This is a genomic window from Microvirga sp. BSC39 (assembly GCF_000739015.1).
In the GTDB taxonomy this organism is placed as follows: domain Bacteria; phylum Pseudomonadota; class Alphaproteobacteria; order Rhizobiales; family Beijerinckiaceae; genus Microvirga.
In genome coordinates this window covers 172,633-276,895 of sequence record NZ_JPUG01000068.1, presented here as the reverse complement: position 1 = coordinate 276,895, position 104,263 = coordinate 172,633, and the positions used below count along the sequence as shown (strand labels likewise).

Here is a 104,263-nt window from a genome sequence, read left to right as displayed (position 1 = left end):
TGGGCCGCGCGGCTCGCGGGCCACCGAATCCGAGGATGCCCCGCCGCCGCGCCGTGGCGCGGCACAACCGGCCGAGCGGCCCACGCCGCCCTCCGGCACGACGCCTGCCACGCCAGCGCGTCCAGCCCAGGGAGAGCCTGCGGAACGCGCCCGTCCGTCCGCCGAGACGCCCGAGCGGCCGGCCCGCCCGGCTGCTCAGGAGCGCGAACGGAACCGTGATCGTCCCGCCGGCGAGCGCGAGCGTCCGCGCCAGCAATCGCCTGCGGCCGAAACGCCGCCCAGCACACCCGCTCCGGCGGCTCAGCCGGCAACACCTCCGGCTCCAGCGGCTCAGCCGGCGACACCTCCGGCTCCGGCCCAGCAGCGGCCTGCCGCAGGAACCCCTCGCCCAGCCGATGCAGAGCAGCCGGCCCGTGCCGGCGACAGCGAGCGGCCCGACCGCAATCGTCCGGACCGTGACCGACAGGATCGCCAGCGCGCCCGCGACCAGCGTCCCGGTCAGGATACGCCCACCACGACCACGGCTCCCACGCCTTCGGCCCCGGCGACAGCCCCGGCTGCTCCGACCACCACGGCACCTGCTACCCCGGCACCTGCTGCTCCAGCGACGGCGCCGACCGCTGCACCCACGGCTCCGGCAGCCCCGGCTCCCGCCGCTCCCGCGACGCGAGCCCAGCCTACGGCTCCCGCGCCGACGGCACCGGCCCAGACTGCGCCTCAGCAGGCAGCTCCTGCCACAGCCCAGCCGCTGGATGCGTCCCGCGTCCGCATCGAGGACCTGCGTCGCGAGCGCCGCGAGCGTCGTGAGGGCGGCCGTCTGATCATCGAAGAGCCCGGCAACCGCACGATCATTCGCCAAGGCGATGAAGTCATCATCCGCCACGACGAGACCGAGCGCTTCCGCCGGACCTATCGCGATGCCGACGTTCGCGTGGAGCGGCGCAGCGGCAACGAGGAGGTCACCATCGTGCGCCGCCCCGACGGTACGGAAATCGTCACGGTTCGGGACGAGTACGGCAACCTCATCCGCCGCGTGAGGCGTGAACCCGCAGGCGGCCGCGAGGTGGTGCTCATCGAGAACCGGCGCGGTGACCGCCGCGCGACGGGTTACGGCTATGTCGAGGAGGACGTCGTGCGCCTGCCGCCGCCCGTCGTCCGTATTCCCCGCGAGGAATACATCGTCGATGTGGAAAGTGCCTCGCAGGAGGATCTGGTCGAGGCCTTCACGGCTCCTCCGGTGGAACGGATCGAACGGTCGTATACCCTCGACGAGGTCCGTCGCAGCCAGCCGCTGCGCGAGCGCATGCGCCGGGTCGACGTCGACACGGTCACCTTCGAGTTCGGCTCCTGGGAGCTTGGCGGCGATCAGGCTGGCGCTCTGACGGGCATTGCCCAGGCGATCAAATCCGCCCTGGCCCGGAACCCGAATGAGATCTTCCTGATCGAAGGCCACACGGATGCGGTCGGCAGCGACGAGGACAACCTCACCCTCTCGGACCGCCGCGCCGAAACGGTGGCGACGATCCTGTCCGAGCGCTTCCAGATCCCGGCCGAGAACCTCACCACCCAAGGTTATGGTGAGCAGTACCTCAAGGTGAGGACGGAAGCCCCGGAGAGGGAGAACCGCCGGGTGGCCATGCGCCGGATCACCCCGCTGCTGCAGGGCCAGAACCAGCAGCAGTGACATCTAAGACCGGGAGGGTGCGCACCCTCCCGGTTTTTCGTTTGGGACAGTCTCACTCCGGCAGGCCCGCCTGTCGCAGCCCCTCCGCGAACCGGCTCATCGCTTCCTTGCTGAAGGCCATCGCCTGGAGAATGTCGGCGATCCGGATTCCGGGATAGCCCTTCACCAGTTCGCCGACGCTGTCCCGCGCCTTATCGAGTTCTCCCGCAAGCGCATAGGCAGGCGCGAGCGTGCGATGGATCCAAGGGGTTTTCGGCTTGCTCATAAGCGCCTTCTCCTGCCATTGCGCGGCAAGATCGTACCGTCTCGCGATGAAGTGGGCGCAGCCGATTCCCATCTCGCAATTGAATGCCATCGGATCGAAGGGGCTCAGGCGCAGGGATCGCTCGAAATGCTCGATCGCGACCTCCGGGTCGTCGTGGTAGTTGTGAAGCCATCCGCTGCGGTTCCAGGCCCAGGCCGAGTTCGGATCCAGCGACAGCGCCCGCTCCAGCATCGACGTGGCGCGCTGGAACTCCCGCGTGATCGTCAGGGCCGCACCGAGCACGGTGAGGATGAAGGGATCCTCGTGGGCCAGGGCCGCTGCCGCCTGGGCTTGTCGCAGGGTCTCGCGCTTGTCCTCTTGAAGGTTCTTCGACCAGTTGTAGACGATGCGCTGACCGCGGCACCAGGCGGCCATGGCCATGGCGAGGGGATAACCCGGATCGAGAAGAAGCGCCTTGTCCAGGAGCCGGGCCGCCTCCTTGTTGGCCTCGTATTCCAGAGCCCAGACATAAGGAAGCGCGCGCATCACGAGATCATAGGCGTCGAGGCTCTCAGGGCGCTTGCGCCTGGCACGCTCGATCTCGGCCGTCCTGATCGACGGCTGGATCGATCCCACGACACTGGCGGTGATCTGGTCCTGGAGATCGAACACGTCCTCGACGACGCCGTCGTAATGCTCGGCCCAGAGATGCATCCCGGTGCTCGCATCGACGAGCTGGGCCGTGATCCGAATTCTTGGACCGGAGCGCCTGACGCTGCCCTCCAGCACATAACGCACGCCCAGCTCCCGGCCGATCTGCTGGACGCTGACGACACGCCCTTTGTAGGCAAAGGTGGAGTTCCGGGCGATGACGAAGAACGACTTGAAGCGCGACAGGGCCGCGATGATGTCCTCGACGATACCGTCGGCGAAGTATTCCTGCTCGGGGTCCTTGCTGATGTTGACGAAGGGCAGGACCGCGATGGAGGGGCCTTCCGGATGAGAGCCGGCGGGCCGGCGCTCCCCCGTCCGCTGCGCCGTATCCATTCCTTCCAGGAGGCAGAAGACCCTGATCGGCCGCCCGATATTCTTGAAGTGGTGCTCGCCCCGATCCTCGAACGCGTAGGCAAGCTTGCCCCTGACCTCCTCGTAGACCTTGCCTGAGAGGCAGATGCCGCCGGGCAGCGCCATCTTCTGCAGCCTGGCAGCCACATTGACGCCGTCGCCGAAGATGTCGCCATCCTCCTCGACCATGATGTCACCGATATTGATGCCGATGCGGAGCTGAAGGGGCTTGGCATCCGCCTTGCCGGAGCTTCGGGCGACCGTCTCCTGAAGATCCATCGCGCACCGTACCGCATCCACGGGGCTTGGGAACTCGACCAGAAAACCGTCACCGATCGTTTTCACCAGCCGCCCGTGATGGGTGCGAATGCGGGGCTCGATGACCTGACGCCGGAGATCCCTGAGGCGGCTGAGCGTGCCTTCCTCGTCTTTGGACATAAGATCGGAATAGCCCACCACGTCAGCGGCAAGGACAGCTGCGAGACGCCTTTGCGCCGTCTGGTCAGAAGGGCTGCTCATGGCCTCTCCGGGACGTCGACGCTGAAACGGCTGGAACGCAACGTCAGGAAGGCTGTGTCCGGAGACAAACCGGCTTTCCATCAACTTTCATGTTAAAGCCCTGCGGTTCATCTGGTTGCGTGGCGGAAGCGCACAAAACGGCGCAAATCAAAGGATTCCGGGCCTTCAGCGATCAATTTTGGCCAAAACGATGCCCCGGCCTGAATGAACAGGTGCATGACCCGACAAATTGAGAGGAATCCTGGTCGGCATTGTCGCTTCGTTAAGGTTTCCAGATGACGCTGCGTTAAGCATGAAAAGAATGGAAGCCCGGCGATGTTTGGTATTCTGCGGCGCGCTCCACACGCGGATGCCCGGAGCGAAACGGTTCAGGTCGGATCGGAGGAAGAAGCGCCCCCGGTCACTCGCGAGAGCCGCCTCGACACCGAGGTGGTGGACTCGCTCGAGGCGGATGTTCTCAAAGCCATCGAGGGCGTCACGCGGGCGATCGCGGTCGCGGCCTCCGACGTGGCTGCGGTGGAGAAGGATCTGGCCGAGATCCGCAGCCATGCCGGCGAGCTTGCCTCCTCGGGCAGGACCGCATCGGCCGAGAGCCTTTCGCTCGCCTCATCGACGGAGGAGCTCGCCGTCACGTCGGCGGAGATCGGCCGCTCCATGGAGCATGCGAGCACGCGGATCGACAGCGCGATCGAAGCCGCCCGGAAGGCCAGCGACCTGATCTTGCAACTATCCACTGCTACGGCGGAAATCGTCGGCATCGTGGACACGATCTCGGCGGTGGCGCGCCAGACCAACCTTCTGGCGCTGAACGCCACCATCGAGGCGGCACGGGCCGGCGAGGCCGGCAAGGGCTTTGCCGTGGTGGCCAACGAGGTGAAGGCCTTGTCTACCCAGACCGGCAAGGCCGCCGACGACATCCGCCTGCGCATCGACCGCCTGCGCGAGACCGCCCAGGCCTCGACGGGCGCCGTGACGGAGGTTGTGGAGGCGGTGCAAGGCGTCCGCCCCGTCTTTGACACGGTGCGCGGCGCCGTCGGGGAGCAGAACGCCGCCATCAGTGAGGCCTCCCGCCTTGCCGGCGTGACATCCTCCAGCGTCGCCAGGGTGAGCGACCGTGCCGGTGACGTGGATTCCATCTCCCTCAACGCGAGCGGCCGCGCCCACGAGGCCGATCAGGCCACCCGGAAGGCGGACGGGTTGGCCAAGGCCCTCGGCCAGCGTTTCGTCACCGTCATCCGCCAGAGCGAGATCGGCGATAGGCGCCGGGCGGACCGGTTTCCCGTCGAACGCCCGGCGACGCTGTGGATCTCCCATCGGAGCGCTTCCTCGCGGCTGATCGACGTCAGCTCCGGCGGCCTGCTGATGGCTGCCATTCCGAACTTCGATGCAAGGCCCGGCCTGCCGGTGGAGATCGACATCCAGCACCTGGGTCGCGTCAGCGCCCGGGTCGTGGCTCTCAGCCCCATGGGCATCCATTGCTGCTTCGACAGGCTCAACGACGAGGCCCGCGCCCGCATCGACGAGTTCGTCGCGCAGGTGGAGACGAGCTACCGGCCGCGCATCCTGCTCGCGCAGGAGACCGCCCGTCAGGTGGAGAGGCTGATCGAGCAGTCCGTCGCGGACGGACAGGTCTCGCGGGATGCGGTCTTCGACACCGATTACCGGCTGATTCCGGGCACGGACCCGGTCCAGTACGGCACGGCCTATCTCCCGGTCTTCGAGAAGCTCCTGCCCTCGGTCCTCGAGAAGGTGCTGGGCACGGATTCAACGATGGCCTTCTGCCTCGCCATCGACCGCAACGGCTACATCCCGGTCCATAACAGGATCTATTCCCAGGCGCAGCGGGCGGGCGATCCCGTGTGGAACGCGGCGAACGCCCGCAACAAGCGGATCTTCGACGACCGCGCCGGCATCACGGCGGCACGCTCCACCCGACCCTTCATCGTGCAGGCCTATGCCCGCGACATGGGCGGCGGCAAGATCGTCATGATGCAGGAGGTGGACGCTCCCATCCGGGTTCTCGGCCGCCACTGGGGCGGCTTGCGAACGGCGTACCGGGCTTAAAGCATCGGACCCATAAGTGGATTTGCACTTTTAGGATCATCCGATGCTTACGCTTTATCCTGGCGCATCGTGTGGACCGGACCCAGGGTCCGCACGATGCGCTAGCCTCCTCGGGGGAACTCCAGGCCCATCTCGCGGTAGCGTTCGGGATCGTCGCTCCAGTTCTCGCGCACCTTCACGAAGATGAAGAGGTGAACGGGCGACTCGGCGATCTCGGCGATCTCCTTGCGGGCCGACTGGCCGATAGCCTTGATGGTCTGTCCACCCTTGCCGAGCACGATCTTGCGCTGGCTGTCGCGTTCCACGAACACGGTCTGCTCGATGCGCACCGAACCGTCGGGCCGCACCTGCCACTGATCCGTCTCAACGGTGGATTGATAGGGCAGTTCCTCGTGAAGACGCTCGTAGATCTTCTCGCGGGTGATCTCGGCCGCCAGCATGCGCAGGGGCGCGTCGGAAATCTGGTCTTCCGGATAGAGCCAGGGGCCCTCCGGCATCATCTGCGCAAGCTGGCGCTTCATGGTCTCGATGCCGTCCCCCTTGAGGGCCGAGATCATGAAGGTATGGGCGAACGGCACCTGCTCGTTGAGCTTGGAGGCCATCTCAAGGAGCCTGGAGCGCTCGATCAGGTCGATCTTGTTGAGGATCAGGACCTTCGGGCGCTTGAGTTCGGGCAGCTTGGCGAGGATCGCCTCGGCCTCCTCGTCGATGCCCTTGCGCACGTCGAGCAGGAGCGCGATCACGTCAGCATCCCCCGCCCCGCCCCAGGCCGAGGTGACCATGGCCCGGTCGAGGCGGCGCTTCGGCTTGAAGATGCCGGGCGTGTCCACGAAAATAAGCTGCGCCTCGCCCTCGATGGCGATGCCGCGCACTAGGGCACGGGTCGTCTGCACCTTGCGGGACACGATGGACACCTTGGAGCCGACGAGCGAGTTCAGCAGCGTCGACTTGCCGGCATTCGGGGCGCCGATGAGAGCGACGAAACCGGCCTTTGTCTGGGTCTGCTCAGGCTGTTCCATGCTCTTCCTCCGTCCAGACGCCCTCTCTCAAGAGAAGGCTTCGCGCCGCCGCCTGTTCCGCGATGCGCTTCGATGTTCCGAGGCCGAACTCGGTTTCCGCGCCCTTCACTTTCACCATCACCCGGAACTTCGGCGCGTGGTCCGGTCCGGTCTGCTCGACGATGGTGTAGGTGGGCGGCGGCAGGCCGCGTCCCTGAGCCCATTCCTGCAGGGCGCTCTTGGGGTCGCGCAACGGACGGCGGGGCGCTTCCAGCAGCGGCTGGAACGCGCGCTCGATCACGCCGCGGGCGGCCTCGTAGCCGCCATCCATGAAGACGGCGCCGATGATCGCCTCGCACACATCCGCCAGGATGGTCTGGTTGCGGCGCTCGCCCGCATGCGCCTCTCCGGCGCCGAGCTTGAGATAGGGCCCCACATCCCACGCGATGGCGATCTCGGCGCAGCTCTCGCGCCGCACCAGCTCCGCCAAACGCCGGGACAGCTCGCCTTCGGGGGCGCCCGGAAAGGTGCGGTAGAGCAGGTCGGCGATGGCGAGGCCGAGCACCCGGTCGCCCAGGAACTCCAGGCGCTGATAGCTTTGCCCGTCCGCCTTGGGAGCGCTGACATGGGTCAGTGCTTCGTCCAGGAGCGCAGGATTCTCAAAGCGGTAGCCGAGCTTGTTAAGAAGCTCGTCGAGGTTCGGCTTACGGCGTGCCACGGGTCAGCGGATCCCCTCGAAGAGGCGATTCCAGCGGATCTTCTGCGGCCATTCCCACGGACGCCAGAGGGACGCGGTCTCGTCGATCGAGAAGAAGATGATTTCGGCGCGGCCCACGAGATTCTCGAACGGCACCTGTCCGACGCTCGCGTCGTCGCGGGAATCGGTGGAGTTGTCGCGGTTGTCGCCCATCATGAAGAAATGGCCGGGCTGCACCGTGTACACATTCGTGTTGTCCCAGTAGCCGCGGTCGTTGTCACGCTCGATGACGTTGTAGGTCACGCCGCCGGGCAGGGTCTCGCGGAACTGGGGCACGCTGACGGTGCGGCCGTACAGGTCGGTGGTCTTGTAGTCCTCCACCCGCTCGCGCTGCACCGGCTGGCCGTTGATGTGCAGCACGCCGCTGATCACCTGGATCTTGTCGCCGGGAAGCCCGATCACGCGCTTGATGTAGTCCGTCGAGTTGTCCTTCGGCAGCTTGAACACCGCAATCTCGCCCCGCTTCGGCTCCGAGCCGAAGATGCGGCCGGAGAAGATCCCCGGGCTGAAGGGAATCGAGTGCTTGGAATAGCCGTAGGAATACTTCGAGACGAACAGGTAGTCGCCGATCAGCAGGGTCGGGATGAGAGAGCCCGACGGGATGTTGAAGGGCTGGAAGAGCACGGTGCGCACCACGACCGCGATTAGAAGGGCCTGGATGATGACCTTGATCGTTTCCCAGAGGCCGCCTTCTTCGTTCTTCACGGTGCTACCTACGTATTTGCCGGTTTTTTCGCTCACGTCACTCGACCTATGCTCATTGGGAGGGGCAGCGCCGGCTGCCTTCCTCTGCTGTGACAGTCGAGAGGGGTTTGCACTCAGCCCCGGGTGCAAGCCTCTCTCGATATCGTCGTTGCGGCACCTGAATGCGACCGGGAAGGCCGCTTTGCCGCGCCATGATCTAACCTAAGCCGCGCCCTGCCGCAACGCAGCCCCGTCTCACGCCGGCAACGCCTCGATGATGACGAAGGCCTGGGCCATGGGCGGGTCGTCCGTCAGGGACACGTGGACGACGGCCTTATGGCCTGCCGGCGTCATGGCCTGCAGGCGCTCCAGGGCCCCGCCCGTCAAGCGCATGGTCGGGCGGCCGCCGGGAAGATTGACGACCTCCATGTCGCGCCAGAAGACCCCATGGCTCAGGCCTGTTCCCAGGGCCTTGGCGCAGGCCTCCTTGGCGGCGAAGCGACGGGCATAAGAAGGAGCCCGGGCGGCGCGGCGGTCGCTCCTGGCCCGCTCGCCCTCCGTGTAGATGCGGTGGGTGAATCGGTCGCCGAAGCGCTCGATGGATTTCTCGATTCGCCGGATGTCGCAGAGGTCGGATCCGATGCCGAGGATCATGCGGGCACCTGTGCCCGGCCCTCGTCCATGGCGGCGCGCATGGTCCGCACGGCCTCGTCGAGCCCCATGAAGATCGCCTCGCCGATGAGGGAGTGGCCGATATTGAGCTCCACGATCTGCGGAATGGCCGCCACGGGCCGGACCGAGACGAGATCGAGCCCATGGCCGGCATGGATCTCGAGCCCGATCCTCGCCCCATGCTCGGCTGCCCGGCGCAGGCGCTCCAGCTCATGGGCGATTCTCGCCTCGTCGCCCTCGACCACGGCCTCGCAATAGGTGCCGGTATGAAGCTCGACCACGGGTGCCTGCAGATCGCAGGCGGCGTCCATGACGTCGGTTTCCGGCTCGACGAAGAGGGACACGCGGATGCCTTCGCTTTTCAGTTCCTGGATCACAGGACGCAGATGGGCATGGCCTCCGATGATGTCGAGCCCCCCTTCCGTGGTGCGCTCCTCACGCTTCTCCGGCACGAGGCAGGCCGCATGGGGGTGAAGCCGCGTGGCGAGGCCCACCATCTCGGAGGTCGCCGCCATCTCGAAGTTGAGCGGCACGAAGAGCTGGCGCTTGAGGCGCTCCATGTCCTGGTCGCGGATGTGCCGCCGGTCCTCGCGCAGATGGGCCGTGATCCCGTCGGCGCCGGCCAGAACCGCCAGATGGGCGGCCCGGATCGGATCGGGGTGGGTGCCGCCACGGGCGTTCCGGACGGTGGCAACGTGATCGATGTTGACGCCGAGGCGAAGAGGAGGAGCTTTCATGAGCCCGTTTGTAGCAGAGAGCGGCGTATTTCCTAGCGCTGGCGGACGCGCACCAGGCTCGTTCAGGCAAAAATTCGTTTGAGGGGGGCCGCCGAAGTCTATAGTAATTACATTACAGATAAATCCAGCGATCCGAGCCTATGCTACGCACTGTCATACTCCTTATTCTCGGCCTTGGGACGGCAGCCTGGCTCTGGCTCCTTGCTACCCTCGTTCTCGCCCCATCGGATTCAGTGGATGCAGGCTGGGCCTTTGCGGCTGCCGCCGTGCCCAGCGCGGCCTTTCTGGCCTTTGCGCTGCCTGCCCTCATCCTTGCTCTGAAAGGACGCCATCTGGGGGGCGCGCTGATCCTGGCGCTGCTATCCCTTATCTCCGGGGTCTTGGTCCTCTGAATCGCTTCCCTACGGTCGCTGGCAGTGGCCTCAATGACGCCTCTCATCCTATTGCCCGTCCTCATCGTCTTTGAGGCGCTTGTCTGTGCTTGGATTTTGGCAAGCGGCATCTCCGCCCAATGGGATGCGGATGGGATCAGCCAAGGCATTGGCGCGATCTACGCCATCGGGGCGGCCCTTGCCTTCCTCCTCTTCGTTCTGCCGGCCTTTATTCTCTGGCGGCGCGATAAACATCCTGCCTTGGCATTTATCCTTGTGCTGGTTCCACTGGTTCCCATGATCACAGTGATAGAACCAATGGTAACCGGCTCGCAATGGTACATATCGTGGTTCGTCTGGCGGCAGGCTCCCTGGCACCGATAGCGCCTTGCCTTTCCGGCGCAAATCGCCTATAGCCCCCGCTTCGCGTTCGCTCCGGCCGGGGGCTGAACGGACGGTATGGCTTGGCCATGCAGGGTTTTCACGAACCCGTCGTCCCGTGTCTCCGCCTTCGACAATCGCTCGGGCCTTGCAGGCTCGAAGGGCTTGGCGCCGATCGGATGCGCGAAACGGCCGAGACACTCCTCAAAACAGTGCAAGGCTTGTCCTCAAACCCTGAGAAAGGCCCATTATGCCTCTCTATGAGCATATCTTCATGGCTCGCCAGGATGTCACCCCGCAGCAGGTCGAGACCATGGTCGACCAGTACAAGGGCGTCATCGAGCAGAACGGCGGCACCGTCGACAAGACCGAGATGTGGGGCGTGAAGTCCCTCGCCTACCGCATCAAGAAGAACCGCAAGGCGCATTTCACGATGTTCAACCTCAACGCTCCGGCTCCGGCCGTGGCCGAGATGGAGCGTCAGATGCGCATCAACGAAGACATCCTTCGCTTCATGACCATCAAGGTCGAAGAGCTCGAGACCGAGCCGTCCGTGATGATGCAGAAGCGCGACCGCGACGAGCGCAAGGACCGCGAGCGCCGTGAGCGCGACGGCGGCGGCTTCGACGGCGCCGGCGAAGGCGAGGAGGCTTAATCATGGCATTTGGTGCAACCGGTGGCGCCGCTGGCGGCGGCCGTCGTCCCTTCTTCCGTCGTCGCAAGACCTGCCCGTTCTCGGGCCCGAACGCGCCGAAGATCGACTACAAGGACACGAAGCTCCTGTCCCGCTACATCTCCGAGCGCGGCAAGATCGTTCCGTCCCGCATCACGGCCGTGTCGGCCAAGAAGCAGCGTGAGCTCGCCCAGGCGATCAAGCGCGCCCGCTTCCTGGGCCTCCTGCCCTACGTGATCCGCTAAAACTCTTTGGCTGCCCGACCCATCGGGCAGCCATTCTCCTTCCAGATCGCCCAGCGGTGAGAATCCGCCGGGTCAGTTGAGGCGATGCCTCTAACCCTGCCTTGAGCAGCGGGACAGCGAGACGATGAATTTTGTAGCAACAGGCATAGGGGCAGGGCTCGTATCGGCCCTCCTGACCGCGGTGATCGTGAAGGCGACCCCGCTGGCGGCCATGCTGTATCTGCTCGCTCCCATTCCCGTTCTGATCGTGTCCCTCGGCTGGGACCACCGCTCCGGCCTCGTGGCTGCCCTCGTGGGCGGCCTCGCCATCGCGCTCATCCTGTCGCCGCTCAGCGGCATCGGCTTCGCGCTCATCACCGCCCTGCCCGCTTGGTGGCTGTCCTACCTCGCCCTGCTCGGACGCCCCGGACAGGACGGCACCATGGAATGGTACCCGGTCGGACGCCTGCTGGCCTGGGCCGCGGCGACCGCTGCCCTGACGATCATTGCCGCAGGCGTGATCTCGACGGGCGGCGACTACTCCGCCTTCGCTCAGAACACCCGCGAGGTGGCGGAGGCCTTCGTGAATGCCCAGTTCGCCGCCACGGGCGAAGGGGCTCTCGATGCCGAGACCCGCGAGCAGCTGATCGCGATCTTCTCGCGCCTGACCTCGTTCCTATCGGCCCAGGGTTTTGTGACCATTCTGGCGCTCTACCTGTGGGCCGCCGGCCGGATCGTCCTGGCGTCCAAGCGCCTGCCGCGCCCTTGGCCGCCGGTGCCGGAACTGGTGATGCCGCGCTCCGCCGCGCTGATCCTGATCGGGGCGCTGATCCTGGCGAACCTCGGCGGCTTCATGGGCGCGCTGGGCATGGCCCTATCGGGCGCCTTCCTGATGGCCTTTGCCCTGCAGGGGCTGGCCGCCGTCCATGACCGCACCCGGGGCAAATCGGGCCGCTCGTTCCTCCTGAGCGCCATGTACGTCCTGATCTTCGTTACTCAGGGCATCCTCATGGTTGCCCTGGCCCTCTTCGGCATCGCCGATTCCACCTTCGGCCTGCGCCGCCGCTTCGGCACGCGACCGAATCCGCCTCCAACCCTTTCCACCTGATCACGAACCTAAAGGAGACAACCATGGACGTTATTCTTCTCGAGCGCGTCGCAAAGCTCGGCCAGATGGGCGAGACCGTGAAGGTCCGTTCCGGCTATGCCCGCAACTTCCTCCTGCCGCGCGGCAAGGCCCTGCGCGCCACCGAGGCCAACAAGAAGCACTTCGACGCTCAGCGCGCCCAGCTTGAGGCCCGCAACCTCGAGCGCCGCAAGGAAGCCGAGACCGTCGGCGAGAAGCTGAACGGCCAGAGCTTCATCATCCTGCGCCAGTCCGGCGAGACCGGCGTGCTCTACGGTTCGGTCTCCACCCGCGACCTCGCCGAGATCATGACCCAGAACGGCTTCACGGTTGACCGCAATCAGATCGCCATCAACCAGCCGATCAAGACCATCGGCCTGCACGCCGTGCCGGTCGCCCTTCATCCGGAGGTCGAGGTCAAGGTGACGATCAACGTCGCCCGCAGCCCCGAGGAAGCCGAGCGTCAGGCACGCGGCGAGGCCGTCACGACCCGCGAGGAGACCAACCTCGACGACCTCGGCCTCGAGGTCGGCGCGGCCCTGGCCGAGGCTGGCGGCGACGACGACCTGTAAGCTGGAGCGGTTGCTCTAGTTCTTGTTTTGTTCTAAAATGACGCTCTCCGTCGATTCGACGGGGAGCGTTTTTTCTTTGGGTTTCAGGCTTGCGGGAGAGTCAAGCTGGGACGCCCGCGAAAAGATGGACGGTGTGAGAATCGAGGACAGCGAGGACAGTTCGGAGGCAAGTCCTCCTTCGTGTCCGCACGGCAACCTTTAGGACACCAATTGCGGTCTAAGAGACTCTAACCCTTCTCCTGTTTCCCGGAGCGCCGGATGGCCACCGCCAACGCCCTGATCGCCCGTCTCGAAGCCGCCGAACCGCAGTTTCGGACGCCCCCCAGCAACATCGAGGCCGAACAGGCCCTGCTGGGCGCGATCCTGGTCAACAACGACGCGTATTACCGTGTCTCCGACTTCCTCGAAGCAGGCCATTTCATCGAGGACCTGCACCGGCGCATCTATGAGGTCGCCACCAGCCTGATCAAGGCCGGCAAGGTCGCGACCCCGATCACCATGAAGACATTCCTGGGTGATCAGGATCTCGGCGGCATCACCGTGTCGCAATATCTCGCGCGTCTCGCCGCCGAGGCGACCACCGTCATCAACGCGGAGGATTACGGCCGCGCCATCTACGACCTCGCGATCCGCCGGAACCTGATCAATATCGGCGAGGACATGGTGAACGTCGCCTTCGACGCGCCCGTGGATTCCTCGCCCCGCGAACAGATCGAGGAGGCGGAGCGGCGCCTCTATGCGATTGCCGAAACCGGCCGCTACGACGGCGGCTTCCAGCGCTTCTCCGATGCGCTCACCGCCGCCATCGACATGGCGGCCGCCGCCTACAAGCGCGAGGGCGCCCTGTCGGGCATCTCCACGGGCCTGAAGGACCTTGACAAGGCGCTGGGCGGCCTGCAGCCCTCCGACCTCGTCATCCTGGCCGGACGCCCTGCGATGGGTAAGACCTCGCTGGTGACGAACATCGCGTTCAACATCGCCAAGGCCTACCGGGCCGAGAAGCAGCAGGACGGCAATCTGAAGACCGTCAACGGCGGCATCGTGGGCTTCTTCTCCCTCGAAATGTCGGCCGAGCAGCTCGCCACCCGTATCATCGCCGAGCAGTCGGGGGTGCCCTCCTACAAGATCCGCCGCGGCGACATGCGCGAGGACGATTTCTACAAGATCACCGAAGCCGCCCGCGAGATGCAGTCGATCCCCTTCTACATCGACCAGACCGGCGGCATCTCCATCGCCCAGCTCGCCGCCCGAGCCCGTCGCCTCAAGCGCCAGCGCGGCCTCGACATTCTCATCGTCGACTACCTGCAGCTCCTCTCCGGCTCGTCCAAGAAGGGCGAGAACCGCGTGCAGGAGCTCACCGAGATCACCACCGGTCTCAAGGCGCTCGCCAAGGAACTGTCCGTCCCCCTGGTCGCCCTGTCCCAGCTCTCCCGTCAGGTGGAATCCCGCGACGACAAGCGGCCGCAGCTCTCCGACCTCCGTGAATCGGGTTCTATCGAGCAGGATGCCGACGTGGTCATGTTCGTCTACCGTGACGAGTACTATCTGAAGAACAAGGAGCCGAAGCCCGGCACCGAGGAATACTTCAAGTGGCAGTCGGAAATGGATCAGGTTCACGGCAAGGCCGAGGTCATCATCGGCAAGCAGCGTCACGGACCGACCGGCACCGTGCAGCTGGCCTTCCAGGCCGACATCACCCGCTTCACCGACCTTGCGGATGAAGACAAACTACCCGAACGGATTGGCGATTGACCGAGCATACCTCTCAGACCGACAGCACCGGCGCCATCCCCGAACAGGCCGCCGGTGGCATCCTTCACATCGACCTCGACGCTCTCGCGGCAAACTGGCGTACCCTGCGCGACCATGCGGGCGGCGCGGAGACGGCGGCCGTGGTCAAGGCGGACGCCTATGGCCTCGGCATCGAGAAGGCTGTGCCGGCCCTCGCCCGCGTCGGCTGCCGCACCTTTTTCGTGGCTCACTTGAGCGAGGCGATCCGCGCCCGCGCGGTTGCCCCTGAAGCGACGATCTATGTGCTGAACGGGCTCTTCTCCGGCACCTGCACGACTTACGCCGAGCACGATCTGCGCCCCGTCCTCGGCTCCTTCGAGGAGATCGAGGAATGGGCCGGGTTCTGCCGGGTGCAATCGCAGAAGCTGAAGGCCGCGATCCATGTGGATACCGGCATGAACCGCCTCGGGCTCCCGGTGCCGCAGGGCCTGACGCTGAAGGATCGTGGCGAGCTTGAGGACTTCGAGATTGCCCTGCTCATGAGCCATTTCGTGAGCGCCGAGGAGAGCGACAACCCGCTCAACGCTCAGCAGATCGAAGCCTTCGAGGCCATCCGCTCCTCGCTGCCGCATATTCCGGCTTCGCTCCCCAATTCCTCGGGTATCTTCCTGCGCGACAAGCCCGGCTACGATCTCGTGCGTCCCGGCTATGCCCTCTACGGCGGCAACCCGACGCCGAGCCGCGACAACCCGATGCGCCCGGTCGTGGGACTCGAAGGCCGTATCGTGCAGCTGCGCTGGGTCGAGGCGGAGCACACGGTGGGCTATAACGGACGCTGGCTTGCGCTCGACAGGCGCCGCATCGCGACGATCTCGGTAGGCTATGCCGATGGCTTTCCGCGCTCGGCGAGCGCAAGAGGTAAAAGCGGCGAGGAATTCCTCGCCGGCACGGCCCTGGTCGCCGGACAAGCCTGCCCGTTCGCGGGCAACGTCTCCATGGACCTGATCACGGTCGACGTCACAGATGTGCCGGAAGCGCAGGTCCAACGCGGCGACACCGTCACGCTGATCGGCGGCGAACTGACCATCGACGAAGTGGGCCGCCGCGCCGGCACCATCGGGTACGAGATCCTCACCAATCTCGGTGCGCGCTACGCCCGTGCCTATCGCGGGGGAGAAGGCTGATGGCCAAGCAGCGTCACCCCGCCTTCACGTGCCAGGAATGCGGCGCGGTCTACAACCGCTGGAAGGGCAAGTGCGAGGCCTGCGGCGGCTGGAACACCATCGTGGAGGAAGCGGGCTCCGCGAGCCCCATGGCAGGCCCCGTGGCCACCCGCCCCTCCCGGGCCAAAGGCCGCATCTTCCCCCTCGAAGGCCTGCAAGGCGAGACCAAGGAAGCCCCGCGCACGCCCTCCGGCATCGCCGAGCTCGACCGGGTCACCGGCGGGGGCTTCGTGCATGGCTCGATCATCCTGCTCGGCGGCGATCCCGGCATCGGCAAGTCCACCATGCTGATGCAGGCCTCGGCGGCGCTTGCCATGCGCGGTGAGCGCGTCGCTTACATCTCGGGCGAGGAGGCAGTGGCCCAGGTGCGCCTGCGGGCCGAGCGTCTCGGCCTCGGCCAAGCCCCCGTCGAGCTCGCCTCCGAGACCAATGTCGAGGACATCATCGCGACCTTAAGCCAAGGCCGGCCGCCAGCGCTCGCCATCATCGACTCGATCCAGACCATGTGGACCGAGACGGTGGAATCCGCGCCCGGCACCGTCACCCAGGTGCGCGGCTCGGCTCAGGCGCTGATCCGCTTCGCCAAGACCACCGGCACGGCCGTCATTCTCGTCGGTCACGTCACCAAGGACGGCCAGATCGCCGGACCCCGCGTCGTCGAGCACATGGTCGATGCTGTTGTGTCCTTCGAGGGCGATACCGGGCACCATTTCCGCATCATGCGCGCCGTGAAGAACCGCTTCGGGCCGACCGACGAAATCGGCGTGTTCGAGATGTCCGATCAGGGCCTGCGCGAGGTGCCGAACCCCTCCGAACTGTTCCTCGCCGGCCGTGACATGGCGACCGCCGGAACGGCGGTGTTCGCCGGCATGGAAGGCACGCGCCCGCTGCTCGTCGAGATCCAGGCCCTCGTCGCGCCATCTTCTCTCGGAACACCCCGCCGCGCCGTAGTGGGTTGGGATCAGAGCCGCCTCTCCATGGTGCTGGCGGTGCTGGAGGCCCATGGCGGCCTGAAGCTCGGCATGCACGACGTCTATCTCAACGTGGCGGGCGGGCTGCGCATCACGGAGCCTGCGGCCGATCTTGCCGCTGCTGCCGCTTTGGTCTCCTCCCTTTCGGGAAATCCCCTGCCGCCGGATACGGTCTATTTCGGCGAGATGGGCCTGTCGGGCGCTATTCGGCCGGTCGCTCAGGAACAGGCGCGACTGAAAGAGGCGGCGAAGCTCGGCTTTTCAAGCGCTGTGTCTCCAGCAGCGCGCAACGACAAGGCTAAGAAGGAAAAACCTTCCCTTGCAACGGCATCAATTGGGCACATCACTGACCTAGTGGCTAACATCGCAGCGCGCCGCCGCAAAGCCTCCTAAGCCCGTTTGCCGAAATGCAAGCGATTAGGGCGCTTTCCAGAATTGACACATTAAAACGTTTCAGACAGAATCTTACCGAACAAACTATCATTGAGGTCTCAATGTTAGTTTACTTTAGATTGCACTCTTTTGAGGCCAACAAATGCCTGTATTACACATTTCAGATTTTGAAATCTACGAAAGTGCTCAGCCTGGATATACAGTGCAGAACCTTTATGTTCGCGACGAGAATGGGCAAGAAGCACTTCCGGGATACACCTTCAAGTTTAATGACGCCCGCTTTTCTTATGATTACCTCGACCACGATCTTATTCTAAACAGGCAAGTCAATTTCGAGGCACTAGGCTCTAAATCATTTACTCTGCAGATCACTGCCGAGAAGGATGGTGAAGCCCCAATCACAAGTGAAGTCACCATCACTGTGATCGACGTCGAGGAAGCTCCATCGAACCTGACGATGAGCGGGGGGACGGCCGCAGAGGATGCAGCGGCCGGAACTGTCGTTGCCACATTGCATGCGATCGATGAGGATGCAGGGGATCAGGAAAATCTCTCCTACGCCTTTGTAACGGACGCTGAAGGCCGAAAAGTCACAACAGACCCGCTTTTCGTGATCGAAGGCAATCAGATCAAGCTCAAGTCCCAGCCTGGGGATGCCAAGGCTGGCACCTATACCTTCTGGGTGAGGGCCTTTGACGATAACAGTGCCGGCACAGAACAGGACATGTGGACCGTTAAGCAGATCACGCTCACCATCACGGATGTCGTCAAAGATCCTGTCGAGCCTGTGAATGTTATCAATGGCGGATCGAAGAACGATAGCCTCACCGGCACGGCCGGGATCGACAGCATCAATGGTGGCGCCGGGAATGACAAACTTTACGGCTACGCCGGGAACGACACGCTGCTGGGTGGGGCGGGCAAGGACACCCTCTACGCCGGTGACGGCAACGACGTTCTCAACGGCGGAGCTGGCAAGGACAAGCTCTATGGCGGCCTGGGTCAGGACACCTTCGTGTTCGACACTGCCGTGAAGAAGGGCCAATTCGACCAGATCTACGACTTCAAGGCTTCTGATGATACGATTCAGATCAGCCTGGCGGCTTTGAAGGCCTTCAAGGTGAAAGGCCCGAAGACAAGCGATGTGCATTCGAAGAAGAGCTCGGATGACAAGGGCAAGCCTGACGACAAAGGCGGCAGCAAGAAGTCCGTCGGGTTCGACAAGCTCTTCGTGAAGGGGCAGAAGCTTCAGAAGAAGTTCTTCAACGTCGGCACCAAGCTGGACGACACGCCGGATGGGTCGAACGACTACATCTTCTACAACAAGAAGAACGGTTTCGTTTACCTAGACGTGGACGGCTCGGGCAAAGGCAAGGGCATCGAGATCCTCAAGGTCAAGCCCGGCACCACGCTCACCGCCGACGACTTCCTATTCATGTAAACTCCCTTAACTGCAAAACCCGAGAGGCTCCGGCGGCAACGCCGGGGCTCTTCTTTTTCTGTATGGCCTGTCTGGCTGAAGCCCTGAGACTTGACGGAGCAGGACGACGCATTGACCTAATGAGACGACACGAGCACGCCCAGGCAGAGTAGCGTGCGAGCCCACGTCAGGAGCCTTATCGGTGACAGAACAGAACCTCCAGATCCTCCTCGCCTCACGTCCCACCGGCCGCCCTTCCCACGACAATTTCAAGTTGGTTCGGACGCCCGTTCCTGTTCCTGGCGAGGGTCAGGTGCTGCTCAAAGTTCGTTACCTCTCCCTCGATCCTTACATGCGGGGGCGCATGAGCGCCGCGAAATCCTATGCGGCCGCGGTGGAAATCGGTGACGTGATGGAGGGCGGCACGGTTGGTGAGGTCCTGGAGAGCCGCCATCCCGACTACAAGCCCGGCGATCTTGTTCTCTCCCACTCCGGCTGGCAGTCCCATGCGGTTGCCGATGCCAAGGCGCTGCGCAAGCTCGACCCGAACCAGGCGCCCGTCACGACGGCGCTCGGCGTCCTCGGCATGCCGGGCTTCACGGCCTATGCGGGGCTTCTCACGCTCGGGCAGCCCAAGCCCGGCGAGACCGTGGTCGTGGCGGCAGCAAGCGGACCTGTCGGCTCGGCCGTCGGGCAGATCGCGAAGATCAAGGGCGCCCGTGCGATCGGGATTGCCGGCGGTTCGGACAAATGCGCGCTGGTGCGGGACGAGTTCGGTTTCGATGCCGCGCTGGACCACCGCTCGCCCACCTTTGCGGAGGACCTTCGGGCGGCCTGCCCCGATGGCATCGACATCTATTTCGAGAATGTGGGCGGCAAAGTCTGGGACGCGGTCTTTCCCCTGCTCAACACCTTCGCGCGCATCCCGGTCTGCGGCCTCGTCGCGCAGTACAACGCCACGGGCGCCTTCGAGGAGCCGGATCGCCTGCCTGTCCTCATGCGCGACGTGCTCACCAAGAGCCTGACCATCCGCGGCTTCATCCAGCGCGAGTTCAGCGACCAGCGCCCTGCCTTCTACCGGGACATGGCCGGCTGGATCGCCGAGGGCCGCGTCAGGTACAAGGAGGATATCGTCCAGGGGCTCGAGAGCGCGCCGGAAGCCTTCATCGGCCTCCTGGAGGGCCGGAACTTCGGCAAGCTGATCATCGACGTCGCCTGAGTTGCACATTGCGGAGGCGGCGCACCCGCCGCTTCCGATGCCGGCTCAACTTCGCCGGGGTGACGAAAGCCTTTCTTAACGCTATAGAGCCAGGCTTCGAACCCGCAAAGGCGGCTCCACCCCTGTTCACCTGCGTAGGCCCGGCCCATGCCCTTTTCCGTTCTGGACCTCGTCGTTATCGGTATCGTCCTGATCTCGGCTCTCCTTGCTGCCGTGCGTGGCTTCACACGCGAGGTGCTCGCCATTGTCGCGTGGGTCGTTGCGGCCGCGGCCGCCTGGTACCTGCACCCGACCGCCCTGCCGATCGCCCAGCAGTACATCAGCAGCAACACGGTGGCGCTCGTGGCATCCATCGGGGCAATCTTCGTCATCACCCTGATCATCGTGTCGATCATCACGGTGCAGATCTCCGACCTGATCCTCGATTCCCGGATCGGCGCCCTCGACCGGACCCTGGGCCTGTTCTTCGGGGCTGCGCGCGGCTTCCTGATCTGCGTGATCGGCTGGGCGTTCCTGGGCTGGCTGCTCCAGGGCAAGGAGCCCGAATGGGCGACGGCCTCCAAGACCCGCCCGGCCATGGAGAACACCCGCGACAACATCATCGCCATGCTGCCGGAAAACGCCGAGGCCCTGATCCAGCGCCTGCGCAACAAGGATGCCGCGCCGACAGACGCCGAGCCGGCCGAGCCCGATCCGCAGCGCCCGGCGGCCCCTGCCGCTCCCGCGGCACCGCAGCCGCCCCAGCGGCGCAGCTGAGCATCGGCCCCAAAAGTGGAATGCACTTTTGGGACCAAGCCGATGCGCCAAGCGTCTGCCAGCGCCCGAGAAACCGGCAGCGTCAGAATAGGCGTTGGCGTTTGGCCTGAGGATGACTACATAGGGGCGGCGCCGGTGCGGGCGCGAATCCCAAAGGTATGATCGATGTCTGCTTTGTCTGAGACGTGGCAGGTCACCGCGAAACAGGTGAACCTCGACCTCGACGGCGATACCCTGCGCGAAGAATGCGGCGTCTTCGGCATCTACGGACACCCGGACGCGGCAGCCATCACGGCCCTGGGCCTCCACGCCCTGCAGCACCGGGGCCAAGAGGCGGCCGGCATCGTCACCTTCAACGGGTCGGTCTTCAACTCCGAGCGCAGGCTCGGCCTCGTGGGCGACAACTTCTCCGACCGGGCGACCATCGAGCGCCTGGAGGGCATCTCGGCCATCGGCCACACCCGCTACTCGACCACCGGCGAGACGGTGCTGCGCAACGTGCAGCCGCTCTTTGCCGAGCTTGACGGCGGCGGCTTTGCGGTGGCCCACAACGGCAACCTGACCAACGGCCTGACCCTTCGCCGCAACCTGATCCGCGACGGCGCGATCTGCCAGTCCACCACCGACACGGAGGTGATCGTCCACCTGGTCGCCCGCAGCCGCAAGGACCGGGTCATCGACCGCTTCGTCGAGGCGATCCAGAAGATCGAGGGCGCCTTCGCCCTGGTGGCGCTCACCAACAAGAAGCTGATCGGCGCCCGCGACCCGCTGGGCATTCGCCCGCTGGTGCTGGGCGAGCTCGACGGCCGCTACATCCTCGCCTCCGAGACCTGCGCCCTCGACATCATCGGCGCCCGCTTCGTCCGCGACATCGACAACGGCGAATGCGTGGTGATCTCGGACGAGGGCATCGAGTCCTTCCGCTACGCGCCGGAGGTGGCGCCCCGCCCTGACATCTTCGAGTACATCTACTTCGCCCGGCCCGACTCCGTCGTGAACGGCCGCAGCGTGTATGAAATCCGCAAGGGCATGGGCCGCGAGCTCGCTCTCGAATCTCCCGCCAACGCGGACGTGGTGATCCCGGTGCCGGATTCCGGCGTGCCGGCCGCGCTCGGCTATGCCCAGACCTGCGGGCTTCCCTACGAGCTCGGCATCATCCGCAACCATTATGTCGGCCGCACCTTCATCCAACCGACCCAGTCGGTACGCGAGCTCGGCGTGCGCATGAAGCACTCGGCCAACCGCGCGGCCATCGCGGGCAAGCGCATCGTGCTCGTGGACGACAGCCTCGTGCGCGGCACCACCTCGGTGAAGATCGTCCGCATGATGCGCGAGGCCGGGGCCAAGGAGGTGCATTTCCGCATCTCCAGCCCGCCGATCACGCACCCGGACTTCTACGGCATCGATACGCCCGAGAAGGAAAAACTGCTCGCCGCCACGCACGACCTGGAGCAGATGCGCCAGTATATCGGGGCGGATTCGCTTGCCTTCCTGTCCATCGAGGGCGTGTATCGCGCCATGGGCGAGACGGGCCGCAACCCGGCGCAGCCGCAATTCACCGACCATTGCTTTACGGGCGACTACCCGACGCGGCTGACGGACCTCACCGTCGCCACCCCGCGCCGTCTCGCGGTTCTCGCCGAAGCCGACTGAGGAACCATGGACAAGCCCCTTCAGAACCGCGTCGCGGTCGTCACCGGCGCCTCGCGCGGCATCGGCCGCGCGGCGGCTCTTGCCCTGGCCGAGGCCGGCGCGCATGTGATTGCGCTGGCCCGCACGCAAGGAGCCCTCGAATCCCTCGACGACGAGATCCGCGCCAAGGGCGGCTCCGCCACCCTGGTGCCGGTGAACCTGAAGGACCTCGAGGCCCTCGACCGCCTGGGCGCCGCGATCTACGAGCGCTGGGGCAAGCTCGACATCCTCCTCGGCAATGCCGGCCAGCTCGGAGAGCTTGCGCCGCTCGCCCATATCGACCAGCCGGTCTGGGATGAGGTGATGGCGGTGAACGTCACGGCCAATTACCGCCTGATCCGCTCCCTCGATCCGCTGCTGCGCGCGTCTGACGCCGGCCGCGCGATCTTCATCACCTCGGGCGCCGCCCACAAGCACACGGCCTATTGGGGTGTCTACGCGGTCTCGAAGGCGGCGCTGGAAGCCCTGGTGCGCACCTATGCGGCCGAGACGGTGAAGACCCCGGTCAGAGTGATGCTGCTCAACCCCGGCCCGTTGCGCACCAACATGCGCCGCGCCGCCATGCCCGGCGAGGATCCGCTGACCCTCAAGACCCCGGAGGAGCTCGCCCCGCACATCGTGAAGCTCGCCCTGCCCGCTTGGGATCAGACCGGCAAGATCTACGACTTCACGCAGGACGGCAAAGTCATCGAGCCGCAGCCGCCGGCTTAAATCAGCCGAAGCGCTCCATCATCTCCCGGCGCACCCGGACAGCGAGTCGCTCGGCATCGAGAGCCACGTCGTCCTCCGTCACCATGGTGCCTGCGGCGACATCACGGGTAAGGCGCACGCCGTGCGCCAGCCCGACCGGCAGCATGCGCCCGGCTTTGCTGCGGGAGGCCGGTGCGAGGCGGCCATAGACCGTGTAGCCGCCCTCCCCGTCCAGCATCTCGCCCGCCTTGAGATCGCGCTTGGCCACCGCCACCGCGTCGCCGCGCCAGGCGCGGGTGGAGCCCGTCGGCTCGCCGCGCAGGGCCGCGCTCAGCACCGAAATCGACAGCTCCAGGCCGATCAGGTGGAACGGCTTGTACATGGCGGCATAGCGGCCGGTGGAATCGACCGGCAGGCCGTATTGCCTGAAGCAGGCGGCGGCATAATCGTTGGGGGCTTTGAGCACCACATAGACGCCCCAGCGCAGGTCGCGGAACACGGGCCGCCCATCGCGTTCGAGCGAGGACACCACCTCGACCATGCCGTCACGATCGAGGTGCCCGCCGACGCTCCTCGGCCGCAGCACATGGGCGAGATCGTCGACCCCACAGGGCGGGAAGCTCAAGCCCTCCTCCGGCACGTCGAGGTCGCAGGCATTGGCGATGGCCGCCATCTCGATGGCCGACTTGGTGCCGTCGAGGAACGAGTTGAACATCTGCGGGTTCATGCCCCCGGCCTTGGCCTGCTCAGGACTCAGGCCGTAATGGGTCCAGACATCGTCCGGCGTGACCTGGTGATAGACAGGCAGGTACTTGGTGCCCTTGCCGGCGGCCGCCACCGTAAAGCCTGCGGCCCTGGCCCAGTCGACCATCTCGGCCACCAGCGCCGGCTGGTCGCCATAGGCCATGGAATAGACCACGCCCCGCTCCCTGGCCCTCTCGGCCAGCAGCGGCCCCGCCAGCACGTCCGCCTCAACGTTGACCATGACGATGTGCCGGCCCGCCTCGATGGCGGCAAGCGCATGGCGAATGCCCGCCTCCGGGTGGCCTGTGGCCTCGATCACCACCGCGACATCGTCCGCTCGGCAGGCCTCGATCCCGTCGGCCACGAAGCGCGTGCCGGCGATCCGCGCCTCCTCCCAGCCGACATTGCGGCAGGCCTCCCGGGCCCGGTCCGGGTCGAGATCGGCGATCACCGCCACATCGAGCCCCGCAATGGTCGGCACCTGGGCGAGGAACATGGAGCCGAATTTGCCTGCGCCGATCAGCGCCACGCGAACGGGCCTGCCGGCGTCGGAGCGCTGGCGCAGCAGGGCGGACAGGTTCATGGGCGGCGCCTCTCGTCGTGGGTTTCCTCGACGGCAAGGCTCGGAGCTGCGCTCCTGGCTGTCAATGACCTCTTCTGTGCGCCGGAACACAGACCTATCGTTAGGTAATAGCATTGTGTTAATCAGCGTCTGCTTTCATTCAACCCGATTCGAACATCGGCACAGACCGCTTTGAGGGGACCAAGAGATGAGCACGAGGACTACGTTGAAGACCGGTTGGAGCATGCCGAGCATCGGCCAGGATCAGGACACCCTGTGGAGCAAGGCGAACGCGCTGGCTCTCCCGCCGATCGGCACCCCCGGCAACGACGTGCTGAAGGGCACCAACGGCATGGACGGGTTCTACGGCCAGGGCGGCAACGACAAGATCTACGGCTATGGCGGCAGGGACGCCCTCGCGGGCGGCGCCGGCAACGACACGCTCTATGGCGGCAGCGGCCCGGACAGCTTCTATTTCGACACCAAGCTGAACGCCAAGACCAATGTCGACAAGATCATGGACTTCAAGGCGGCGGACGACGCGATCGGCCTGTCCCGCGCGGTCTTTTCCAAGATCGCCCGCGGCCCGCTGAAGGAGACCGCGTTCCACCTCGGCACGAAGGCCCACGACGCGGACGACCGGATCATCTACGACAAGAAGACCGGCTCCCTCTACTACGACAAGGACGGCGTCGGCGGCACGGCACAGATCAAGTTCGCCATCCTGGCCAACAAGGCCACCATCGCGCACGACGACTTCGCCATCGCCTGACGCATCCGGCAGGACACGCGACAAGCCCCTCCGCACCGGAGGGGCTTTTTTGTTGCGGCAAGTTCCGGAAGGCGGCGATCCTGGGCTCGCCTCACTGCCTGAGCACGGCCTCGAAGCTGGCGCGCTGGGCGGTCCAGAACTCCCGGTGCTGGTGCATGTCCTCCAGCACCGCATCGGCGAAGCGCTTGCGGTCCTCGAAATAGCACGGCGGGCCATAGCCGCCCTGGCAGCGCCCCTGCTCGCGGCACCGGCGCCGGCGGCAGGTGGACGGCACCTGGATCACGTCGGCGAGGCGCCGCAGGGCATCGTCGGCATCGGGCATGCGGGACAGGATGGTGCGAACACGGCTCATGCTGAAACCTCATGGATGAAAGAGCTGAATGAAAAGGATCGGGAAGATAGGCACGGCCTTGCGGGCTCAGGAGCCGTTTTGGCTCCGAGCCTTTGAGGCAATTGAGGGTGGCGCGAATGGCAGCCCGGCTCGATGTGTGATGGTGAAAGGGAAGAGCCGAACTGTCTCTTCGCGCACGGCTTCTTTAGGCGGACAGGCGGTGCCAGCCCGGTGACCGCTCAAGGCGGGGTCCGCCTGCTCAGCGGGGGCCTTGAACCGATTCCGACCACCGGCACACAGCCTGGGCCTCCTGTCGATGCAGCTTGCGAGGCTGCACCACAGGACCGTGCCTGCCTCCACACTGCGACGCCTCGCGAGCGCGCCCCTCAACAGAGGCAGGTCTAAGGCAATGATATAGCCGAGGTTAGGAGGATTGTCAAGAACAAAAATAGAACATCAATCCAGGGGAGCATCGGCAGTAGTGATTAGTCAAAGGTCGAAAGTGGCATAAAACCACTTGCACACAACCCTAACGAGCATGCAAATGATATTACGTTTAATAACGTGATATCATAAATGTCCTTAGCTCTTCCGCCCGATCCGTCTCCGACAAACATAGACCAATTCATCACCTACTGGCAGGGGCGTGAAGGCGGGCAGGAGCGCGCCAATTACCAGCTCTTTCTGATCAGGCTCTGTCGTCTGCTCAATCTGCCGGAGCCAGAGGCCGCCGACGCGACCCACGAGCATAATGACTATGTCTTCGAGCGCGTGGTGCAGAAGCAGCGCGACGACGAAAAGAGCCTCGGGCGCATCGATCTTTACAGGCGCGGTTCGTTCGTGCTGGAGGCCAAGCAGAGCCGTCTCAAGGGTGGCAAGAAGGAAGTGGCCGGAACTGCCGATCTGTTCGCCTCCGAACTTCCGGACGGAGAACGCGGCAGGCGGGGCGCTGACCGCGCCTGGGACGCGCTGATGAAGAACGCCAAGCGGCAGGCGGAGGACTACGCCCGCGCGCTCCCCACCGCTCATAGGTGGCCGCCCTTCATCCTCGTCTGCGACGTCGGTCACTGCATCGAGGTGTTTGCCGACTTCTCGGGTCAGGGCAAGAACTACACCCAGTTCCCCGACCGTCAGGGGTTTCGCATCTATCTGGAAGACTTGCGCAAGGCCGAGGTGCGCGAGCGGTTGCAGCGCATCTGGCTCGACCCGCACTCTCTCGATCCCACCCGTATCGCCGCCAAGGCCACGCGCGAGATCGCGGAGCGCCTCGCTGCCGTATCCAAGGCCCTTGAAGCGAAAAGCTTTCAGGCGGAGGACGTGGCACTGTTCCTCATGCGCTGCCTCTTCACAATGTTCGCGGAAGATGTGGGACTTCTGCCGGAGGATTCGTTCAAGGGCCTGCTGGAGGAATGCCGCAAGGATCCAAAAAAATTCGTTCCCCTGGTCGAGGATCTCTGGCGGAGCATGAATGCGGGTGCCTTCGCGGCTTCGATCCGCGAGCGGGTTCTGCGCTTCAACGGCAATCTGTTTGCTGATGCCCGCGCCCTGCCTTTGGCAGTCGAGGAGATCGGCGAGCTTGCCGTGGCTGCGGCCAAGAATTGGCGCGAGGTGGAGCCCGCGATCTTCGGCACGCTTCTCGAACAGGCTCTCGACAAGAACGAACGCAAGCGCCTCGGCGCCCATTACACGCCCCGCACCTACGTGGAGCGCCTTGTGGTCGCCACCGTCATCGAGCCCTTGCGGGAGGATTGGCGACAGGTGCAGTCCATCGCCGAAGCCAAGCGCGAGACCGGCGACCTGAAAGGCGCAGCGGACGAGGTGCGCGCCTTCCATGACAAGCTCTGCAAGATCGAAGTGCTCGACCCTGCCTGCGGCACCGGCAACTTTCTTTATGTCTCGCTCGAACTCATGAAGCGCCTAGAAGGCGAAGTGCTGGAAGCCCTCGTCGATCTCGGCGGGCAGGAAGTGCTGACAGACCTTGAGGCACACAATGTCGATCCGCACCAGTTCCTCGGCCTGGAGCTGAACCCGCGCGCTGCGGCGATTGCCGAACTCGTGCTCTGGATCGGCTATCTGCAATGGCACTTCCGCACGAAAGGCGGCGTCCCCTCAGAGCCGATCCTGAAGGCGTTCAAGAACATCGAGGTGAAGAACGCCGTGCTAACCTGGGACGGCTATCCCCTTCCCGTCGTGTGTGACGGCGTAGAGACCTATCCGAACCCGCGCCGACCCGACTGGCCTGCGGCGGATTTCATCGTCGGCAATCCGCCTTTTATCGGTGGCAAGGACATTCGCGCGCGGCTGGGCGACGCCTATACGGAAGCTCTCTGGGCGGCGCATCCTCACATCAATGAGAGCGCAGACTTCGTCATGTATTGGTGGGATCGGGCGGCGGAACTGCTGACTGTGAAGGGCACGCGTCTGCGCCGCTTCGGCTTCGTGACGACTAACTCCATAACGCAAGAATTCTCCCGCCGCGTTATAAAGAGGCGCATGGAGGCGAAGACGCCCGTGTCGCTGCTGATGGCAATTGCCGATCATCCATGGACGAAGGCGACGAAGGAATCTGCCGCCGTACGCATCGCGATGACGGTGGTGGCGAAGGGCACCAACGATGGTGTGTTGCGAGATGTGGTGCGCGAGGACGATCTCGATACGGATGCTCCCGTTGTGGAGTTCACAGAGCGTTCTGGACGTATCCATGCTGACTTGGCTGCAGACCTAGATGTGGGAGCGGCACTTCCATTGCTAGCGAATGAGGGATTGTCTTCACGAGGCGTCTCACTTCACGGCTCCGGTTTTATTGTCTCCCCGAAAGAGGCAGAGCATCTTGGCCTTGGCAAGCGATCAGGTCTTGAGAACCACATTCGTCCGTATCGAAACGGGCGAGATCTTACAGCAACCCCGCGTGGCGTATTGGTGATTGATCTCTTCGGGTTAGAATCTGACGGAGTCCGCCAGCAGTACCCTGAAGTCTATCGACATGTGCTAGAGACAGTAAAACCAGAGCGAGATTCGAACAATCGCGCAACCTACCGCACGAACTGGTGGGTTTTTGGCGAACCTCGTCGTGAGCTACGCCCTGCACTTGCAAACCTTCCTCGGTACATCGCGACAGTAGAAACAGCGAAACACCGTATCTTTCAGTTTCTCCGTGCCGGTATCTTGCCCGACAACAAGCTGCTTGCTATCGCCAGCCAGGATGCGTTTGTACTTGGTATACTCGCTTCACGTCTGCATGTGCTTTGGTCTCTTCGCGCGGGTGGTTGGCTCGGCGTTGGCAACGACTCCGTTTATGTGAAATCCAAAGTCTTTGACCCCTTCCCTTTCCCGCTTTGCGACAATGCTTTGAAGACACGCATCCGCACAGTTGCGGAAGAGCTGGACGCATTCCGTAAAGCCCGCCAGGAAGAGCACCCCAGGCTCACGCTGACACAGATGTATAACGTGCTGGAGAAGCTGAAAGCCGGTGCAACGCTCAATGCGGATGAGGAGCGCATTAAAGACGAGGGGCTCATCCTGATCCTGAAGGAGTTGCACGAGAAGCTGGATGCTCTCGTGTTCCAGGCTTATGGCTGGCCACAGGATCTTTCGGACGAGGAGATCCTGTCACGCCTCGTCACCTTGAATGCCGAGCGTGCGGCGGAGGAGAAGCGCGGGATCGTGCATTGGCTGCGGCCCGACTACCAGATCCCCCGCTTCGGGCGCGGCGTGGACAAGCAGGCGGCTGCCGAAGCCGGTGCGCAGACCGCTGTCGAATTGGTGGTGTCGGAGAAGGAGCAGAAGCGCTCCTTCCCCACAAGTGCCATCGAGCAGGCAGCAGAGGTCTTCGCGGCGCTTGCCGCCGCACGCGGCCCAGTGGACGCCGCGACGATTGCTGCCGCCTACAAGCAGGGCAAGAAGGCGGAGCCGAAGATCGCCGCCATTCTGGCCGCCGCTGCCCGCATCGGCGAGGTCGCGACCATGGACGGCGGCAGGACCTTCCAGTTCAGGCGGGTGGCGTAAGCCCTCCCCACCCCACCTACCGCGTGATCACCACCTCGAGATACTCGCTCGGCACCACCATGGTGTCGTCGCCCGAGCGGTTGAACTCGGCGATGAGCCAGAGCAGGTCCTTGCGCAGGGCTTCCTGGCCTTCGGGCTGCAGGGCCGCGAAGGTTTTGAGGACCGGGCCGTAGAAGGTCCTGAACACCTCCAGGCAATGCTCGGGCGAGCGGTAGCGGAACACGAAGTGCTTGCGGCGCGCCTGGATGGAGGTGGCGCCGCGGCCGAACAGGTGGTCGAGGTGCTCGCGCTGGCCCCACAGGGACGGCGGGCGGATGCCGGCGGGCGGGGGCATGTGGCGGCCGATGGTCTTGAACATCTGGCCGATGAAGCCGTCGGGCGTCCAGTTGGCGAGGCCGATCCTGCCGCCCTTGCGGCACACGCGCAGGAGCTCGGAGGCGGCGCGCTCCTGGTCGGGGGTGAACATCACCCCGAAGGTGGACACGACCACGTCGAAGCTCTCGTCCTCGAACGGCAGGGCCTCGGCGTCCGCCTCCCGGATGGCGATGGGTAGACGCTCGGCCTCGGCCCGCTCCCGGGCGCGGACGAGCAGCGCCGGCACGTAATCGGTGGCGACCACGTCGCACCAGCGGCGGGCAGCCGCCAGCGAGACGTTGCCGTTGCCGGCCGCCACATCGAGCACGCGCTGGCCGGCGCGCAGGTCGATGGCCTCGCACAGCTCCTCGCCGACGATCTGAAGGGTCGTTCCGACCACCGCGTAATCGCCGGACGACCACGCGCCCTGCTGGCGGGTCTTGATGGCGGCGAGGTCCGGTTGGACGGGTTGGGTTTCCTGGTTTATCGTGACAGCGGCATCAGCCATGACGGCCTCCTTATGGCGTGGATGGGCCCGCTCCCGGCTTCGAGCGACCTCGAGCCTTCAAGCCCATTGGTGAGACCGTAGCAGCCGCACGTGGAGGTGAACGTGGGAGGCAGCGTGGGTTCGGCCGTGGAATCGACCGACGCCGCAGACTTCAGTCACGCTGCGCCCGTGACCGTGCGGATGCTCGGGCCGCTCGCCATCCTGCGCGGCAGCGAGCCGGTGCCGCTGCCGGCCTCGCGCAAGGTGCGCGCACTCTTCGCCTATCTGGCGCTTGCGCCCCACCCGCCGACGCGCAGCCATCTCTGCGAGCTGCTCTGGGACGTGCCGAACGATCCGCGCGGCGAGTTGCGCTGGTCCTTGAGCAAGATCCGCCGCATCGTCGGCGATGCCGGCCGGATCGGGACGGAGGGCGACACTGTGCGCCTCGACCTCTCGGGCTGCCACGTGGATGCGCTGCAGCTCGATGGAATAGCCCGGCAGGGCATCGCCGTGCAGTCGCTGCCGGCCCTGTGCCAGATGGCCGACGGCTTCGCGGGCGAGTTTCTCGACGGCTTTACGCTCGACCGCAGCCCCGCGTTCAACGCTTGGCTCGTGGCGCAGCGGCGCCATTATCGCGGCCTCCAGACCGGGGTGCTGGAGCATCTGGTCGATCATCTCGGCGAGGCCGAATCCGGGCTGTATCTGGAGCGGTGGGCTGCGCTCAGTCCGCTCGATGAGCGCGTCCACGCGCGGCTGCTGCGCATGCTGGCCCGGCAGCAGCGGGTTCAGGAGGGCAAGAGCCATCTCGATGCGGTGATCCGGCTGTTCGACCAGGAGGGGCTCGACAGCGCGCCTCTGCGCGAGGTGTGGCGGGAGGCGGTGGCGCAGCCCCCTCGCCTGGTCCCCGCACAGGCGATCATCGCGGCCGATGCGGTGGCGCCGGGAACGGTGCAGCCTGCGCCCCATCACGGCTCCATCGCGGTCATTCCGTTCGCGGACGAGTCCGGCGCGCCGCGCCTGCGCGGCGGCGTGGCGGATGCTCTCGTGCACGACGTGATCACGCGGCTGGCGAAACTCCGCAGCCTCTTCGTCATCTCTCAAGGCTCGACCTTCGCGCTGCACGACCGAAACGTTTCGCCCAACGAGGCCGGGCGATTGCTGAACGTGGACTACGTGGTCGACGGCTCGATCCGCCGCAGCCCCGGCCATCTCGCCGTGCAGGTGGAGCTCGCCGAGGTGCGCACGGGGCGGATCGTCTGGGCGGACATCCTCAGCCATTCCATCGACGATGCCTTTCTGGTGCTCGATGAGATCGGCAACAGGATCGTGGCCACGGTGGCGAGCGAGATCGAGACGGTGGAGCGCAACCGCGCCATCCTGAAGCCGCCGAACTCCCTCGACGCCTGGGAGGCGCATCATCGCGGCCTATGGCACATGTACCGGTTCAACAAGCAGGACAACGACACGGCGCAACACTTCTTCGCGCAGGCGCTCACCATCGACCCGACTTTTGCGCGCGCCTATGCGGGCCTGTCCTTCACGCATTTCCAGAACGCCTTCCAGGGCTGGGCCGAACGGCGTTCGGAGGTCGACCACGCGTTGCGGGCCGCAGGCCAGGGCCTGATGATCGACGACCGCAACCCGGCCGCTCACCTGGCCATGGGCCGCGCCCTGTGGCTGCGCGGAAGCTACGACCAGACCCTGCGGGAGCTGGAGACCAGCGTGAACCTCTCGCCCAACTTCGCGCTGGGCCATTACACCCTGGGCTTCGTGCATTCGCAGGCGGGCGATCCGGAGACGGCGATTGCGGCCGCCGACCAGTCGCGCCGGCTGAGCCCCTACGACCCGCTGCTGTTCGGCATGCTCGGCTCGCGCGCCATGGCGCTCATCCGACTTGGCCGGTTCGATGAGGCCGCCGCCGCGGGCGTGACCGCGGCGAGCCGGCCGAACGCGCATGCGCATATCGCGGCGATCGCGACGCTCGCCCTTTCGTTCGCCGGGCGGCTCGATGAAGCGCATGTCACGCTGGCCACCATCCGCGCTGCCCTGCCCGGTTACGGCATGAGCCACTTCCTGAGCGCGATGCAGCTCGGACCTGACGACCAGGCCCTGTTCCGCGAGGCGGCGCGCCGGATCGGCATGGATGACGGCTAGTCAGCCTGCAACCCGCATCGACCTTTCGAGTACCGCGAACACCCGCTCGTCCGCGCATTGCGCCACGTTGAAGCGCATGAAGCTTCTCGCCGATTGCGCCGGGCTGAACACGTTTCCGGGGGCGAGCACCACATCCTCGTTCAGCGCGTGGCGCGCGACGACGGCAGCGTCGAGATCGCCCGGCAGGCGGCACCAGAGGAGCATGCCGGCTTTCGGCACGATCCAAGGCGTGACGCCCAGCCGCTCTAGGCGCGGGATGACGGATGCCATGCTCTTCGCAAGCCGCGTGCGCAGATTCTCCAGGTGCTTGCGGTAGCCGCTGCTGCCGAGAACGCCGAGGACCAGTTCCTCCGCGAGGCGGTTGCTGGAGAAGCCCGTGGCGATCCTGAAATCCGTGAGCTTGTCGATCCAGTCCGGCCTCGCTGCGATGTAGCCGCAGCGGAACGACGCCGAGAGGGTTTTCGAGAAGCTGCCGATGCGCACCACCCGGTCGAGGCCGTCGAGAGCGGCGAGACGCGGCGCGGGTTCGTGCTCGAAATCGGCGAAGATGTCGTCCTCGACGACGGTGAGACCATGCTGCTCGGCGAGCTTCAGGAGGCGATGCGCCGTCACGGTGGAGAGGGTGGCGCCGGTCGGGTTGTGCAGCCCGGAATTGGTGATGTAGAGGCGCGGCTTGTGCGAGCCGAGCGCCTGCTCGAAGGCGCCGAGATCGGGGCCGGTCGGGGTCATGGGCATGCCGACCACATTCACCTGATGGGCGCGCAGCAGGGCCAGGAAGTTGAAATAGCAGGGGTCGTCCACCAGCACCGTGTCGCCGGGCTGGACCAGCAGCCGGCACACGAGATCGATGGCCTGGGTGCCGGAATCCGTGAGCAGAATCCGGTCGGGTGCTGCCTCGACGCCCTGCTCCGCGAGGCGGCGCGAGAGGAAGGCGCGCAGGGCGGGAAGACCGAGAGGCGTGCCGTAATCGGTAAGCCCGGTTTCGTCCTTCGTGCGGGCCAGACCGCGCAGGGCCCGGCGGATCTCCTCCTCGGGCATCCAGGGCCCCGGCAGCCAGCCGCAGCCGGGCTTCAGCACGGCCCCTCGCGCCTCCAGGGATTGCCGCGAAACCCAGAACGGGTCCACCGCCCGGTCGAGGCGCGGGGCGAGCTCAGCGAGCGACAAGGGCGCAAGGGCGGCCGCGCTGTAGAAGCCGGAGCCGGGCCGCGAGCGGATGACGCCTTCCGCCGCGAGCCGGTCATAGGCCTCCACCACGGTGGATTTCGACACCTGCATGGCCTGGGCCAGCGCTCGGATGGACGGGAGCTTGCCGCCGGGCGCCAGGGAGCGGCTGGCGATCCGGTGGCGGATCGCCGCCATGACATGCTCGACGAGGGTGCCGTCGCGATTGGTGAAGGTGAGATCGTCCACTGTACCGCCCGTCGTCCCATGACAGTTTGGTCTAACCGTACTGCACCGTCTCTGGAAAAGCCATGCCGTTCCTGCTGTGATGGCGACGCGGCGGAGGATAGCGCATGGACAGTACGACGGAGGGGTGGATCAGCGGCTTTCTCGGGGTGCTGATCTTCAGCGGCTCGCTGCCGGCAACCCGCATCGCCGTGCTCGACATCGATCCGCTGTTCCTGACACTTGCGCGGGCGACCATCGCGGGGCTCCTCGGCGCGGCGCTACTCGTGCTGCTGCGCCAGAAGAGGCCTGCGAGAGGCGATCTCCTGCCGCTCGCCATCGTGTCGCTGGGCGTGGTGGTGGGCTTTCCGCTGCTGACGGCGCTGGCGCTGCAGCACATCACCTCGGCCCAGTCCATCTGCTTCGTCGGCCTGCTGCCGCTGGCCACGGCCGTCTTCGGCATCCTGCGCGGCGGCGAGCGGCCGAGGGCCGCCTTCTGGATCTTCTCAGGGCTCGGCGGCGCTCTGGTGGCGGGCTTCGCCCTGCTCCAGGGAGGCGGAGCCTCCCCGGTCGGCAGTGTTCTCATGATCGGCGCGATCCTGGCCTGCGGCCTCGGCTATGCGGAGGGCGCCAAGCTCTCGCGCAAACTCGGTGGATGGCAGGTGATCTCCTGGGCGCTCGTTCTCTCCCTGCCGCTCACCGCGGGCCTGATGCTGCTCAACCTGCCTGCCTCTTGGAGCGGGATCGGCATGCCCGCGTGGCTTTCGCTCGCCTATGTGTCCCTGTTCTCGATGCTCATCGGCTTTGTGTTCTGGTATCGCGGCCTGGCGCTCGGCGGCATCGCGGGCGTGTCGCAGCTGCAGCTGCTCCAGCCCTTCTTCGGGCTGATGCTGGCCGCATTGCTTCTGAACGAGGCGGTGGGCTGGGGGATGGTTGCGGTCAACGTTGCGGTGATCGCTTGCGTGGCGGGGGCGAAGCGTTTCGCTACTCCCTCGGCCGCCATCAAACATGGATGGCCGCAACACGTGCGGCCATGACGATGGAGGGTGTCATTCCCGGCCGGAGATGGCGAAGCCATCGCAGGGGACGGGAATCTACTCACACGCTCAGCGCTATGGATCCCCTTCCCGCACTTCGTGCGCCGGGGATGACACGTGAGCCCTACCCGCGCTTGTCCTTGTCGAACGGGTTCGCCCCCATGCGCAGCGACACGCGGATGGGCGTGCCCGGCAGGTCGAAGGCTTCGCGGATGCCGTTGACGAGGTAGCGGGTGTAGCTCTTCGGCAGGGCGTCGAGCTGATTGCCGAAGATGGCGAAGTGCGGCGGGCGCGACTTGATCTGCGTCATGTAGCGGATCTTGATCCGGCGGCCTGACACGGCAGGCGGCGGATTGGCGTCGATGGCCTCGGAGAGCCATTGATTGAGCCGTGCGGTCGAGATGCGGGTGTTCCACTTCTCGTAGACGTGCAGCACCGCCTTCATGAGCGGGTCGATGCCGCTGCCGGCGAGGCCCGACAGGGGAACCACCGGGGCGCCGCGCACCTGCGGCAGCAGGCGGGTGGCCTTCTCCTTCAGGTCGCTCAGCAGGCCCTTCTGGTCGGCGACCAGATCCCACTTGTTGAGCCCGATCACGAGTGCGCGGCCCTCCTGCTCCACCAGGTCGACGATGGTCAGGTCCTGCTTCTCGAACGGGATCGTGGCGTCGAGGAGGATGACCACCACCTCAGCAAAGCGCACGGCGCGCAGGGCATCGGCCACGGAGAGCTTCTCGAGCTTGTCCTCGACCCGGGCGCGCTTTCGGATGCCTGCGGTGTCGAACAGCTTGATCGATTTCCCACGCCACTCCCAATCGAGCGAGATGGAGTCGCGGGTGATGCCGGCCTCGGGGCCGGTGAGCATGCGGTCCTCGCCCACCATGCGATTGATGAGGGTGGACTTGCCCGCATTGGGCCGCCCGACGATGGCCACCTGCAGGGGCTTGTTCGGGTCGTCCTCGTCTCCCTCCATCTCGTCCGGATGGGGGAAGTGAGGCATCAGGGCCTCGAACAGGTCGGCCATGCCCTCGCCGTGCTCGGCGGAAAGCGGCACGGGATCGCCGAGCCCCAGCGAAAACGCATCGTAGGCGCCAGCCAGGCCGCCCGCGCCTTCCGCCTTGTTGGCGATGAGGATCACGGGCTTGCCGGAGCGTCGCACCATCTCGGCGAAGGGCCGGTCGGCGGGCAGAATGCCCACGCGGGCATCGATCACGAAGAGGATGACGTCGGCATCCACGATGGCGGCCTCGGTCTGGGCGCGCATGCGGCCGAGGAGCGACTCCTCGGTGGCCTCTTCCAGGCCGGCCGTGTCGATGATGCGGAATTCGAGATCGCCGAGGCGCGCCTCGCCCTCGCGGCGGTCGCGGGTCACGCCCGGGCGGTCGTCCACGAGCGCCAGCTTCTTGCCGACGAGACGGTTGAACAGAGTCGATTTGCCGACATTCGGCCGCCCGACAATGGCGACGGTGGGCGTCATGTCTTGTCCTATCCTACTGCGTGGCCTGAACCGGACCGCCCGCCACGAGAGCCGTGTAGACGGCAAGGCGCTGCCTCAGGGCGGAGGGCGTCTCGCGGTCGGCGGCGATCTGGTCGAACCAGCGGCCGGCATAATCCATGTCACCGGCCTTAAGACCGGATAGCCCCAAGAGTTCCCTGGCGGAATGGCGCCATGCATTGGCCGGCGCGGCAAGCGGCTCGATGGCCTGGCGCAGGGCGGCCGGCTCGGCGGTGTCGAGGCGCAGCCACGCGGCGCGAAGGCGCGCGAGATCCTTCCAGAGCGCAGGCAGGGCGGCGTCATTGGCCAGGGCGTCGAAGGCCGAGGCGCCGTTCTCCGCGTTCTGCTTGCCGAGCTCGGCGGCAAGCCGGAAACGGGCCAGCATGGCATAGCCCGTGCCGGAATCCTCCTTCACGACGTTCTCGAATGCAGACTGGGCTTCCTCACCCTTGTCCTCGGAGGAGAGGCGAAGCGCCTCCTCGTAGCGAACGGCGGCTTCCTGGGCGAGGTTCTGCTGGCGATACTGCCAGAAGCGCCAGCCGCCGACGCCGGCCACAATCAGAACGACCACCGCAATGATGATACCGTTGTAGCGCTGCCAGATCTGGGTGATCTGGTCGCGGCGGTATTCCTCATCGACTTCGCGAATGAACTCGTCGTTCTGAGCCATCGTGTCTCTCATGCGGCGCGCGGGCCGCCTCCTGTAATTCAAGCGGGTCGCCTAACACACACAAATGCACAAGGCGAGAGGCTTCATGCCCGCATGGGGAGAACCGGAACCCCGATCAGCCATGGATGGAGCCAGAACACGAACGCGAGATACACCGCCGTTCCGATGACAACGGCCAGAATGTCGTTGCGCCAGCCCGCCGGCGCCGCCGTGCCGCCGTGCTGGGCCGCCACGTCCCGGCGCTTGGCGCTGATGCGGGCCAGCACCGCCCATACGAGGAAGGAGCCGAAGAGCAGGATCGATCCGAGATCGCCGTTGGCGAGAAGATGGGCCAGCGCCCAGATCTTCACGCCGGCCAGCATGGGGTGCTTGAGCCGCGCCTTGAGGTGGCCGGGCAGGTAGGCCGCCACGAAGCAGATGAAGGCGACGAGGACGAGCAGGAGCGCGAGGTGCCGTGTCCAGACCGGCGGGTCCCAGACCGGGATGTAGCCGTTGGCGCGGTACTGCCCGTAGCCGATGGAGACCAGCACGATGCCTGCAAGCGACAGGAGGGAATACAACCCCTTGTATGGCCCCTCCCCGGTTCTGCCGATGAGTGCCGCGCGGCGCTCGCGCGCCATGCTGAAGGAATGGGTGCCGAGAAAGAGCACGAGACCGAGAACGAGCAGCGTCACGGGGAGCCTCCAGAGCTAGGAACTTATCGCCAGTCTCTCATGGAATAAACCAACCGTAGCCTTTGGGAAGACAGGCGATGCGGCAAAAATGCCTAGAGGTCGCAGGTCGCAAGTTTCCGCTCGTCCTCAAAGCCTTGCGCTGCCTAAACTTTTAACACCGCCAGCCCTTGCCGCACGAATATTTCCCCGCTAGGACCCGTCAAAACCTTGCATTCGACTAAAACGGCACTGGCGGGTCCAGGGCAAGTCCGATAGCTAGGCCGCAAGATTTCAACCAACAGGTTCTAAGGGGGAGACAGGTGACGGCACTTCTTGGGCTATCCCGTGTCATCGACTCGATCAACGAACGCATCGGCAAGCTGGCCGCGTGGGCCATCGTGGTGGCCATCCTGGTCTCGGCCATCAACGCCATCATCCGGCGCCTTTTCGGCGTCTCGTCCAATGCCTGGCTCGAGCTGCAATGGTACCTGTTCGGCGCCGTGTTCATGCTCTGCGCCGCCTGGACCCTGAAGGTCAACGAGCACATCCGCATCGACATCCTGTCGAGCAAGCTCTCGAAGCGCGGTCGCGACACCATCGACCTGATCGGCCACCTGTTCTTCCTGCTGCCGTTCCTGGCGCTGATGATCTACCTGTGCTTCCCCTACTTCTTCAATTCCTACCGCTCCGGCGAGGTCTCCTCCAATGCCGGCGGCCTGCTGATCTGGCCGGCCAAGGGCCTCATCCTGCTGGGCTTCATGTCGCTCGCCTTCCAGTGGCTGAGCGAGCTCATCAAGCGCGTGGCAATCATGAACGGCCAGCTGGTGGACGAGCATGACCATTCCGGCCATCACAGCCCCGAGGCGGAGGCCGAGCGGCTGATCGCCGAGCTGGCCGACACGGGCACAACCAAGGGCGGCGAGCCTCCAGGCGACGGCATCCGCTGACGCCCCTCGCCCTGATCTGAATTCGGAGTCTCTCGTCCATGGCTGCCTTCATCGCCCAGAACCTCGCACCGATCATGTTCGGCGCGCTGGTGATCTTCCTCCTCCTCGGCTACCCGGTCGCCTTCGCGCTCGCGGCCAACGGCCTGCTGTTCTTCTTCATCGCAGTGGAGCTCGCCCCGCTCGCGCCCGAGACCATCAACCTGTCCTGGCCCCTGCTCCAGGCGCTGCCGGATCGCGTCTACGGCACCATGTCGAACGAGGTGCTGCTCGCGATCCCGTTCTTCACCTTCATGGGGCTGGTCCTCGAGCGCTCCGGCATGGCCGAGGACCTGCTCGACACCATCGGCCAGCTCTTCGGCCCCCTGCGCGGCGGCCTCGCCTACGCGGTGGTGTTCGTGGGCGCGCTGCTTGCCGCCACCACGGGCGTGGTCGCGGCCTCCGTGATCTCCATGGGCCTCATCTCGCTGCCGATCATGCTGCGCTACGGCTACGACAGGCGCCTCGCGACCGGCATCATCGCGGCGTCGGGCACGCTGGCGCAGATCATCCCGCCCTCGCTCGTGCTGATCGTCATGGCCGACCAGCTCGGCCGCTCGGTCGGCGACATGTACGAAGGCGCCTTCCTGCCGGGCCTGATCCTGTCGAGTCTCTACGCGGGCTACATCTTCCTGGCCTCGATGATCAACCCGAAGGCCGCTCCCGGCCTGCCGCTGGAAGCGGTCGGCTTCCGTGAGCCCAACGGCTCGCGCGGCGTGTGGCAGCTCGGCGTTCTGGTGCTCTTCTCCGGCCTTGTCGGCTACTACATCCTGTCGCAAACCAACACGAAATCCGGCGCCGACTTCGTCATCCTGACGATCTGCGTCGGAACCGTCGTGGCTCTCATCTGCGCGCTGATGAACAGGGTGCTCGGCGCCAAGCGGATCGCGATCTCCGCCGTGCTGACCGTGCTCCTCGTGGGCGCCTACGTGGTTCTCAGCAACCAGGGCTACGAGCGCACCGCCCTGACCCTGGAAATGGTCATCGCGGGCGCGGCCTATGCCCTGGTGGTGGGCATCGTCGAGCGCTTCACCGGCCTTCGCCTCATGTCCAACATGGCGCAGCAGACCACCTTCGTCATGGTGCCTCCGCTGCTGCTCATCTTCCTCGTGCTCGGCACCATCTTCATCGGCCTCGCCACGCCCACGGAAGGCGGCGCGATGGGCGCCCTCGGGGCGGTGATCCTGGCCGCCGTGAAGCGCCGGCTCGACAACAACCCGAACCGGTTCAACTTCACCATCGTGCGCCAGGCGACAGAAGCGACGGCGAAACTCTCCGCCTTCGTGCTCTTCATCCTGATCGGCGCCCGCGTGTTCTCGCTGACCTTCTATGGCGTCAACGGGCACATCTGGGTCGAGCATCTGCTGACCTCGCTTCCGGGCGGCCAGGTGGGCTTCCTGATCGTGGTCAACATCATGGTGTTCCTGCTGGCCTTCTTCCTCGACTTCTTCGAGTTGGCCTTCATCGTGATCCCACTGCTCGGACCGGCGGCAGAGAAGCTGGGCATCGACCTGATCTGGTTCGGCGTCATGATGGGCGTGAACATGCAGACCTCGTTCATGCACCCGCCCTTCGGCTTCGCGTTGTTCTTCCTGCGCTCCGTGGCCCCCAAGGTGCCGTATATCGACAAGGTCACGGGCAAGCGCATGGAGCCGGTGACCACGGGCCAGATCTACTGGGGCTCGATTCCCTTCGTGATCATCCAGCTGATCATGGTGGCCATCGTGGTCCTCTTCCCGGGCATCGTCACGCACTACAAGTCGGCCGGCCCCGTGGTCGATCCGGCGGCCGTGCAGCAGAAGCTCGACGACCTCCTCGTCCCCGGCTTCGGCGCGCCCGGCGCCCCGGGCGGCCTCCCTGGCCTGAACTTCGACGAGCCGCCGAAGATTCAGTAAGGCGGCTGGCCTCGGACACGACAAAGGCGGGCTTTGCGGCCCGCCTTTTTGTTGAGTGTCCATCACATCAAAACTCGTCATGGCCGGGCTCGTCCCGGCCATCCACGTCTTAGCAATGCGATCCCAAAAACGTTGATGCCCGGCACGAGGCCGGGCATGACGAGAGAACTCAGGACTGAGAGCGCCTTTTACCCGACAGCCGCCTCATACATCTCCGGCTTGAAGCCAACGAGGAGGCGCCCGTCGAGGTCGAGCACCGGGCGCTTGATCATGGAGGGCTGGTCGAGCATGAGCGACAACGCCCTGCTCTCGTCAAGGTTTGTACGGTCGGTCTCGGGAAGCTTGCGGAAGGTGGTTCCGGCGCGGTTGAGGAGCGCCTCCCAGCCGACGCTTTGCGCCCACGACTCCAGCCGCGCACGGTCGATGCCTTGAGCCTTGTAGTCGTGGAACGTGTGGGCCACGCCCCTGGCGTCGAGCCAGGCGCGGGCCTTCTTCATCGTGTCGCAGTTCTTGATGCCGTAGAGCGTCACCGGCATCGGCTATTCCCACTCGATGGTGCCGGGCGGCTTCGACGTGATGTCGTAGGTGACGCGGTTGATGCCCTTCACCTCGTTGATGATGCGGGTTGCGACACGGCCGAGGAAGGTCATGTCGAAGGAGTAAAAATCCGCCGTCATGCCGTCGATGGAGGTGACGGCGCGAAGCGCGCAGACATGGTCGTAGGTGCGGGCATCGCCCATGACGCCCACGGTCTTCACCGGCAGCAGCACGGCGAAGGCCTGCCAGATCACGTCGTAGAGGCCCGCGTTGCGGATCTCTTCCAGATAGATCGCATCGGCCTTGCGCAGGATGTCGAGTTTTTCGCGGGTGATCTCGCCGGGCACGCGGATCGCGAGGCCCGGACCCGGGAACGGGTGGCGGCCCACGAAGGCATCGGGCAGGCCGAGCTCGCGGCCGAGCACCCGCACCTCGTCCTTGAACAGCTCGCGCAGGGGCTCCACAAGCTTCATCTTCATGCGCTCGGGCAGGCCGCCCACATTGTGGTGGCTCTTGATGGTGACGGAGGGGCCGCCGGTGAAGGAGACGCTCTCGATCACGTCGGGATAGAGCGTTCCCTGCGCGAGGAAATCCGCGCCGCCGATCTTCTTGGCCTCCTCGTCGAACACGTCGATGAAGAGCCGGCCGATGGTCTTGCGCTTGACCTCGGGGTCCGACACGCCCTCCAACGCGCCGATGAACAGGTCCTGCGCCTGCACATGGACGAGCGGGATGTTGTAGTGGTCGCGGAACAGCGTCACCACCTGCTCGGCTTCCGAGGCGCGCAGCAGGCCGTGATCGACGAACACGCAGGTGAGCTGGTCGCCGATGGCCTCGTGGATGAGGACGGCCGCCACGGCGGAATCGACGCCACCGGACAGGCCGCAGATCACCCGGCCGGTGCCGACCTGGGCGCGGATGCGCTCGATGGCCTCCTCGCGGAAGGCCTTCATGGTCCAGTCGCCCCGGCAGCCGGCGATGTCGCGCACGAAGTTGCGGATCAGCTGGGCTCCCTGGGGGGTGTGCACCACCTCCGGGTGGAACTGCACGCCGTAGAACTTGTGCGCCTCGTCGGCCACCACCGCGAAGGGCGCATTCTCGGAGGCGGCGAGCACCTCGAAGCCCTCGGGCAGCTTGGTCACCCGGTCGCCGTGGCTCATCCAGACGGGATATTTCTTGCCGACCTGCCAGACGCCCTGGAAGATCGGGCTCTCGGTGAGAACCTCGATCTCGGCGCGGCCGAACTCGGAGTGGTGCCCGCCCTCGACCGAGCCGCCGAGCTGCGCCGCCATGGTCTGCTGGCCGTAACAGATGCCGAAGACCGGAAGACCTGCCTCGAAAACCTCCTTCGGCGCGCGGGGCGAGGCGTCTGTCGTGACCGATTCCGGCCCGCCGGAGAGGATCACGCCCTTGGGCTTCATGGTCCGAATGGCTTCGGCAGCCTTCTGGAACGGAACGACCTCGGAATAGACCCCATCCTCGCGCACGCGCCGGGCGATGAGCTGTGTCACCTGGGAGCCGAAATCGATGATGAGGATCTTGTCGTGGGTCTGGGTCATGGTCTCTCGCGTGGGCCCTGAAGGAAGGAGCGGAAAGCTCCCGTGCTTTACCCTCATATCGGCCCGGATGTCATGTTCTTTGAGGTTCCGAGGCCTACAGTCCCGCGATTTTGATGGCCCGGCGGCAGGGGCCGCGCCCGCTCCACCGTCAAGCAAAAGCCCCGGTCGCTTGTGAGGCAACCGGGGCTCGGATGACCGCCGGGAGGTGCGGCTGACTAGAACACGAGGAAATCGGTGCTCTTCAGCCCGAGCCCTCGAGCCATCTGGGCGAACTGGACTTGAGCCGCTGCCCCGTCCCCGTCAGGATCGTAGTAAAGCGCGCCCGTCGCCCGGTTGTAGATGATCCTGTCGTTGGCGTCGTGCGCCTCGGCTCCCCTGTAGAAGGCGGCCTGTGCCAGACGACCGGTGGGGCCCACCTCAGTGAAGACCGCATCGTCGAGGCGGATCGTATCGTCCCGGACGGAGAAGGCCCGGATCCGGTCGACGTTCTCCGTGGCATTCAAGGTGCTGTCGAACACGAAGGAATCGCGCCCCGACTCTCCCTTCAGGACATCGTTGCCGTAGCCGCCGTTGATCCGGTCGTGCCCCGAACCGCCGGTGATCGTATCGTTCCCGCCATTGCCGTTGAGCCTGTCGTTTCCGGCCTGCCCCTGCAGGTTGTTGGCTGCGTCGTCACCGGTGAGCCGGTCCGCAAAGCGCGTGCCGACGAGGCCTTCGATCGAGACATAGCTGTCCCCGATAGCGTTGCGGCCCTGGTTCAGCGCGGAGTTCGACAGGTCCGCCGTCACGCCGAGCCGGCCGTTGTGATACACGTCGTATCGTGCGAAATCGAACCCGTCGCCGCCGTTGAGAACATCGGCTCCCAATCCGCCGACAAGGACGTTCTTGTTGGCGTCGCCGATCAGCGTATCGGCGAAGTCGCTGCCCTGGAGGCCTTCGATTGAAATGTAAGTATCGCCGGCGGCATGACCCGTATTCACGGATGGATCCGCGAGGCTGGCTGTTACGCCCTCAGGAGCGGACTTGTATCGGGCGAAGTCGAAGCCCAGGCTTCCATTGAGAATGTCCGCACCCGTCACGCCTTCAAGCACGTTGTCGCGGGAGGTACCGACAAGAGTATCGTCGAAACGGCCACCTCTTAGGCGCTCGATGGACGAGTAGCGGTCTCCCAGGGCCTCCCCTGTATTTCGAGTCGGGCTGCCCAGATAAACGGTCACCGCGGTGGCCGCATCCCGGTAGTCGGCCCAGTCCTCCCCCGGCCCACCGATGAGACGGTCTCGTCCTGGCCCGCCACGGAGAAGGTCGTCACCCAATCCACCGTTCAGAACGTCGTGCCCGCGGCCGCCGACGATCGTGTCGTCTCCTCCGAGGCCGTTGAGGGTGTCGCTCGCCCTCGTCCCCCTCAAGGCATCACCGCGATTGGTTCCTGTGCGTACCGCCATTGTTGTTCTCCTTTGGCAGTCGCCCCCTCCCTGAATTGATTTATTGCCGCGAGCTTAGATCCGTTTGAGAGACCGGCAACAACTCTTAATGTCTAAGCACATTGCGCCTACGGAATATTTTCCGGATCCCTGCGAATACTTCAGCTTCCCTTCCTGCTCGCGGAGAAAATCTGACCGCGAGACCGTAATCCCAGTCCTTCTCGATCCCTTCGGGACTAACTCTGGAGAAAGATCGTCGGCCTCTAGGCCTTGCGCAGAAGCACAGCGATGAAGAAGCCGTCGGTGCCGGTCTGCTGCGGCGTCAGCTGAAGCCCATAGGCAGTCCTGCGGGTGGCGTTCTTGAGGAAGCCGAGTTCGGACTTGCCCAGCATCTCCTCGTGGGAGACCGGCTTGAAGCCCTCGTGACGCTCCAGGAAGCCCGCGAGCGCGTCGTCGTTCTCCTCAGGGAGAATCGAGCAGGTGATGTAGACGATGCGGCCGCCCGGCTTCACGAGCCCTGCCGCCCGGTCGAGCACCGCTGCCTGTTCCTTGCGCCGAACCTCCAAGCTGCCGGGCCTGAGGCGCCATTTCGCATCCGGGTTGCGCCGCCAGGTGCCCACGCCTGTGCAGGGCGCGTCCACGAGAACGCAATCCATGCGTCCGTCGAGATCGGTCACCGCGTCGGCCTTGGCCCTCGGCGTGCGGACCTGGACGTTGCGGACGCCCGCCCGCATCAGACGGTCGTGGATCGGCGCAAGGCGGCGGGCGTCGTTGTCCGTGGCGTAGATCTGGCCGTGGTTCTCCATCAGGGCCGCGAGGGCCAGGGTCTTGCCGCCGCCGCCCGCGCAGAGGTCCACCACCTGCTCGCCGGGCTTGGCGCCCGACATCAGCGCCACGAGCTGCGAGCCCTCGTCCTGGATCTCGATCCAGCCCTTCAGGAACTCAGGCTCGGACTGCACGGCGGGTCCGCGCCCGTCCTCGCCCGGCAGGATCCGCAAGCCCAGCGGCGAGAGCGGCGTCTCGACGGCGCCCAGATGCGGCAGGGCATCATGCGCCTCCTCGCGGGAGGAGACCTTGAGGGTGTTGATCCTCAGGTCCAGGGGCGCACGGGTGGACAGCGCCTGCATCTCGGGCACGAGTTCGTCGCCGAGGAGCCTCTGGAGCGACGGCTCGATCCAGTCCGGGAAGTCGCCCGCCACATGGGCGGGGGCGCCGGAGAGGTCGGCCTTGTCCAGCCGCTCGCGCTCGGTGCCTGAGAGCGGCTCGGGAGCAAAGCGATCGCCCGAGCAGAGGGCCGCGATGGCATCGACATCGAGCCCGCGCTGCAGCCGCAGCATGCCGAGCACCACGGCCCGCGGGGCGTTGTCCCCCATGATCCAGGCGGCGGAGGCCTTCCGGCGCAGGGCGTCGTAGACCAGGCTCGCGATGGCGGCCCGGTCCTTGGAGCCGGCGAAGCGGTGCGACAGGCCCCAATCCTTGAGGGCGTCGGTGGCCGGGCGGCGCCGGGCCTCGATATCGGCCAAGACTTCGATGGCGGCGGAGATGCGGGCGGCAGGTGTCATGAGAAAAGCACACTCGAGCTTGGCCGTAGATACGACACAATGTTTCCTATTTTCCGTCAGGATCAGACGTGACTTGAGAGAGTGCGTGCATTCCGCACGATTCCTCTTCTGGAGACCAACTCTATGTTGACCCGCCTGACCCGCGGCCTTGTCGCCCTCGGCCTCACCCTCGCGATCGCCGCCTGCGCCACCGCCCCGGCTGCCGACATCCAGTCGCCTCCCATGAAGCAGACCGACGCCAAGACCCAGCTCGAGAGCGGCCGTCGTTACTAATCACTTGAGCGGGATGGGCGCGAACGCCCATCCCGTCCTGACTTAAACGCCCGACTCCGCCGCAAAGATGCGGATCCCGAAGATCACCCACATGGCGGCTAGGATCAGCACCCCGAACACGAACGCCATGAAGCGCTGGGAGATCTTGTTCGAGGTCGTATGGATCGCCGCGTGAACCAAGCGGCTCACCACGAATATCCAGGACATGACCACGAACAGCATGTCCGCCTTGCGGGTGATCAGCGCCAGGGCCACCAGGGCATAGAACAGCACCGGCAGCTCGAACTGGTTGTGATACGCGTTCTGGATCTGCGTCACTCGGGCAGGCCAGTTGCGCTGGCCGAGCGCGATGTCCTTCACCCGCACCTCGCCCTTGCGAAGATGGCCGACCCGGGTCCGGCCCATCCAGAACAGCAGGATCAGGGTGAGCCCGACCTGGACGAGGACGGGCAGGATGACGGAGGAGATGCTCATGGGGTGGCTCGCGTTAAGCTTAGCTGCGAGTCGGATAGTTAGGACTTTCCCGCGTGATCGTCACGTCGTGAACGTGACTCTCGCGCAGGCCTGCGCTGGTGATGCGGATGAACTGCGCCTTTTCACGGAATTCCGGCAGGGTCGCGGCGCCCACATAGCCCATGGAGGCGCGAAGGCCGCCGGTGAGCTGGTGAAGCACGCTCGCGACGGGTCCCTTGTAGGCCACCTGCCCTTCGATGCCCTCCGGGACGAGCTTCAGCGTGTCGCGCACCTCCGCCTGGAAGTAGCGGTCGGCCGAGCCGCGGGCCATGGCGCCCACGGAGCCCATGCCGCGATAGGCCTTGTAGGAGCGGCCCTGGTACAGGAAGGTCTCGCCCGGGGTCTCGTCCGTGCCGGCGAGCAGCGAGCCCACCATGGCGCAGGAGGCGCCGGCGGCCAGCGCCTTGGCGAGATCGCCCGAGAACTTGATGCCGCCGTCGGCAATCACCGGAATGTCGGCCAGGGCCGCCGCTTCGACGGCCTCCATGATGGCGGTGAGCTGGGGCACGCCCACGCCCGCCACGATGCGGGTGGTGCAGATGGAGCCCGGCCCGATGCCGACCTTGATGGCGTCCGCGCCCGCATCGATGAGCGCTTGGGCGCCCTCGCGCGTCGCCACGTTGCCGGCCACCACCTGCACGGCGTTGGAGAGCTTCTTCACCCGGGTGACGCTCTCCAGCACCTTCACGGAATGGCCGTGGGCGGTGTCGACCACCACCACGTCGCAGCCCGCATCGATGAGGCGCTCGGCGCGCTCGAAGCCCTGCTCGCCCGTCGTCGTTGCAGCGGCGACCAGAAGACGTCCCTGGGAGTCCTTGGCGGCGTTCGGATAGGCCACCTGCTTCTCGATGTCCTTGACGGTGATCAGGCCGATGCAGCGGAAGTGATCGTCGACGACCAGGAGCTTCTCGATGCGGAACTGGTGCAGGAGGTGCCGGGCCTCGTCCTGGCTCACGCCCTCGCGGACCGTGATCAGCCGGTCCTTGGTCATGAGCTCCGAGACCTTCTGGCCGGGATTGCTGGCGAAGCGCACATCGCGGTTGGTCAGGATGCCGACGAGCTTGCCCTTCGCGCCCCCGGGTCCGCGCTCGACCACTGGGATACCCGAGATGCCGTTATGCTTCATCATCGACAGCGCATCGGCGAGCGTCTCGTCCGGGAAGATGGTGATGGGGTTCATCACCATGCCGGACTCGTAGCGCTTCACGAGGCGCACCTGCTCGGCCTGGGCGTCGGGCTCGAGATTGCGGTGGATCACGCCGAGGCCGCCGTTCTGGGCCATGGCGATGGCCATGCGGGCTTCCGTCACCGTGTCCATGGCGGATGCGATGATCGGCATGTTGAGGCGGATGGTCTTGGTCAGCTTGGTGGCCACATCCACGTCGCTGGGCAGGACCTCGGAGCGGCCGGGTCGGAGCAGCACGTCATCGAAGGTCAGTCCCTCGATGATCTTATCGGCGAATACAGAGGCCATGGCCAACTCCTTGATAGCTGCGCGGATGAGAAAATAACGCGTTGGCGAGTTGGCACGGGTCCGTAGCACGGCGTTTCATTTTCGCAAAGGGTTGAGAGACGCATCCCCAGAAGATCAGCAATGCACGACCAAGGCCTTTGCAAGAAGGTTGCCGAGCGCTAAGTCCGGCGGTCATGCGTCAATCCCGCCTTCTCCCGCTGATCATCGCGACGGCCCTGTTCATGGAGAACATGGATTCGACCGTGATCTCCACATCGCTGCCGATGATCGCGCAGGATCTGGGAACCGCCCCCATCGCCCTCAAGCTGGCGCTGACCTCCTATCTGGTGAGCCTCGCGATCTTTATCCCGATCTCGGGCTGGATGGCCGACAAGTACGGGGCCCGCACCATCTTCACCGCCGCCATCGGCGTATTCATGGCGGGCTCGCTCGCCTGCGCCTGGGCCAATTCCCTCGAATGGTTCGTGTTCTCCCGCTTCGTTCAAGGCGCCGGCGGGGCCATGATGGTGCCGGTCGGGCGCCTCGTGCTCCTGCGCAGCGTCGCCCGCAGCGAGGTGGTGCAGGCGCTGGCAACGCTCACGATCCCGGCCCTCATCGGTCCCATCATCGGACCGCCGCTCGGGGGCTTCATCACGGAATTCGCCCACTGGCGCTGGATCTTCTTCATCAACATCCCCATCGGGATCCTCGGCATCATCTGTGCCTTGAAGTTCGTTCCGAACATCAGGGAAGACGACACGCCGCCGCTGGATCTCATCGGTTTCCTGCTGACCGGCGTCGGCTTCTCCCTGCTGATGCTCGGTTTCTCCACCACCGGGCAGCATCTCGTCCCGACCCAGATCTCGATCGGATGCATGGTGGTCGGAGGCATCAGCCTAGTCCTCTATGTCTTTCACGCAAGGCGCACGCCCTACCCGGTCCTGCATCTGAGCCTGCTCAAGGTGCCGACCTTTCGCGTCAGCGTCGTCGGCGGCTCGCTCTTCCGCATCGGCATCGGAGCGATCCCGTTCCTGCTGCCGCTGATGCTGCAGGTGGGCTTCGGCCTGGGTCCCCTGGCGTCGGGCTCGCTCACCTTCATCGCGGCCGTGGGCGCGCTGTTCATGAAGACCATGGCCAAGCGCATCCTCGAACGCACGGGCTTTCGCAGGCTGCTCACCATCAACGCCTTCATCGGTGCGGCATTCGTGGCGGCCAACGGGTTCTTCACGCCAGAGACGCCGCACTGGCTCATCATGATCATCCTGCTGGTCGGCGGCTGCTTCCGCTCGCTTCAGTTCACGAGCCTCAACGCCATCGGTTACGCGGAAATCTCCAACCGGGAGATGAGCTACGCCACGAGCCTAGGAAGCGCCATCCAGCAGGTCTCGCTCAGCATCGGCGTGGCGTTCGGAGCCTTCGTGTTGGAAATGGCCTCCAGCATGGACGGCGCGCCCGGGATCACGGCGGCCGATTTCGGACCGGCCTTCTGGGCGGTCGCCGCCATCTCGGCGCTGTCCGGATTCATCTTCATCCGCCTCTCGCCGAATGCGGGCGCCGAGATGTCGGGACACAGGATTGTGAAGGACAGACCGCCCTCCACCGGGCTCGGGGACGGTGCGTCGGGCCGCTAAGCTGCGCTAGCATCCCGGCAAAGACCGGGAGGCCACCATGGACCAGCGCATCATCGATCTCTACGACGACTTCACCCATGGCGGCATGAGCCGCCGCTCCTTCCTCGACAAGCTCGTGGCGCTCGCCGGCAGCGCCGCCGGCGCGGCGGCCATCCTGCCGATCCTGCAGAACAACTACGCCCACGCCCAGACCGTGCCGGAGACCGACCCGCGGATCACCGCCGAGACCGTCGACATCCCCGGTGGGCAGCCCGGCCTCAAGGGCTATCTGGTGAAGCCGAAGGATGCCTCCGACAAGCTGCCGACCGTGATCGTCATCCACGAGAACCGGGGCCTCAACCCGCATATCAAGGACGTGACCCGCCGCATGGCGACGGAAGGATTCATCGCCCTTGGCGTGGATTACCTCTCCCCCATGGGCGGCACGCCTGCCGACGAGGACAAGGGCCGCGAGATGATCGGCCAGTTGAAGCAGCCCGACGTGATCGCCAACGGCAAGGCGGCGGTGGCCTATTTGAAGGGTCGTCCGGACAGCAACGGCAAGGTCGGGGCCATCGGCTTCTGCTGGGGCGGCGGCGCGGTGAACAACCTCGCAGTCAACGAGCCGGACCTCGATGCCGGCGTGGCCTATTACGGCGGCCAACCGAAGGCGGAGGACGTGCCGAAGATCGAAGCCGCCATGATGATGCATTACGGCGGCCTCGACGAGCGCATCAATGCCGGCATCCCGGCTTACGAGGCTGCCCTGAAGCAGGCGGGCACGACGTACGAGATCCACGTCTACGAGGGCGCCAACCACGCCTTCAACAACGACACCAACGCAGCGCGGTATGACAAGGCGACGGCCGATCTCGCTTGGCAGCGGACAGTGGCGTTCTTGAAGAAGAATTTGGCTTGAGGACAGCCACTGTCATTCCGGGCGGCTCATATCTAACCCTCGTCATCACCGGCCTTGTGCCGGTGATCCTGACCATTCCAGCCGTCGGAGCCTCACCGTATCGAGATGGCCGGGACAAGCCCGGCCATGACTTAGTGGTGATGGGGACTTGCCCTCGCCGAGACAGTCAATCAATCTCAGCAGATGAGATTATATTACGTCTATCTTCTTGCGAGCCGACCCGGCGGAGCGCTCTATGTAGGCGTCACCAACGATCTGGCACGACGCGTCTGGGAGCATAAGACCGGATGCGGCAGCTATCATGCACGGCGCTACAAGATCGACCGGCTCGTTTACTACGAGAGCTACCCAAGCATTGCAGACGCCATTCAACGCGAGACGTCGATCAAGCGCTGGTCCCGCGCTTGGAAAACCAACCTGATCCTTGGGATGAATCCGACGTGGCGTGATCTCTATGAGGAGCTGAATGCCTGATCCCATTACGTCATTACCGGCCTTGTGCCGGTAATCCCGATTTGTGAGACACGACGCTTTTCGGCTCGGGATGGCCGGGACAAGCCCGGCCATGACGGTGAGCATCAATCCTCGAACGCGTCCACCTGCACCCGCTTGCCCACCATGAACGCGTCCGCCACCAGACGGAACGGAGCGTCGTCGACTTCGGAATGGCCGATAGTCAGCAAGGCGTCGAAGCGCCGGTAGATGCCCTGGTACTCGGCGGGGTCCTCATGAACCATCAGCCGCCCGCCGATTTCCAGGCAGCTGCCGCCATGGGTGAGCTTGAGGGTCAGGCCGGCCTCGGTCTCCACCTCGATGTCCCAGGTCTGCGGGCCGGTCTGGCGCCAGTCGAAGACGGCCTGGAGGTCGCCCTGCCCGTGGCTCATGGAGAAGGTGAGGTTCGCGGCGATCGGGGCATCGCGGTTGGCCGGGAATTCCAGGCTGGATGACTTGATGAAGACCGGTTCCGGCATGATGCGGGTGACGATGGAGAGCGCGTTGATGCCGGGGTCGAATACCCCGAAGCCGCCCGCCTCCCAGATCCATTGCTGGCCCGGATGCCAGTGCCGCACATCCTCCTTCCAGGTCACCTGAAGACGCTTGATGGACCAGCCGGCGAGCGCCTTCTTCGCCTCCTCGACGGCCTTGTTGTACTGGGCGTGCCAGGTGGTGAAGACCACCTTGCCGACCTTCGCGGCAAGCGCCCTCAAGTCTTCAAGCTCGCTCAACGTAGCGGCCGGGGGCTTTTCCAGCAGCACGCTCTTGCCGGCCAGCAGCGCCTCGCGGGCGATCTGATGCCGGACCTGCGGCGGTGTACAGATGGAGACCGCGTCGAGGTCCGGAAGCTTCAGAAGCTCGCGGTAATCCTGGAAGGTGTATTTGGCATCCTCGTGCGAGAGCCCGCGCGTGCTCGACACGGCAAGAAGCTCGAAATCCGGGTTGGCCCTGATCACGGGCAGATGCTGATCCTGCGCGATCTTGCCGAGGCCGATGATGCCGATGCGGTGCACTGCCATGGTCGTGGTTCCTTGGTATCCGAGGCTTGAGGCTAGAGCATCGGACCCAAAAGTGGAGGGCACTCTTGGGATTGATCCGATGATCATTTTTAGAAGCCGTCAGGCTTCAGGCGTTTCGTCCGCCCGTCCCCGGAAACCGGTCGCCATCACGTAGAGTTCCGCTGAATCCGCCCGGCTCGCCGCCGGTTTCACGTGCCGGACCACGGCAAAGTCGCGCTTGAGGTCGGCGAGAAGCTGGTTCTCGGTGCCGCCCTGGAACACCTTGGCGATGAAGGCGCCGCCGGGCGCGAGGATCTCGCGGGCGAAGTAGATCGCCGCTTCGGCGAGGCCGATGATCCGCAGGTGATCGGTCTTCTTGTGGCCGGTGGTGTTGGCCGCCATGTCCGACATGACGATGTCGGCCGGACCGCCCAGCATGTCGATCAACCGGCCGGGAGCGCTCTCGTCCAGGAAGTCGAGCTCGATGAACTCGACGCCCGGCATGGGATCGATGGGCAGGAGGTCGATGCCCACCACCTTGCCCTTAGGCCCAACCACCTTGGCGGCGATCTGGGACCAGCCGCCCGGTGCGGCGCCGAGATCGACCACCCGCTGGCCTGGCTTCAGGATGCGGTACTTCTCGTCGATCTCCAAAAGCTTGTAGGCCGCGCGGGAGCGATAGCCTTCGCGCTTCGCGCGGGCGACGTAAGGGTCGTTGAGCTGGCGCTCCAGCCACTTCTGGGAAGAGAGGGACCGCTTGTTAGCAGTTTTCACGCGCTGCTTGAGATTGCGGACACCCGAACCGGACCCCGTACTGGACTTGGCACTCACCTTTGGCTGCCCCCTCGCCACACGGAATCCTCTCGCATCATGTTCATCAAAATTCCTTCGCGCAGTCCGCGATCCGCGATGCGCAGACGCTCCGACGGGAAGGCCCGGCGGATCGCTTCCAAAATGGCGCAGCCGGCGAGAACCAGATCGGCCCGCTCCTTGCCGATGCAGGGGTTCGCCGCCCGCTGACTGAAGTCCGAATGCAGCAGGCGATCCATCACTGTCGAGATCTCGCCGTTGCGCATCCACATCCCGTCGACCCGGCGCCGGTCGTAGCGCGCGAGTCCTAAGTGAATGCCGCCGACCGTGGTGACGGTTCCCGAGGTTCCGAGCAGATGGAAGTTATGGGCGCGCCCCGCCTGGGCGGCCACAAGGGCAAAATCCATGAGAAGCTCGGACACTTCCTCGACCATGCCCTCGAAGATCTCGGGCGTGACGTCGATGCCGCCGTGGCGCTCGGCCAGCGTCACCACGCCGACGGGGAGCGAATCCCACGCGCGGATGCGCTTGCACGGATCGGCGAAAGCATGCGGCGCCCGTCCGTCGAGCCAGGCGATCTCGGTGGAGCCGCCGCCGATATCGAACACGATGACGGACTGCGCCTTGGGATCGACCAGGGACGCGCAGCCGGTGACGGCGAGATAGGCTTCCGTCTTGCGGTCGACGATCTCGAGGTCGAGGTCGAGTTCCTCGCGGACACGGTCGATGAACGCGGGACCGTTCTCGGCGAGGCGGCACGCTTCGGTGGCCACAAGTCGCGCGCGCTTCACGTCCTTCGCGGCCATCTTCTCACGGCACACGCGCAACGCGTCGATGGTGCGCTCGATGGCGCCGTCGCTGAGCCGGTTGCCGAGGCCGAGCCCCTCGCCGAGCCGCACGATTCGCGAGAAGGCATCCACGACCCGGAAGCCGAAATGCGCAGGTTCCGCAATGAGAAGGCGGCAGTTGTTCGTGCCGAGATCGAGCGCTGCGTAGCTTCGGGAAGAACGTCGCCTTTCCGCCTGCGCAGGACGCTCGACAGTCCAGGAGGGACCGTTCGCCGACCCGTTGAGCGGATCGGGAAGCCGGTCTCCTGCATCTGCTGTCACGTCAGTCTTGACGGTCAAAACGAATTCCCCGCAGCACCCGGTTCAGGCACCTGTTTGACCAAGAGAGTAACCGCCGCCCTACCCTCCTGCCAAGGGCGGCCCCCATAGTTTATGGTTTTGCCTAGAAAGAGGTATCAGAGCGACAGGCCTCGAAACCGCTCCGCCAGCCCGCTCAGAACGTCCGCGCCCACATTGGCGATGGCCACCCGCAGATGCCCTTCCTGGCCCGGGCCGAAGTAGCTTCCTGGCAGGCACAGGACGCCCCGTTCGGTCGCCAGCTTCTCCGCCACCTGCTGTGCTTTGGCCCCGGGGAAGGGATGACGCACATAGGCGAAATAGGCGCCGGCCGACTCGATTGTCCATTCCGGCAACGGCGCGAGCGCGTCCTGAAAAACCTGTGCACGGCGGTTGATCTCCGCCCGGTTATCCTCGCGCCAGTCGCGCAGGGCCTCAATGGCCCAGGGCAGCGCGCCCTGTGACGTCCGCGGTGCGCAGATCTGGATGCAGTCGAGAATCTTGGCCACCTGCTCGATCAGACTTGCGTCCGCGGTGATCGCGCCAGTGCGGTGGCCAGGGATCGCGTAGGATTTCGAGAACGAGTAAAGCTGGATCACCGTGCTGCGCCAGTCCTCACGGGTGAAGAGCCCATGGGCGCGGTTCATGCCGGGCGGCAGGAAATCCCGATAAGTCTCGTCGATCACGAGATAAATGCCGCGCCTGGCGCAGAGCTGCGCGAAGCTGTCGATCACATGGGCCGGGTAGACGGCGCCGGTCGGGTTGTTGGGCGTGACGAGAACGATGGCCCTGACCTTCCCGTCGATCAGCGCCTCCGCATCCTCGATGCGCGGCACGAATCCGTTCTCCGCCCGGCAGGGCAGCGGGCGCGGCTCGATGCCGAGCATGTCGAGCGTCATCTGATGATTGAAGTACCAGGGCGTCGGCAGCAGCACCGCCTCACCGCGATGGGCGAGCAGCATCATGGCGGCAAAAAAGGCCATGTTGCAGCCAGCTGTCACCGCCGTATCCTCCGGCGCGATGCGGCCCTCGTAGATGCGGGACAGCTCGGCCGTATAGGCGTCCTTGAGCGGCGCATCGCCGTTGATCGGTCCGTATTGCGATCCGGCGGCCGTGCCGGCGACGGCGGCCATCCGCTCCAGCAGCTCCGCATGGGGGGCGTTGCCCGGCACCGCCTGAGAGAGGTTGATCAGCGGTCCATAAGAGCCGTCATAGCGCCTGGTCCAGGCCTGCGCCTCCGGGATGGGCGGGCTGCCGACATCGGCGACAAGAGGGTTGATGGGATAGGCAGGACCGCTCGTCATGAGACTGTTCGACTCCGCAAAAAGATAAGGGCAGGACGCCCGGTGAGCGTTCACCGGAACCGCCTGCCCTGCAAGGTGTGATTGGCTCCGCTAGACGTCACGGCCGGCCATGTGCCGGCCATCCTGATCCTGAGAGGCGCTGCACTCTTCCAGTCGAGATCACCGGCACAAGACCGGTGATGACGGGAGAGGAAAGGGCTCTTAGTCCTTCGCGCGCTCCACGTAGGAGCCGTCTTCCGTCATGATCACCACGCGGGTGCCGGCCTGGATGTGGGGCGGCACCAGGGTGCGCACGCCGTTGGACAGCATGGCGGGCTTGTAGGACGAGGACGCCGTCTGGCCCTTCACCACCGGCTCGGTCTCGGTGATCTCAAGGGTGATGCGGGCGGGCAGCTCGATGGCGATCGCAATGCCGTTATGAAGCGAGAGCATCACGGCCATGCCTTCCTGGAGGTAGGCCTTCTGGTCGCCGATGATGTCTTCCGGGACCACGACCTGGTCGTAGGTCTCGGGGTTCATGAAGTGGAAGCCCTCGCCGTCCTGGTAGAGGAAGGTATGCTCGCGGTCCTCGACGAAGGCGCGCTCCACCTGCTCGGTGGTGCGATAGCGCTCGGAGACCTTCACGCCATCGGAGATGCGGCGCATGTCGAGCTGGGTGACCGGCGTGCCCTTGCCGGGGTGGATGTTCTGGGCGGTGAGAACCACATAGAGCCGGCCGTCCATATCGACGACGTTGCCTTTGCGGAGCGTAGAGGCGATGACCTTCACGTGAGGCTTTCCTTGTGACATATAGGGGCGCGTCGTGAGGGTCGGGTCGTCCGAGCCCCAGTGGCACCGAAAATGCTTTCGGTGCCGCAAGTAGCCTATCTTGGCGCAAATCGCCAGTCCGACCTCGCGGAACCCTTTGGAATGGATAAGACCTTGGCCGCTCCCTCCCCCTGGTGGACGCCCCATGTCCACGCCGACCGGCGGCCCTTCCTCATGGGGCGGAACCGGATCCAGGCGGCCCTGCGCGGCTTTTTCGCGGAACGGGATTTCGTCGAGGTCGACACCGCCACGCTCCAGACCTCGCCGGGCAACGAGGCACATCTCCACGCCTTCGCCACGGAAGCCATCGGCCACGACGGGTCGCGGACGCCCCTTTATCTCCACACCTCGCCGGAATTCGCCTGCAAGAAGCTGCTGGCCGCGGGCGAGCCCCGGATTGCGTGCTTCGCTCATGTGTACCGCAACCGGGAGCGCGGCCCGCTGCACCACTCTGAATTCACCATGGTCGAATGGTACCGGGCCGGCGAGAGCTACGAGACGCTGATGACGGATTGCGGGGAGATCCTGGGCCTTGCCGCCGAGACGGCCGGCACCCGCACCCTCACCTGGCGCGGCCGCGAGACCGACCCGTTCCGGAAGCCCGAGCGTCTGAGCGTGGCCGAAGCCTTCGAGCGCTTCGCCGGCATCGACCTCCTCACCTCCATCAGCCTCGACGGCGAAACCGACCGGGATAGCCTTGCCGCCAGCTTGAAGGTGGCGGGCCTGCGGGTGGCGGAGGACGATACCTGGGCGGACCTGTTCAGCCGTGTCATCGTGGAGCGGGTCGAACCCAATCTCGGCCTCGGGCGCGCCACGATCCTGGACGAGTACCCCGTGGCCGAGGCGGCGCTCGCCCGCCCGGCTGCCCGAGACCCGCGGGTGGCGGAGCGGTTCGAGCTCTATGCCTGCGGGGTGGAACTCGCCAACGCCTTCGGCGAGTTGACGGACGCCGCCGAGCAGCGCCGCCGCTTTGAATTGGAGATGGCCGAGAAGATGCGGGTCTATGGAGAAAGCTACCCTGTGGACGAGGATTTCCTTGCGGCCCTGGCCCACATGCCCGAGGCCAGCGGCATCGCGCTCGGCTTCGACCGGCTGGTGATGCTCGCCACCGGCGCCTCCCGCATCGACCAGGTGCTCTGGGCGCCCGTGCCGGAGACCGGCCGGTGAACGCGATCCGCCCCCTGCGCAATCCGGCCGAACTGGCGGAGGCCGGTTTCGTGGCGCCCGAGAAACTCCCTGGATTCAAGGCGGTGGCCGAGCGCTACGCCGTCGCCATCAGCCCCGCCATGGCCCGGCTGATCGACCGCAACGACCCGAACGACCCCATCGCCCGCCAGTTCGTGCCCGACTCGGCGGAGCTGACCACCACGCCCGAGGAGCGGGACGACCCTATCGGTGATCTGGCGCACAGCCCCGTCGAGGGCATCGTCCATCGCTATCCCGACCGGGTGCTGCTGAAAGCCGTGCATGTGTGCCCGGTCTATTGCCGCTTCTGCTTCCGCCGCGAGATGGTCGGGCCGCAGGGGCTCGGCACCCTCTCGCCCGAGGCCATGGACAAGGCTTTCGCCTATATCGCCGCTCATCCGGAGATCTGGGAGGTGATCCTCACCGGGGGCGACCCGCTGGTGCTCTCCCCGCGTCGGCTGACCGAGATCACGCAGCGGCTCTCCGCCATCGATCACGTGAAGATCGTCCGCTTCCACACCCGCGTTCCCGTGGTGGAGCCGGAGCGGATCGACGAGGCGCTGATCGCGGCCCTCAAATGCAGCGGCAAGACGGCCTATGTGGCGCTCCACGCCAACCATCCGCGCGAGCTGACCCCGGACGCCCGCGCCGCCTGCGCTCGCCTGGTGGATTCAGGCATCGTGATGATCAGCCAGTCGGTGCTCCTGAGGGGCGTCAACGACGATCCCGACACGCTGGCCGCCCTGATGCGCGCCTTCGTGGAAAACCGGATCAAGCCCTACTACCTGCACCATCCCGATCTCGCGCCGGGCACGAGCCATTTCCGCCTCTCCATCGAGGAGGGCCGTGCCCTCGTGGCCAGCCTGCGCGGGCGCATCTCGGGCCTGTGCCAGCCGACCTACATCCTCGACATTCCCGGCGGGCACGGAAAGGCCGTGATCGGTCCGGACGCCATCCGGGAGAACGGGGGATGCCACACGGTCTCGGATTTCAGAGGCGGCGAACACAGGTACCCGCCAGAAAGATAACATAAGTTAGTTCAGAGGCTTCGCAGGCCGGGCATGGGCCATGAAAGCCTCTCGGAACGGGAACATGGTCCTCTGGCTGGGCTTTGACTGATGCGCTCTCGCGCGTCACCAACCATGCAGGATGAGGATCGTTATGCGTTTCATTCCAACCCGTACCCACGGCGTTATCGACTACCTGACCGGGCTTCTCCTGATCGTGGCTCCGTTCGTGCTCGGCTTCGCCGATGGCGGTGCGGCTCAATGGGTGCCCATCATCCTCGGCGCGGCCATCCTGGTCATGAGCATCATGACGGATTACGAGCTGTCGCTCGCCAAGGTGATCCCGATGCCGCTGCATCTCGGCGTCGATGCGGCCGGCGGCCTGCTGCTCGCGGCCTCGCCCTGGCTCTTCGGCTTTGCCGACCAGGTGTTCTGGCCGCACCTGATCATCGGCCTGATGGAGATCGGCGTCTCCCTGATGACCCACACGACCCCTCACACGTCGGATGTGGGCGTGGGGCGGACTTACAGCTGATCAGGCAGCCCTTCACAGGCTGGAGCATCGGACCCAAAAGTGGAATCCACTTTTGGGATCCAATTCGATGCTCCAACTCTTTGCTGGCGCATCGTTGAGTGCGGACCCAGCGGGCCACGCAGTGAAAACCGGATCCACTTTTCGCTGGCGCGGCCGGCTGGGTCCGCACGATGCGCTAAAGCCGGCTTTCGATCCTAGTCGAAGGCCGGCTTGCCGCTGCGCCCCTTCTTGGTATCGGCCCGGCGGCCTTTCGCCTCCAGCCTGCGCTTCTTGGAAGCGAGCGTCGGCCGCGTGGGCCGGCGCGGCTTGGGCCGCTCCGTCGCCTGTCGGACCAGTTCCACGAGGCGCTCCACCGCATCCTCCCGGTTGCGCTCCTGCGAGCGGAAGCGCTGTGCGGTGATGATGAGCACGCCGTCATTGGTCAAGCGACTGCCGGCGAGCCGCTCCAGCTTTTCCTTCACATAATCCGGCAGCGAGGGCGAGTTGCGCACGTCGAAGCGCAGCTGGACGGCGGTTTCCACCTTGTTGACGTTCTGCCCGCCCGGGCCGGAGGCGCGGATGAAGCTTTCCTGGAGTTCCGCTTCATCGAGCGCGATGGAGTTCGTCACCTGGATCATGGGGCCTCTGGCGGAGCGCGTACAAAGACAAGTGGAGTATCGGGACCGGATTCCAATGCAAGCTTATCCGGCGCTTGTCGATGGCTGCGATCCGCCTTAAGCGCATCATGCACCCTGCTTTTGCCGGATTGCCCGCTCCCTCCTGCTCCGGCTCCCCATGTCCGCCGTTTTCGCCAGCCTGATCCCGACCTTCCTGATCATCGCCACCGGCTGGCTATGCCGGGCCACGGGTTTCATCAATGAGCAGCAATGGTCGGGGATGGAGCGCGTCACCTATGTGATCTTCTTCCCGGCGCTCATTATCGATACCCTGTCGCGGGCCGATCTCTCCTCAGTGCCGGTTCTCGGCGTCGGCGGCGCGCTGGTCGGCGCGATCCTCGCCATGGCCGTGCTGGTGCTCGCCCTGCGCCCGCTGCTGGAGCGCCATTTCGGCATCGACGGCCCCAGCTTCACGTCGATCTTTCAGGGGGCGACGCGCTGGAACACCTTCGTGGGGCTGGCGGTCGCCGGCAGCCTGTTCGGCCAACGCGGCATCGCGCTCATCGCCGTTGCCATCGCCGCCATGGTGCCGCTCCTCAACCTGCTCGCCTTCTACGTCTTCATCCGCTTTGCCGGCCAGCCCCGGCGCAGCCCCTGGGATATCCTGCGCTCCTTCGTGACCAACCCGTTCATCTGGTCCTGCGCCGTGGGCCTTGCCCTCAACCTGCTGGCGCCTCCTCTGCCCAAACCGCTGGCCGCCTATATCGAGGTCATCGGCCGGGCGGCGCTCGCGGCGGGCCTGCTGATCGTCGGCGCGGGCCTCGACATCCGGCGCCTTGCCCGTCCGGGCCTGCCCCACGCCCTGTCGGCTGGCCTCAAGCTCGTCCTCCTGCCGGTCATGGCCGGAACCCTCGCGGGATTCATGGGTGTGACCGGGGACGACATGACGGTGACCATCATCGCCGCCTCCGTGCCCTCGGCCAGCGCTGCCTACGTGCTCGCGCGCCAGATGGGCGGGAATGCCGGCCTCATGGCGGAGATCCTGACGCTCCAGACCCTGCTTGCCCTGCTCTCCATGCCGGTGCTCATTTCCCTTCTCGGTTGATCACCGCAGCCAGACATGCAACTTCAAGTCTAAAGCATTGACTTGTCTTATTGACAGTTGTGCTGCTAACTAGGCGAATTGCAACAGTGAGACAGCTTCATTCCTCATGACCAAAGCCCTGCGCCCCTCCGGAAAAGACCTGTCCGCGAATGACGTTTCGGGCGCTGAGGACAGCGTCCACACCGGCCGCAAGATGAGCCCCGGGGAAACGGCCCAGTATGTGGCCGAGTTCTCGGCGGAGCTGTCCTACCTCGCCCGCGAAGCCAATCTCGATCTTCTGGCCTATCTGCTCGACATGGCCCGGCTGGAAGCCATCCGGGCGGTGCAGTCCGGCGACAAGGACGATTAGATCTTCAGCAGCGACACCGCATTGCCGCCGTGACGCTCCAGCCTCCCGGCGATCTCGAGTTCCAGCAAGGCCGTCTGGACCGAGCGGATCGACAGGCCGGATTGCCGGACGAGATCGTCGATGGCGACCGGAGACGGGCCAAGGAACGTGATCAGGTCGGCCTGCCCTTCCTCCGCCTCGTCCTCGATCCCGGCATCGGGCATGACGGACCGCACCGGCGCGCGGGCGATGTCGGGCAGGTCGAGCTCGTCCCAGAGTTCCTCCGACCCGAGGATGTACTGGGGCTCCTCGACGCTCCGGTCGAGACGCGGACCCGAGGCGACAAGCGGCTCCAGCACGCTTGTAACATGCTCGATTCCGGCGCAGAGGGTGGCGCCGTCGCGGATGAGATCGTTGGTGCCCTCGGCGCGGGGATCGAGCGGCGAGCCCGGCACGGCAAAGACCTCGCGCCCCTGCTCCAGGGCGAAGCGCGCCGTGATGAGCGAGCCTGAGCGCCGCGCCGCCTCCACCACCACGACCCCATAGGAAAGGCCGGAGACGATGCGGTTGCGTCGGGGGAAATCGCGCCCGCGCGGCTCCCAGCCCATGGGCATCTCGGAGACCACCGCCCCGCCCTGGTCGAGGATGGCCTGCAGCAGCGGCTCGTTCTGGCTCGGGTAGATCCGGTCGTGCCCGCCGGCGAGCACCGCGACCGTTCCCGTCCCGAGCGTCGCCTTGTGGGCTCTCGTGTCGATGCCCCGCGCCAGCCCTGACACGACCACATAGCCCGCCTCGCCCAGCTGCCGCGCGAGCCTCTCGGCGAAGGTCAGGCCGGACGCGGAGGCGTTGCGCGATCCGACGATGGCAACAGAGGGCCTGGCCAGCACGGCAGCATTGCCGCGAAGCGCAATCAGGCGTGGGGCCGTGTCGACGGCCTGGAGGGTTTTGGGATAGTCCGGCTCGCCCATGGCGATGAAGCGTGCGCCGAGGCGCGCGGCGGCGGCCATCTCCTTCTCGGCCTCGGCCCGGCTGCAGACCTTGAGCAGCAGGCGCCCGCCGCGACGGGCGAGATCCGGCAGGGCGTCCAGCGCGGCTCCCGCCCCGCCATACTGGTTGATCAGGGCGCGGAAGGTGCGCGGACCGACATTTTCCGAACGGATGAGGCGGAGCCAGTCGAGACGCTGCTCATCCGTCAGGATCATGGGATCATCCCTTCTGGCCGATCTTGCCTTCGGTTCCGGCAAGGAGGCGGCTGATGTTCTGTCCGTGCTTCCACCACAGGAGCGCCACGAGCACCACGGCGATGCCGGCCATGCCGGGCTCGCCCAGCAGCCAGAGCACGATCGGCGACGCTGCGCTGGCAACCAGGGCCGAGAGCGAGGAGTATTTCGACGCGAAAGCCACCGCGAGCCAGATCGCGCAGAAGATCAGCGCCGCCAGGGGCTTGAGGCCGATCAGCACGCCGATAAAGGTAGCAACGCCCTTGCCGCCCTTGAACCCGAGCCAGACCGGGAAGAGGTGCCCGAGGAAGGCCCCGAGGGCGGCCATCGTTGCGAATTGCGGGCCCCATTGCGCGGCAATGAGCACCGCCGCCGTGCCCTTCAGGGCATCGGCCAGGAGCGTCGCGGCCGCGAGCCCCTTGCGCCCGGTGCGCAGCACGTTGGTGGCGCCGATGTTGCCGGACCCGATCTTCCGCACGTCGCCCAGGCCCGCCATGCGGGTGAAGATCAACCCGAACGGGATCGAGCCCAGGAGATAGCCGAAAAGCAGAGCCGCCAGCAGGTACAGGAGATTGGCCTCGTCAGACATTCACTTCTCGTTACATCGTTTCGCGTTGAAAAACCACCCGGCCCGCCACCATCGTGATGGTCACCTGGCCTTCGAGGCGCGCCTCGTCGAAGGGCGTGTTCTTGGACAGGGACTTGAGCTGGCGCTTGTCGAGCACATAAGGAGCGTCCGGATCGAACACGATCAGGTCGGCCGGGGCGCCGACCGCGAGCCGGCCAACGGGCAAACCTAGGATTTCCGCGGGTTTCGTTGACAGGGCCCGCAGGAGCCGCGGCAGGGAGATGCGGTCCGAATGGACGAGGCGCAGGGCGGCCGAAAGCAGGGTCTCGAGCCCTACGGCCCCGTCGGCCGCCTCGGCGAAGGGCAGGCGCTTGTTCTCAACATCCTGTGGATTGTGGTCCGAGACGATCACGTCGACGGTGCCGTCCGCCAGCGCCTCGATCATCGCCTGCCGGTCGTCCTCGTGCCGCAGGGGCGGCGAGAGCTTGAGGAAGGTCCGGTAGTCGCCGATGTCGTTCTCGTTGAGCGCCAGGTGATTGATGGAGACGCCGCAGGTGACGGGCAGTCCCCTCGCCTTCGCGGCGCGCACGATCTCGGCCGAGTCGGCGCAGGAGATCATCGCCGCATGGTAGCGCCCGCCGGTGAGACGCACGAGCCGGATGTCGCGCTCCAGCATCACCGTCTCGGCTTCGCGCGGGATGCCGGGCAGACCGAGCCGGGAGGCGAACTCGCCCTCGTTCATGACGCCCTGCCCGACGAGATCGGGATCCTCCACGTGATGGATGATCAGCGCGTCGAAGTCGCGGGCATAGGTGAGCGCCCGGCGCATCACCTGGGCGTTCGTGACCGGGCGCGCCCCGTCCGTGAAGGCGATGGCGCCGGCCTCCTTCAGGCGGCCGATCTCCGCCATCTCGGCGCCCTGCAAGCCCTTGGTCAGCGCCGCCGCCGGGCGGATGTTGACCGTGGAGGTGTCGCGGGCGCGGCGCACGATGAAGTCGATCACCGCCGGATCGTCGAGGGCCGGGCTCGTGTCCGGCATCGACACCACGGTGGTGACGCCGCCCGCCGCAGCCGCCTCGCCGGCGCTCTTCAGGGTCTCGCGATACGGCCCACCCGGCTCGCCGATGAAGGCGCGCATGTCGATGAGGCCGGGGGCCAGCACCTGGCCGCCGCAATCGATCGCCTGTGCGTCGGCGGCCTCCTTCAGCTGCGGGCCCAGATCCTGGATCACGCCGTCGCGCACGAGCACGCCGCCGCGCTCCTCGCGGCCGCTGGCGGGGTCGATGAGGCGGGCGTTCTTGAGGAGGATGGGTTGGTTGCTCATGACGCCTTCACCTATTCGGCAGATGGCTCGCCAGAGCCTCCAGCACCGCCATGCGCACGGCGACGCCCATTTCGACCTGTTCGCGGATGAGCGACTGCGCGCCGTCGGCCACGTCGGAGGAAATCTCCACGCCCCGGTTCATGGGGCCAGGATGCATGACCAGCGCGTCGGGCTTGGCGAAGCTGAGCTTTTCCTGATCGAGGCCGTAGAAGCGGAAATACTCCTTCACGGACGGCACGAAGGAGCCGTTCATGCGCTCACGCTGGAGGCGCAGCATCATGACGATGTCGGCGTCCTTCAAACCCTTCTCCATGCTGGTGAATGTCTCGAAGCCGAGCCGGGTGATGCCGGGCGGGATCAGGGTCGAAGGCGCCACGAGGCGCACGCGGGCGCCCATGGCGGCGAGCAGGATCATGTTGGAGCGCGCCACCCGCGAATGCAGGATGTCGCCGCAGATCGCCACCGTGAGCCCCTCGATGCGGCCCTTGTTGCGGCGGATGGTGAGAGCATCGAGGAGCGCCTGGGTCGGGTGCTCGTGCGCGCCGTCGCCGGCATTCACCACCGAGCAATCGACCTTCTGGGCCAGCAGATGCACGGCGCCGGCCGCGTGATGGCGCACGACGATGATGTCGGGCCGCATGGCGTTCAGCGTCACGGCCGTGTCGATCAGGGTCTCGCCCTTCTTCACCGAGGACGAACCGACCTGCATGTTCATCACGTCGGCGCCGAGCCGCTTGCCAGCGATCTCGAAGGACGACTGCGTGCGGGTGGAGGCCTCGAAGAAGAGGTTGATCTGGGTCCGGCCCCGGAGGGTCGTCTTCCGCTTCTCGACCTGGCGGCTCACCTCGACCTGTTCGTCGGCTAGGTCGAGCAGCGCCTGAATGTCCAAGGGAGACAGCCCCTCGATGCCGAGGAGGTGCCGGTGGGGAAAAACGGATCGGGGGGCGTCTGTCATCTTAAAGCGATGGCTATAGGCGCTCCGGGAAACGGCGGCAAGCAAGGGATTTGCCTGTCGGCCATCTTATGCCCAGTCGCCGCGCCGGCAGCCTTAGGCGTACTGTGAATCCCTTGCTGGAGCGGGCCACCATGGCCATATAAAAGAGCATGCCGACCGGCTCGATTTGACTTGTCGGCCATCATCAACCACTTATTCCCGCCCCGCGGCGGTCATGGGCTGACCGCCGGTTACGCCCTGGCAGCAGGGCGTTCGTCTGCTCCCGCTTTAGGAAGTCGTTCATGAAAGTCCTCGTCGTCGAGTCGCCTGCCAAGGCCAAGACGATCAACAAGTATCTCGGCAAGGATTACGAGGTCCTGGCCTCCTTCGGGCATATCCGCGATCTGCCCGCCAAGGATGGTTCGGTCGACCCGGATGCCGATTTCCGCATGATCTGGACGCTCGAGGACAGGGGCTCGAAGCGGGTGTCCGACATCGCCAAGGCGATCAAGGGCGCCGAGAAGCTCATCCTGGCCACCGACCCGGACCGCGAAGGTGAAGCGATCTCATGGCACGTGCTGGAAGCCCTGCGTGAGAAGCGGGTGCTGAAGGACCTGCCGGTCGAGCGCGTGACCTTCAACGCCATCACCAAGGACGCTGTCCAGGCGGCGCTCCGCCAGCCGCGCCAGATCGACCAAGCGCTGGTGGATGCCTATCTGGCTCGCCGCGCCCTCGATTATCTCGTGGGCTTCACCCTCTCGCCCGTTCTGTGGCGCAAGCTCCCCGGCGCCCGTTCGGCCGGCCGCGTGCAGTCGGTGGCGCTTCGCCTCGTCTGCGACCGGGAACTCGAAATCGAGACGTTCAAGCCCCGGGAATACTGGTCGCTGATCGCCACGCTCGCCACCAAGGACGGCGGCGTGTTCGACGCGCGGCTCGTGGGGGCCGACGGCAAGAAGATCACGCGCCTCGACATCGGCAACGGCAAAGACGCGGAAGCCTTCAAAAAGGACCTGGAGCTCGCGACCTTCTCGGTGGCGAACATCGAGGCCAAGCCGGCCAAGCGCCACCCCTACCCGCCCTTCACCACCTCGACCCTGCAGCAGGAGGCCTCACGCAAGCTCGGACTGGCGCCGGCGCAGACCATGCGCATCGCCCAGCGCCTCTATGAGGGCGTGGACATCGGCGGCGAGACGGTCGGCATCATCACCTATATGCGGACCGACGGCGTCGACATGGCGCCGGAGGCCGTGCAGGACGCCCGTCGGGTGATCGGCAAGGAATACGGCGACCGCTATGTGCCGGGCGCCCCGCGCAAGTACACCACCAAGGCCAAGAACGCCCAGGAGGCCCACGAGGCCGTCCGCCCGACGGACATGAGCCGCCTGCCGAAATATGTGGCCAAGTACCTGGAGCCGGAGCAGGCCCGCCTTTACGACCTGATCTGGACCCGCACCATCGCGAGCCAGATGGAATCGGCCGAGCTGGAGCGCACCACCGCCGACATCACGGCCCAGGTGGGCCCGCGCAAGCTGGACCTGCGCGCCACTGGCCAGGTGATCAAGTTCGACGGCTTCCTCACCCTCTACAACGAGAGCAAGGACGACGAGGCCGACGAGGACGAGGGCCGCCTGCCGCCCATGAAGACGGGCGACCACCTGGAACGCCGCCGCATCGCCGCGAGCCAGCACTTCACCGAGCCGCCGCCGCGCTATTCGGAGGCCTCGCTGGTCAAGCGCATGGAAGAGCTCGGCATCGGCCGGCCCTCCACCTATGCCGCCGTGCTGCAGACCCTGCGCGACCGCGAATACGTCAAGATCGAGAAGAAGCGCCTCGTCCCCGAGGACAAGGGCCGCATCGTCACCGCCTTCCTGGAAAGCTTCTTCCGCCGCTACGTGGAATACGATTTCACCGCGGACCTGGAGGAGCAGCTCGACCGGGTCTCGAACAACGAGATCGACTGGAAGCAGGTGATGCGCGAGTTCTGGCAGCACTTCTCGGCCGCCATCGGCGAGACCAAGGAGCTGCGCACCACCGAGGTGCTCGACGCGCTGAACGAACTGCTCGGGCCGCACATCTTCCCGGACAAGGGCGACGGCTCCAACCCGCGCACCTGCCCGACCTGCGGCACGGGTCAGCTCTCCCTGAAGCTCGGCAAGTTCGGCTCCTTCATCGGCTGCTCGAACTACCCCGAGTGCAAGTTCACCCGCCAGCTTGCCGCGACCGGCGTTGACGGCGACGGCGAAGGCTCGTCCGAGAACGGCGGCCAGCCCGGCGTGAAGGTTCTGGGCCAGGATCCGGACACGGGTCTGGAGGTCACCCTGCGCGACGGCCGCTTCGGCCCCTTCGTGCAGCTCGGCGAGGGCGAGAAGCCCAAGCGATCCTCCCTGCCGAAGGGTCTGTCCCCCGCCCAAGTCGATCTGGAGAAAGCCTTGAAGCTCCTAGCGCTGCCGCGTCAGGTGGCGGTCCACCCGGAATCGGGTGAGCCGATCCTGGCGAGCATCGGCCGCTACGGGCCGTATGTTCAGCATGGCAAGACCTACGCCAATCTCGGCGCCGGCGACGACGTGCTGGAGATCGGCGCGAACCGGGCCATCGACCTGATCGTCACCAAGGAGAGCGGCGGAGGCGGCGCCCGTCGTGGTGCGGCCGACCCGGGCCGCCCCCTGGGTGCAGATCCTGAATCGGGCAAGCCTATCGTGGTGAAGGCCGGGCGCTTCGGTCCGTACGTGACGGACGGCGAGACCAACGCCACCCTGCCGCGCACCATGGCGGCTGAGGCTGTGACGCTGGACGAGGCCGTCGAGCTTCTGAAGGCGCGCCGGGCAGCCGGCCCGTCGAAGAAGCCCGCCCGCGGCCGCAAGGCTCCGGCCAAGAAAGCTGCCGCCAAGGCTCCTGCGGCCAAGAAGACAGCGACCAAGACCGCAGCCAAGAAGAGCACGGCCAAGAAGGCGGCTCCGAAGAAGGCTGCCACCAAGTCGGCTGGCGCAAAGAAGACCGCCAAGGCAGGCTGAGTGCGATGGACGAGTGGCTGTTTTGGCTGAACGAGGAATACGGCGATCAGGTCGAGATCTCGCTGCGCCTGTGCGTGGCGACGATCGCGGGCATGATCGTCGGCATCAACCGGGACATTCACAACAAGCCCATCGGGATGCGGACGCTGGGGCTCGTCTCCCTGGGCTCTGCTCTCGTGATCCTGGCGGGCTCGGTCTATGAAGGGCTGCACTTCTCGCAGGACGCGGTCAGCCGCGTCGTGCAGGGTATCCTGACGGGCTTGGGCTTTCTTGGCGCAGGCTCGATCCTGCGAGCCAAGGACGGGACGGAGGTTCAGGGCCTCACGACGGCAGCGACGGTCTGGATCGCGGCAGGTCTCGGGGTGACGGCCGGTTTGGGTGCATGGTTCATCACGGCGGCCGGTACCCTGGTCACGCTGTTCCTGCTGACTTACGGCACCCGTCTCGAGGCAAAGCTCATCCGGGTTTTCCGCCGAAACCGGAACCGCGACGAGGAAACGTTAGAGGATTAGACTGAGTAGACGACCAGGCTCAGTCCCATGACGGCCACGGCCGCCATGCCAAGCCAGATCAGGCTTGTCCCATAGGAGCGGGGCGCTGATGTCGCGGTATCGGGTTCGTCGAAAGCGAAGGCTTCGCCCGCATTGCGCGCGGCGCGGTCGAGATGAAGCTTCTGGGCCGGTGCCAAAGTTGTCCGCGTCGTCACGCCTAAATCTCCCGTTAAGCTCATGCTTAACCATTCAACGTGAATAGAATTTAAACAGTTCCGGATGACGGGCGTAAGACAGTCTTTAGGGGGAATTCGTTGGTAACCTTTACAGGCTAACGTGCCGCACACTTTTACCGCCTGTCACTGAAAATCATCTTCACGTTTCCGTTTTGTTCTCGTATAAAAACGGGATGAGAAATAGTGTAAAGAAGCGCGAATCATCATCCCGGACCAAGGTCCCAATGACAGACAACGACGATCTCTTCGGGGGCGCCGCGGCCAAGCGTGCCGCGCCTGCCACGGCCCGCAACGCCGCCGTCAAGGTCTCCCGCCAGGCGCCCCCCCAGGGCACCCCGGACGAGGCCGGCTACGACGCGTCGGCCATCGAGGTGCTGGAGGGGCTTGAGCCCGTCCGCCGCCGGCCGGGGATGTATATCGGCGGCACGGATGAGAAGGCGCTGCACCACCTCTTCGCCGAGGTGATCGACAACTCCATGGACGAGGCGGTGGCGGGCCACGCGACCTTCATCGAGGTGGAGCTGGAGGAAGGCGGCTGGCTGTCCGTGACCGACAACGGGCGCGGCATCCCGGTCGATCCGCACCCCAAGTTCCCGAAGAAGTCGGCGCTCGAAGTGATCATGACCACCCTGCATGCGGGCGGCAAGTTCGACTCGAAGGTTTACGAGACCTCCGGCGGCCTGCACGGCGTCGGCGTGTCGGTGGTGAATGCCCTGTCCGAAATTCTCGAGGTCGAGGTCGCCCGCGGCCAGACCCTGTACCGGCAGATCTTCTCCCGCGGCATTCCGCAGGGCAAGATCGAGACCGTGGGCCGCGTGCTCAACCGGCGCGGCACCAAGGTGCGCTTCAAGCCCGACTGGCAGATCTTCGGCAAGGAGGCTCATTTCCAGCCCCGCCGCCTGTTCAAGATGGCCCGCTCCAAGGCCTATCTGTTCGGCGGCGTCGAGATCCGCTGGAAATGCGCTCCCTCGCTGGTCGAGGGCGTCGCCAACGTTCCGGCGGACGCGACCTTCAAGTTCCCGAACGGCCTGAAGGACTACCTGCTCCACGACATCGAGGGCAAGGAGCTGGTCACGGACCAGATCTTCTCCGGCAAGATCACCAAGCCCGGCAGCCACGGCTCGCTGGAATGGGCGGTCGCCTGGATGACCAACGAGGATGGGTTCTCCACCTCGTACTGCAACACGGTGCCCACCCCTGAGGGCGGCACCCACGAGAACGGCCTGCGGATCGCCCTGCTGCGCGGCCTGCGCGAGCACGCCGAGCGCGTGAACCAGGCCAAGCGCATGGCGGCGGTGACCACCGACGACGTGATGGCCACCTGCGCGTCCATGCTGTCGGTGTTCATCCGCGAGCCGGAGTTCCAGGGCCAGACCAAGGATAAGCTGGCCACCGTCGAGGCCGGCCGCATCGTCGAGAACTCGATCCGCGACACCTTCGACCACTGGCTCGCCGCCTCGCCGCAGCAGGCCAACAAGCTGCTCGACTGGGTCATCGACCGGGCCGAGGAGCGCCTGCGCCGCCGTCAGGAGAAGGAGGTCGCCCGCAAGACCGCGACCCGCAAGCTGCGCCTGCCGGGCAAGCTGGCCGACTGCTCCAATGCCGGCGCCAAGGGCTCCGAACTCTTCCTGGTCGAGGGCGACTCGGCCGGCGGCTCCGCCAAGCAGGCCCGCGACCGCGCCACCCAGGCCGTGCTGCCCTTGCGCGGAAAAATCCTGAACGTGGCTTCGGCCGGCCGGGACAAGCTGCACCAGAACCAGCAGATCTCGGACCTCGTCCAGGCGCTCGGCTGCGGCCAGGGCTCCCAGTTCCGGGAAGGGGATCTCCGCTACGAGAAGGTCGTCATCATGACCGATGCGGACGTGGACGGCGCCCACATCGCCACCCTGCTGATCACGTTCTTCTACCGGCAGATGCCCAAACTCATCGATAACGGGCACCTCTACCTTGCAGTCCCGCCGCTCTACCGGCTGACCCAGGGGGCCAAGTCGGCCTATGCCCGGGACGAGGCGGACCGGGAGCGCCTCATGAAGACGGTGTTCAAGGGCAGCGGCAAGGTCGAGGTCAGCCGCTTCAAGGGACTGGGCGAGATGCTGCCGGGGCAGCTCAAGGAAACCACCATGGACCCGAAGAAGCGCCTGCTTCTGAAGGTGGTTGTGGCCGACGACGAGCGGCCGGAGGCCAGCGACGTGGTGGAGCGCCTGATGGGCAACAAGCCCGAAGCCCGCTTCGCCTTCATCCAGGAACGCGCCGCCTTCGCCGACGAGGCGGATCTGGATATTTGAGGAAAACGTTAGGTAGTTGCTCCCTTTCGACATCATCACCGGCCTTGTGCCGGTGATCTCGGTTGGTAAAGGCATCGCTTTTCGGATCAGGGCGACCGGGACAAGCCAGCCATGACGTTGAGTTTGGCAGCCTCGGAACTTTCTTCGATTTTTTCAAAAAAGTTTGGAACCATCTTCTTCCCAGCCCGTTGTACAAGCTCACCGGCTCATTCTGCCCCCACGGGCCGGTCCCTCAAGGCTCCCTCGCGGGGGCCTTATTTTTTGCCTGAACGGCCCTTCGCTGCGGAATGGATCTCTTGGCGTTTCCGCGCGTCATGACAATGACAGCCGCCGGGCTGGTCGCAGCCAAGCTTGCGTGCGACAAGACCCCGTCAACCGAACGAGTTCCTCCTTGGCCAAACGTCCCGACACCCAGACCAACCTGCCCTCCCGCGAGGAGGTCGTGTCCTTCATCACCCAGGCCCAGGGCAAGGTGGGCAAGCGGGAGATCGCCCACCGCTTCAACATCAAGGGCAACGACCGCATCTGGCTCAAGCAGATCCTCAAGGATCTGGAGATCGAAGGCGTCGTCGACCGCCGGGGCAAGACCATGCACAAGGCTGGCCAGCTGCCGCCGGTCGTGCTCGCCGACATTACCAAGCGCGACCGGGACGGCGAGCTGATCGCGGTGCCGACGGAATGGGACGAGGAGGAGCACGGCTCAATACCGACGATCATCATCGTGTCGCCGCGCAAGCCGCGTCCGGGGGTGCCCGTGGCGGGTGTCGGCGATCGGGCGCTGCTGCGGGTTGATCCGCTCAAACCCGGCGATATCCACCGCTATTCCGGCCGCGTGACCAAGATCATCGCCAAGAAGCAGGCCCAGGTGCTCGGCATCTTCCGCAGCCTGCCCGAGGGCGGCGGAAGGCTGATCCCGGTCGACAAGAAGGCGCGCGATCAGGAACTGCAGATCAGGCCCGGCGACGAGGGCGAGGCGCAGGAGGGCGACCTGATCGCCGTCTCCATCGTGAAGCACGGCCGCTTCGGCCTGCCGACCGCGAAGGTGAAGGAGCGCCTCGGCTCAGTGAAATCCGAGAAGGCCGTGAGCCTCATCGCGATCTTCGCCCATAACATCCCCAACGAGTTCCCGAAGGCTGTGCTGGACGAGGCCGCGACCGCGAAGCCCGCCACCCTGGAGGGACGCGAGGACTGGCGCGCCCTGCCCCTCGTGACCATCGACCCGCCGGACGCCAAGGACCACGACGACGCCGTCCACGCGGTGCCGGACGAGGACCCGAACAACGCCGGCGGCTTCATCGTCACCGTGGCAATCGCCGACGTGTCGGCCTATGTGCGCCCCGGCTCCGCCATGGATGAGCAGGCGCAGGAGCGCGGCAACTCGGTCTATTTCCCCGACCGGGTGGTGCCCATGCTGCCGGAGCGGATCTCCAACGATCTCTGTTCCTTGAGGCCACGGGAGGACCGACCGGCCCTTGCCGTGCGCATGGTGATCGGCCCCGACGGGAGAAAAGTCCGCCACAGCTTCCACCGGGTGATGATGCGCTCGGCCGAAAAGCTCTCCTACCAGCAGGCCCAAGCCGCCATCGACGGTCGCCCGGACGAGGTGACGACGCCGATTCTCGACACGATCCTGAAGCCCCTCTGGACCGCCTACGAGCAGGTGAAAAAGGCGCGTGATATCCGCGAGCCGCTCTTCCTCGACCTGCCCGAGCGCAAGATCGTGCTCAAACCCGATGGGACCGTGGACCGGGTCTTCGTGCCCGAGCGGCTCGAGGCGCACAAGCTGATCGAGGAGTTCATGATCCTCGCCAATGTGGCGGCCGCGGAAGCCCTGGAGCAGGCGCAGTCCGACCTGATCTACCGGGTTCACGACGAGCCCTCCCTGGAGAAGATGCGCTCCTTGAGCGAGGTGCTCGCCTCCATCGGGCTCAAGATTCCTGGACAGGGGCCGATCAGGCCGGAGCTGTTCAACCGCATCCTGCGCAGCGTCGACGGCTCGGAACACCAGCTCTTCATCAACGAGGTGGTGCTGCGCTCCCAGTCCCAGGCGGAATATGCGGCGGAGAACTATGGCCATTTCGGCCTGAATCTGAAGCGCTACGCCCACTTCACCTCGCCCATCCGGCGCTATGCGGACCTCATCGTGCACCGGGCGCTCGTCTCGGCTCTGAAGTTCGGCAAGGACGGGCTGCCTGCGAGCACCACCCGGGCGGAGCTGATCGAGATCAGCGCCAAGATCTCGGCCGCCGAGCGGCGGGCGATGGCGGCGGAGCGTGAGACAATCGACCGCCTGATCGCCCACTTCCTGGCCGACCGAATCGGGGCCACATTCGACGGGCAGATCTCCGGCGTGTCGAAGGCGGGATTGTTCATCAAGCTGAACGAGACCGGCGCGGACGGCTTCGTCCCGGCGGCCACCATCGGCAACGACTATTACCGCTACGACGAGACCACCCACTCGATGCGCGGCGAGGATACCGGCGAGACCTACCGCCTTGGCGACAAGGTGGAGGTGAAGCTGGTGGAGGCGGCCCCCGTGGCGGGGGCGCTGCGCTTCGAACTCCTCACCAAGGGCCGGTTCACGGGCAAGACCAGCGGCGGCGGCCTGAAGGGCGGCAAACGGCCGGCCCGCCGGGCCAAGGCGGCCGGAGCTGCCGCCCGCTCCCCGACCAGGGTGAAGGTCAAGCGGCGCGGACGCGCCTGAGGTAAGGACGAGGCATGTCTTTGACGATCAAGACCGCTCCAGCGGCGGATCCGGGCGAGGTGAAGGTCGTTCCCGCCATGCGGCGGGGCTTCCTGGGCCATTGCCCCGCCTGCAACAAAGGCCGGCTGTTCGGGCGCTTCCTGAAGGTTGCCGATTACTGCGAATCCTGCGGGACGGAGTTTCACCATCACCGGGCTGACGACCTTCCGCCCTATGTGGTGATCTTCATCGTCGGCCACCTTCTCGGCTACGGCATTCTCATGACCGAAACCAGGCTTGAGGTGCCCTTATGGGTGCATCTGGCCACCTGGCCAGCGCTCACCCTGATCCTGTGCCTCGCGCTGCTTCAGCCGGTGAAAGGCGCTGTCGTGGGGCTGCAATACGCGCTAGGTATGCATGGCTTCGGGGCGGCCCGCGCCAAGAAGAATCACGACGAGGACAACTGAACGTGACGGATATCGAAACCCTGGCGAAGATGGATCGCCTCGTTTCCGCTGAGACCAATCCCAAGGCCCCCGTCCTACGCCCCGTCGACGCCGCAACCCTCATCATCATCGACCGCAAGGCGAAGACCCCGAAGGTCCTTATGGGCAAGCGCCATGCGGGGCTCAAGTTCATGCCGGGCAAGTTCGTGTTCCCCGGCGGGCGCATCGAGGCCGGCGACCGGTCCATGACCGTGACGGGCGCCCTCCACCCCCGCGCCGAGCAGGCCCTCATGGCCCGGGTGACGCGCCCGTCGACCCAACGCTGCCGGGCCCTGGCCCTCGCCGCCATCCGGGAAACCTTCGAGGAGACGGGCCTGATGCTCGGCACGAAGGAGTACGGCAGCCCGGAGCGTGCCCCCGCCGACACCGCCTGGACGGCGTTTCAGGAGCGGGGCGTCCATCCGGACCTCGAAGCCCTGCACTTCATCGGACGGGCGATCACGCCGCCGAAGCGCGTGCGGCGCTTCGATACCCGATTCTTCGCCGTGGACCGGACCGCCATCGCGGACGAGGTCGGGGGCGTCATCGGGCCGGAAGCCGAGCTTGTGGAACTGGCCTGGGTCACCATCGATCAGGCCAAGGCCCTGGACCTGCCGCCGATCACAACGGTCATCCTCGGCGAACTGGAGGCCCGCATCGCCGCCGGATTCGCTCAACAGCTCCCGGTCCCCTTCTTCCACCAGCAGCGCGGCCGGTTCGTGAAGGAATTGCTGTAACCAGGATCGTCACCCCGGACGAAGCGCAGCGAAGATCCGGGAGCGCGAGCAGGAAAAGGGCGCCATTCTCGTCCAGCGATCCTGGGCTCTGCTTGGCAGGCCAGGGACAACCTGTAAGGTGAGAATCCGCCTCCCTCCTGTCCTTCACCCTTGACGGGCTCGCGATAATCGGGCATGGGAACCGCACGATTTTCCGGCCGGGTTCGCCCGGCCTTTGCGTTTCGGCAACGCCCTGAGGCCACCCGAACCGCCGAAACGAACAAGAGGTCTTGAACCATGGCCAAAGCCGCAACGATCAAAGTGAAGCTCGTCTCCACCGCCGACACGGGCTATTTCTACGTGACGAAGAAGAACTCGCGCACGATGACCGAGAAGATGACCTTCAAAAAGTACGACCCGGTCGCGAAGAAGCACGTCGAGTTCAAGGAAGCCAAGATCAAGTAATCGGCTTCCAATAGAACTGCTCAGATAAAAACCGCCCTTCCGGGCGGTTTTTCTTTTTGGGCTGGGCGGAGCTTGGTTGGGCGGCTCCGCTCTAATTACCGGCTCGAGCGGGTGTCTTCCCAGCGGCGGACCCGGTCCATCTCTCGGTTGTGGCGGCGGAGCGAGCCGGTGACGACCACATCCCCACGGGTGGTTCGATAGTAAGCCGCACGGTCCCGGTCGCGGTACACGACCCGGGTGCGATAGCGCGGCTCGCGATACACGACCCGGGTCGCTACGCGCGGCTGACGGTAGACGACGCGGGTCTGGTAGACAGGGGCCGGCTGGTAGACGACGCGGGTTACCGGTGCCGAGTAATAGCCATAAGCCGGAGCGCTATAAGCCGGATAGGCCGCCGGATAACCGTAGCCGTAGCTATAGGTGGACCGATAGCCGTAGGCCGGAGCGCTGTAGGGATAGTAGCCATAGCCCGGGTAGGCGTAGGACGGGGTGGCCGCAGCGGTGAGCAGGCCGCCGAGGACGGCGCCGCCGATCAGGCCGGCGGCAACCGCGCCGCCATTATTCCAACCACCGCGATGGTGGCGCCGGTACTGAGCATCAGCGGTCCCGACGCTTCCGACAGTGATGATGGCAACACTTGCCAGTAATGCGAACCTCTTCATGGTCGACCTCGTGAGAAGTGGCAAATACCCTTCAATGCCAATTCAATTCGGAACTTGAGATTTGGTTCGCAGCTTAGCTGCCAAACCCTTATCTTTCTTTGTAAAATCAAGGTTTTCTGAAAGTTTGTTCAGAAATGCTCCAAGTTTTGAAGCAACAAGGGCCTTGGACGCACAGGTCAGCCCCCCTCACGAGACTGAGCAGCTCACTGTGCGTAGACCTGTGAGCGCGGGAAAATGGTGTTCCCGGCCACCACCTGGGCGATCACGCCGGCGATCTTTTCGCCGCCCTTCGCGGAGGGCTCGATGGGATTGGCATAGTCGTCCGCCTCGTCGCAGATGAGGCGCAGATCGATCAGGGGAATCCTGCGGGAAAAGGCCTCGCGGGTGATGACGTCGTTGAAGATGGACAACGCCGTCACGACGAGGCGCTGCTCTTGGGGATCGGGGAAACGGGCATCGTAGATCGTGCAGACGGAGGTCGGCAGGCCTCGGTCGAGAACGCGGTCGAGCATGGCGCGGTAATTGCGGGCGAACTCGTCCTGCACGGCGGCGAACCGGCCGATCACCTCGGCGACCGAGCGGGCCTGCTCGCGCAGCATTCCGCTGTGACGCAGGGCATCGTTGCCGCCGACGCTCACGACGAGGTGGGTCGCATCCGACGGCACCCGAGACAGCTGGCTCAGGACCCCGGTCGTGACGGCGCCGTCGACTGCGCAGAGCGTTGCCCTCCCGTCGCCCGGAAGCTTCGCCTGGACCTGCTTGATCACGTCAGGCTCGCCGCGCCGCACATAGGCGCCGTTGTCGAAGATGCTGTCGCCGAGCAGAACCACGTGGGTCATGCGCCTCTCCCGAGCAGCCGGTTCAGGGTTGGAACGAGATGGGTGGTCAGATAGGGCTTGGCGACGAACTCGGCCCCAGGCGGCACGGGACCCGAGGTGGCGTCCGAATGCCCGGACATCATCACCACCGCGAGATCGGGCCAGCGCCTGCGTGCCAGACCGGCGAGTTCGTGCCCGTCGATCGTGCCGGGAAGGTGAGCGTCCGTCACGAGAGCATGGACCGTGGACGAGGTTTCGAGGTGCTTCAGGGCCTCGTCCGAATCCGCCGCCTCCACGACCTGGAAGGAGGCCTCGCGCAGATGGCGGGCAGTGGCCTGCCGGATGGTCGGCTCCTCGTCCACCAGAACGATCACCGGAGATTGGTCTTCTGAAGGCACCCGCACGTTCCTTGTCCAAGAGGAAAGCGTGTCGCGACAACTGAGGCGGAGCCGCCCTTGTTCCGAGACAGCCTCCGCTCGGGTTTCCGGAACGGGGTGTCGCATGAGGACGTTGATCCTATGCCCGATGTCGGGACAAGGAGAGATCAGATGATCGAAACGCTCAAGGTTTCCCTGTTGACCATGATGCTGACCGTCTGGAGCGCCATCGCCATGGCCCAGACCACGCCGGGCGGAACTCCCGGCACCCCTGGCGGTGGAACGACCTCTCCGTCCGGAACGACCACGGCTGCCAATCCCGGCGGTGCTGCCGGCGAGGGCATGGACTGGATCTGGATCATCGTCGCAGTCGTGGTCATCGCGGCCCTGGTCTTCTACTTCATGGGCCGCGGCCGCAACACCCGGGTCTGACGGACCATACGTTCCATATCGGTCAGGCTGGCGGCGGGGCGTCGCCAGCCTGAAAGAACGGCCGGAAGTTTTCCAGCCAGGACGCCAGCCACAGTTCGAGGGCCGTTCTGGCCGCCTGCTCGGTGGGTCCATAGCCCCAGGCATCCTCCTGCAGGGGCGTCGACCAGATCCAGAACCGGTTGCTGCCGTCATAGGCCACGCTGCCGACCTCGATGGCCCCGACGAAGCCGACATGGCGGTTCAGCGGCACGCCAGCCACCCGATCCTGCCGCCATTCGATCCTGCTCATGCGCCGTCGTGCCCTCTCGCTGACGTCTGGCGAAGTAGAGCGAGCCGCTACCCGCACAAGGCCGGGAGCCATACGGAACAGGCGCACGCGCCCGACGTTGGCGAACAGATTGTGAGGGAGAGACTCCATGGAGGGCGGCGCCATCTGGCTGATGACGATCGGCACGATCATCGTGCTGTCCGGCCTCATTGTCGGGATCGCCACGCTGCTCCGCCGGCGCCGTCGCTCCCTCAAGTAACAGCCCCCGAAAGGACAGGATCTTGAAGCTCGAACTCATTCACAAATGGGCCTGCCCCTATTCGGCCCGCGTCCGCGACTTCATCGAGGAGCGCGGCCTGCAGGACCGGATCGCGTATCTGGAGGTCAACGAGACCGAGGGCGCGAAGGACAGGCTCGCGCAGCTGACCGGGAAGACCCAGGTGCCCTGCCTCGTCGTCGACGGAGAGCCGATCCTGGAAAGCCGCGACATCATCCAGTGGCTCGAGCAGAACACCGGTGGCGCGCAAGGTGCGGCACGGGCCTAAAGAGCACCATCATGCGTTTTCTTCCTACCCGCGTGCATGGCGTGATCGATTACCTCTGGGGCATCGCGCTCATGGCAAGCCCGTGGCTCTTCGGCTTTGCGGATGTGGCGGCCGCCACATGGGTGGCCATCGTGTTCGGCGTAGGAGCGATCCTGTATTCCGTCGTGACGGCCTACGAACTCGGCCTCCTGAAAATCCTGCCAATGCCCATGCATCTGATCCTCGACGGGCTCGGCGGAGCTGTGCTGGCGGCCTCACCGTTCCTGTTCGGCTTTGCCGACCGGGTGCTCTGGCCGCATGTTCTCTTCGGCCTGTTCTCCGTCGTGGCGTGCTTTGTCACACGCTTCGAACCGATCCTGACGACCGGCCACCGGGAACCGGCCTGAATACCTAGAAAGCTTCGTTGACGAGCCTGCCGGTGGGGCGCAGCATCTTGGCGCCACAAGGGAGGCAGCCATGTTCGAGAGCATCGTCGGGGCGAGTGAGGCTCACCGTCAAAGCGCCCATCACACGGTGGGATCCCTCAGGATGGCCCTCAAGGGCTGCCCAGAATGCGGCACGTCACAGATGATCGCGTCGCCCAGCCTCGGCACCTGCGACGATTGCGGAGCAAGCCTCGTGGTTCTGCCGCGCGAATAGCCTCGTCCGGCCAGGCGCCGTTTCCGTAGTCCATCCTGCGAACCACCCGCTATGCTCCGCGTTCGGAGAATCGCATGGCATTGTCTGGGTGGATCGAGCGAGCAGGCGAACGCATCGGCGCGCGGGGCGCGGAGCTGAGGCTGGCTCTGCGGGTCACCATCGCGGGTGTCCTGGCCTACGCGGTTACCCGTTTCTTCGACATGCCGCAGGGCTATTGGGCGGTGATCACCGCCGTCGTGGTGATGCAGGCGAGCGTCGGCGGCTCCCTCAAGGCTGCCGTCGAGCGCTTCAGCGGCACGCTCGCGGGAGCAGTCTATGGCGGGGTGATCGCCGCTCTCATTCCGCACGACTCGGCTCTGACTCTCGGGCTCGCCATCATCGTAGCCCTGTTCCCCCTGGCGATCCTTGCAGCCGTCAAGCCAGCCTTCCGCGTGGCGCCGATCACGTCGCTCATCATGCTGCTGCCGCCGACAGGACAGGCCATCGGCCCTCTTGCCTCGGCCATCGACCGGGTGCTGGAGATCACGCTGGGCAACATCGTCGGGGTGCTCGTTGCCGTTTTCGTGCTGCCGGCGCGGGCCCATACCCTGATGACGGAGGCCGCCGCCAAGGTCGTGTCGCTCAACGCGGACCTTGTTACCGTGTTCATCGACGAGCTGACCGCGGGCCTGACAGGCCGCTCGGCCCTGCAGAAGATCCACCCGCAGATCCGCTCGGCTCTGAAGAAGGCGGAAGCCGCCGCGGAAGAAGCGGCACGGGAGCGCCGAACCCACCTCACCGAGGCACCCGATCCCGAGCCGCTCATCCGCACCCTCTACCGGGTGCGCCATGACCTCGTGATGATCGGCCGTGCGGCGTCCGGTCCCCTGCCCGCTCCGGTTCTGGACAGGCTCAGGCCCTCGCTCACAGCACTGCATCAGGCCACGCGTGCGTTGCTCCTGAGCCTGGCCGACGCTCTTCGCAACCACACGAAGGCGCCGGATCCGGAAACCTTCCGCGCGGCCTTGGAGGCATTCAACGGCGATGCGGACGCGCTGCGAGTCGATGCGCTCATTCGCGAGCTTACCGGAAAGACGGTCGGACAGGTGTTCGCCCTGGGTTTCGCCTTCGAGCAGTTCCAGAAGAACCTCGGCGATCTGCTTGCCCGCACCGACGAGTTGGCCTCAGGGCGCACCAAAACGGCTGCAGGGAGTTGATGTGCCTGTGGCTCGAACATCCAGGTCAGCACCCATGTGGCTTCTCACTCTCGTTCTCGGCATCGCCATGCTCTATGCGGGCCTCGTCCTTGTGACGGCCTTGTTCCAGACCAGGATGCTGTTCCCGGCTCAGATGGCGGCCGCCAATCGCCCTCTACTTCCATCATCGGCAGAAAGACTTGAAGTGGCCACACCCGATGGCGATCGCCTCATCGGCGCGCGGCTTGGAAAGGCGTCTGGCGAGAAGCCGCTCCTGCTCGGGTTCGGCGGCAATGCCTGGAACGCGGATGCCGTCGCGCTCACCCTGCATGGGCTCTTTCCCGACCATGAGGTGATGGCCTTCCATTATCGCGGCTATCCGCCGAGCAGCGGAGAGCCGAGCGCGAAGGCGCTGTTCGCGGATGCGCTGACGATCTTCGATCACCTGCAGCAGGAGCGCCCTCGGAAGGTGGTTGCGGTCGGCTTCAGCATCGGCAGCGGTGTGGCAGCCAATCTGGCGCACCGCCGGGAACTCGCGGGCCTGATCCTCGTCACGCCGTTCGACTCGCTGAAAGCTCTGGCGCGGGAGCACTTCTCCTGGGCGCCGACGAACCTCCTCCTGCGCCATCACATGCCGACCATTGATCTGGTGAAGAATCGGCCGACGCCCACGGCACTGATTGCAGCAGGCCGCGATACCATCGTCCCGCCGCGTCGAACTGTGCCCTTGCGGAGCGCCATTCCCAATCTCGTTCTTGATCGCACGATTGCGGATGCGGGGCACAACGATCTTTACCAGCATCCTGCCTTTGTGGCTGCCATGCGTGAGGCGGTCGCTGCTTTCGAAGCCACCGCCTCACGCTGAGAACTCACCTCTCGTAAAGCGGCACCAGCTCCATCTCCGGCACCAGCACGAGCCCCTTGTCGGTGATGCGGATTTCCGGGATCACCGAGAGCGGGATGAGGTTGAATCCCATATAGGCGATCTTGCAGCCGGCCTTCTCCCAGGCCGCCTTGAGCGCACGCGTTTCCTCGGCCACCTCGGTCACGCGCTTGTCGGAAAGAAGGCCCGCGATGGGCAGCGGCACCATGGCGACGACCTTGCCCTGATCCACCACGCAGACGCCGCCTTGGCTCTCGATCAGAGTCTCGAGCGCCACGCGCATATCGGCCTCATTGGTGCCGGCCACGATCACGTTGTGCGAGTCATGCCCGACGCTGCTCGCCACCGCGCCGCTCTTCAGGCCGAAATCCTTGAGCAGGCCGTGCGCCACACCCTTGCCGCCCGTGCGGCCGTGGCGCTCGATTACGGTCACGAAGGTGAGGTCGTTCTTGGAGAGCAGAGCGTCCCAGCTCTCTTCCTTCTGCAACTGCACTTTGTCGTGGAAGAGCACGATGCCCGGCAGCGCCACACGGATGACGTTGGCTGTGCAGGCCTCGGTCGGCAGATCCGGGATCAGCTTCGGCACGTTCGGCATGTGGACCGTGCGATAGGCCTCGTCGGGATAGCGGTAGCGGTTGGAGAGCGCCTGATCGAGCACGGGCGTGATCTTTTTCCCCTCGACCACGAGTTCGCCGCCGTACCAGGTGTTCTGCACGTCGAGGTCGTCGCTCAGCAGCACGAGATCGGCACGCCGTCCGCCGCCGAGGCCGCCGATCTCGCCGTCCATGGCAAAGCGCGTGGCAGGATGGAGCGAGCCCATGCTCCAGGCCTGCTCGCGGCTCATGCCGGCGCGGCGGGCTTCGCGCGTGACCCAGTCCATGCCGAACAGCATGAGATCGTCCGCATCGCGATCATCCGTGCAGACGCAGATGCGTTTGTGCGAGGAGCCGAGCTCCGTAATCGTTTTGATCGCCTCAGGCAGCGAATGCCACGGCGTGGTCGGCGGGCCGCCGCGCAGGAAGATCCACACGCCGGCATCGAGCAGATCGTCGGCGATGTCCCGGTCGATCGCTTCATGCGTGTCGGTGACGCCGCTTGCCGCATAAGCCGCCACGAACTCGCGCCCGTAGATGTGGCCGGAGACCGGCTTGCCGCGCTCCAGCGCCGCTGCGAGGATCGCGTGGCTGCGCTCGTCGCCCATGGTGACCGGCACGAAATCCATCTTCTCGCCGAGGGCCGCAGCTTCGGGCCAGCGGTCGAAGAGCGCCGCGATCTTCTCGGGCGTCAGGTCGCCACCGGCCGTTTCGAGATCCGGCGTGGTGGCAGGAACTGTGCTGGGAACCGTGAGGAAGATCGAGAGCGGTGCATGGCGCGCATCCTCCAGCATCATCTCGATGCCGGCTGCATCCATCACGTTGCCGATCTCGTGGCTGTCGCAGAAGATCGTGGTGGTGCCGTTCAGCAGCGCTGCCTCCGCATAGGCGCAGGCCGTGATCATGCTGCTCTCGATATGAATGTGCGGATCGACGAGCCCCGGCGCGATGATGCCGCCCCTGGCGTCATAGACCCGGCTGGGCGCACCTCCGACCTGCCGGTAGGAACCGGCCGGCTTCACGGCGGCAATGCGACCGCCGGCGATCCAGACCTCCCGCTCCGGCGCAATGCGCTCGCTGTAGGTGGACAGCACCCGGGCCCCGGTGATCACGAGATCGGCGGGCGCACGGCCGGACGCCACATCGGCCAGGCGCCGGGTCATGGTGGACAAGGGAGAGACGGAGAAGCGGGTCAGCGCCGTTCTAGGCGGCAAGGAAGGTGTGCGGTGGTCCATGATCCCTCATCCCATTGGAAAGCGTTGGCTTAAGCTAGCAGGGCAGGATCGAGACCGCATCCCGCATCGCAAAGGCGTCAAGGCTTACCTAAGGGTATATTTCCTTACGGCGAAGCTTGGCTTAAACAGGAAAGTAGCTGATTCGCTTTCAGAAACAGGAGGTTCATACCGAACCCGCCTGAGGAGGCATCTGGCCAAAACAAAAGGCGCCTTGCGGCGCCTTATTGGAAAAGTTGGTGGCCAGCCGAGAGCAGCGTTGAGGAGGCAACATCTGCTCCCAGGCTGGCCGAGCCCACGAAGTCCCAGGAGATGCGGCGGACCTGAGCATCCGTAGGGCATTTCTTCCGCTTGGAGCGGAAACTATGGTCGAACGTATAGGAAACATGAGGCGTTGCAAGCACCCATGTGGCCAAAAAGCGGCATTTTCCCAAAAAATTTAAAGCAGAGGTATCTCAAGGAGATGAATCCGCTTGCTCAGGCGTCGGATTCACCCCGGCTAAGGATTTCTCCAAGTCATGCCGGCTTGCTGTCTGCCTCAAGGTAAGTCTTCACGGTCGCGATAAACTTGGCCACTGAGATGGGCTTCGACATATAGGCTTCGCAGCCGCCTTCCCGAATCCTCTCCTCGTCGCCTTTCATGGCGAACGCCGTGATGGCGATGACGGGAATCGACTTGAGCTCTTCGTCGGCCTTGAGCCAGCGGGTCACCTCGAGACCGGAGACCTCGGGCAGCTGGATGTCCATGAGGATCAGGTCCGGCTTGTGAGCCCGGGCCAGTTCCATGGCCTCGATGCCATGGCTGGTCTTGAGGGTCGCATAGCCATGGGCCTCGAGGAGATCGTTGAAGAGCTTCATGTTGAGTTCGTTATCCTCAACAATGAGCACGGTCTTCTTCATTGGCGCTATCCCGGGGCCCAAAACGCACTTCACCGGCCCATGTTTTCGTCTGATGGTATAGTTAGGTCCAAACCTATTGATGAAATGCAAACTGACAGCATGAACACACCCTTAAAAAGAGTTACCCGCGAGGAGGCCGAAAATGTCGCAGTGGGGGCTTTTGCCTTCATCACGAGCGACGAGGAGCGCCTTGGACGGTTCTTGGCCGTCTCGGGCCTCGGGCCGGATAATATCCGCTCGGTCGCCTCGTCGTCCGGCTTCTTCGCCGGCATCCTCGACTACGTGGTCTCCGACGAGCCGCTGCTGCTCGCGCTCGCCAAGGAGCTGAACACCAAGCCCGAGCACATCATGAGCGCCCGCTGGACCCTGTCTCCCTCCGAGTTCGAATAGCCTCATCGTCCCATGAGCAACGCGCCCTTCTGCCGTGACTGCCTGACACTGGCCGCCAGCCCCCTGGCGGCACGGTGCAAGGCGTGCGGGTCCCCTCGCCTGCTGCGGCACAAGGAGCGCGACAGCCTCTCCATCGCGCATGTGGATTGCGACGCCTTCTTCGCGGCCGTGGAGAAACGAGACGATCCGAGCCTCGCCGACAAGCCGGTGATCATCGGCGGCGGCAAGCGCGGGGTCGTTTCGACCGCCTGCTACATGGCGCGCATCTACGGGGTTCGCTCCGCCATGCCCATGTTCCAGGCGCTGAAGCTCTGCCCGCACGCGACGGTGATCAAGCCGAACGGGGAGAAGTACAGCAAGGCGGGCCGCGAAGTCCGCCAGCTCATGCTGGAACTGACCCCACTGGTGGAGCCGGTCTCCATCGACGAGGCCTTTCTCGACCTCACCGGAACGGAGCGGCTGCACCACGGCAGCCCGGCCCTGACGCTGGCGCGCTTTGCCCGGAAGGTGGAGAACGAGATCGGCATCTCAATCTCGGTGGGGCTGTCCTACAACAAGTTCCTGGCCAAGATCGCCTCCGACCTCCAGAAACCGCGGGGCTTCTCGATCATCGGCCGGGAGGAAGCCGCCGATTTCCTGGCCGACAAGCCGGTGGGGATCATTCCCGGCATCGGCGCCTCGGCTCAAGCCCGGCTCGCCAAGGTGGGCGTGACGCAGATTGCCCACCTGCGGGACGTGGAGCTGAGGACCCTGTTCGAGGCGCTCGGCCGCGACTCGCAGCGTCTGTCGCGGCTCGCCTGGGGCGAGGACCACAGGGCCGTGACGCCGGAGCGGGAGACCAAGAGCATCTCGGCGGAAACCACCTTCGAGACGGACCTGCGTTCGTTCGACGAACTGGAGCCGATCCTCTGGCGGCTCTCCGAGAAGGTTTCGCGCCGCCTCAAGAAGGCGGGCCTCGCCGGGCGCAGCGTGACCCTGAAGCTGAAGGACAAGGACTTCCGGCTGCTCACCCGCACCCGCTCGGGCCTCGCGCCCACGCAGCTTGCCGCCCGTCTCTTCGACGCCGCGCGGCAGCTCCTCAAAGCCTCCTGCGACGGCACCGCCTTCCGCCTCATCGGCATCGGTGCCGCCGACCTGTGCGATGCGGCAGACGCGGACAAGGGCGACCTTGCGGACCAATCCGTGGTGCGGCAGGCCCATATGGAGGCCGCCATCGACAAGATCCGCGAGAAGTTCGGCGTGGGCGCCCTGCAGAAGGGAATCGTGCTGCGCAAGAACTAACGCGTCGTCCCGGGACGACGCGCTCTTCTAAGAAGGAGCACCGGATGGATCCCAAAAGTGCAAATCCACTTTTTGGTCCGATGCTCTAGCGCTGGCAGGGGCTCGGCTTCTGGACGTCGAGGCTCTTCAGCTCGCCCTTGAGGGCGAAGTCGCCGTAATCGAGCCTGAGGTCCCGGCTGATGCCGTTCTCGAAGAGCTCGAAAGAGATCCGGTAAACCGGCGTCCGGTCGCCCTTGCCTTCCTCGAAATAGCTGATGGTGATGGGCCAGCGCGCCAGGGAGGCGAGATCGTCCTTCCGGACGGGCTCCTCCAGGGTGGCCAGGGCCGTTCCGGGTTCGATCCTGCGGCCGATCAACCCGAGGGTGTCGTAAACCTTGTCGCCCTTGTTGGAGCCGTCATAGACCCGGACCGACAGGGTCGTATCGCCCCGGCGCCCGGCCTCGATGAGGCGCTTGAGGTGCTCGGTCGGAAACACCGTCTCGCCGGTGGAGCCGAACGCGGTCTTCTTCGGCTGCTTGAGGTCGACATTGAGCATGCCTTCCGGACTGATCTTCGCGTCGCCGTCGACCTCGCTGTCCTTGATCATGCCCTGGCGGAACGACGTGGACTTGAAGTGCATGGAGCGGCCGTCGCCGGTCTCATAGGTGGCGGTCTGGACGTCCATGGTGTTGGCGCCGGACTCGCTGCTGTTGAGGATCGTCACCTGACGGTACTTGAGGGTGTAGCCGTCACAGGCATCGCCGCCGAATTCCATGGCGATGCGGCCCCTTGCACTCTCGACCCCGTTGGAGCCGCCCGCCCGCAGAAGCGACAGATCATAGACGGCCCGATGGGGCGCGAGTTGAACCGGGGCCTTCGCCGTCTCGGCGGCAGCAGGCATCAGCGAGGCGATGGACAGGCCGAAGGCCGCAACGAACAAACGCATATCTTCTCCCGACGCAACGTCAGGCAAGATAGGCCGCTCCCGCCCACAGGGCAATGTTCCCGCTTGCGTCCTTCCGGCTCATCCGCCACTACTCCGTCCGGATGATGTCACACATCGAGGCCTCCATGAGCAAAGTCGACAAGAAACTTCAGGAACTGGGGATCACCCTGCCCACGCCGGCCGCGCCGGTTGCGAATTACGTGCCGTTCGTCCGAACCGGCAATCTGGTCATCATCTCCGGGCAGCTCTGCCTTGGGCTCGACGGCAAGATGGCCGACGCCCACAAGGGCAAGGTCGGGGCCGAGGTCTCGCCTGAGGTCGGCCAGGAGGCCGCGCGGCTCTGCGCCATCAATCTGCTCGCCCAGCTGAAGGCGGCGGTCGGCGATCTGGACAAGGTCACCCGCTGCGTGCGCCTCGGCGGCTTCATCAACGCGGTGCCCACGTTTGCCGCTCTCGCCCCCGTCATGAACGGCGCCTCGGACCTGATGGTCGAAGTGCTGGGCGATGCCGGCCGGCATGCCCGCTCCACCGTCGGCGTGGCGGAACTGCCGCTCGATGCCTGCGTCGAAGTCGAAGGGATGTTCGAAGTCCAATGAGCATCCCCGGCTGGCTCGTCGCGAAGCCCATTGCCCATCGCGGCCTTCACAACAAGTCCGAGGGTGTCATCGAGAACACGGTCTCGGCTGCGGAAGCCGCCATCGCACGTGGCTTTCCCATCGAGCTCGACGTTCAGCTGACCGCCGACAACGAGGCCATCGTCTTTCACGACTTCGAGCTCGACCGCATCACGGGCGAAACGGGTCTGGTCGCCGAGCGCAAGCTCTCCGATCTCACCCGGATCGGCATCTCGGGTACGATTGGCGGAGACAAGATTCCCTCGTTCAAGGATTACCTCGGCAACATTGCCGGGCGCACGCCGCTGGTCGTCGAGATCAAGAGCCAGTTCAACGAGGACATGCGGCTGACGAAGCGCGTCATCGAAATCCTGAGCGATTACGACGGCCCGTTCGTCATCAAGTCCTTCGATCCGGACATCGTGGCGTATCTGCGCGAGCATGCCCCGAACATCACGCGCGGGTTCATCGGCGAACTGGAATATGCATCCAAGGCTGACAGCTTCCTGACGCCCGAGAAGAAGCACCGGATGGCGAACCTGCTCCATTTCGGGGAGTCGCAGCCGCACTTCCTGTCCTGGCGCGTGAAGGACATTCCTTGCGCCTCCACCCATCTCAGCAGGCTCCTCGGGAACCTGCCCGTCATGACCTGGACGGTGCGGACGCCTGAGGAGCGCGCCCACGCCGAGAAGCACGCAGACCAGATGGTGTTCGAAGGCTTTCTGCCCTGAGACATCCGGTTGTCATCCCCGCGAAGGCGGGGATCCATAACCACGACGCTTCCAAAACATGCTGCTCGGCTAACACGGAGATTATCCTCCAATGTTAGCGGTTATGGATCCCGGGCTCCGCTACGTGGCCCCGGGATGACGGAGAGGTGGCCACAGACTGACGGTTGCAAGGATCTCGCCGAGTGATTAGCTCTTAATCCCTAACGGCGGGGTCCTTCCACTCAGTGAACGTCCAAGTCAAAATTGCCCAGGGCCTGAAGGCCGTTCCTGCCGCCCAGTGGGATGCCTGTGCCCAGGGCACGGGCTCCGGCGACGACGATCCGGTCAATCCCTTCGTGTCTCATGCCTTTCTCTCCGCGCTCGAGGATTCTGCTTGCGTCGGGGCCAAGACCGGCTGGGCGCCGTTGCACGTCCTGGTCGAGGACGAAGCTGAGAGACTTCTGGGTGTTGCGCCCTGCTACCTGAAATCTCATTCCCAGGGCGAATACGTCTTCGACCATTCATGGGCTGACGCCTATTCGCGAGCCGGTGGACGCTACTACCCCAAGCTCCAGGTGGCCGTGCCGTTCACGCCCGCCACCGGCCCTCGCCTCCTTGTGCCGAACGGCCCCCAGGCGGCGGAGACCCGCTCCTATCTCATCGCCGGCCTGCGGGCGTTGCGGGATCAGACCGGTGCCTCGTCCATCCACGCGACCTTCCTGCAGCAGGACGATCTCGAAGCCTTCACGTCCGAGAACTTCCTTCGGCGGGCCGACCAGCAGTTCCACTGGTTCAACGAAGGCTACGGCAGCTTCGACGACTTCCTGGCGGCCCTTGCCTCGCGCAAGCGTAAGGCGATCCGGCGGGAGCGGCGCGACGCGCTTTCCAACGGCATCACGGTCGAATGGGTGACGGGCAAGGACATCACCGAGGCGCACTGGGATGCCTTCTTCGCCTTCTACATGGACACCGGCTCCCGCAAATGGGGCCGCCCCTATCTCAACCGCCTCTTCTTCTCGCTCATCGGCGAGCGCATGGCCGACCGGGTGCTGCTCGTCATGGCCAAACGCGACGGCCGTTACATTGCGGGCGCCATCAACTTCATCGGCGACAAGCGCCTCTATGGGCGCAACTGGGGCTGCATCGAGGATCACCCGTTCCTGCATTTCGAGGTCTGCTACTATCAGGCCATCGCATTCGCCATCGCGCGCGGCCTCGACCGGGTCGAGGCGGGAGCCCAGGGCGAACACAAGCTGGCGCGCGGCTACAGGCCCGTGATCACCTCATCGGCGCACGACATCGCCGATCCCGGGCTGCGCCGGGCCATCGAGGCCTATCTCGAGCAGGAGCGCCTCTACGTATCTGAGGCCGCCGAGGAGCTTGAGGAAGCGACCCCCTTCAAGCATCGGGAAGAGGATTAGGCGCCGGCAGAGGATGCACGCTGCCGCGCGAAGGCGACGAAGCCTGCAAGGAATTTCCGAAGCTGGTCCTCGATCTTTTGATCAGTCAGGCTGCCGTCCTGATTGAAGACTGTTCCGGCCCGCGACACCATCAGGCGACCGTCGGACCAGAAGTCGGCTTTCAGGGTGCGCAGGACCGGGAGCCATGCATTCTGGGACAGAATGGTGCCGAAGCCGCCCGGCGAAGCGCCAATCACGGCCATGGGCTTGTTTCCGAAAACGCGCTTGATGTCCGAGTCCGGACGGGAAAGCCAGTCGATGGCGTTCTTGAACACGCCTGGGATCGAATTGTTGTACTCCGGCGTCACGAGGAGCAGCCCATCTGCAGCCGCGATGGCGTCCTTCAGTGCCGTGACCTTCTTCGGGATTCCCTCGGCCGCTTCCAGGTCGGCATCGTAGAGCGGAATGTCCCGAATGGTCTCCACAATGAGTTCGGAACCCTCCGGCATCATGCCGGCGGCATTGCGAAGAAGGGCGGTGTTGTACGAGGCCTGCCGCAGGCTGCCGGACAGGCCTATCAGTTTCGTCATGGTGCCCTCGTGATCGTCCGAGCCATTGGAGAACGTTCCGCTCCGGGATCGAAACCGCCTCAGGCTAGGACCCGTCAGCGGTGAGGTCAAACCATGACGGTTGGGAAAGCGACATCACCCTTGGACAAGGCACCGACAAGTCGAGGGTGGGTCCTAGAAATCACGGGATAACGGTTCATATGTGTCTTGCCGACATCAACCCCTTCTTCCATCGCGTCGAAACTTCATGGAATTGTCTCCTCCCAGTCTCCTATGCAGCCCGACGGGGACGATTTTCTGCCGTTTCGGATTTCTAACCTCTTGGATGACATCAAGCCCGACCCGCTGGAAGCTCCCGTGATGCAGCACCGTCTCACGCCTCTGCCGGACTTCCTTGCCAATGGCGGCGCCATGGGCGAGCGGGTGCGCCGTCACGACTGGTCGTCGACCCCGATCGGCGCCATCGAGACATGGCCGCACTCCCTGCGCACCGCCGTGAGCATGATGCTCCATTCGAAGTTTCCGACCTTCATGGTTTGGGGACCGGAGCTGACCGCCTTCTATAACGATGCCTACAGGCCAATGCTGGGCACCAAGCCCGAGGCCCTTGGCCGTCCTTTTCGCGAGATCTGGTCGGAAGCCTGGGATGTCATGGGGCCGATTGCGGAGCGGGCTCTCGCCGGCGAGGCCAGCTACTTCGAGGATCTGCCGATTACCCTCCGGCGGAAAGGATATCCGGAGCAGACATGGTGGACCTTCTCCTACAGCCCGGTCCATGACGAGAACGGCGACGTCGGCGGCGTTCTCTGCATCGTGCACGAGACGACCTCGAAGGTCCTGAGCGAGCAGCGGCTCGAGTTTCTTGTCCGCCTGAGCGACCACCTGCGCGGCCTGAACGAGCCCAGCGAAGTCATCACCGCAGCGCAGCAGATGCTGGGCGAGCATCTGAGGGTCAGCCGCGTGGGCTTCGGTGAGGTCGAGGAGACCGCCCGCTACTTCACGACCGAAAGCAACTGGACGGACGGTACGGTGGCCCACCTGACGGGAACCTACGATCTAGCGGCATTCGGCCCGGAGATCCACGAAGCCCTCAGGCGCGGCGATAGCCTGGTCATCCGCGATGCCGCAGAGGACCCGCGCACCAACTCGCCCGACCATCTGGCCACCTTCGCCGCCCTGGAATTCTCAGCTGCCATGACGGTGAGCCTGATCAAGCGCGGGCGCATGGTGGCGGCAATCTACGTGCACAACCGAACGCCCCGATTCTGGACCGAGAGCGAGGCGAAGCTCGTCGAGGATGTGGCGGAGCGCATCTGGGACGCCCTCGAACGCGCCCGTGCGGAGATCGCGCTCCGGGCCAGCGAGGATCGCCTGCGGCTCGCCATCGATGCGGGCCGCATGGCCGTATGGGAGCATGAAACGGCAACGGACCACATTACGGCGAGCCCCGAGCTCAACCGCATCCTCGGATTTCCGGCGGATGCCGAACTGGATATCGCCGAGATCCGGACCCGTTATTATCCGGGGGATCGAGACCGGCTGACCGCCGCCGCGCTGAGCGCCCTCAAGAAGGGAGAGCGGTTCTTCGAGGCCGAGTACCGGTTCTACAGAGTTGACGGGTCGCTGCGCTGGCTCCTGATGCGCGCAGAGATGCTGCTCGGTCCCGACGGGTTTCCGACGAGAACGGTCGGCGTTCTCCTGGACATCACCGATCGCAAGGAAGCCGAGGAGGCTCTGATCGAGAGAGAGGCGGAGCTGATGGCGGCTCTCGAGGCCGGCTCGCTCGCCATCTTCGACTTCGATCACGTCAAGGGAAGGATGAACCCTTCAGCGCGCCTCAGCGAGCTTTACGGCTACCCACCCGATCATGTGCTGACGATTGCGGATATCCGGGCCCGCTATCACCCCGATGATGTCTCGAAGATTATGGACAAGCGCGACAGGGAGCAGGAGGACACCGGCTTCCGCAACTTCGAATGGACGCTCCGCCTCGTGATGCCCGACGGCGCGATCCGGTGGGTGAACGGGCGGGGTGAGTATGTGCGGGACGACAAGGACAGGATCATCAGATCCCGCGGCGTCGTCATGGACATCACCGAGCGCAAGCGGGCCGAAGAGCATCAGCAGCTCCTGATCCATGAGCTGAATCACCGGGTGAAGAACACGCTTGCCACCGTGCAGTCCATCGCCTCTCAGACTCTCCGCAATGCAGGAACCATGGGGGAGGCTCGCTCAGCCATGGAGGCCCGCCTGTTTGCCCTCTCCCGCGCCCACGACGTGCTGACGAGGGAGAACTGGGAGGGCGCCGGCCTCCTCGAGATCGTCCGGGAAGCCATGACGCCCTACCGGCATGAGCGCGAGACGCGCATCCATATGGAAGGGCCGGACGTTCGCCTTTCGCCCCGGATGGCTCTGGCGATTGCCATGGCCCTCCAGGAGCTCGCCACGAACGCGGTGAAGTACGGCGCCCTGTCCAATGAAGCCGGCGAGGTGCGGATTGCCTGGTCGGTCAACGATGCTCCGGAGAAACGCCTGCATCTGACCTGGTCGGAGACCAACGGGCCGGCGGTCGAGATTCCGCAACGCAGGGGCTTCGGCACCCGCCTCATCGAGCGCAGCCTCGCTCAGGATCTCCATGGGAAAGCAACGATCGATTTCGCTCCTGCCGGCGTCGTCTGCACCGTCGACGCTCCGATCACCTAGAGGTTCGAACGCAAAAGTGGGCACCGGTTCTGCGTGGAGAGATGCTCAAAGCCAGAGACGTGAAGCATCGGACGTGGGTCCGATTTCACGTCCGATGCCTTGAGGGCAAACGAAAAGCCGTACCGGAGGTGCCGGTACGGCTTTTCATGAAATCGACTGGAGATCAGGCCCTTAGAGGGTGGCGATAATGGCCTCGATGCCTTCCATGATCGCCGCCGGCGAACTGCCGAGAGCACTCAGGCCCACTTCCAGGAACCAGTAACAGCCAAGGATGATCACCGGCACGAGGATCCATCCGAGGATCTCCTCGAACCAGACGCGTCGGCGACGGCGCTGGTAGCGCTTCTCGCGCCACGAGGCCTTCGCCGGAGCATCCAGGGTGCGGGAGGCCTGCAGCGGCCCCTCGTGAATTTCAGTCGTCATGCTCTAACCAACGGTACCTTCGGAACGGTGCGGACACCTCCGCCACCATTACCATCGGGGCCCTTCGGCTTCACCGACTTTTTTGTCTTCGAAGACGCGGACTTCGCCTTGGGCTTCTTCTTGGCGTTCGTCTCGACCTTCTCGGGCTTCGGCTTCACCGGGCCTTCGACATACTCGAACCCTAGGCTCTGCAGGCCGATCTCGTCGGTCTTGACCACGACCTTGACCGCTCCGCCATCCTTGAGGCGTCCGAAGAGAACCTCGTCGGCGAGGGGCGTCTTGATGGTCGTCTGGATCAGACGGCCCATGGGGCGGGCGCCCATGGCCTCGTCGTAGCCGTGCTCGACCAGCCAGTCGCGGGCCTCGTCCGTGAGCTCGATCGACACGTTGCGGTCGGCGAGCTGGGCATCCAGCTGCATGACGAACTTGTCGACGACCTTCTGGACCACTTCCTTCGGCAGGTGACCGAAGGAGATGATGGCATCGAGGCGGTTGCGGAACTCCGGCGTGAACAGCTTGTTCACGGCCTCGGTGTCGTCACCCTCCCGCTTGGTGCGGGTGAAGCCATAGGCCGGGCGGGCCATGTCGGCGGCGCCCGCATTCGTGGTCATGATGATGATCACGTTGCGGAAATCGACCTGCTTGCCGTTGTGGTCCGTCAGCTTCCCGTGGTCCATGACCTGGAGCAGGATGTTGAACAGGTCCGGGTGAGCCTTCTCGATCTCGTCGAGCAGGAGCACGCAGTGCGGATGCTGGTCGATGCCGTCGGTCAGGAGACCGCCCTGGTCGAAGCCCACATATCCGGGAGGCGCGCCGATCAGGCGGCTGACCGTATGCCGCTCCATGTACTCCGACATGTCGAAGCGCAGGAGTTCGACGCCCAGAGACGTGGCAAGCTGCTTGGCAACCTCGGTCTTGCCGACACCCGTGGGGCCGGCGAAGAGGTAGGAGCCGATGGGCTTTTCCGCGTCGCGCAGGCCGGCGCGGGCCAGCTTGATCGCCGAGGAGAGCGCCTCGATGGCCTTGTCCTGCCCGTAGACGACCCGCTTGAGGGTGTCCTGCAGGTGCGCGAGCACCTCCGCGTCGTCCTTCGACACGGTCTTGGGCGGGATCCGGGCCATGGTGGCGATGGTCGCCTCGATCTCCTTGATGCCGATGGTCTTCTTGCGGCGACCCTCGGGGAGGAGCATCTGCGACGCGCCGGTCTCGTCGATCACGTCGATCGCCTTGTCCGGCAGCTTCCGGTCGTTGATGTAGCGGGCCGACAGCTCCACCGCGGCCTTTACGGCGTCGTTGGTGTACTTGAGCTTGTGGAAGTCCTCGAAATAGGGCTTCAGGCCCTTCACGATCTCGATGGCATCCGGCACGGACGGCTCGTTCACGTCGATCTTCTGGAAGCGACGCACGAGAGCCCGGTCCTTCTCGAAATACTGGCGGTATTCCTTGTAGGTGGTCGAGCCGATGCACCGGAGGCTGCCCTGGGCAAGGGCAGGCTTCAGGAGGTTGGAGGCATCCATGGCACCGCCCGAGGTGGCGCCGGCGCCGATCACCGTATGGATCTCATCGATGAACATGATGGCGTTCGGATGAGCCTCGATCTCCTTCATCACCTGCTTCAGGCGCTCCTCGAAGTCGCCTCGATAGCGGGTGCCGGCGAGCAGCGTGCCCATGTCGAGGGAGAAGACGGTGGCGCCCTTCAGGACCTCCGGCACCTGACCCTGGACGATCTTGCGGGCAAGGCCTTCCGCGATGGCGGTTTTGCCGACGCCGGGATCACCGACGAGGAGCGGGTTGTTCTTCTGGCGGCGGCACAGGACCTGGATGGTGCGCTGGACCTCGGATTCACGGCCGATGAGCGGATCGATCCGGCCTTCCTTCGCCTTCTTGTTGAGATTGACGCAGTAAGCCTCGAGGGCGTCGCCCTTTTTCTTCGCCCGTGCATCGCCCTCTTCCTGAGTCGGACGCTCGTTCGACGACTCCTCCTCGGAACCGCGCGGAGAGCGGCTCTCGGTGAGGCCTGGACGCTTGGCGATGCCGTGGCTGATGTAGTTGACCGCGTCATAGCGGGTCATGTCCTGCTCCTGCAGGAAGTAGGCCGCATGGCTCTCCCGCTCGGCGAAGATGGCGACCAGCACGTTGGCGCCCGTCACTTCATCCCGCCCCGAGGACTGGACATGGATCACCGCCCGCTGGATCACGCGCTGGAAGCCGGCCGTCGGCTTGGAGTCCTGGCGCCCGTCCGCGACGAGGTTGGCGAGTTCGCTGTCGACGTAATCCACCAGGTTGCGGCGGAGGGTGTCGAGATCGACATTGCAGGCCCGCATGACGGCGGCCGCATCCTGGTCGTCGATCAGGGCCAGGAGAAGGTGCTCGAGGGTTGCGTATTCGTGGCGGCGCTCGCCGGCAAGAGCGAGGGCTCGGTGAAGGGCTTGTTCAAGACTGCGAGAAAAGCTCGGCAACGGCTTGTCCTTTATGAGCGGGGCTCGGCTAATTCTTTTCCATTACACATTGCAGAGGGTGCTGGTGCTTCCGGGCGAAATCCATCACCTGGGTGACCTTGGTCTCGGCAATCTCGTAGGTAAAAACTCCACATTCCCCGACGCCGTTCTGGTGGACGTGCAGCATGATCCGGGTCGCATCTTCCCGATTCTTGTTGAAGAAACGCTCCAGCACATGCACCACGAACTCCATCGGGGTGTAATCATCGTTCAAGAGGAGAACGCGGTAAAGGTTCGGCCGTTTCGTGCGCGGCTTGGTTTTCGTGATGATGGCCGTATTGGAGCGCCCACCATCATCGCCTCCGGGATCTCTCCCGGGAGGCTGCGACCCGCCGGCAGCCGAAATCGGAGACTGCCCCGACAGAGTCATAGTACCGTAAGCTAACCGCAACATCGTCGGACGACCGCCCCTTGTTCTCGTCTTGGCCCTGCCGTGGCTCGCATCCCGGTTCGAGCCACACCACAAAGCCAAATCTATAGTCGCTCCATTCAGTTCGCCAGATCAACCAGATGGGTGGTCGCAGCATGGATGAAAAGAGCGACATCTTGGTCACGCCTTCGCGACCGGGGCAAAGGGGCAGCCGAGCCCCGACGCATCCTGCCCAACGCGAAACGCCCGGCACGAGGCCGGGCGCTTCATCCTAAAGGATAGGAGACTGCTTGCCTTAGGCAGCGGTCTTCGACAGGAGGCCTTCGTAGGGCTTCATCGTCTCGGTGGCGAGGTTCGAGTAGAGCGAGCCCATCTTGGTCGACTGGCTGACCAGGTTGTCATAGGCGCCCTTCACGTAGGCCGTCTGGATCTCGACTGCCTTGTCCAGGGTCTGGACGCCGAGCAGCTTCTCGACCGTGGAGGAGGTGTGCTCGAACGACTTGCGGGCGAACTCTGCGGCCTCGGTGGCGATCGCCTGGGAGGTGCTGGAGAAAGCGCCGAGCGCCTTCATGGTGGCATCCAGGTTGTCCTGGCCGAGCTTCTGAATCTGGGTGAACGGCTGAAGCATTGTGAACCTCGACAATAAGGCGTTTAATGATGGTCGGCGCCGCTGAGCAGCTGACGGAACTCTTTATGTGCACTGCACAAAAACTTGTCAAGTTCCATTGTGCATTGCACAACAGACCCCGCGACGGAATCGCCCCTGTTAACCCCCCCGTAACCGCAACCCCTTACCGTCAGAGCATGTGTTGCGCCGGCAACGGTTCCTTGTAGAGAGCCGGGCGCAAGGGCCTAAGAACCAAACGAAACAGGGATTTTTCAGCATGAATTCGGTTTGGACAGGACACCGAAAAGCATGGGCTCTCGTTGGTATCGTCGCGTCATTTGCCATTACGGTTACCTCTCCCGCTGAGGCAGCCCGCCGCAAGGCTCCGGCTGGCGGCGGCTACGGCCCACCCACCGCGTCCATCGTGGTCGATGCCAAGACCGGCAAGATTCTGCAGGGCGAGAATATCGATGCACCTCGTATCCCCGCCTCCATCACGAAGGTCATGAGCCTTTACCTGCTCTTCGAGCAGCTGGAGCGGGGCCGGATGAGCCTCAGCACCCCTCTGACGGTTTCGTCCTATGCCGCCAGCCAGCCGCCGACCAAGCTCGGCCTGCGCCCCGGTTCGACCATCGAGGTCGACGATGCCATCAAGGCAATGGTGACTCTCTCGGCCAACGACGTCTCCGTCGTGGTGGCCGAGAACATCGCCGGGTCGGAAGAGGCCTTTGCCCAGATGATGACCCGCAAGGCCAGGGAGCTCGGCATGAGCTCCACCGCCTTCTACAACCCGCACGGCCTTCCGAACGATCCGCCGAACATCACCACCGCGCGCGACCTGTCGGTGCTCGGTCGTGCGATCCAGGACCGCTTCCCGAAATACTTCGCCTATTTCGAGACCCGCTCCTTCCAGTACGGCAAGCGCACGATCCGCGGCCATAACCGCCTCCTGGGCAAGGTCGAGGGCGTGGACGGCATCAAGACCGGCTATACACGCCTGTCCGGCTTCAATCTGCTGACCTCGGTCAACACCGCCAGCCGCAGCATCGTGGCCGTGGTGCTCGGCGGCCGTTCCGGCGCGTCCCGCGACCAGAAGATGGCTGGCCTGATCGACGATCATCTGCCCCGCGCCTATGCCGGCGCCCGCATCGCCCCGCCGGTGGTCGAAGGCTCGGCCCAGCCCACCATGGTGGCCGAGGCTCCCGCTCCCCGTCCGGTCGAGCCGGCTCCCGTCCAGGCTCCGGTTAGGGTCGCGTCTGCCAGCCCGGAGGCGCCGATGGCCCAGGCGACGACGCCCCAACCCGCCCCCGATCGCAAGCCGCTTGACCTGAACACCCTGCGTCCCGTGGTGGCATCCGCCACGGGCGCAAGCTCCACCACGACCCCCTCCTCCACCTCCTCGGTGCGCTGGCAGAAGGGCCAGGAGCCGCTGCCCCTGAACGCCCAAGCCTATGCCGCGCTGCCCCAGCAGGCTGCTGCCCCGGCCCAGATCCCGGCGTCGCAGAAGGCTGCCCTCGTGGCGAAGATCGAGGCGAAGCCTGTCGAGGCGGCGCCTGCCGCCCAGGCCCCGACGAAGACCGCTTCGCTCAAGGTCGAAGCCCCCGAGCCGAAGAAGGTCGAGCGTCCGGCCGTGACGGGCTGGGTGATCCAGCTCGGCGCCACGGATGACGAGTCCAAGGCCAAGGAGATGCTCGATACCGCCCGCAGCCGCTTCGGCAAGCTGCTCGGCAAAGCCTCTCCCTTCACGGAAAAGGTGACTGTCGACGGCAGCACTCTCTATCGCGCCCGCTTCTCCGGCTTCTCGGAGTCGGACGATGCTGCGAAGACCTGCAAGCAGCTCAAGAAGAGCGGCGTGAACTGCTTCGCCTCCCGCGGCTGAGACAGAGTTGAAGAACCCTGAGACGGTGCGTGTGCTTCCGCCGTCTCAGCTAAGACCACCGGATCGCGCGTGGAGTATCAGCGATGTCGGCCCAGCAGGACTTCTCTCGCCTCGTTGACGCGAGCCGCGAGGTACGCCGTCCCCCCGTGATCGGGATGGAGCCTCTTCATCAAGGTCCGATGCGCTTTTCGGACCTCGTCGAGGCTCGCACCCGGCTGAAGCCCCAGGATCTGATAGGCTTCTTCTTTCGTCATTACGCCAGACTGCGCATGAGTGCGCGTCCGCGTGTCACGATCTCCCTGAGCGTTTTCACGCCAGCCGGTAAACCGGCGATCAAGATACGCCTCTAGGAGGGGGACACCCTGCGGGTCGTGGGCACTGCACTCGTCGTGGAGGCGGCGCAGGCTCCCCGGATCGAGGCTGGAGAGACGCCTTCCCGCAAAGGCCCCAACCAGAACGCTGCCCTCGACCGCGCCGGTGGCATGGTCGATCTCCATCTCGATCATGGCCGAGCGGATGCGGGAAAAGCGGCCGGACTGGGGCTGAAACCGGCTCCAAGGTCCAGGGAGATTGAGGACGTTCCATCCCAACGCCCACGCGCCGAGCCCACCGATGAGCAGGGCAAGGCCGGGCTGGCCTTTGATGCCCACCCATACGGCCGCGCCGATGGCGGCGACTCCGCCTATGGTTCTGACGGCCTTCGCCAGCGCCTTCGGGTCGGTGCGCGTGTAAGTCTTGCCCAGCCACCACAGAAGGGCGACTGCAGCGATTCCGAAAAGAAGCATCATGGTTTTACGTCCCCATCCCAACATGTGGGCCGGGATGGGTCGGATGTAAATCGCCGCCTTGAAGAATGCGGCGGCAGCAGACTCAGGCCGGGCGCGCCGGAATGGTGAGACCGCGCTGAACCGCCGGACGGGCCAAGCCCCGCTCCAGCCATGCCGGCACCCGCTTGAGGCTGTCGAACTCGACCAGTTCGCCCGCGCCGTAGAAGCCGATCAGGTTTCGAACCCAACCCAGCAGGGAGATGTCGGCGATGGTGTAGTCACCGCCCATGATCCAGTCATGACCCTCGAGCCGGGTCTCCAGCACGCCCAGCAGGCGCTTGGATTCGTTGCGGTATCGCTCCAGAGGCCGCTTGTCCTCGATCTCGCGGCCGGCGAACTTATGGAAGAAGCCGAGCTGGCCGAACATCGGGCCGACCGAGGCCATCTGGAAGAACACCCACTGGATGGTCTCGTAGCGGCGCGCTGGGTCGGAGGGCAGAAGCTGGCCTGTCTTCTCGGCGAGGTAGAGGAGGATGGCGCCGGACTCGAACAAGCCGAAGGGTTTGCCGTCCGGTCCATCGGGATCGATGATGGCCGGGATCTTGCCGTTCGGGTTCAGGGACAGGTATTCCGGCCCCCAGGTCTCGTTTTCACCGATGTTGATGAAGTGCGGCTCGTAAGCGAGCCCGATCTCCTCCAGCATGATGGAGACCTTCACGCCGTTCGGCGTGGGTGTGGAATAAAGCTGGATGCGGTCGGGATGCTGGGCCGGCCAGCGGCTGATAATCGGGAAGGCGGAGAGATCGGCCATGGGAACTCCATCATCGACGTGAGTCGTGGTGGAGCGATGCTAAAGCATCGGACCCAAAAGTGGACTTGCACTTTTGGGATCCATCCGATGCTTTCTTGTGAATGAGAGCATCGTGCGGAAAACCGGCTCCACTTTTCCGCACGATGCTCTAGAGGGGCGACAGCGGCTTGCAACCGCGAAGCCGCTGCCTGCCGATCAAGTTTCAGTGCAGAAGACGAGCCGTGCCGCGCTGGCTCTCGCGTTCCCAGGCCTGGACGACGATGCCGTTAATGCCTGAATCGTGAAGCCTGTCGCTCAAATCGATGAAGTGGCGCTCGGTGGCTTCCACATCGAACTCGATCTGCTCGTCCTCCGACTGCTCCAGCTCGCAGGCCGCGTAGCGCTCATAAGCCGCCGACATTTCTGCATAGGCGAACGCAACCGGCAGGGTGCGGAAGATGGTGGAGAATTCTTCATCCAGCTCCCCGGTCGTCAGGTCGCGCATTTGGACGAGATAGCCGTCGTCATGCTCACAGACCTCGTAACGCCAGTGCCGGCCTTCGGATGCACACATCAGCATCGGAACCTCCACTCAACTGAACTGCTGAGCCAATGCGAATCGCGGCAGCGAGGTTCCAGGAAGATCCCCAGCAAAAAAGTCTAACGGCGAAGCCCGTATTCCGCCCGGACGCGGCCGCTGATCCGCACCTGCGTGCCGTTACCCAGATCGATGAAGCCCTGCTCCGCCCTGATGCCATTGCGCCTTTCCGCCTTTGAACGGCTTGCGAGGGGCTCCTCGCAGCCAGGCGGAAGCCTCACCTCCATGCCAGGCGGCAGGTGCGGCGTGCGGCACTCTTTCGCAAGCGCCGAGCCGGCTGAGGCAATCAGCAGCAGGGACAAGATGATCGAGAGCTTCATCGCAACGCCTCCACGGATTCACATAAGTTAGAGAAGGCCGAGTTCGGCAAGCTCCCGGCGCATGTCCTCGGGCATCTTGGCAAGGTCTCCTGCGCTTCCATCGATATCACGCGGGGCATCCTTCGCAACGAGATACCGCCAGCCCTGAAACGGCCGACAGGGCCTCGGCTCTACGGCGACCACCTTCGGCTCCAGCACCAACCGGCAGCGCCCGATGCCGTCGCCGTCCGTGAAGGGGCGGACGTCGAGAAGCGTCTGCCGGGCTGCCACATGGCCCTTGATAACCCAGTACAGCGAACCGCCGCCCAGAAGCTCTTCCATGCGCTTCGGCACCATGCGGGTCGTATGCGTCTGCTCATAGTCGCGTCCAAGCCGGCGATGGAGCGAGCGGTTTTCCTCGATCCACTGCTCAAGATCGGTGATCGAGTCGCAGCCGACGCACAGTTTGATCAGGTGAAGTGCCATGTCTGCTTTCAACCATGCGCATCGCGGATCGGACATCCGGCGATGCGCCGCAGGTTAATCTTCCGTCTTGAACACGATCAGGCGCGCGCCTTCCGCCACCTGCGCACCCGGTTCGGCGGCAATCTCCGCCACCTCCGCGTCGGAGGGCGCCACAAGCACGTGCTCCATCTTCATCGCTTCGACGATGGCGAGCCGCTGACCCTTCTCGACCCTGTCGCCCGGCTGCACGAACACGGCCACCAGCTTGCCGTGCATTGGCGCCTTGACCGAGCCGCCCTCGTCCATGTGTTCGAGATCCACATCGAAGGGGTCGTAAGGCTGCACCAGCGTCTGGCGTCCGTTGCGCAGGATGTAGACGCCGTGCGGTGCCTCGACCTCCTGGTCGATCTCCTCATCGGCCCAGGGGTCGCTCTCGCCAACGGCCACCGTGCTCGCGCCATGGTGCTCCGGGCTGAATACCTCACGGGCATCGACCCGCTCGCCATCGACGAGGAGCGGCACGCCGACGCTACGAGCCCCGAGCAGTTGAAAGCCATCCGGGCTCGACCAGGGCGAGGATGGTTCGTCGCTCTTCTGCAGTTCGATCATGCGCAGGCGCTCGATCTCTCGCGAAATGAGCGCCGCCGCACCGAACGACACGGCGACGTCGTCGCGCGGCTGAGGTCCGACACCGAGCGCGTCGAGATTGCGGTCGATGAACCCCGTGTCGAACTGCCCTGCCCTGAACCCTTCTGCTTCGCACAGCTTCTTGAGGAAGGCCGCGTTGGTTTTCGGACCGGCGACAATCGTCCGGCCAAGCGCCTCGGCCAGGAGCGAAAGCGCCTCCTCGCGCGTCTCGCCGTGCGCGATGACCTTGGCGATCATCGGATCATAATAGGGCGTGACCTCCGCTCCGGCCTCGACGCCGGTGTCGATGCGGACGCCCTCGCCTTCCGGGAACTCCAGAGCCCAGAGCTTGCCTGTCGACGGCAGGAACTCCTTCTCCGGGTCCTCGGCATAGAGCCGCGCCTCTACCGCATGACCGTCGATGGCGAGATCGTCTTGGCTGAACGGCAGCGCCTCGCCGGACGCCGCGCGGAACTGCAGTTCCACAAGGTCGAGTCCCGTGATGGCCTCCGTGACCGGATGCTCCACCTGCAAACGGGTGTTCATCTCCATGAAGTAGAACCGGTCCGGGCGCAGGCCCTCGCGGCCGTCGGCGATGAACTCGACGGTGCCGGCGCCCACGTAGCCCACCGCGCGGGCGGCTTCCACGGCGGCGCGGCCCATCACGTCACGCATCTCGGGCGGCATGCCGGGAGCGGGCGCTTCCTCGATGACCTTCTGGTGGCGGCGCTGGAGCGAGCAGTCCCGCTCGAAGAGATGCACCACGTTGCCGTGGCTGTCGGCGAAGACCTGGATCTCGATATGGCGCGGCGAGAGGATGTATTTCTCCACCAGCACCCGCGGATCGCCGAAAGCGCTCGCAGCCTCGCGCTGGGCGCTCTCCAGAGCGGCGTCGAAGTCCGCCGCCTTCTCGACCCGCCGCATGCCCTTGCCGCCGCCGCCCGCCACCGCCTTAATGAGGACCGGGTAGCCGATCTCGTAGGCCTTCTGGCGCAGGAAATCCGGATCCTGCTTGGCGCCGTGGTAGCCGGGCACCACCGGGACCCCTGCCTGCTGCACGAGGGCCTTGGCGGCGTCCTTGAGGCCCATTGCCTTGATGGCGGAGGCTGGCGGGCCGACGAATACTATGCCGTTCGCCGCGCAGGCCTCGGCGAACTCCGCCCGCTCGGACAGGAAGCCGTAGCCGGGATGGATGGAGGCGGCTTTGGTGCGCCGGGCCACTTCGATGATCCTGTCGATCTGGAGATAGCTCTCGCGGGCAGGCGGCGGGCCGATGAGATGGGCTTCGTCCGCCATCTGCACGAACAGCGCATCCGCGTCGGCTTCCGAATAGACCGCAATGGTGCGCATCCCCAGCTGCCGGGCGGTGCGGATGATGCGGCACGCGATCTCGCCGCGATTGGCAATCAGGACGCTCTCGAGCATGTCCATCCCTTGTCTGATGTCCGTTCAGGTTTTGGGAAACCTAGAGCAAACCTCAAGCCTCTTGTCACGCGCGAACCGCCCCTGGGGCTCGTCGTCCAACAGGCCGGCCGTCCCTTTCGGGTTAAAGGGCCGATCCGATGCAACTTTGTGCAACTCTCCTCTTGCCCGGACGTTTGTTCCACGCTAGCCTTCTCTTGCAAATAATTTGCAACTGCAGAAAGTGACCATGGATCAGTCGGCTCCCGTCTCCCTCGTGCAGAAGGCCGCGTGGCGGCGCTCCTCGGACCTGCCCTCCCTGCCGGAGGTCAACCGCTCCATTGCCGTGCGGCGGGGATCGACGTGGCGACGGGCAGCGGCCTTCATGGGGCCGGGCTATCTCGTGGCCGTGGGCTACATGGACCCGGGCAACTGGGCGACGTCTCTCGCCGGCGGGTCGAAATACGGCTACGCCCTGCTGTCGGTGGCGCTGATCTCCAACATCATGGCGATCATCCTGCAGTCGCTCTGCGCCCGTCTGGCCGTAGCCACCGGCCGAGACCTCGCCCAGGCCTGCCGCGATGCTTACCCGCGGCCCGTCGCTTGGGTGCTCTGGGCGCTGGCGGAACTCGCCATCTGCGCCACCGATCTCGCCGAGGTCATCGGTACGGCCATTGGCCTCAACCTGCTCTTCGGCATCCCGCTGGAGATCGGCGTCATCATCACGGCGCTCGACGTGTTCCTGATCCTGTATCTGCAGAACCTCGGCTTCCGCTGGGTCGAGGCCTTCATCATCACCCTGCTCGGCGTGATCGCGGTGTGCTTCGGCATCCAGATCGCCATGGCGGACCCGAACTGGGCCGGCGTGATCGCGGGCTTTGCGCCGACGACGGAGATCGTCACGAATCCGGACATGCTCTACCTCGCGCTCGGTATCCTCGGTGCCACGGTGATGCCGCATAACCTCTACCTGCATTCCGGCATCGTGCAGACCCGCGCCTATGGCGAGACGCTTCCCGAAAAGCGGGAGGCCCTGCGCTTCGCCACCTGGGACTCCACCATCGCGCTGATGTTCGCGCTTACCATCAACGCTTCGCTGCTCATCCTGGCGGCGGCCGCGTTCCACCACACGGGGCGCACGGAAATCGCCGAGCTCGGCGAGGCGCACACCCTGCTCCAGCCGATCCTCGGCAGCGCCATCGCGCCGATGCTGTTCGGCCTGTCGCTCTTGTGCTGCGGCCTCAACTCGACGGTCACGGCCACAATGGCGGGCCAGATCGTCATGGAGGGCTTCATCAACTTCAAGATGGCACCCTGGATGCGCCGGCTCATCACGCGCGGCATCGCCATCGTCCCAGCCTCCATCGTCACCATCGCCTATGGCGAGAGCGGCACGGCGAAACTGCTGATCCTGAGCCAGGTGATCCTGAGCCTCCAGCTCCCCTTCGCGATCATTCCCCTTGTGACGATGAC

Annotated in this window: 100 protein-coding genes (1 of these 100 cut by a window edge); 52 read left to right on the top strand and 48 right to left on the bottom strand. The window is 65.1% G+C overall.

All coding sequences use genetic code 11. From position 1 onward, the window contains the following. The coding region (locus MA07_RS30940) for an OmpA family protein (protein WP_036353546.1) at nt 1-1,684 on the top strand (1,684 nt) is incomplete at its 5' end. A 52-nt stretch (nt 1,685-1,736) separates the two neighbouring features. Here MA07_RS30940 and MA07_RS17190 read toward each other — a convergent pair. Continuing rightward, nucleotides 1,737-3,512, bottom strand: coding sequence for an adenylate/guanylate cyclase domain-containing protein (locus tag MA07_RS17190; RefSeq protein ID WP_036353544.1), 1,776 nt, complete (start codon nt 3,510-3,512; stop codon nt 1,737-1,739). Between the two features lie 315 nt (nt 3,513-3,827). Between MA07_RS17190 and MA07_RS17185 the strand changes: the two genes are divergently transcribed. Next, a complete protein-coding gene (locus MA07_RS17185; RefSeq protein WP_036353541.1) occupies nt 3,828-5,576 on the top strand; it encodes a methyl-accepting chemotaxis protein in 1,749 nt (582 codons plus the stop codon). A 101-nt stretch (nt 5,577-5,677) separates the two neighbouring features. Here MA07_RS17185 and era read toward each other — a convergent pair whose 3' ends face one another. The 5 genes from era to MA07_RS17160 all read right to left on the bottom strand — a co-directional run bounded on the left by era (nt 5,678) and on the right by MA07_RS17160 (nt 9,424). Beyond that, nucleotides 5,678-6,595: a GTPase Era gene (gene era, locus MA07_RS17180; RefSeq protein ID WP_036353538.1), complete on the bottom strand. Its 918-nt coding sequence runs from the start codon at nt 6,593-6,595 to the stop codon at nt 5,678-5,680. Beyond that, the gene (gene rnc, locus MA07_RS17175) at nt 6,582-7,292 is read right to left on the bottom strand and encodes a ribonuclease III (protein WP_036353535.1); all 711 of its coding nucleotides are present in this window, start codon (nt 7,290-7,292) and stop codon (nt 6,582-6,584) included. Before rnc ends, era begins: the two co-directional genes overlap by 14 nt. A gap of 3 nt (nt 7,293-7,295) precedes the next feature. Further along, nucleotides 7,296-8,036, bottom strand: coding sequence for a signal peptidase I (gene lepB / locus MA07_RS17170; RefSeq protein ID WP_152568906.1), 741 nt, complete (start codon nt 8,034-8,036; stop codon nt 7,296-7,298). Between the two features lie 234 nt (nt 8,037-8,270). Next, the gene (acpS, locus tag MA07_RS17165) at nt 8,271-8,669 is read right to left on the bottom strand and encodes a holo-ACP synthase (protein WP_036353529.1); all 399 of its coding nucleotides are present in this window, start codon (nt 8,667-8,669) and stop codon (nt 8,271-8,273) included. Next, the gene (locus tag MA07_RS17160) at nt 8,666-9,424 is read right to left on the bottom strand and encodes a pyridoxine 5'-phosphate synthase (protein WP_036353526.1); all 759 of its coding nucleotides are present in this window, start codon (nt 9,422-9,424) and stop codon (nt 8,666-8,668) included. Before MA07_RS17160 ends, acpS begins: the two co-directional genes overlap by 4 nt. 140 nt (nt 9,425-9,564) lie before the next feature. Here MA07_RS17160 and MA07_RS17155 point away from each other — a divergent pair, with 140 nt between their 5' ends. The 14 genes from MA07_RS17155 (at nt 9,565) to MA07_RS17080 (ending at nt 22,887) form a co-directional block, all read left to right on the top strand. Next, nucleotides 9,565-9,816: a hypothetical protein gene (locus MA07_RS17155; protein WP_036353523.1), complete on the top strand. Its 252-nt coding sequence runs from the start codon at nt 9,565-9,567 to the stop codon at nt 9,814-9,816. A gap of 33 nt (nt 9,817-9,849) precedes the next feature. Next, nucleotides 9,850-10,179 (top strand): hypothetical protein, encoded by a 330-nt coding sequence (locus tag MA07_RS17150; RefSeq protein ID WP_036353520.1) that lies wholly within the window; start codon nt 9,850-9,852, stop codon nt 10,177-10,179. Nucleotides 10,180-10,426: 247 nt separating this feature from the next. Next, on the top strand, nt 10,427-10,831 hold the full coding sequence (gene rpsF / locus MA07_RS17140) for a 30S ribosomal protein S6 (RefSeq protein WP_036353515.1): 405 nt from the start codon (nt 10,427-10,429) through the stop codon (nt 10,829-10,831). Nucleotides 10,832-10,833: 2 nt separating this feature from the next. Next, nucleotides 10,834-11,094 (top strand): 30S ribosomal protein S18, encoded by a 261-nt coding sequence (gene rpsR, locus MA07_RS17135; protein WP_036353512.1) that lies wholly within the window; start codon nt 10,834-10,836, stop codon nt 11,092-11,094. Between the two features lie 124 nt (nt 11,095-11,218). Then, complete coding sequence (locus tag MA07_RS17130; protein ID WP_036353509.1) at nt 11,219-12,181, top strand: DUF2232 domain-containing protein; 963 nt, start codon at nt 11,219-11,221, stop codon at nt 12,179-12,181. Nucleotides 12,182-12,204: 23 nt separating this feature from the next. Next, nucleotides 12,205-12,771 carry a 50S ribosomal protein L9 gene (gene rplI / locus MA07_RS17125; RefSeq protein WP_036353505.1) on the top strand — a complete coding sequence of 189 codons (567 nt, stop codon included), beginning with the start codon at nt 12,205-12,207 and terminating at the stop codon, nt 12,769-12,771. 258 nt (nt 12,772-13,029) lie between these two features. After that, a complete protein-coding gene (locus MA07_RS17120) occupies nt 13,030-14,523 on the top strand; it encodes a replicative DNA helicase (RefSeq protein ID WP_036353502.1) in 1,494 nt (497 codons plus the stop codon). Next, a complete protein-coding gene (gene alr, locus MA07_RS17115; RefSeq protein ID WP_081929015.1) occupies nt 14,520-15,686 on the top strand; it encodes an alanine racemase in 1,167 nt (388 codons plus the stop codon). Before MA07_RS17120 ends, alr begins: the two co-directional genes overlap by 4 nt. Beyond that, entirely contained in the window at nt 15,686-17,089 is a 1,404-nt protein-coding gene (gene radA / locus MA07_RS17110; RefSeq protein ID WP_036353499.1) for a DNA repair protein RadA, read from the top strand. The genes alr and radA overlap by 1 nt, the downstream gene beginning before the upstream one ends. Before the next feature lie 202 nt (nt 17,090-17,291). Continuing rightward, nucleotides 17,292-18,530 carry a hypothetical protein gene (locus MA07_RS30935; RefSeq protein WP_244445272.1) on the top strand — a complete coding sequence of 413 codons (1,239 nt, stop codon included), beginning with the start codon at nt 17,292-17,294 and terminating at the stop codon, nt 18,528-18,530. A 181-nt stretch (nt 18,531-18,711) separates the two neighbouring features. Then, nucleotides 18,712-19,728 carry an NADP-dependent oxidoreductase gene (locus MA07_RS17095; protein WP_036353494.1) on the top strand — a complete coding sequence of 339 codons (1,017 nt, stop codon included), beginning with the start codon at nt 18,712-18,714 and terminating at the stop codon, nt 19,726-19,728. Between the two features lie 147 nt (nt 19,729-19,875). After that, a complete protein-coding gene (locus MA07_RS17090) occupies nt 19,876-20,484 on the top strand; it encodes a CvpA family protein (RefSeq protein WP_036353491.1) in 609 nt (202 codons plus the stop codon). A 165-nt stretch (nt 20,485-20,649) separates the two neighbouring features. After that, the gene (gene purF, locus MA07_RS17085) at nt 20,650-22,137 is read left to right on the top strand and encodes an amidophosphoribosyltransferase (RefSeq protein ID WP_036353488.1); all 1,488 of its coding nucleotides are present in this window, start codon (nt 20,650-20,652) and stop codon (nt 22,135-22,137) included. A 6-nt stretch (nt 22,138-22,143) separates the two neighbouring features. Then, nucleotides 22,144-22,887 carry an SDR family NAD(P)-dependent oxidoreductase gene (locus tag MA07_RS17080; protein WP_036353485.1) on the top strand — a complete coding sequence of 248 codons (744 nt, stop codon included), beginning with the start codon at nt 22,144-22,146 and terminating at the stop codon, nt 22,885-22,887. Between the two features lies 1 nt (nt 22,888). Here MA07_RS17080 and MA07_RS17075 read toward each other — a convergent pair whose 3' ends face one another. Beyond that, nucleotides 22,889-24,193: an SAF domain-containing protein gene (locus MA07_RS17075; protein ID WP_036353481.1), complete on the bottom strand. Its 1,305-nt coding sequence runs from the start codon at nt 24,191-24,193 to the stop codon at nt 22,889-22,891. Between the two features lie 187 nt (nt 24,194-24,380). Between MA07_RS17075 and MA07_RS17070 the strand changes: the two genes are divergently transcribed. Continuing rightward, nucleotides 24,381-24,944: a calcium-binding protein gene (locus tag MA07_RS17070; RefSeq protein ID WP_081929013.1), complete on the top strand. Its 564-nt coding sequence runs from the start codon at nt 24,381-24,383 to the stop codon at nt 24,942-24,944. A 91-nt stretch (nt 24,945-25,035) separates the two neighbouring features. Here the strand turns inward: MA07_RS17070 and MA07_RS17065 are convergent, their stop codons facing one another. Then, a complete protein-coding gene (locus tag MA07_RS17065; RefSeq protein WP_036353479.1) occupies nt 25,036-25,296 on the bottom strand; it encodes a hypothetical protein in 261 nt (86 codons plus the stop codon). Nucleotides 25,297-25,851: 555 nt separating this feature from the next. On the opposite strand from MA07_RS17065, the gene MA07_RS17060 reads away from it, so the two are divergent. Next, nucleotides 25,852-29,280 carry a DNA methyltransferase gene (locus MA07_RS17060; protein WP_052003252.1) on the top strand — a complete coding sequence of 1,143 codons (3,429 nt, stop codon included), beginning with the start codon at nt 25,852-25,854 and terminating at the stop codon, nt 29,278-29,280. A gap of 16 nt (nt 29,281-29,296) precedes the next feature. Here MA07_RS17060 and MA07_RS17055 read toward each other — a convergent pair whose 3' ends face one another. Next, nucleotides 29,297-30,142, bottom strand: a complete 846-nt coding sequence (locus MA07_RS17055; protein ID WP_036353476.1) for a class I SAM-dependent methyltransferase — start codon at nt 30,140-30,142, stop codon at nt 29,297-29,299. A 102-nt stretch (nt 30,143-30,244) separates the two neighbouring features. On the opposite strand from MA07_RS17055, the gene MA07_RS17050 reads away from it, so the two are divergent. After that, nucleotides 30,245-32,275, top strand: coding sequence for a BTAD domain-containing putative transcriptional regulator (locus tag MA07_RS17050; protein ID WP_036353682.1), 2,031 nt, complete (start codon nt 30,245-30,247; stop codon nt 32,273-32,275). On the opposite strand, the gene MA07_RS17045 is transcribed toward MA07_RS17050, so the two are convergent. After that, nucleotides 32,276-33,685, bottom strand: a complete 1,410-nt coding sequence (locus MA07_RS17045) for a PLP-dependent aminotransferase family protein (protein ID WP_036353473.1) — start codon at nt 33,683-33,685, stop codon at nt 32,276-32,278. 104 nt (nt 33,686-33,789) lie between these two features. Here MA07_RS17045 and MA07_RS17040 point away from each other — a divergent pair, with 104 nt between their 5' ends. Then, nucleotides 33,790-34,698, top strand: a complete 909-nt coding sequence (locus MA07_RS17040; protein WP_052003251.1) for a DMT family transporter — start codon at nt 33,790-33,792, stop codon at nt 34,696-34,698. A gap of 124 nt (nt 34,699-34,822) precedes the next feature. On the opposite strand, the gene der is transcribed toward MA07_RS17040, so the two are convergent. From der to MA07_RS17025, 3 genes are all read right to left on the bottom strand, one after another. Further along, nucleotides 34,823-36,172, bottom strand: a complete 1,350-nt coding sequence (gene der, locus MA07_RS17035) for a ribosome biogenesis GTPase Der (protein ID WP_036353470.1) — start codon at nt 36,170-36,172, stop codon at nt 34,823-34,825. Nucleotides 36,173-36,185: 13 nt separating this feature from the next. Next, nucleotides 36,186-36,860, bottom strand: coding sequence for a tetratricopeptide repeat protein (locus MA07_RS17030; RefSeq protein ID WP_036353468.1), 675 nt, complete (start codon nt 36,858-36,860; stop codon nt 36,186-36,188). Nucleotides 36,861-36,943: 83 nt separating this feature from the next. Continuing rightward, nucleotides 36,944-37,534 carry an NnrU family protein gene (locus MA07_RS17025; RefSeq protein ID WP_036353465.1) on the bottom strand — a complete coding sequence of 197 codons (591 nt, stop codon included), beginning with the start codon at nt 37,532-37,534 and terminating at the stop codon, nt 36,944-36,946. A 299-nt stretch (nt 37,535-37,833) separates the two neighbouring features. Here MA07_RS17025 and MA07_RS17020 point away from each other — a divergent pair, with 299 nt between their 5' ends. Further along, nucleotides 37,834-38,460 (top strand): TRAP transporter small permease subunit, encoded by a 627-nt coding sequence (locus MA07_RS17020; protein WP_036353462.1) that lies wholly within the window; start codon nt 37,834-37,836, stop codon nt 38,458-38,460. Between the two features lie 38 nt (nt 38,461-38,498). Beyond that, nucleotides 38,499-40,391, top strand: coding sequence for a TRAP transporter large permease subunit (locus MA07_RS17015; RefSeq protein WP_036353459.1), 1,893 nt, complete (start codon nt 38,499-38,501; stop codon nt 40,389-40,391). A gap of 188 nt (nt 40,392-40,579) precedes the next feature. On the opposite strand, the gene MA07_RS17010 is transcribed toward MA07_RS17015, so the two are convergent. The 4 genes from MA07_RS17010 to MA07_RS16995 all read right to left on the bottom strand — a co-directional run bounded on the left by MA07_RS17010 (nt 40,580) and on the right by MA07_RS16995 (nt 45,470). Next, complete coding sequence (locus MA07_RS17010; RefSeq protein ID WP_036353455.1) at nt 40,580-40,927, bottom strand: ArsC family reductase; 348 nt, start codon at nt 40,925-40,927, stop codon at nt 40,580-40,582. A gap of 3 nt (nt 40,928-40,930) precedes the next feature. Beyond that, entirely contained in the window at nt 40,931-42,487 is a 1,557-nt protein-coding gene (gene guaA / locus MA07_RS17005) for a glutamine-hydrolyzing GMP synthase (protein ID WP_036353452.1), read from the bottom strand. A gap of 215 nt (nt 42,488-42,702) precedes the next feature. After that, complete coding sequence (locus tag MA07_RS17000; protein ID WP_036353449.1) at nt 42,703-43,929, bottom strand: calcium-binding protein; 1,227 nt, start codon at nt 43,927-43,929, stop codon at nt 42,703-42,705. A gap of 242 nt (nt 43,930-44,171) precedes the next feature. Continuing rightward, complete coding sequence (locus MA07_RS16995; RefSeq protein ID WP_036353446.1) at nt 44,172-45,470, bottom strand: RsmB/NOP family class I SAM-dependent RNA methyltransferase; 1,299 nt, start codon at nt 45,468-45,470, stop codon at nt 44,172-44,174. A 123-nt stretch (nt 45,471-45,593) separates the two neighbouring features. Between MA07_RS16995 and MA07_RS30190 the strand changes: the two genes are divergently transcribed. Next, complete coding sequence (locus MA07_RS30190; protein ID WP_160195448.1) at nt 45,594-45,743, top strand: hypothetical protein; 150 nt, start codon at nt 45,594-45,596, stop codon at nt 45,741-45,743. Nucleotides 45,744-45,785: 42 nt separating this feature from the next. Here MA07_RS30190 and MA07_RS16990 read toward each other — a convergent pair whose 3' ends face one another. Next, nucleotides 45,786-46,217 (bottom strand): MAPEG family protein, encoded by a 432-nt coding sequence (locus tag MA07_RS16990; protein ID WP_036353443.1) that lies wholly within the window; start codon nt 46,215-46,217, stop codon nt 45,786-45,788. A gap of 19 nt (nt 46,218-46,236) precedes the next feature. Continuing rightward, nucleotides 46,237-47,730 carry an IMP dehydrogenase gene (gene guaB, locus MA07_RS16985; RefSeq protein WP_036353440.1) on the bottom strand — a complete coding sequence of 498 codons (1,494 nt, stop codon included), beginning with the start codon at nt 47,728-47,730 and terminating at the stop codon, nt 46,237-46,239. Between the two features lie 173 nt (nt 47,731-47,903). On the opposite strand from guaB, the gene MA07_RS16980 reads away from it, so the two are divergent. The 3 genes from MA07_RS16980 to MA07_RS16970 all read left to right on the top strand — a co-directional run bounded on the left by MA07_RS16980 (nt 47,904) and on the right by MA07_RS16970 (nt 50,712). Beyond that, nucleotides 47,904-49,340: a DHA2 family efflux MFS transporter permease subunit gene (locus tag MA07_RS16980; RefSeq protein WP_036353437.1), complete on the top strand. Its 1,437-nt coding sequence runs from the start codon at nt 47,904-47,906 to the stop codon at nt 49,338-49,340. Between the two features lie 37 nt (nt 49,341-49,377). Beyond that, nucleotides 49,378-50,238 carry a dienelactone hydrolase family protein gene (locus tag MA07_RS16975; protein ID WP_036353433.1) on the top strand — a complete coding sequence of 287 codons (861 nt, stop codon included), beginning with the start codon at nt 49,378-49,380 and terminating at the stop codon, nt 50,236-50,238. Between the two features lie 183 nt (nt 50,239-50,421). Next, nucleotides 50,422-50,712, top strand: a complete 291-nt coding sequence (locus MA07_RS16970) for a GIY-YIG nuclease family protein (protein ID WP_036353430.1) — start codon at nt 50,422-50,424, stop codon at nt 50,710-50,712. A gap of 104 nt (nt 50,713-50,816) precedes the next feature. Here the strand turns inward: MA07_RS16970 and MA07_RS16965 are convergent, their stop codons facing one another. The 5 genes from MA07_RS16965 to efp all read right to left on the bottom strand — a co-directional run bounded on the left by MA07_RS16965 (nt 50,817) and on the right by efp (nt 55,758). Then, a complete protein-coding gene (locus tag MA07_RS16965) occupies nt 50,817-51,752 on the bottom strand; it encodes a Gfo/Idh/MocA family oxidoreductase (protein ID WP_036353427.1) in 936 nt (311 codons plus the stop codon). Nucleotides 51,753-51,851: 99 nt separating this feature from the next. Then, nucleotides 51,852-52,562 (bottom strand): RlmE family RNA methyltransferase, encoded by a 711-nt coding sequence (locus MA07_RS16960; RefSeq protein ID WP_036353423.1) that lies wholly within the window; start codon nt 52,560-52,562, stop codon nt 51,852-51,854. Beyond that, on the bottom strand, nt 52,559-53,668 hold the full coding sequence (locus MA07_RS16955) for a Ppx/GppA phosphatase family protein (RefSeq protein WP_036353419.1): 1,110 nt from the start codon (nt 53,666-53,668) through the stop codon (nt 52,559-52,561). The genes MA07_RS16960 and MA07_RS16955 overlap by 4 nt, the downstream gene beginning before the upstream one ends. A gap of 116 nt (nt 53,669-53,784) precedes the next feature. Further along, complete coding sequence (locus MA07_RS16950; RefSeq protein WP_036353416.1) at nt 53,785-54,969, bottom strand: aminotransferase; 1,185 nt, start codon at nt 54,967-54,969, stop codon at nt 53,785-53,787. 201 nt (nt 54,970-55,170) lie between these two features. Beyond that, nucleotides 55,171-55,758 (bottom strand): elongation factor P, encoded by a 588-nt coding sequence (gene efp, locus MA07_RS16945; protein ID WP_152568903.1) that lies wholly within the window; start codon nt 55,756-55,758, stop codon nt 55,171-55,173. Between the two features lie 132 nt (nt 55,759-55,890). Between efp and epmA the strand changes: the two genes are divergently transcribed. The 3 genes from epmA to MA07_RS16930 all read left to right on the top strand — a co-directional run bounded on the left by epmA (nt 55,891) and on the right by MA07_RS16930 (nt 58,503). Continuing rightward, nucleotides 55,891-56,943 carry an EF-P lysine aminoacylase EpmA gene (gene epmA, locus MA07_RS16940; protein WP_152568902.1) on the top strand — a complete coding sequence of 351 codons (1,053 nt, stop codon included), beginning with the start codon at nt 55,891-55,893 and terminating at the stop codon, nt 56,941-56,943. Beyond that, nucleotides 56,940-57,989 carry a lysine-2,3-aminomutase-like protein gene (locus MA07_RS16935; RefSeq protein WP_036353405.1) on the top strand — a complete coding sequence of 350 codons (1,050 nt, stop codon included), beginning with the start codon at nt 56,940-56,942 and terminating at the stop codon, nt 57,987-57,989. The genes epmA and MA07_RS16935 overlap by 4 nt, the downstream gene beginning before the upstream one ends. Before the next feature lie 133 nt (nt 57,990-58,122). After that, nucleotides 58,123-58,503: an SPW repeat protein gene (locus MA07_RS16930; RefSeq protein ID WP_036353401.1), complete on the top strand. Its 381-nt coding sequence runs from the start codon at nt 58,123-58,125 to the stop codon at nt 58,501-58,503. Nucleotides 58,504-58,697: 194 nt separating this feature from the next. On the opposite strand, the gene arfB is transcribed toward MA07_RS16930, so the two are convergent. Continuing rightward, nucleotides 58,698-59,120, bottom strand: coding sequence for an alternative ribosome rescue aminoacyl-tRNA hydrolase ArfB (gene arfB / locus MA07_RS16925; protein WP_036353397.1), 423 nt, complete (start codon nt 59,118-59,120; stop codon nt 58,698-58,700). A gap of 157 nt (nt 59,121-59,277) precedes the next feature. Between arfB and MA07_RS16920 the strand changes: the two genes are divergently transcribed. Next, nucleotides 59,278-60,204 (top strand): AEC family transporter, encoded by a 927-nt coding sequence (locus tag MA07_RS16920; RefSeq protein ID WP_036353394.1) that lies wholly within the window; start codon nt 59,278-59,280, stop codon nt 60,202-60,204. Nucleotides 60,205-60,310: 106 nt separating this feature from the next. Next, entirely contained in the window at nt 60,311-60,553 is a 243-nt protein-coding gene (locus MA07_RS16915; protein WP_036353392.1) for a hypothetical protein, read from the top strand. Here MA07_RS16915 and dprA read toward each other — a convergent pair. From dprA to MA07_RS16895, 4 genes are read right to left on the bottom strand one after another with little or no spacing between them, the layout of a single operon-like run. Beyond that, nucleotides 60,550-61,734 carry a DNA-processing protein DprA gene (gene dprA / locus MA07_RS16910; RefSeq protein ID WP_036353389.1) on the bottom strand — a complete coding sequence of 395 codons (1,185 nt, stop codon included), beginning with the start codon at nt 61,732-61,734 and terminating at the stop codon, nt 60,550-60,552. The genes MA07_RS16915 and dprA overlap by 4 nt on opposite strands. A gap of 4 nt (nt 61,735-61,738) precedes the next feature. Beyond that, the gene (gene plsY, locus MA07_RS16905) at nt 61,739-62,341 is read right to left on the bottom strand and encodes a glycerol-3-phosphate 1-O-acyltransferase PlsY (RefSeq protein ID WP_036353386.1); all 603 of its coding nucleotides are present in this window, start codon (nt 62,339-62,341) and stop codon (nt 61,739-61,741) included. Between the two features lie 10 nt (nt 62,342-62,351). Further along, entirely contained in the window at nt 62,352-63,644 is a 1,293-nt protein-coding gene (locus tag MA07_RS16900; protein WP_036353384.1) for a dihydroorotase, read from the bottom strand. A gap of 7 nt (nt 63,645-63,651) precedes the next feature. Then, complete coding sequence (locus MA07_RS16895) at nt 63,652-64,599, bottom strand: aspartate carbamoyltransferase catalytic subunit (RefSeq protein ID WP_036353381.1); 948 nt, start codon at nt 64,597-64,599, stop codon at nt 63,652-63,654. Between the two features lie 281 nt (nt 64,600-64,880). Here MA07_RS16895 and topA point away from each other — a divergent pair, with 281 nt between their 5' ends. Continuing rightward, nucleotides 64,881-67,589, top strand: a complete 2,709-nt coding sequence (gene topA / locus MA07_RS16890; RefSeq protein WP_036353378.1) for a type I DNA topoisomerase — start codon at nt 64,881-64,883, stop codon at nt 67,587-67,589. A 5-nt stretch (nt 67,590-67,594) separates the two neighbouring features. Beyond that, complete coding sequence (locus MA07_RS16885) at nt 67,595-68,101, top strand: MgtC/SapB family protein (RefSeq protein WP_052003250.1); 507 nt, start codon at nt 67,595-67,597, stop codon at nt 68,099-68,101. Here the strand turns inward: MA07_RS16885 and MA07_RS16880 are convergent. Then, nucleotides 68,098-68,295, bottom strand: a complete 198-nt coding sequence (locus tag MA07_RS16880; protein ID WP_152568898.1) for a hypothetical protein — start codon at nt 68,293-68,295, stop codon at nt 68,098-68,100. The genes MA07_RS16885 and MA07_RS16880 overlap by 4 nt on opposite strands. Nucleotides 68,296-68,540: 245 nt before the next feature. Between MA07_RS16880 and parE the strand changes: the two genes are divergently transcribed. From parE to rpmG, 5 genes are all read left to right on the top strand, one after another. After that, complete coding sequence (gene parE / locus MA07_RS16875; RefSeq protein ID WP_036353372.1) at nt 68,541-70,601, top strand: DNA topoisomerase IV subunit B; 2,061 nt, start codon at nt 68,541-68,543, stop codon at nt 70,599-70,601. A 391-nt stretch (nt 70,602-70,992) separates the two neighbouring features. After that, the gene (gene rnr, locus MA07_RS16870) at nt 70,993-73,305 is read left to right on the top strand and encodes a ribonuclease R (RefSeq protein WP_036353368.1); all 2,313 of its coding nucleotides are present in this window, start codon (nt 70,993-70,995) and stop codon (nt 73,303-73,305) included. Nucleotides 73,306-73,319: 14 nt separating this feature from the next. Next, nucleotides 73,320-73,751 carry a DUF983 domain-containing protein gene (locus tag MA07_RS16865; protein WP_081929012.1) on the top strand — a complete coding sequence of 144 codons (432 nt, stop codon included), beginning with the start codon at nt 73,320-73,322 and terminating at the stop codon, nt 73,749-73,751. Nucleotides 73,752-73,780: 29 nt separating this feature from the next. Then, a complete protein-coding gene (locus MA07_RS16860; RefSeq protein WP_036353670.1) occupies nt 73,781-74,506 on the top strand; it encodes an NUDIX hydrolase in 726 nt (241 codons plus the stop codon). Between the two features lie 276 nt (nt 74,507-74,782). Then, nucleotides 74,783-74,950 (top strand): 50S ribosomal protein L33, encoded by a 168-nt coding sequence (gene rpmG / locus MA07_RS16855; protein ID WP_036353365.1) that lies wholly within the window; start codon nt 74,783-74,785, stop codon nt 74,948-74,950. Nucleotides 74,951-75,045: 95 nt separating this feature from the next. Here rpmG and MA07_RS29705 read toward each other — a convergent pair whose 3' ends face one another. The 3 genes from MA07_RS29705 to MA07_RS30185 all read right to left on the bottom strand — a co-directional run bounded on the left by MA07_RS29705 (nt 75,046) and on the right by MA07_RS30185 (nt 76,828). Continuing rightward, nucleotides 75,046-75,612 carry a hypothetical protein gene (locus tag MA07_RS29705; RefSeq protein ID WP_052003249.1) on the bottom strand — a complete coding sequence of 189 codons (567 nt, stop codon included), beginning with the start codon at nt 75,610-75,612 and terminating at the stop codon, nt 75,046-75,048. A gap of 203 nt (nt 75,613-75,815) precedes the next feature. Further along, entirely contained in the window at nt 75,816-76,451 is a 636-nt protein-coding gene (locus MA07_RS16845; protein ID WP_036353361.1) for an SGNH/GDSL hydrolase family protein, read from the bottom strand. After that, nucleotides 76,448-76,828 (bottom strand): response regulator, encoded by a 381-nt coding sequence (locus tag MA07_RS30185; protein WP_160195447.1) that lies wholly within the window; start codon nt 76,826-76,828, stop codon nt 76,448-76,450. The genes MA07_RS16845 and MA07_RS30185 overlap by 4 nt, the downstream gene beginning before the upstream one ends. 150 nt (nt 76,829-76,978) lie before the next feature. On the opposite strand from MA07_RS30185, the gene MA07_RS30180 reads away from it, so the two are divergent. Next, a complete protein-coding gene (locus MA07_RS30180; RefSeq protein WP_036353354.1) occupies nt 76,979-77,239 on the top strand; it encodes a hypothetical protein in 261 nt (86 codons plus the stop codon). Between the two features lie 22 nt (nt 77,240-77,261). On the opposite strand, the gene MA07_RS16830 is transcribed toward MA07_RS30180, so the two are convergent. After that, nucleotides 77,262-77,657 (bottom strand): hypothetical protein, encoded by a 396-nt coding sequence (locus MA07_RS16830; RefSeq protein WP_348270408.1) that lies wholly within the window; start codon nt 77,655-77,657, stop codon nt 77,262-77,264. Nucleotides 77,658-77,788: 131 nt separating this feature from the next. Here MA07_RS16830 and MA07_RS16825 point away from each other — a divergent pair, with 131 nt between their 5' ends. The 5 genes from MA07_RS16825 to MA07_RS16805 all read left to right on the top strand — a co-directional run bounded on the left by MA07_RS16825 (nt 77,789) and on the right by MA07_RS16805 (nt 80,731). Beyond that, a complete protein-coding gene (locus MA07_RS16825; protein ID WP_052003247.1) occupies nt 77,789-78,052 on the top strand; it encodes a glutathione S-transferase N-terminal domain-containing protein in 264 nt (87 codons plus the stop codon). An 11-nt stretch (nt 78,053-78,063) separates the two neighbouring features. Beyond that, nucleotides 78,064-78,438, top strand: coding sequence for an SPW repeat protein (locus tag MA07_RS16820; protein WP_036353352.1), 375 nt, complete (start codon nt 78,064-78,066; stop codon nt 78,436-78,438). A 70-nt stretch (nt 78,439-78,508) separates the two neighbouring features. Next, entirely contained in the window at nt 78,509-78,691 is a 183-nt protein-coding gene (locus MA07_RS16815) for a hypothetical protein (RefSeq protein ID WP_036353347.1), read from the top strand. Between the two features lie 74 nt (nt 78,692-78,765). Continuing rightward, nucleotides 78,766-79,887: an FUSC family protein gene (locus MA07_RS16810; RefSeq protein WP_052003246.1), complete on the top strand. Its 1,122-nt coding sequence runs from the start codon at nt 78,766-78,768 to the stop codon at nt 79,885-79,887. A 34-nt stretch (nt 79,888-79,921) separates the two neighbouring features. After that, nucleotides 79,922-80,731, top strand: a complete 810-nt coding sequence (locus tag MA07_RS16805) for an alpha/beta fold hydrolase (RefSeq protein WP_052003245.1) — start codon at nt 79,922-79,924, stop codon at nt 80,729-80,731. Between the two features lie 4 nt (nt 80,732-80,735). Here the strand turns inward: MA07_RS16805 and MA07_RS16800 are convergent, their stop codons facing one another. Both MA07_RS16800 and MA07_RS16795 read right to left on the bottom strand, forming a co-directional pair. Beyond that, nucleotides 80,736-82,577: an adenine deaminase C-terminal domain-containing protein gene (locus tag MA07_RS16800; RefSeq protein WP_036353345.1), complete on the bottom strand. Its 1,842-nt coding sequence runs from the start codon at nt 82,575-82,577 to the stop codon at nt 80,736-80,738. A 513-nt stretch (nt 82,578-83,090) separates the two neighbouring features. Continuing rightward, complete coding sequence (locus MA07_RS16795) at nt 83,091-83,474, bottom strand: response regulator (RefSeq protein WP_036353343.1); 384 nt, start codon at nt 83,472-83,474, stop codon at nt 83,091-83,093. A gap of 99 nt (nt 83,475-83,573) precedes the next feature. Here MA07_RS16795 and MA07_RS30175 point away from each other — a divergent pair, with 99 nt between their 5' ends. Then, nucleotides 83,574-83,864, top strand: a complete 291-nt coding sequence (locus tag MA07_RS30175; protein WP_036353341.1) for a DUF3572 domain-containing protein — start codon at nt 83,574-83,576, stop codon at nt 83,862-83,864. A 12-nt stretch (nt 83,865-83,876) separates the two neighbouring features. Further along, complete coding sequence (locus MA07_RS16785; protein WP_052003243.1) at nt 83,877-85,145, top strand: DNA polymerase IV; 1,269 nt, start codon at nt 83,877-83,879, stop codon at nt 85,143-85,145. 85 nt (nt 85,146-85,230) lie between these two features. Here the strand turns inward: MA07_RS16785 and MA07_RS16780 are convergent, their stop codons facing one another. Continuing rightward, nucleotides 85,231-86,070 carry a cell envelope integrity EipB family protein gene (locus MA07_RS16780; protein WP_036353339.1) on the bottom strand — a complete coding sequence of 280 codons (840 nt, stop codon included), beginning with the start codon at nt 86,068-86,070 and terminating at the stop codon, nt 85,231-85,233. Between the two features lie 125 nt (nt 86,071-86,195). Between MA07_RS16780 and MA07_RS16775 the strand changes: the two genes are divergently transcribed. The 3 genes from MA07_RS16775 to MA07_RS16765 all read left to right on the top strand — a co-directional run bounded on the left by MA07_RS16775 (nt 86,196) and on the right by MA07_RS16765 (nt 88,815). Continuing rightward, nucleotides 86,196-86,666, top strand: a complete 471-nt coding sequence (locus tag MA07_RS16775; protein ID WP_036353649.1) for a RidA family protein — start codon at nt 86,196-86,198, stop codon at nt 86,664-86,666. Next, entirely contained in the window at nt 86,663-87,415 is a 753-nt protein-coding gene (locus MA07_RS16770) for a glycerophosphodiester phosphodiesterase family protein (protein ID WP_036353337.1), read from the top strand. The genes MA07_RS16775 and MA07_RS16770 overlap by 4 nt, the downstream gene beginning before the upstream one ends. 224 nt (nt 87,416-87,639) lie before the next feature. After that, nucleotides 87,640-88,815, top strand: coding sequence for a GNAT family N-acetyltransferase (locus MA07_RS16765; RefSeq protein ID WP_036353335.1), 1,176 nt, complete (start codon nt 87,640-87,642; stop codon nt 88,813-88,815). On the opposite strand, the gene MA07_RS16760 is transcribed toward MA07_RS16765, so the two are convergent. Continuing rightward, nucleotides 88,812-89,384 carry an NADPH-dependent FMN reductase gene (locus tag MA07_RS16760; RefSeq protein ID WP_036353333.1) on the bottom strand — a complete coding sequence of 191 codons (573 nt, stop codon included), beginning with the start codon at nt 89,382-89,384 and terminating at the stop codon, nt 88,812-88,814. The genes MA07_RS16765 and MA07_RS16760 overlap by 4 nt on opposite strands. Before the next feature lie 300 nt (nt 89,385-89,684). On the opposite strand from MA07_RS16760, the gene MA07_RS27910 reads away from it, so the two are divergent. Beyond that, a complete protein-coding gene (locus MA07_RS27910; protein WP_160195446.1) occupies nt 89,685-92,066 on the top strand; it encodes an HWE histidine kinase domain-containing protein in 2,382 nt (793 codons plus the stop codon). A 171-nt stretch (nt 92,067-92,237) separates the two neighbouring features. On the opposite strand, the gene MA07_RS16750 is transcribed toward MA07_RS27910, so the two are convergent. The 4 genes from MA07_RS16750 to MA07_RS16735 all read right to left on the bottom strand — a co-directional run bounded on the left by MA07_RS16750 (nt 92,238) and on the right by MA07_RS16735 (nt 95,985). After that, complete coding sequence (locus tag MA07_RS16750) at nt 92,238-92,489, bottom strand: hypothetical protein (protein ID WP_036353330.1); 252 nt, start codon at nt 92,487-92,489, stop codon at nt 92,238-92,240. Beyond that, nucleotides 92,486-94,948, bottom strand: a complete 2,463-nt coding sequence (gene clpA / locus MA07_RS16745; RefSeq protein WP_036353327.1) for an ATP-dependent Clp protease ATP-binding subunit ClpA — start codon at nt 94,946-94,948, stop codon at nt 92,486-92,488. The genes MA07_RS16750 and clpA overlap by 4 nt, the downstream gene beginning before the upstream one ends. A gap of 28 nt (nt 94,949-94,976) precedes the next feature. Beyond that, complete coding sequence (clpS, locus tag MA07_RS16740) at nt 94,977-95,381, bottom strand: ATP-dependent Clp protease adapter ClpS (protein ID WP_036353324.1); 405 nt, start codon at nt 95,379-95,381, stop codon at nt 94,977-94,979. A 271-nt stretch (nt 95,382-95,652) separates the two neighbouring features. After that, a complete protein-coding gene (locus MA07_RS16735) occupies nt 95,653-95,985 on the bottom strand; it encodes a phasin family protein (RefSeq protein ID WP_036353321.1) in 333 nt (110 codons plus the stop codon). A gap of 256 nt (nt 95,986-96,241) precedes the next feature. On the opposite strand from MA07_RS16735, the gene MA07_RS16730 reads away from it, so the two are divergent. Next, complete coding sequence (locus tag MA07_RS16730; protein WP_036353317.1) at nt 96,242-97,843, top strand: D-alanyl-D-alanine carboxypeptidase; 1,602 nt, start codon at nt 96,242-96,244, stop codon at nt 97,841-97,843. A 77-nt stretch (nt 97,844-97,920) separates the two neighbouring features. On the opposite strand, the gene MA07_RS16725 is transcribed toward MA07_RS16730, so the two are convergent. The 6 genes from MA07_RS16725 to MA07_RS16700 form a co-directional block, all read right to left on the bottom strand. Continuing rightward, entirely contained in the window at nt 97,921-98,631 is a 711-nt protein-coding gene (locus MA07_RS16725) for a DnaJ domain-containing protein (protein WP_036353643.1), read from the bottom strand. A gap of 82 nt (nt 98,632-98,713) precedes the next feature. After that, on the bottom strand, nt 98,714-99,421 hold the full coding sequence (locus tag MA07_RS16720) for a glutathione S-transferase N-terminal domain-containing protein (protein WP_036353314.1): 708 nt from the start codon (nt 99,419-99,421) through the stop codon (nt 98,714-98,716). Nucleotides 99,422-99,623: 202 nt separating this feature from the next. Next, nucleotides 99,624-99,980, bottom strand: a complete 357-nt coding sequence (locus tag MA07_RS16715) for a hypothetical protein (protein WP_036353310.1) — start codon at nt 99,978-99,980, stop codon at nt 99,624-99,626. 80 nt (nt 99,981-100,060) lie between these two features. Next, complete coding sequence (locus tag MA07_RS16710; protein ID WP_036353306.1) at nt 100,061-100,318, bottom strand: hypothetical protein; 258 nt, start codon at nt 100,316-100,318, stop codon at nt 100,061-100,063. A 27-nt stretch (nt 100,319-100,345) separates the two neighbouring features. Next, entirely contained in the window at nt 100,346-100,783 is a 438-nt protein-coding gene (locus MA07_RS16705) for a DUF1489 domain-containing protein (RefSeq protein WP_036353303.1), read from the bottom strand. A 54-nt stretch (nt 100,784-100,837) separates the two neighbouring features. After that, nucleotides 100,838-102,814 (bottom strand): acetyl/propionyl/methylcrotonyl-CoA carboxylase subunit alpha, encoded by a 1,977-nt coding sequence (locus tag MA07_RS16700; RefSeq protein ID WP_036353641.1) that lies wholly within the window; start codon nt 102,812-102,814, stop codon nt 100,838-100,840. Nucleotides 102,815-103,040: 226 nt separating this feature from the next. On the opposite strand from MA07_RS16700, the gene MA07_RS16695 reads away from it, so the two are divergent. Beyond that, nucleotides 103,041-104,263, top strand: partial view of an Nramp family divalent metal transporter gene (locus MA07_RS16695; RefSeq protein ID WP_036353300.1) — the 5' portion only. The gene runs 124 nt beyond the window's last position; only the first 1,223 of its 1,347 coding nucleotides appear in the window; it begins with the start codon at nt 103,041-103,043; its stop codon lies off the right edge, out of view.

What these genes read in the sequence shown, in the direction of transcription:
- MA07_RS16970 (WP_036353430.1), top strand. Translation starts at nt 50,422, where the DNA reads ATGAGATTATATTACGTCTATCTTCTTGCGAGCCGACCCGGCGGAGCG.
- MA07_RS16700 (WP_036353641.1), bottom strand. Translation starts at nt 102,814, where the DNA reads ATGCTCGAGAGCGTCCTGATTGCCAATCGCGGCGAGATCGCGTGCCGC.
- MA07_RS16920 (WP_036353394.1), top strand. Translation starts at nt 59,278, where the DNA reads ATGTCCGCCGTTTTCGCCAGCCTGATCCCGACCTTCCTGATCATCGCC.
- der (WP_036353470.1), bottom strand. Translation starts at nt 36,172, where the DNA reads ATGACGCCCACCGTCGCCATTGTCGGGCGGCCGAATGTCGGCAAATCG.
- topA (WP_036353378.1), top strand. Translation starts at nt 64,881, where the DNA reads ATGAAAGTCCTCGTCGTCGAGTCGCCTGCCAAGGCCAAGACGATCAAC.
- rpmG (WP_036353365.1), top strand. Translation starts at nt 74,783, where the DNA reads ATGGCCAAAGCCGCAACGATCAAAGTGAAGCTCGTCTCCACCGCCGAC.
- radA (WP_036353499.1), top strand. Translation starts at nt 15,686, where the DNA reads ATGGCCAAGCAGCGTCACCCCGCCTTCACGTGCCAGGAATGCGGCGCG.
- MA07_RS16810 (WP_052003246.1), top strand. Translation starts at nt 78,766, where the DNA reads ATGGCATTGTCTGGGTGGATCGAGCGAGCAGGCGAACGCATCGGCGCG.
- MA07_RS16720 (WP_036353314.1), bottom strand. Translation starts at nt 99,421, where the DNA reads ATGGCCGATCTCTCCGCCTTCCCGATTATCAGCCGCTGGCCGGCCCAG.
- MA07_RS16750 (WP_036353330.1), bottom strand. Translation starts at nt 92,489, where the DNA reads ATGACGACTGAAATTCACGAGGGGCCGCTGCAGGCCTCCCGCACCCTG.
- MA07_RS30180 (WP_036353354.1), top strand. Translation starts at nt 76,979, where the DNA reads ATGATCGAAACGCTCAAGGTTTCCCTGTTGACCATGATGCTGACCGTC.
- MA07_RS17030 (WP_036353468.1), bottom strand. Translation starts at nt 36,860, where the DNA reads ATGGCTCAGAACGACGAGTTCATTCGCGAAGTCGATGAGGAATACCGC.
- MA07_RS16785 (WP_052003243.1), top strand. Translation starts at nt 83,877, where the DNA reads ATGAGCAACGCGCCCTTCTGCCGTGACTGCCTGACACTGGCCGCCAGC.
- MA07_RS16815 (WP_036353347.1), top strand. Translation starts at nt 78,509, where the DNA reads ATGTTCGAGAGCATCGTCGGGGCGAGTGAGGCTCACCGTCAAAGCGCC.
- MA07_RS17065 (WP_036353479.1), bottom strand. Translation starts at nt 25,296, where the DNA reads ATGAGCCGTGTTCGCACCATCCTGTCCCGCATGCCCGATGCCGACGAT.
- MA07_RS17055 (WP_036353476.1), bottom strand. Translation starts at nt 30,142, where the DNA reads ATGGCTGATGCCGCTGTCACGATAAACCAGGAAACCCAACCCGTCCAA.
- MA07_RS16820 (WP_036353352.1), top strand. Translation starts at nt 78,064, where the DNA reads ATGCGTTTTCTTCCTACCCGCGTGCATGGCGTGATCGATTACCTCTGG.
- MA07_RS17015 (WP_036353459.1), top strand. Translation starts at nt 38,499, where the DNA reads ATGGCTGCCTTCATCGCCCAGAACCTCGCACCGATCATGTTCGGCGCG.
- guaB (WP_036353440.1), bottom strand. Translation starts at nt 47,730, where the DNA reads ATGGCCTCTGTATTCGCCGATAAGATCATCGAGGGACTGACCTTCGAT.
- MA07_RS16770 (WP_036353337.1), top strand. Translation starts at nt 86,663, where the DNA reads ATGAGCATCCCCGGCTGGCTCGTCGCGAAGCCCATTGCCCATCGCGGC.
- MA07_RS17080 (WP_036353485.1), top strand. Translation starts at nt 22,144, where the DNA reads ATGGACAAGCCCCTTCAGAACCGCGTCGCGGTCGTCACCGGCGCCTCG.
- rpsF (WP_036353515.1), top strand. Translation starts at nt 10,427, where the DNA reads ATGCCTCTCTATGAGCATATCTTCATGGCTCGCCAGGATGTCACCCCG.
- MA07_RS16795 (WP_036353343.1), bottom strand. Translation starts at nt 83,474, where the DNA reads ATGAAGAAGACCGTGCTCATTGTTGAGGATAACGAACTCAACATGAAG.
- MA07_RS17190 (WP_036353544.1), bottom strand. Translation starts at nt 3,512, where the DNA reads ATGAGCAGCCCTTCTGACCAGACGGCGCAAAGGCGTCTCGCAGCTGTC.
- MA07_RS17075 (WP_036353481.1), bottom strand. Translation starts at nt 24,193, where the DNA reads ATGAACCTGTCCGCCCTGCTGCGCCAGCGCTCCGACGCCGGCAGGCCC.
- MA07_RS17060 (WP_052003252.1), top strand. Translation starts at nt 25,852, where the DNA reads ATGTCCTTAGCTCTTCCGCCCGATCCGTCTCCGACAAACATAGACCAA.
- MA07_RS16885 (WP_052003250.1), top strand. Translation starts at nt 67,595, where the DNA reads ATGGACGAGTGGCTGTTTTGGCTGAACGAGGAATACGGCGATCAGGTC.
- efp (WP_152568903.1), bottom strand. Translation starts at nt 55,758, where the DNA reads ATGTCACAAGGAAAGCCTCACGTGAAGGTCATCGCCTCTACGCTCCGC.
- purF (WP_036353488.1), top strand. Translation starts at nt 20,650, where the DNA reads ATGTCTGCTTTGTCTGAGACGTGGCAGGTCACCGCGAAACAGGTGAAC.
- MA07_RS16980 (WP_036353437.1), top strand. Translation starts at nt 47,904, where the DNA reads ATGCGTCAATCCCGCCTTCTCCCGCTGATCATCGCGACGGCCCTGTTC.
- MA07_RS17185 (WP_036353541.1), top strand. Translation starts at nt 3,828, where the DNA reads ATGTTTGGTATTCTGCGGCGCGCTCCACACGCGGATGCCCGGAGCGAA.
- MA07_RS16760 (WP_036353333.1), bottom strand. Translation starts at nt 89,384, where the DNA reads ATGACGAAACTGATAGGCCTGTCCGGCAGCCTGCGGCAGGCCTCGTAC.
- MA07_RS16990 (WP_036353443.1), bottom strand. Translation starts at nt 46,217, where the DNA reads ATGAGCATCTCCTCCGTCATCCTGCCCGTCCTCGTCCAGGTCGGGCTC.
- MA07_RS16805 (WP_052003245.1), top strand. Translation starts at nt 79,922, where the DNA reads ATGTGGCTTCTCACTCTCGTTCTCGGCATCGCCATGCTCTATGCGGGC.
- era (WP_036353538.1), bottom strand. Translation starts at nt 6,595, where the DNA reads ATGGAACAGCCTGAGCAGACCCAGACAAAGGCCGGTTTCGTCGCTCTC.
- MA07_RS16915 (WP_036353392.1), top strand. Translation starts at nt 60,311, where the DNA reads ATGACCAAAGCCCTGCGCCCCTCCGGAAAAGACCTGTCCGCGAATGAC.
- MA07_RS17120 (WP_036353502.1), top strand. Translation starts at nt 13,030, where the DNA reads ATGGCCACCGCCAACGCCCTGATCGCCCGTCTCGAAGCCGCCGAACCG.
- MA07_RS16705 (WP_036353303.1), bottom strand. Translation starts at nt 100,783, where the DNA reads ATGGCACTTCACCTGATCAAACTGTGCGTCGGCTGCGACTCGATCACC.
- MA07_RS16775 (WP_036353649.1), top strand. Translation starts at nt 86,196, where the DNA reads ATGAGCAAAGTCGACAAGAAACTTCAGGAACTGGGGATCACCCTGCCC.
- MA07_RS16865 (WP_081929012.1), top strand. Translation starts at nt 73,320, where the DNA reads ATGTCTTTGACGATCAAGACCGCTCCAGCGGCGGATCCGGGCGAGGTG.
- MA07_RS17155 (WP_036353523.1), top strand. Translation starts at nt 9,565, where the DNA reads ATGCTACGCACTGTCATACTCCTTATTCTCGGCCTTGGGACGGCAGCC.
- MA07_RS16895 (WP_036353381.1), bottom strand. Translation starts at nt 64,599, where the DNA reads ATGACAGACGCCCCCCGATCCGTTTTTCCCCACCGGCACCTCCTCGGC.
- MA07_RS16715 (WP_036353310.1), bottom strand. Translation starts at nt 99,980, where the DNA reads ATGCTGATGTGTGCATCCGAAGGCCGGCACTGGCGTTACGAGGTCTGT.
- arfB (WP_036353397.1), bottom strand. Translation starts at nt 59,120, where the DNA reads ATGATCCAGGTGACGAACTCCATCGCGCTCGATGAAGCGGAACTCCAG.
- MA07_RS17090 (WP_036353491.1), top strand. Translation starts at nt 19,876, where the DNA reads ATGCCCTTTTCCGTTCTGGACCTCGTCGTTATCGGTATCGTCCTGATC.
- MA07_RS16800 (WP_036353345.1), bottom strand. Translation starts at nt 82,577, where the DNA reads ATGGACCACCGCACACCTTCCTTGCCGCCTAGAACGGCGCTGACCCGC.
- MA07_RS16950 (WP_036353416.1), bottom strand. Translation starts at nt 54,969, where the DNA reads ATGACGAGCGGTCCTGCCTATCCCATCAACCCTCTTGTCGCCGATGTC.
- MA07_RS16930 (WP_036353401.1), top strand. Translation starts at nt 58,123, where the DNA reads ATGCGTTTCATTCCAACCCGTACCCACGGCGTTATCGACTACCTGACC.
- MA07_RS16845 (WP_036353361.1), bottom strand. Translation starts at nt 76,451, where the DNA reads ATGACCCACGTGGTTCTGCTCGGCGACAGCATCTTCGACAACGGCGCC.
- MA07_RS16995 (WP_036353446.1), bottom strand. Translation starts at nt 45,470, where the DNA reads ATGACACCTGCCGCCCGCATCTCCGCCGCCATCGAAGTCTTGGCCGAT.
- MA07_RS17130 (WP_036353509.1), top strand. Translation starts at nt 11,219, where the DNA reads ATGAATTTTGTAGCAACAGGCATAGGGGCAGGGCTCGTATCGGCCCTC.
- MA07_RS17160 (WP_036353526.1), bottom strand. Translation starts at nt 9,424, where the DNA reads ATGAAAGCTCCTCCTCTTCGCCTCGGCGTCAACATCGATCACGTTGCC.
- MA07_RS17040 (WP_052003251.1), top strand. Translation starts at nt 33,790, where the DNA reads ATGGACAGTACGACGGAGGGGTGGATCAGCGGCTTTCTCGGGGTGCTG.
- rpsR (WP_036353512.1), top strand. Translation starts at nt 10,834, where the DNA reads ATGGCATTTGGTGCAACCGGTGGCGCCGCTGGCGGCGGCCGTCGTCCC.
- MA07_RS16965 (WP_036353427.1), bottom strand. Translation starts at nt 51,752, where the DNA reads ATGGCAGTGCACCGCATCGGCATCATCGGCCTCGGCAAGATCGCGCAG.
- MA07_RS16710 (WP_036353306.1), bottom strand. Translation starts at nt 100,318, where the DNA reads ATGAAGCTCTCGATCATCTTGTCCCTGCTGCTGATTGCCTCAGCCGGC.
- MA07_RS17150 (WP_036353520.1), top strand. Translation starts at nt 9,850, where the DNA reads ATGACGCCTCTCATCCTATTGCCCGTCCTCATCGTCTTTGAGGCGCTT.
- MA07_RS17070 (WP_081929013.1), top strand. Translation starts at nt 24,381, where the DNA reads ATGAGCACGAGGACTACGTTGAAGACCGGTTGGAGCATGCCGAGCATC.
- MA07_RS30190 (WP_160195448.1), top strand. Translation starts at nt 45,594, where the DNA reads ATGTTGACCCGCCTGACCCGCGGCCTTGTCGCCCTCGGCCTCACCCTC.
- MA07_RS30175 (WP_036353341.1), top strand. Translation starts at nt 83,574, where the DNA reads ATGAACACACCCTTAAAAAGAGTTACCCGCGAGGAGGCCGAAAATGTC.
- MA07_RS16975 (WP_036353433.1), top strand. Translation starts at nt 49,378, where the DNA reads ATGGACCAGCGCATCATCGATCTCTACGACGACTTCACCCATGGCGGC.
- MA07_RS16780 (WP_036353339.1), bottom strand. Translation starts at nt 86,070, where the DNA reads ATGCGTTTGTTCGTTGCGGCCTTCGGCCTGTCCATCGCCTCGCTGATG.
- MA07_RS17000 (WP_036353449.1), bottom strand. Translation starts at nt 43,929, where the DNA reads ATGGCGGTACGCACAGGAACCAATCGCGGTGATGCCTTGAGGGGGACG.
- clpS (WP_036353324.1), bottom strand. Translation starts at nt 95,381, where the DNA reads ATGTTGCGGTTAGCTTACGGTACTATGACTCTGTCGGGGCAGTCTCCG.
- MA07_RS16735 (WP_036353321.1), bottom strand. Translation starts at nt 95,985, where the DNA reads ATGCTTCAGCCGTTCACCCAGATTCAGAAGCTCGGCCAGGACAACCTG.
- acpS (WP_036353529.1), bottom strand. Translation starts at nt 8,669, where the DNA reads ATGATCCTCGGCATCGGATCCGACCTCTGCGACATCCGGCGAATCGAG.
- parE (WP_036353372.1), top strand. Translation starts at nt 68,541, where the DNA reads ATGACAGACAACGACGATCTCTTCGGGGGCGCCGCGGCCAAGCGTGCC.
- MA07_RS29705 (WP_052003249.1), bottom strand. Translation starts at nt 75,612, where the DNA reads ATGAAGAGGTTCGCATTACTGGCAAGTGTTGCCATCATCACTGTCGGA.
- MA07_RS16900 (WP_036353384.1), bottom strand. Translation starts at nt 63,644, where the DNA reads ATGAGCAACCAACCCATCCTCCTCAAGAACGCCCGCCTCATCGACCCC.
- plsY (WP_036353386.1), bottom strand. Translation starts at nt 62,341, where the DNA reads ATGTCTGACGAGGCCAATCTCCTGTACCTGCTGGCGGCTCTGCTTTTC.
- MA07_RS16830 (WP_348270408.1), bottom strand. Translation starts at nt 77,657, where the DNA reads ATGGAGTCTCTCCCTCACAATCTGTTCGCCAACGTCGGGCGCGTGCGC.
- MA07_RS16860 (WP_036353670.1), top strand. Translation starts at nt 73,781, where the DNA reads ATGGATCGCCTCGTTTCCGCTGAGACCAATCCCAAGGCCCCCGTCCTA.
- MA07_RS16730 (WP_036353317.1), top strand. Translation starts at nt 96,242, where the DNA reads ATGAATTCGGTTTGGACAGGACACCGAAAAGCATGGGCTCTCGTTGGT.
- rplI (WP_036353505.1), top strand. Translation starts at nt 12,205, where the DNA reads ATGGACGTTATTCTTCTCGAGCGCGTCGCAAAGCTCGGCCAGATGGGC.
- dprA (WP_036353389.1), bottom strand. Translation starts at nt 61,734, where the DNA reads ATGATCCTGACGGATGAGCAGCGTCTCGACTGGCTCCGCCTCATCCGT.
- guaA (WP_036353452.1), bottom strand. Translation starts at nt 42,487, where the DNA reads ATGACCCAGACCCACGACAAGATCCTCATCATCGATTTCGGCTCCCAG.
- MA07_RS17010 (WP_036353455.1), bottom strand. Translation starts at nt 40,927, where the DNA reads ATGCCGGTGACGCTCTACGGCATCAAGAACTGCGACACGATGAAGAAG.
- MA07_RS16725 (WP_036353643.1), bottom strand. Translation starts at nt 98,631, where the DNA reads ATGATGCTTCTTTTCGGAATCGCTGCAGTCGCCCTTCTGTGGTGGCTG.